Source organism: Azospirillum sp. TSH64, assembly GCF_003116035.1.
GTDB lineage: Bacteria > Pseudomonadota > Alphaproteobacteria > Azospirillales > Azospirillaceae > Azospirillum.
In genome coordinates, this window is the sequence record NZ_LGQW01000015.1 from 2,197,379 (window position 1) to 2,281,842 (window position 84,464).

89 protein-coding genes (1 of these 89 cut by a window edge) are annotated in these 84,464 nt (G+C 67.2%); 47 read left to right on the forward strand and 42 right to left on the reverse strand.

Features of this window, described 5'->3' with window-relative positions:
- On the reverse strand, positions 1–957 hold the 5' portion of the coding sequence (gene betB / locus TSH64_RS11505; RefSeq protein ID WP_109096846.1) for a betaine-aldehyde dehydrogenase. It extends 513 nt beyond the left edge of the window; only the first 957 of its 1,470 coding nucleotides appear in the window; it begins with the start codon at positions 955–957; the stop codon falls past the left edge of the window.
- 280 nt (positions 958–1,237) lie between these two features.
- On the opposite strand from betB, the gene abc-f reads away from it, so the two are divergent.
- From abc-f to TSH64_RS11565, 12 genes are all read left to right on the forward strand, one after another.
- The gene (gene abc-f, locus TSH64_RS11510; RefSeq protein WP_109096847.1) at positions 1,238–3,133 is read left to right on the forward strand and encodes a ribosomal protection-like ABC-F family protein; all 1,896 of its coding nucleotides are present in this window, start codon (positions 1,238–1,240) and stop codon (positions 3,131–3,133) included.
- Positions 3,130–3,849, forward strand: coding sequence for an exopolysaccharide biosynthesis protein (locus TSH64_RS11515; RefSeq protein WP_247872889.1), 720 nt, complete (start codon positions 3,130–3,132; stop codon positions 3,847–3,849). Before abc-f ends, TSH64_RS11515 begins: the two co-directional genes overlap by 4 nt.
- A gap of 54 nt (positions 3,850–3,903) precedes the next feature.
- Positions 3,904–4,491 (forward strand): phospholipid methyltransferase, encoded by a 588-nt coding sequence (locus TSH64_RS11520; protein WP_109096848.1) that lies wholly within the window; start codon positions 3,904–3,906, stop codon positions 4,489–4,491.
- Between the two features lie 42 nt (positions 4,492–4,533).
- Entirely contained in the window at positions 4,534–4,926 is a 393-nt protein-coding gene (locus TSH64_RS11525) for a VOC family protein (RefSeq protein ID WP_109096849.1), read from the forward strand.
- A gap of 85 nt (positions 4,927–5,011) precedes the next feature.
- The gene (locus tag TSH64_RS11530) at positions 5,012–5,803 is read left to right on the forward strand and encodes a YdcF family protein (RefSeq protein ID WP_109096850.1); all 792 of its coding nucleotides are present in this window, start codon (positions 5,012–5,014) and stop codon (positions 5,801–5,803) included.
- Between the two features lie 154 nt (positions 5,804–5,957).
- A complete protein-coding gene (locus tag TSH64_RS11535) occupies positions 5,958–6,932 on the forward strand; it encodes a septal ring lytic transglycosylase RlpA family protein (RefSeq protein WP_109096851.1) in 975 nt (324 codons plus the stop codon).
- A gap of 86 nt (positions 6,933–7,018) precedes the next feature.
- Positions 7,019–8,221: a D-alanyl-D-alanine carboxypeptidase family protein gene (locus TSH64_RS11540; RefSeq protein ID WP_109096852.1), complete on the forward strand. Its 1,203-nt coding sequence runs from the start codon at positions 7,019–7,021 to the stop codon at positions 8,219–8,221.
- An 11-nt stretch (positions 8,222–8,232) separates the two neighbouring features.
- Positions 8,233–8,916 carry a dTMP kinase gene (gene tmk / locus TSH64_RS11545; RefSeq protein ID WP_109452556.1) on the forward strand — a complete coding sequence of 228 codons (684 nt, stop codon included), beginning with the start codon at positions 8,233–8,235 and terminating at the stop codon, positions 8,914–8,916.
- Positions 8,913–10,031, forward strand: coding sequence for a DNA polymerase III subunit delta' (locus TSH64_RS11550; protein WP_109096853.1), 1,119 nt, complete (start codon positions 8,913–8,915; stop codon positions 10,029–10,031). Before tmk ends, TSH64_RS11550 begins: the two co-directional genes overlap by 4 nt.
- Before the next feature lie 51 nt (positions 10,032–10,082).
- Positions 10,083–11,633, forward strand: coding sequence for a methionine--tRNA ligase (gene metG, locus TSH64_RS11555; protein ID WP_109096854.1), 1,551 nt, complete (start codon positions 10,083–10,085; stop codon positions 11,631–11,633).
- Positions 11,634–11,642: 9 nt separating this feature from the next.
- A complete protein-coding gene (locus tag TSH64_RS11560; protein WP_109096855.1) occupies positions 11,643–12,437 on the forward strand; it encodes a TatD family hydrolase in 795 nt (264 codons plus the stop codon).
- Complete coding sequence (locus TSH64_RS11565; protein WP_109096856.1) at positions 12,434–13,243, forward strand: MBL fold metallo-hydrolase; 810 nt, start codon at positions 12,434–12,436, stop codon at positions 13,241–13,243. Before TSH64_RS11560 ends, TSH64_RS11565 begins: the two co-directional genes overlap by 4 nt.
- Before the next feature lie 45 nt (positions 13,244–13,288).
- Here the strand turns inward: TSH64_RS11565 and TSH64_RS11570 are convergent, their stop codons facing one another.
- Positions 13,289–14,386 (reverse strand): TRAP transporter substrate-binding protein, encoded by a 1,098-nt coding sequence (locus TSH64_RS11570; protein ID WP_109047810.1) that lies wholly within the window; start codon positions 14,384–14,386, stop codon positions 13,289–13,291.
- A gap of 610 nt (positions 14,387–14,996) precedes the next feature.
- Here TSH64_RS11570 and TSH64_RS11575 point away from each other — a divergent pair.
- From TSH64_RS11575 to TSH64_RS11585, 3 genes are read left to right on the forward strand one after another with little or no spacing between them, the layout of a single operon-like run.
- On the forward strand, positions 14,997–16,169 hold the full coding sequence (locus TSH64_RS11575; protein WP_109096857.1) for an OpgC domain-containing protein: 1,173 nt from the start codon (positions 14,997–14,999) through the stop codon (positions 16,167–16,169).
- Positions 16,170–16,212: 43 nt separating this feature from the next.
- On the forward strand, positions 16,213–16,995 hold the full coding sequence (locus TSH64_RS11580) for a hypothetical protein (RefSeq protein ID WP_109096858.1): 783 nt from the start codon (positions 16,213–16,215) through the stop codon (positions 16,993–16,995).
- Entirely contained in the window at positions 16,992–17,804 is an 813-nt protein-coding gene (locus TSH64_RS11585; protein WP_247872891.1) for an SGNH/GDSL hydrolase family protein, read from the forward strand. Before TSH64_RS11580 ends, TSH64_RS11585 begins: the two co-directional genes overlap by 4 nt.
- 39 nt (positions 17,805–17,843) lie before the next feature.
- Here TSH64_RS11585 and TSH64_RS11590 read toward each other — a convergent pair whose 3' ends face one another.
- Both TSH64_RS11590 and TSH64_RS11595 read right to left on the reverse strand, forming a co-directional pair.
- On the reverse strand, positions 17,844–18,227 hold the full coding sequence (locus TSH64_RS11590) for a hypothetical protein (protein WP_109096859.1): 384 nt from the start codon (positions 18,225–18,227) through the stop codon (positions 17,844–17,846).
- A 36-nt stretch (positions 18,228–18,263) separates the two neighbouring features.
- Positions 18,264–20,804, reverse strand: coding sequence for a GGDEF and EAL domain-containing protein (locus tag TSH64_RS11595; protein WP_109096860.1), 2,541 nt, complete (start codon positions 20,802–20,804; stop codon positions 18,264–18,266).
- Positions 20,805–20,997: 193 nt separating this feature from the next.
- Here TSH64_RS11595 and recO point away from each other — a divergent pair, with 193 nt between their 5' ends.
- Positions 20,998–21,720, forward strand: a complete 723-nt coding sequence (recO, locus tag TSH64_RS11600) for a DNA repair protein RecO (protein ID WP_109096861.1) — start codon at positions 20,998–21,000, stop codon at positions 21,718–21,720.
- Between the two features lie 20 nt (positions 21,721–21,740).
- Positions 21,741–23,966: a DNA topoisomerase IV subunit A gene (gene parC / locus TSH64_RS11605; protein WP_109096862.1), complete on the forward strand. Its 2,226-nt coding sequence runs from the start codon at positions 21,741–21,743 to the stop codon at positions 23,964–23,966.
- Between the two features lie 56 nt (positions 23,967–24,022).
- Here the strand turns inward: parC and TSH64_RS11610 are convergent, their stop codons facing one another.
- Genes TSH64_RS11610 through TSH64_RS11625 form a run of 4 tightly spaced genes read right to left on the reverse strand, consistent with a single transcriptional unit; the run spans position 24,023 to position 27,339 of the window.
- Positions 24,023–25,021, reverse strand: coding sequence for a hypothetical protein (locus TSH64_RS11610; protein ID WP_109096863.1), 999 nt, complete (start codon positions 25,019–25,021; stop codon positions 24,023–24,025).
- Positions 25,018–25,686 (reverse strand): DUF6468 domain-containing protein, encoded by a 669-nt coding sequence (locus TSH64_RS11615; protein ID WP_109096864.1) that lies wholly within the window; start codon positions 25,684–25,686, stop codon positions 25,018–25,020. Before TSH64_RS11615 ends, TSH64_RS11610 begins: the two co-directional genes overlap by 4 nt.
- Entirely contained in the window at positions 25,683–26,756 is a 1,074-nt protein-coding gene (fliM, locus tag TSH64_RS11620; RefSeq protein WP_085089732.1) for a flagellar motor switch protein FliM, read from the reverse strand. Before fliM ends, TSH64_RS11615 begins: the two co-directional genes overlap by 4 nt.
- A 28-nt stretch (positions 26,757–26,784) precedes the next feature.
- Positions 26,785–27,339 (reverse strand): flagellar basal body-associated FliL family protein, encoded by a 555-nt coding sequence (locus tag TSH64_RS11625; protein ID WP_098739579.1) that lies wholly within the window; start codon positions 27,337–27,339, stop codon positions 26,785–26,787.
- 527 nt (positions 27,340–27,866) lie between these two features.
- Between TSH64_RS11625 and flgF the strand changes: the two genes are divergently transcribed.
- From flgF to flgH, 4 genes are read left to right on the forward strand one after another with little or no spacing between them, the layout of a single operon-like run.
- Complete coding sequence (gene flgF / locus TSH64_RS11630) at positions 27,867–28,589, forward strand: flagellar basal-body rod protein FlgF (protein WP_098739578.1); 723 nt, start codon at positions 27,867–27,869, stop codon at positions 28,587–28,589.
- A gap of 31 nt (positions 28,590–28,620) precedes the next feature.
- Positions 28,621–29,406: a flagellar basal-body rod protein FlgG gene (gene flgG / locus TSH64_RS11635; RefSeq protein WP_042700394.1), complete on the forward strand. Its 786-nt coding sequence runs from the start codon at positions 28,621–28,623 to the stop codon at positions 29,404–29,406.
- A gap of 54 nt (positions 29,407–29,460) precedes the next feature.
- Positions 29,461–30,252 (forward strand): flagellar basal body P-ring formation chaperone FlgA, encoded by a 792-nt coding sequence (gene flgA, locus TSH64_RS11640; protein WP_109096865.1) that lies wholly within the window; start codon positions 29,461–29,463, stop codon positions 30,250–30,252.
- 13 nt (positions 30,253–30,265) lie between these two features.
- Positions 30,266–31,030 carry a flagellar basal body L-ring protein FlgH gene (gene flgH / locus TSH64_RS11645; protein WP_109096866.1) on the forward strand — a complete coding sequence of 255 codons (765 nt, stop codon included), beginning with the start codon at positions 30,266–30,268 and terminating at the stop codon, positions 31,028–31,030.
- Between the two features lie 196 nt (positions 31,031–31,226).
- On the opposite strand, the gene TSH64_RS11650 is transcribed toward flgH, so the two are convergent.
- The 3 genes from TSH64_RS11650 to TSH64_RS11655 form a co-directional block, all read right to left on the reverse strand.
- On the reverse strand, positions 31,227–31,418 hold the full coding sequence (locus TSH64_RS11650; protein WP_109096867.1) for a hypothetical protein: 192 nt from the start codon (positions 31,416–31,418) through the stop codon (positions 31,227–31,229).
- A gap of 165 nt (positions 31,419–31,583) precedes the next feature.
- Positions 31,584–31,748, reverse strand: a complete 165-nt coding sequence (locus TSH64_RS35625) for a hypothetical protein (protein WP_158285367.1) — start codon at positions 31,746–31,748, stop codon at positions 31,584–31,586.
- Between the two features lie 84 nt (positions 31,749–31,832).
- Positions 31,833–31,973, reverse strand: a complete 141-nt coding sequence (locus TSH64_RS11655; protein WP_109096868.1) for a DUF1289 domain-containing protein — start codon at positions 31,971–31,973, stop codon at positions 31,833–31,835.
- A 276-nt stretch (positions 31,974–32,249) separates the two neighbouring features.
- Here TSH64_RS11655 and TSH64_RS11660 point away from each other — a divergent pair, with 276 nt between their 5' ends.
- Complete coding sequence (locus TSH64_RS11660) at positions 32,250–33,359, forward strand: ATP-grasp domain-containing protein (protein ID WP_158285368.1); 1,110 nt, start codon at positions 32,250–32,252, stop codon at positions 33,357–33,359.
- Here TSH64_RS11660 and TSH64_RS11665 read toward each other — a convergent pair.
- The 3 genes from TSH64_RS11665 to TSH64_RS11675 all read right to left on the reverse strand — a co-directional run bounded on the left by TSH64_RS11665 (position 33,322) and on the right by TSH64_RS11675 (position 34,919).
- Positions 33,322–33,540, reverse strand: coding sequence for a DUF6494 family protein (locus TSH64_RS11665; RefSeq protein WP_109096870.1), 219 nt, complete (start codon positions 33,538–33,540; stop codon positions 33,322–33,324). The genes TSH64_RS11660 and TSH64_RS11665 overlap by 38 nt on opposite strands.
- Before the next feature lie 260 nt (positions 33,541–33,800).
- Positions 33,801–34,220 carry an RNA polymerase-binding protein DksA gene (dksA, locus tag TSH64_RS11670; protein WP_012974451.1) on the reverse strand — a complete coding sequence of 140 codons (420 nt, stop codon included), beginning with the start codon at positions 34,218–34,220 and terminating at the stop codon, positions 33,801–33,803.
- A 273-nt stretch (positions 34,221–34,493) separates the two neighbouring features.
- Complete coding sequence (locus TSH64_RS11675) at positions 34,494–34,919, reverse strand: flagellar assembly protein FliX (RefSeq protein WP_109096871.1); 426 nt, start codon at positions 34,917–34,919, stop codon at positions 34,494–34,496.
- A gap of 230 nt (positions 34,920–35,149) precedes the next feature.
- On the opposite strand from TSH64_RS11675, the gene TSH64_RS11680 reads away from it, so the two are divergent.
- The 6 genes from TSH64_RS11680 to TSH64_RS11705 all read left to right on the forward strand — a co-directional run bounded on the left by TSH64_RS11680 (position 35,150) and on the right by TSH64_RS11705 (position 40,675).
- The gene (locus TSH64_RS11680; RefSeq protein WP_109096872.1) at positions 35,150–36,292 is read left to right on the forward strand and encodes a flagellar basal body P-ring protein FlgI; all 1,143 of its coding nucleotides are present in this window, start codon (positions 35,150–35,152) and stop codon (positions 36,290–36,292) included.
- Positions 36,293–36,297: 5 nt separating this feature from the next.
- Positions 36,298–36,681 carry a rod-binding protein gene (locus tag TSH64_RS11685; protein WP_247872892.1) on the forward strand — a complete coding sequence of 128 codons (384 nt, stop codon included), beginning with the start codon at positions 36,298–36,300 and terminating at the stop codon, positions 36,679–36,681.
- Positions 36,674–37,183, forward strand: coding sequence for a flagellar basal-body protein (locus TSH64_RS11690; RefSeq protein ID WP_109096873.1), 510 nt, complete (start codon positions 36,674–36,676; stop codon positions 37,181–37,183). The genes TSH64_RS11685 and TSH64_RS11690 overlap by 8 nt, the downstream gene beginning before the upstream one ends.
- Before the next feature lie 271 nt (positions 37,184–37,454).
- Entirely contained in the window at positions 37,455–39,329 is a 1,875-nt protein-coding gene (locus TSH64_RS11695) for a flagellar hook-length control protein FliK (protein ID WP_109096874.1), read from the forward strand.
- Positions 39,330–39,406: 77 nt separating this feature from the next.
- Complete coding sequence (locus TSH64_RS11700; RefSeq protein ID WP_109096875.1) at positions 39,407–40,159, forward strand: flagellar hook capping FlgD N-terminal domain-containing protein; 753 nt, start codon at positions 39,407–39,409, stop codon at positions 40,157–40,159.
- Between the two features lie 189 nt (positions 40,160–40,348).
- Positions 40,349–40,675, forward strand: a complete 327-nt coding sequence (locus TSH64_RS11705) for a DUF1153 domain-containing protein (RefSeq protein ID WP_109096876.1) — start codon at positions 40,349–40,351, stop codon at positions 40,673–40,675.
- A 56-nt stretch (positions 40,676–40,731) separates the two neighbouring features.
- On the opposite strand, the gene TSH64_RS11710 is transcribed toward TSH64_RS11705, so the two are convergent.
- The gene (locus TSH64_RS11710) at positions 40,732–41,346 is read right to left on the reverse strand and encodes a TetR/AcrR family transcriptional regulator (protein WP_109096877.1); all 615 of its coding nucleotides are present in this window, start codon (positions 41,344–41,346) and stop codon (positions 40,732–40,734) included.
- 122 nt (positions 41,347–41,468) lie between these two features.
- Here TSH64_RS11710 and TSH64_RS11715 point away from each other — a divergent pair, with 122 nt between their 5' ends.
- On the forward strand, positions 41,469–41,912 hold the full coding sequence (locus TSH64_RS11715; RefSeq protein WP_109452562.1) for a MaoC family dehydratase: 444 nt from the start codon (positions 41,469–41,471) through the stop codon (positions 41,910–41,912).
- Positions 41,913–41,997: 85 nt separating this feature from the next.
- Here TSH64_RS11715 and TSH64_RS11720 read toward each other — a convergent pair whose 3' ends face one another.
- Complete coding sequence (locus TSH64_RS11720) at positions 41,998–43,086, reverse strand: TRAP transporter substrate-binding protein (protein ID WP_109096878.1); 1,089 nt, start codon at positions 43,084–43,086, stop codon at positions 41,998–42,000.
- 506 nt (positions 43,087–43,592) lie between these two features.
- Between TSH64_RS11720 and TSH64_RS35630 the strand changes: the two genes are divergently transcribed.
- On the forward strand, positions 43,593–43,739 hold the full coding sequence (locus TSH64_RS35630) for a hypothetical protein (protein ID WP_158285369.1): 147 nt from the start codon (positions 43,593–43,595) through the stop codon (positions 43,737–43,739).
- Positions 43,740–43,821: 82 nt separating this feature from the next.
- On the opposite strand, the gene TSH64_RS11725 is transcribed toward TSH64_RS35630, so the two are convergent.
- The gene (locus tag TSH64_RS11725) at positions 43,822–44,709 is read right to left on the reverse strand and encodes an S-methyl-5'-thioadenosine phosphorylase (protein ID WP_109096879.1); all 888 of its coding nucleotides are present in this window, start codon (positions 44,707–44,709) and stop codon (positions 43,822–43,824) included.
- Between the two features lie 75 nt (positions 44,710–44,784).
- Complete coding sequence (locus TSH64_RS11730) at positions 44,785–45,411, reverse strand: rhomboid family intramembrane serine protease (protein WP_247872893.1); 627 nt, start codon at positions 45,409–45,411, stop codon at positions 44,785–44,787.
- A gap of 294 nt (positions 45,412–45,705) precedes the next feature.
- Here TSH64_RS11730 and TSH64_RS11735 point away from each other — a divergent pair, with 294 nt between their 5' ends.
- Complete coding sequence (locus TSH64_RS11735) at positions 45,706–46,503, forward strand: enoyl-CoA hydratase family protein (protein WP_109096881.1); 798 nt, start codon at positions 45,706–45,708, stop codon at positions 46,501–46,503.
- Positions 46,504–46,585: 82 nt separating this feature from the next.
- On the opposite strand, the gene TSH64_RS11740 is transcribed toward TSH64_RS11735, so the two are convergent.
- From TSH64_RS11740 to TSH64_RS11755, 4 genes are all read right to left on the reverse strand, one after another.
- Positions 46,586–48,064 (reverse strand): PAS domain-containing methyl-accepting chemotaxis protein, encoded by a 1,479-nt coding sequence (locus tag TSH64_RS11740; protein ID WP_109096882.1) that lies wholly within the window; start codon positions 48,062–48,064, stop codon positions 46,586–46,588.
- Positions 48,065–48,361: 297 nt separating this feature from the next.
- Entirely contained in the window at positions 48,362–49,129 is a 768-nt protein-coding gene (locus TSH64_RS11745; protein WP_109096883.1) for an IS5 family transposase, read from the reverse strand.
- 242 nt (positions 49,130–49,371) lie between these two features.
- Entirely contained in the window at positions 49,372–49,617 is a 246-nt protein-coding gene (locus TSH64_RS11750) for a hypothetical protein (protein WP_109096884.1), read from the reverse strand.
- Between the two features lie 772 nt (positions 49,618–50,389).
- A complete protein-coding gene (locus tag TSH64_RS11755; RefSeq protein ID WP_109096885.1) occupies positions 50,390–50,623 on the reverse strand; it encodes a hypothetical protein in 234 nt (77 codons plus the stop codon).
- A 467-nt stretch (positions 50,624–51,090) separates the two neighbouring features.
- On the opposite strand from TSH64_RS11755, the gene TSH64_RS11760 reads away from it, so the two are divergent.
- The 6 genes from TSH64_RS11760 (at position 51,091) to TSH64_RS11785 (ending at position 55,887) form a co-directional block, all read left to right on the forward strand.
- Entirely contained in the window at positions 51,091–51,789 is a 699-nt protein-coding gene (locus tag TSH64_RS11760) for a hypothetical protein (protein ID WP_109096886.1), read from the forward strand.
- Positions 51,790–51,960: 171 nt separating this feature from the next.
- A complete protein-coding gene (locus TSH64_RS11765; protein ID WP_109096887.1) occupies positions 51,961–52,878 on the forward strand; it encodes a sulfite exporter TauE/SafE family protein in 918 nt (305 codons plus the stop codon).
- On the forward strand, positions 52,878–53,669 hold the full coding sequence (locus TSH64_RS11770) for a TIGR02186 family protein (protein WP_109096888.1): 792 nt from the start codon (positions 52,878–52,880) through the stop codon (positions 53,667–53,669). Before TSH64_RS11765 ends, TSH64_RS11770 begins: the two co-directional genes overlap by 1 nt.
- Before the next feature lie 18 nt (positions 53,670–53,687).
- On the forward strand, positions 53,688–54,197 hold the full coding sequence (locus tag TSH64_RS11775) for a universal stress protein (RefSeq protein ID WP_109096889.1): 510 nt from the start codon (positions 53,688–53,690) through the stop codon (positions 54,195–54,197).
- A 203-nt stretch (positions 54,198–54,400) separates the two neighbouring features.
- Positions 54,401–54,958: a NifU family protein gene (locus TSH64_RS11780; protein ID WP_098740951.1), complete on the forward strand. Its 558-nt coding sequence runs from the start codon at positions 54,401–54,403 to the stop codon at positions 54,956–54,958.
- Positions 54,959–55,017: 59 nt separating this feature from the next.
- The gene (locus TSH64_RS11785; protein ID WP_109096890.1) at positions 55,018–55,887 is read left to right on the forward strand and encodes a DUF1848 domain-containing protein; all 870 of its coding nucleotides are present in this window, start codon (positions 55,018–55,020) and stop codon (positions 55,885–55,887) included.
- A gap of 16 nt (positions 55,888–55,903) precedes the next feature.
- Here TSH64_RS11785 and TSH64_RS11790 read toward each other — a convergent pair whose 3' ends face one another.
- From TSH64_RS11790 to TSH64_RS11805, 4 genes are all read right to left on the reverse strand, one after another.
- Positions 55,904–56,269 carry a response regulator gene (locus TSH64_RS11790; RefSeq protein WP_109096891.1) on the reverse strand — a complete coding sequence of 122 codons (366 nt, stop codon included), beginning with the start codon at positions 56,267–56,269 and terminating at the stop codon, positions 55,904–55,906.
- A 158-nt stretch (positions 56,270–56,427) separates the two neighbouring features.
- Positions 56,428–57,027 carry a nucleotide exchange factor GrpE gene (grpE, locus tag TSH64_RS11795; protein ID WP_109096892.1) on the reverse strand — a complete coding sequence of 200 codons (600 nt, stop codon included), beginning with the start codon at positions 57,025–57,027 and terminating at the stop codon, positions 56,428–56,430.
- A gap of 51 nt (positions 57,028–57,078) precedes the next feature.
- A complete protein-coding gene (gene hrcA, locus TSH64_RS11800; RefSeq protein WP_085090505.1) occupies positions 57,079–58,119 on the reverse strand; it encodes a heat-inducible transcriptional repressor HrcA in 1,041 nt (346 codons plus the stop codon).
- Between the two features lie 168 nt (positions 58,120–58,287).
- Complete coding sequence (locus TSH64_RS11805; RefSeq protein WP_109096893.1) at positions 58,288–59,034, reverse strand: creatininase family protein; 747 nt, start codon at positions 59,032–59,034, stop codon at positions 58,288–58,290.
- Positions 59,035–59,255: 221 nt separating this feature from the next.
- On the opposite strand from TSH64_RS11805, the gene TSH64_RS11810 reads away from it, so the two are divergent.
- On the forward strand, positions 59,256–60,788 hold the full coding sequence (locus TSH64_RS11810; RefSeq protein ID WP_109452564.1) for a YifB family Mg chelatase-like AAA ATPase: 1,533 nt from the start codon (positions 59,256–59,258) through the stop codon (positions 60,786–60,788).
- A 39-nt stretch (positions 60,789–60,827) separates the two neighbouring features.
- On the opposite strand, the gene TSH64_RS11815 is transcribed toward TSH64_RS11810, so the two are convergent.
- Both TSH64_RS11815 and TSH64_RS11820 read right to left on the reverse strand, forming a co-directional pair.
- A complete protein-coding gene (locus TSH64_RS11815) occupies positions 60,828–61,082 on the reverse strand; it encodes a Pathogenicity locus (protein ID WP_109096894.1) in 255 nt (84 codons plus the stop codon).
- Between the two features lie 22 nt (positions 61,083–61,104).
- Positions 61,105–62,598 (reverse strand): alpha/beta fold hydrolase, encoded by a 1,494-nt coding sequence (locus TSH64_RS11820; protein WP_109096895.1) that lies wholly within the window; start codon positions 62,596–62,598, stop codon positions 61,105–61,107.
- Positions 62,599–63,584: 986 nt separating this feature from the next.
- On the opposite strand from TSH64_RS11820, the gene TSH64_RS11825 reads away from it, so the two are divergent.
- Positions 63,585–63,959, forward strand: a complete 375-nt coding sequence (locus TSH64_RS11825) for a MarR family transcriptional regulator (RefSeq protein ID WP_085090502.1) — start codon at positions 63,585–63,587, stop codon at positions 63,957–63,959.
- Positions 63,960–63,966: 7 nt separating this feature from the next.
- On the opposite strand, the gene TSH64_RS11830 is transcribed toward TSH64_RS11825, so the two are convergent.
- The 3 genes from TSH64_RS11830 to TSH64_RS11840 form a co-directional block, all read right to left on the reverse strand.
- Positions 63,967–64,641 carry a pyrrolidone-carboxylate peptidase gene (locus TSH64_RS11830; RefSeq protein ID WP_109096896.1) on the reverse strand — a complete coding sequence of 225 codons (675 nt, stop codon included), beginning with the start codon at positions 64,639–64,641 and terminating at the stop codon, positions 63,967–63,969.
- Positions 64,642–64,654: 13 nt separating this feature from the next.
- Positions 64,655–65,653, reverse strand: coding sequence for a tryptophan--tRNA ligase (trpS, locus tag TSH64_RS11835; protein ID WP_109096897.1), 999 nt, complete (start codon positions 65,651–65,653; stop codon positions 64,655–64,657).
- Positions 65,654–65,757: 104 nt separating this feature from the next.
- Positions 65,758–66,126 (reverse strand): cupin domain-containing protein, encoded by a 369-nt coding sequence (locus TSH64_RS11840; protein ID WP_109096898.1) that lies wholly within the window; start codon positions 66,124–66,126, stop codon positions 65,758–65,760.
- Positions 66,127–66,233: 107 nt separating this feature from the next.
- On the opposite strand from TSH64_RS11840, the gene TSH64_RS11845 reads away from it, so the two are divergent.
- The gene (locus TSH64_RS11845) at positions 66,234–67,103 is read left to right on the forward strand and encodes a LysR family transcriptional regulator (RefSeq protein WP_109096899.1); all 870 of its coding nucleotides are present in this window, start codon (positions 66,234–66,236) and stop codon (positions 67,101–67,103) included.
- A 72-nt stretch (positions 67,104–67,175) separates the two neighbouring features.
- Here the strand turns inward: TSH64_RS11845 and gshB are convergent, their stop codons facing one another.
- From gshB to rsmI, 4 genes are read right to left on the reverse strand one after another with little or no spacing between them, the layout of a single operon-like run.
- Positions 67,176–68,123: a glutathione synthase gene (gshB, locus tag TSH64_RS11850; RefSeq protein ID WP_109096900.1), complete on the reverse strand. Its 948-nt coding sequence runs from the start codon at positions 68,121–68,123 to the stop codon at positions 67,176–67,178.
- A 22-nt stretch (positions 68,124–68,145) separates the two neighbouring features.
- The gene (locus TSH64_RS11855; RefSeq protein WP_109096901.1) at positions 68,146–68,991 is read right to left on the reverse strand and encodes a transglutaminase-like domain-containing protein; all 846 of its coding nucleotides are present in this window, start codon (positions 68,989–68,991) and stop codon (positions 68,146–68,148) included.
- 27 nt (positions 68,992–69,018) lie between these two features.
- Entirely contained in the window at positions 69,019–69,387 is a 369-nt protein-coding gene (locus tag TSH64_RS11860; protein ID WP_109096902.1) for a YraN family protein, read from the reverse strand.
- Positions 69,384–70,289 carry a 16S rRNA (cytidine(1402)-2'-O)-methyltransferase gene (gene rsmI / locus TSH64_RS11865; protein ID WP_247872894.1) on the reverse strand — a complete coding sequence of 302 codons (906 nt, stop codon included), beginning with the start codon at positions 70,287–70,289 and terminating at the stop codon, positions 69,384–69,386. Before rsmI ends, TSH64_RS11860 begins: the two co-directional genes overlap by 4 nt.
- A gap of 104 nt (positions 70,290–70,393) precedes the next feature.
- Here rsmI and TSH64_RS11870 point away from each other — a divergent pair, with 104 nt between their 5' ends.
- Positions 70,394–71,551, forward strand: a complete 1,158-nt coding sequence (locus TSH64_RS11870) for a penicillin-binding protein activator (RefSeq protein WP_247872895.1) — start codon at positions 70,394–70,396, stop codon at positions 71,549–71,551.
- Positions 71,552–71,763: 212 nt separating this feature from the next.
- On the opposite strand, the gene TSH64_RS11875 is transcribed toward TSH64_RS11870, so the two are convergent.
- The 5 genes from TSH64_RS11875 to TSH64_RS11895 all read right to left on the reverse strand — a co-directional run bounded on the left by TSH64_RS11875 (position 71,764) and on the right by TSH64_RS11895 (position 76,888).
- On the reverse strand, positions 71,764–72,453 hold the full coding sequence (locus tag TSH64_RS11875) for an ABC transporter permease (protein WP_109096905.1): 690 nt from the start codon (positions 72,451–72,453) through the stop codon (positions 71,764–71,766).
- Positions 72,454–72,457: 4 nt separating this feature from the next.
- Positions 72,458–73,162, reverse strand: coding sequence for an ABC transporter permease (locus tag TSH64_RS11880; RefSeq protein ID WP_109096906.1), 705 nt, complete (start codon positions 73,160–73,162; stop codon positions 72,458–72,460).
- Between the two features lie 161 nt (positions 73,163–73,323).
- Positions 73,324–74,178: a lysine/arginine/ornithine ABC transporter substrate-binding protein gene (locus TSH64_RS11885; RefSeq protein ID WP_247872896.1), complete on the reverse strand. Its 855-nt coding sequence runs from the start codon at positions 74,176–74,178 to the stop codon at positions 73,324–73,326.
- Between the two features lie 86 nt (positions 74,179–74,264).
- Entirely contained in the window at positions 74,265–75,071 is an 807-nt protein-coding gene (locus TSH64_RS11890) for an ABC transporter ATP-binding protein (RefSeq protein ID WP_109096908.1), read from the reverse strand.
- Positions 75,072–75,208: 137 nt separating this feature from the next.
- On the reverse strand, positions 75,209–76,888 hold the full coding sequence (locus tag TSH64_RS11895; RefSeq protein WP_247872897.1) for a putative transporter: 1,680 nt from the start codon (positions 76,886–76,888) through the stop codon (positions 75,209–75,211).
- A 589-nt stretch (positions 76,889–77,477) separates the two neighbouring features.
- On the opposite strand from TSH64_RS11895, the gene ccmA reads away from it, so the two are divergent.
- Positions 77,478–78,170, forward strand: a complete 693-nt coding sequence (ccmA, locus tag TSH64_RS11900) for a heme ABC exporter ATP-binding protein CcmA (RefSeq protein ID WP_109096909.1) — start codon at positions 77,478–77,480, stop codon at positions 78,168–78,170.
- The gene (gene ccmB / locus TSH64_RS11905; protein WP_098740972.1) at positions 78,167–78,832 is read left to right on the forward strand and encodes a heme exporter protein CcmB; all 666 of its coding nucleotides are present in this window, start codon (positions 78,167–78,169) and stop codon (positions 78,830–78,832) included. The genes ccmA and ccmB overlap by 4 nt, the downstream gene beginning before the upstream one ends.
- A gap of 21 nt (positions 78,833–78,853) precedes the next feature.
- On the opposite strand, the gene TSH64_RS11910 is transcribed toward ccmB, so the two are convergent.
- A complete protein-coding gene (locus TSH64_RS11910; protein WP_109096910.1) occupies positions 78,854–79,429 on the reverse strand; it encodes a glutathione peroxidase in 576 nt (191 codons plus the stop codon).
- A gap of 371 nt (positions 79,430–79,800) precedes the next feature.
- Between TSH64_RS11910 and TSH64_RS11915 the strand changes: the two genes are divergently transcribed.
- The 4 genes from TSH64_RS11915 (at position 79,801) to TSH64_RS35635 (ending at position 82,664) form a co-directional block, all read left to right on the forward strand.
- Entirely contained in the window at positions 79,801–80,172 is a 372-nt protein-coding gene (locus TSH64_RS11915; RefSeq protein ID WP_247872898.1) for a hypothetical protein, read from the forward strand.
- Positions 80,173–80,536: 364 nt separating this feature from the next.
- Positions 80,537–81,397, forward strand: a complete 861-nt coding sequence (gene motA / locus TSH64_RS11920; protein ID WP_098740974.1) for a flagellar motor stator protein MotA — start codon at positions 80,537–80,539, stop codon at positions 81,395–81,397.
- A gap of 30 nt (positions 81,398–81,427) precedes the next feature.
- Positions 81,428–82,387, forward strand: coding sequence for a GNAT family N-acetyltransferase (locus TSH64_RS11925; protein ID WP_109096911.1), 960 nt, complete (start codon positions 81,428–81,430; stop codon positions 82,385–82,387).
- A gap of 103 nt (positions 82,388–82,490) precedes the next feature.
- Entirely contained in the window at positions 82,491–82,664 is a 174-nt protein-coding gene (locus tag TSH64_RS35635) for a hypothetical protein (protein ID WP_158285370.1), read from the forward strand.
- Positions 82,665–82,708: 44 nt separating this feature from the next.
- On the opposite strand, the gene TSH64_RS11930 is transcribed toward TSH64_RS35635, so the two are convergent.
- The gene (locus TSH64_RS11930) at positions 82,709–84,091 is read right to left on the reverse strand and encodes a peptidoglycan DD-metalloendopeptidase family protein (RefSeq protein ID WP_109096912.1); all 1,383 of its coding nucleotides are present in this window, start codon (positions 84,089–84,091) and stop codon (positions 82,709–82,711) included.
- Positions 84,092–84,464 lie beyond the last annotated feature (373 nt).

Genomic DNA, 84,464 nt, shown 5'->3' on the forward strand with positions numbered 1-84,464 from the left:
TTCCAGCGGATCGCCCATGCGGATGCGGCGCACGCGGGCCAGCAGCCGCTCCTCGAACGCCGCCGCGATGCTGCGGTGGACGAAGACGCGGGTGCCGTTGGTGCAGACCTGGCCGGAGCTGTAGAAGTTGGCCATCATGGCGATGTCGGCGGCGCGGTCGAGGTCGGCATCGGCGAACACGATCAGCGGCGATTTGCCGCCAAGCTCCATCGTCACCTCCTTCAGGGTCGAGCCGCCGGCCGCCGCCATCACCCGCTTGCCGGTCTCCACCCCGCCGGTGAAGGACAGCTTCTCGATGCCGGGATGGGCGGCCAGCAGGGCGCCGACCCGGCCGTCGCCCTGGACGACGTTGAACACGCCGTCGGGCAGCCCGGCCTCGCTGTAGATCGCCGCCAGATGCAGGGCGGTCAGCGGCGTGACCTCGCTCGGCTTGAAGATCATGGCGTTGCCGGCGGCCAGCGCCGGTGCCGATTTCCACAGCGCGATCTGGATCGGGTAGTTCCAGGCACCGATCCCGGCCACCACCCCCAGCGGCTCGCGCCGGGTGTAGACGAAGGAACTGGGACGCAGCGGGATCTGCCGCCCCTCCAGCGCCGGGGCGAGGCCGGCGTAATATTCCAGCACGTCGGCCCCGGTGACGATGTCGACCGCGCGGGTCTCGCTCAGAGGCTTGCCGGTGTCGAGCGTCTCGATCTCGGCCAGCGCGTCGTTGCGCTCGCGCAGCAGGGATACCGCCCGGCGCAGCACCCGCGCCCGCTCCATCGCCGTCATCGCCGCCCACACCGACTGCCCGGCGCGGGCGCTGTCGACAGCGCGGTCCACGTCCGCGGAAGTCGCCTGCGCGACCTCGGCCAGCACCTCCCCGGTCGCCGGGTTGACGGTGGCGAAGCGTTCAGCCGCCCCGTCCTCGACGGGACGACCATGGATGTGATGGGCCAGACGTCCGAACCGCGTCATGTCGCGTCTCCCTGATCCGAGATCCCGAAGGTGCAGTGGATCGCAGCAATTCGATTGCCCGATGCAGCGTGATTTTTATTGATTGAACGTTCAATTAAAAAAGAGCCGGTGGCGATTCCGTTCCTTGAATTGGTCGTGTTCAAACAAACCGGATGGCCGGCACCAGGCCGGAGCAGGTCGGAACGCGCCGCCCTGCGCGGGACAAAGCCGTGCCATTCGCGCGCCATTCGCCCTGCCCCGCTTCAAATCGGCGGCCCCTCGTGCTACATCCTCGCGCGCTATGCTGCACATCAATGACCTGACCTTCCGCTTCGGCGGCCGAGTGTTGTTCGACCATGCGACGGCGGTGGTGTCCAAGGGACACCGCGTGGCGCTGGTGGGACGCAACGGCACCGGGAAATCGACCCTGCTGAAGCTGATCTCGGGACAGCTGCAAACGGATGCCGGCGCCATCACCCTGCCGGCCGGCATGCGGATGGGCATGGTGGCGCAGGAGGCCCCCAGCGGGCCGACCACCCTGATCGACGCCGTGCTGGCGGCCGACACCGAACGCACCGCCCTGCTGGCGGAAGCCGAGACGGCGACCGACCCGATGCGCATCGGCGAAATCCACGCCCGGCTCGCCGACATCGAGGCGCATTCCGCCCCGTCGCGCGCCGCGCAGGTGCTGTCCGGCCTGGGTTTCGACGCCGAGGCGCAGCAACGGCCCTGCTCCGACTTCTCCGGCGGCTGGCGCATGCGCGTGGCGCTGGCCGGCGTGCTGTTCTCCCGCCCCGACCTGCTGCTGCTGGACGAGCCGACCAACCACCTCGACCTCGAAGCGACCATCTGGCTCGAGGGCTATCTGAAGAACTACCCGCACACCATCCTGCTGGTCAGCCACGACCGCGAGTTGCTGAACGCGGTGCCGAACACGACGATCCACATCGACCAAGGCAAACTCGTCACCTACAGCGGCAATTACGACCAGTTCCTGGCGCAGCGCCGCGCCAACCAGGAACGGCTGGCCTCGATGGCGGCCAAGCAGGATGCGCGGCGCAAGCACATGATGGCCTATGTCGACCGCTTCCGCTTCAAGGCCAGCAAGGCCCGTCAGGCGCAAAGCCGCCTGAAGCTGCTGGAGAAGATGCAGTCGATCACGCTGATGGAGGACGATCCCGAGGTCGTCTTCAACTTCCCCGCCCCGGACGAGCTGGCGCCGCCGCTGATCGCGCTGGAAGGGGTCAGCATCGGCTATGGCGAGAAGGTGATCCTGCGGCGGGTCAACCTGCGCATCGACATGGAGGATCGCATCGGCCTGCTGGGTGCCAACGGCAACGGCAAGTCGACGCTGGTCAAGCTGCTGGCCAACCGGCTCCAGCCGATGGCCGGCGAGATGCGGCGGCCGTCCAAGCTGCGCATCGGCTATTTCGCCCAGCATCAGGCCGAGGAGCTGGACCTGTCGCTGACGCCGATCCAGCAGACCCAGCGCATCATGCCGCTGGCGCTGGAGGAAAAGGTGCGTGCCCATCTCGGCCGCTTCGGCTTCCCCCAGGTGAAGGCGGAGACCAAGATCGCCAGCCTGTCCGGCGGCGAGAAGGCGCGGCTTCTGCTGGCGCTGATGAGCCGGGAAGTCCCGCACATCCTGATGCTGGACGAACCGACCAACCATCTGGACATCGACAGCCGCGAAGCCCTGATCGAGGCGATCAACGATTTCCCCGGTGCCGTCATCGTCATCAGCCACGATCCCCATCTGATCGAGATGACGGTGGACCGGCTGCTGCTGGTCGCCGACGGCACCGTGCAGGCCTATGACGGCGATCTGGACGACTACCGCCGCTATCTGCTCGACCGTGCCAAGGCGGAGCGGGCTGTTGCCAAGGCGGGCACGGATCGCGACACCGGGCCGAACAAGAAGGACCAGCGCCGCGCCGCCGCCGAGGCGCGGACTGCTCTCGCCCCGCTGAAGCGCAAGGCGACCGACGCCGAGGCGCTGGTGACCAAGCTTGCCGAGGAGAAGCGCAAGATCGAGGCGAAGATGTCCGACCCGGCGCTCTACACCGGCCCGTCCGACAAGCTGACCAAGCTGCAGATCGAGCTTGGCACGGTGGAGAAGAAGCTGGCGACCGCCGAGGAGACCTGGCTGGAGGCGCTCGAACTCTACGAGAGCGCCGCGGCGGAGGCCGGCGTTTGAACGCCCACAGGCACATCGACAACTCCGACGGCAACGCCCAGGCGGAAATGGAGCGGTCCGGGATGGAGCGTGACGGCACGATTGCCCTGCCCACCGTCTGCGATGGGGAGGAGGAGGAGCGCACGTCGGACGTGCTGGCCCGCTTCCGTGCCAATCTGCCGGCGGGACGGGTCACGCTGGGCGACCTGATCCGGGCGCTGGGCGACCGCTCGCTCGGCACCATCCTGCTGGCGCTGTCGCTGCCCACCATCGCCCCGGTGCCGCTCGGCGTCTCCTGCCTGTTCGACCTGCCCATCGTGCTCTACACCGCGCAGATGGCCTTCGGCCGGCGCGGGGCCGGGCTGCCGGACTGGCTGCTGCGCCGCTCCATCGGCACCAGGCTGGCGGCGCGGACGCTGGACGCCGCCATGCCGCGGCTGGTGTGGATCGAGCGGATGCTGAAACCGCGGCTGCACCGCCTCGCCCGCATCGACCAGGAGCGCTGGTTCGGGCTTCTGCTGTTCATCCTGACGCTGACCTGCATCGTGCCGCTGCCGCTGACCGGCTGGCTGCCGGGCTTCGCGCTGGTGCTGATCTCGCTGGGGCTGATCGAGCGCGACGGCGGCGCCATCGGCATCGGGCTGGGGCTGACCGCCGCGGCGCTGGTGTTTTTGACCCTGGTGGCGAGCAGCCTGTCATACGCAGGTCACCAACTTCTGGCAGCAACTCTGCATTAGGACGGCTGCATCGGAACCATGGGTGCAGGCCGTCCCGATCCAGGGAGGCCTTGCATGACCGAAACGGCACCCGCCACGCTTTCCGAATCCTGGCTGTTCTTCCGCCGCTGGCTGGCCGATCCCTGGGCAATGGGGTCGGTCGCCCCCTCCTCCCAGGCCCTGCGCCGCCGAATCACCCGCGAGATCCGGCGCGAGCCGGACGAAGCGGTGGTTGAGTTCGGCGGCGGTACCGGCCCGATCACCGCAGCGATGCTGGAGGCCGGCATCCCGGCCGACAGGCTCTACAGCTTCGAGATCGACCCCGACCTCGCCCGCCATCTGCGCGTCCGCTGCCCCGCCGTCACCGTCATCGCCGACGATTGCCGCAAGGCGCCGGAACTGCTGGGCGAGGCGCTGTGCGGCAAGATCGGCACGGTGGTGATCGGCATTCCGATGATCACCTTCCCGCTGGAGTTCCAGCGCGAGGTACTCGACGCCACCTTCCGCATCCTGCGGCCGGGCGGGCGCTTCCTGCTCTACAGCTTCATGCCGCACTCGCCGCTGAACCGCGAGGCGCTGGGGCTGACCGGGGAGCGGCTGGGCTTCACTTTGCAAAATCTGCCGCCGGCATCGGTATGGGGATACCGCCGCGCCGGAGAGTGATAGGGTCCTCCACCCGGCAACCCACAACCAGCGAGAGCCTCCATGAAGTTCGGCTACACGATCCTCTATGTTCCCGACGTCGCGGCGTCGCTGGCCTTCTTCGAGAAGGCCTTCGGCCTGAGCCGGCGCTTCCTTGCCGAGACGGGGGATTACGGCGAGCTGGACACCGGCTCCACCACCCTGTCCTTCGCCAGCCAGGAACTGGCGCTGTCGCACCACCCCGCCGGCTATGTGTTCGCCAGCGCCAGCGAGAAGCCTCTGGGCGTCGAGATCGCGCTGGTCACCGGCGACGTGGAGGCGGCGCACGCCACGGCGCTGGCCGCCGGCGCCACCGAACTGGCGCCGCCGAAAGCCATGCCGTGGGGCCAGACGGTGTCCTTCCTCCGCTGCCCCGACGGCACGTTGGTGGAGCTGTGCACGCCGGTCGGCGGCTGACGGCAGCGGGGCCGGCGCGGTTGCCCCGCCCCGGCCGCCGCGCTTATGGTCCGCCCTCCCGTCCACCATCGTGAGCCTGCCGGCGATGTCCTTCATCCTGTCGAAGCTGCTGTGGGGCGTCTTCGCGCCCGGCAATGCCCTGGTACTGGCGGTGGCGCTGGGCGCGCTGATGCTGCGGACGCGGCGCTGGCAGCGCGCCGGACGACGGCTGGTCACGCTGGCGGCGGTGCTGCTTCTGCTGGTGATGTACACCGGTCTCGGTGCGCTGGTCGCCCTGCCGCTGGAGAACCGCTTCCCGCGGGCGGAGCCGGAGGGGCGGGTCGACGGCATCGTCATGCTGGGCGGCGCCCTCAATCCGCCGATCACCGCCGACCGCGGCGACCCGTCGCTGAACGATGCGGCCGAGCGGATCCTGGGCTTCGCCGACCTCGTTCGCCGCCATCCGGAGGCCAAGGCAGTCTTCACCGGCGGATCGGGCCGGCTGCTGGCGCCGGACCTGAAGGAGGACGTCACCGCCCGCGCCGCCCTGCTCCAGGCCGGCATCCCCGCCGACCGCGTGCTCTACGAGGATCAGTCCCGCAATACCTGGGAGAATGCGGTCTTCAGCAAGGAGATGGTCAAGCCGGCGCCGGGCGAACGCTGGATCCTCGTCACGTCGGCCATGCACATGCCGCGGTCGGTCGGCATCTTCCGCGCCGTCGGGTGGGAGGTGATCCCCTACCCCGTCGATTACCGCACCAAGCATGACGCCACACCCTGGCTGCGCTTCGAGTTCGGACAGAATCTGGTGATCCTCGACGACGCGGTGCGGGAATGGATCGGGCTGACCGCCTATTGGCTGATGGGCCGCACCGACAGCCTGTTCCCCGGCCCCTGACGGTTCGGCACCCGCCCGGCGCAAGTCGGGCCGGAGTCCGGGCTGTGTCATCGTACCGCCGCCGCGTTCGAGCCATTGGCGCGGCGGTGCCACTCCGCTAGAGTGCCGCCGCCCTGGCGGTCGGGCCGGGTTGGGGAAAGAAGGAAATTGGCGGATGCGTCGCTGGCGCGGGGTGAGCAGGGTCGTCGTGCTGGTCGGCGTGACAGCGCTCGCCGCCTGCGCGCAGAAGCCCGCCGGCACCGGCCCGGGCCTTCCGACCAGCGGCATCTACAAGGTGGGAAAGCCTTATCAGATCAACGGCGTCTGGTATTATCCCAAGGAAGATTTCAGCTACGACGAGACCGGCATCGCCTCGTGGTACGGCCCCGGCTTCCATGAGAAGAACACCGCCAACGGCGAGATCTACGACCAGAACGAATTGACCGCCGCTCACAAGACGCTGCCGATGCCGAGCCTGGTGCGCGTCACCAACCTCGACAACGGCCGGTCCATCGTGGTGCGGGTCAACGACCGCGGCCCTTACGCCAACGGCCGCATCATCGACATGTCGCGGCGCGGCGCCCAGTTGCTGGGCTTCGACGGTCCCGGCACCGCCAAGGTGCGCGTGCAGATCCTGGCGGAGGAAAGCCGGGCAATCGCCGCCGCCGCGCGCCAGGGCACGCCCGCCCCGCTGCTGGCCGAGGTCGACGGCCCGCCGCCGAAGGCCGCTCCGCGCGGCCGGATCGAGGTGAGCGGACAGTCCACGGCGCTGGCCGCCTCCCTCTCCCCCTCCGCCGGCACTCCCCGTGCGCCGGTGGTCGGCGCTCCCGTTCCGCCGCCGGCCACCGTCGCCGGCAGCATGGCCGAGGGCCGCTTCGTGCCGGCCCCGGTGGTGGCTCAATTGCCGGTGAAGGCGCATGAGGCGATCTATGTGCAGGTCGGCGCCTTCGGCAGCGAGGAGAATGTGGCGAAGGCCCGCGCCCGCCTGTCCTCCATCGGCCAGCGCGCCAGCGTCAGCCAGACGCGGACAGCCGGCCTGACCCTGCACCGTGTCCGCGTCGGACCGCTGGACAGCGTCGACAGGGCGGATACCCTGTTGAACCAGATCATCCAGGCCGGCCTTACGGAGGCCAAAATCGTGGTGGATTGATCCGGCCACCCGACTTCACCCCCGGCGTTCCCTATGAGCGCCAGCGACCCTATGCCTGTACCGAGTGCCCTTGGAGGATTGTTGCCATGAACGCTGTTGTCGTCCGCCTGTGTGCCGTTTTCGGCCGTTCCGTTGCTGCCTCGATCGGAATGGCGGCCGGAATAGCGATGGCCGGGGCCACGATTGGCGCCGGCTTCACCGCGGTCCCGGTCCAGGCCGCGACCCTCGACACCATCGCCAAGCAGGCGATCCTGGTCGATCTGACCTCTGATACCGTGCTGTTCGAGAAGAACGCCGACGAACGCATGGCGCCCTCGTCGATGAGCAAGATCATGACCGCCTACATGGTGTTCGAGGCGATCAAGGGCGGCCGCCTGACACTGGAGAGCACCCTGCCGGTCAGCGAGCGGGCCTGGCGGATGCAGGGCTCCAAGATGTTCGTGGAGCTTCACAACAACATCAAGGTCGACGACCTTCTGAAGGGCATGATCGTCCAGTCCGGCAACGACGCCTGCATCGTGCTGGCCGAGGGGCTGGCCGGATCGGAGCAGTCCTTCGCCGAACAGGCGACCAAGCGCGCGAAGGAGCTGGGGCTGAAGAGCAGCAACTTCGCCAATGCCACCGGCTGGCCCGACCCCAACCACTACATGACCGCCCGCGATCTTGCGATCCTGGCCGAACGGCTGATCAAGGACTTCCCCGAATTCTACAAGTACGATTCGATCCGGGAGTTCAGGTATCACGGCATCACCCAGGGCAACCGCAACCCGCTGCTCTACCGCAACATGAACGTCGACGGGCTGAAGACCGGCCACACCGATGCAGGCGGCTACGGCCTGACGGCGTCGGGCGAACGCGAGGGGCGCCGGCTGCTGCTGGTGGTCAACGGCCTGCCCAGCATGCAGGCGCGCGCCGACGAATCGGCCCGGCTGATCGAGTGGGGCTTCCGCGAATTCGCCTCCTACACCCTCTACAAGGGCGGCGAGACCATCGAGCAGGTGCCGGTCTGGCTGGGCGAGCAGGACATGGTGCCGGTCGCCGTGCCGCAGAACCTGAGCGTCACCATGGCCCGCGCCGACCGCCCCGGCATGAAGGTGTCGCTGGTCAGCAACGCCCCGGTCGCCGCGCCGATCAAGAAGGGCGACACGGTGGGCAAGCTGGTGATCTCCGCCCCCGGCTTCCCGGGCAAGGAGGTGCCGGTGGTGGCCGCCCAGGATGTGCCGAAGGCCGGCATCTTCGGCCGCGCCTTCGCCGCCGCCAAGTATCTCGTGTTCGGCAACAGCCTGTGACCGTGACGACGATGCCGACCGCTCCGGCCCCCTCCGCCAAGCGCGGCCGCTTCATCACGCTGGAAGGCGGCGAAGGGGCCGGCAAGTCGACGCAGCTACGCCGGCTGGCCGAGACCTTGCGGGACTCCCTCCGCGTCCGCGGCGTCGAGCTGGTGCCGACGCGCGAGCCGGGCGGATCGCCGGGTGCGGAGGAGATCCGCGGGCTGCTGGTGACCGGCGAGACCGGCCGCTGGAGTGCCACCACCGAGGCGCTGTTGCACACCGCCGCCCGCCGCGACCATCTGGAGCGCACGGTGTGGCCGGCGCTGGAGGCCGGGCATTGGGTGCTGTGCGACCGCTTCTTCGACAGCACCATGGCCTATCAGGGCTATGGGCTGGGGCTGGGGCGCGATCTGATCGAGACCTTGCAGACGGCGGCGCTCGGCGGCTTCCGTCCCGACCTGACGCTGATCCTCGACATCAAGGTGGAGACCGGCCTCCGCCGTGCCGTGGCGCGCCATGGCGGCGAGGACCGCTATGAGCGGATGGACGTCGGCTTCCACCAGCGGCTGCGTGACGGCTTCCTCGACATCGCGCGGCGGGAACCGGAGCGCTGTGCGGTGATCGATGCCGATGCCGACCTCGATACCGTGCAGGCACGCATCCGGGACACCGTCGCCACCCGCCTGGGACTGGCCCAAGGGCTGGCGTCGTGAGCAAGGCGCGCACCCCGGCTCCGGCAGGCCCTGCCGCGGAAGAGGCGCTCGCCCCGCGGCGCAACCCGGATCTCGTTGGGCATGAGGAGGCGGAGCGGCTGCTGCTTGAGGCGTGGAACTCCGGCCGGCTGCCGCACGCCTGGCTTATCGGCGGCACGCCGGGCATCGGCAAGGCGACGCTGGCCTTCCGCTTCGCCCGCTTCGTCCTGGCCCAGGATCCGCCCGGCGACAGCCTCTTCGGCGGAAGCGCCCCGGTCACCTCGCTGCACATCGGTCCCGACCATCCGGTGTTCCGCCGGGTGGCGTCGGGCGGCCATGCCGACATGCTGACCATCGAACGCCAGCGCGACGAGAAAAAGGGCCGGCTGAAGCGTGACATCGCCGTCGACGACGTGCGCAAGATCGGCCCCTTCCTGCGCCGCACCTCGGCGGAAGGCGGCTGGCGCGTCGCGGTGATCGACGGCGCCGACCGCATGAATCTCAGCGGCCTGAACGCGATCCTGAAGATCCTGGAGGAGCCGCCGCCCGGCGCCCTGCTGCTGCTGGTCAGCGACAATCCCGGCGGCATGCTGCCGACCATCCGCTCGCGCTGCCGCAAGCTGACGCTGAAGCCGCTGGCCGAAGACACGGTGATCGACCTGCTGGGCCAGCACCGGCCCGACATCGCCGCCGACGACCGCCCGGCGTTGGCCCGCCTGTCGGAGGGCAGCGTCGGCCGCGCCATCGACCTTGCCGATGCCGGTGGCCTTGCGCTCTACCGCGAGATGATCGGGCTGCTGTCCGACCTGCCGCGCATCGACATCGTCGCGGCGCACGCCTTCGGCGACAAGCTGACCCGCAAACAGGATGACGGGATGTTCGAGACGGCGACCGAGCTGCTGGTCTGGTGGCTGGCCCGCTTCGCCCGCTCGCTCGCCCGCGGCTCCTGGCCGGCGGAAGTGGTGCCGGGCGAAGCCGCCCTGATGACCCGATTGGCGAACGCCCGCGGTCTTGAACGTTGGGTGGAGGTGTGGGAAAAGGTTCAGCGTCTTTTCGCGCGCGCGGAATCCGCAAACCTGGACCGCAAGCAGGTGGTCCTGAACGCCCTGTCGGCGCTGGAAACGGCAGCCGCCTAGCGTTATTTCAGAACCTGCCGGTTGACCCTGACTTGAAAGAAAGTGCCGCAAATGGCCGGGCCGAAGACCTTCTACCTGACGACGCCGATCTATTACGTGAACGACGTGCCGCACATCGGCCACGCCTACACGACGCTTGCCTGCGACGTCCTTGCCCGGTTCATGCGCCTCGACGGCTATGACGTGAAGTTTCTGACCGGCACCGACGAGCACGGCCAGAAGGTGGAGAAGTCGGCGGAGAAGGCCGGCATAGCGCCGCAGGAGTTCACCGACCGGGTGTCGCAGAACTTCCGCGATCTCGTCTCGCTGATGAACTATTCCAACGACGACTTCATCCGCACCACCGAGCCGCGCCACGTCAAGTCGGTGCAGGCGCTGTGGACGGTTCTGAAGGATCGCGGCGAGATCTATCTCGGCTCCTACGCCGGCTGGTATTCGGTCCGCGACGAGGCCTTCTACGGCGAAGACGAGCTGACCACCAATGCCGAGGGCAAGAAGATCGCCCCCACCGGCGCCGAGTGCGAATGGGTCGAGGAGCCGTCCTACTTCTTCAAGCTCTCGGCCTGGCAGGACCGGCTGATCGAGTTCTACGAGCAGAACCCGGATTTCATCGCGCCGGCCGGCAAGCGCAACGAGGTGATGTCCTTTGTCAAGTCCGGCCTGAAGGACCTGTCGGTCAGCCGCACCACCTTCAAGTGGGGCATCCCGGTGCCGGGCGACGACGCCCACATCATGTATGTCTGGCTCGACGCGCTGGCGAACTACATCACCGCCGTCGGCTATCCCGACACCACCGGCGACTATGCCAAATACTGGCCGGCCGACCTGCACATGGTCGGCAAGGACATCCTGCGCTTCCACGCCGTCTACTGGCCGGCCTTCCTGATGGCCGCCGGCCTGCAGCCGCCCCGCCGCGTGTTCGCCCATGGCTGGTGGACCATCGAAGGCCAGAAGATGTCGAAGTCCTTGGGCAACGTCATCGCCCCGGACTCGCTGGTCAACACCTATGGCCTCGACCAGACCCGCTATTTCCTGCTGCGCGAAGTGCCGTTCGGCAATGACGGCGACTTCTCGCACAAGCAGATGGTCAACCGGATCAACGGCAACCTCGCCAACGATTACGGCAATCTGGTGCAGCGCGTCCTGTCGATGATCGGCAAGAACTGCGCCGCCGCCGTGCCGACGCCGGGTGCGTTCACCGAGGCCGACAACGTCCTGCTCGGTGCCGCTTATGGCATGCTCGACATCGTCCGGGCGGAAATCAGGGCGCAGGCCTTCCACAAGGCGCTCGACGCCATCTGGGCCGTGGTCGGCGACGCCAACCGCTATGTCGACGAACAGGCCCCGTGGGCGTTGAAGAAGACCGACCCGGCGCGCATGGCGACCGTGCTCTATGTGCTGGCCGAGACGATCCGCCATCTGGCGATCCTGACCCAGCCGGTGATGCCCGACGCCTCCGCCAAGATCCTCGACCTGCTGGCGCTGGGTCCGGATGCGCGCGGCTTCGGCACGCTGGGTCCGTCGGGGGCGCTGGCAGCCGGCACGCCGTTGCCGACGCCGCAGGGCGTCTTCCCGCGTTACGTCGAAGAACCGAAGGCCTGAGTTCCCCTGATGCTTGTCGACAGCCATTGCCATCTCGACTTTCCCGATTTCGCCGAAGAGCTGGACGCGGTCGTCGACCGCGCCCGGCAGGCCGGCATCGGGCGGATGGTCACCATCTGCACCTACATCAGCCGCTTCGACCGCATCCTGGCGGTGGCGGAACGCTATGACGACATCCTCTGCACGGTGGGGGTCCATCCCCACCAGGCGGCGGAAGAGTTCGCCATCACCACCGTCGACAAGTTGGTCGAGCTGTCGCGCCATCCCAAGGTGATCGGGCTGGGCGAAACCGGGCTCGACTATTTCTACGACAAGAGCCCGCGCGACCAGCAGCAGGAGTGTTTCCGCCGGCACATCCGCGCCAGCCTGGAGACCGGCCTGCCGCTGATCATCCACACCCGCGACGCCGACGACGACACCATGCGCATCGTCAAGGAGGAAGCGGCCGGCCAGCCGGTGAAGGGGCTGCTGCACTGCTTCAGCTCCGGCCGGGCGCTGGCGGAGGAGGCGGTGGAGTACGGCTTCACCCTGTCGCTGTCGGGGATCGTCACCTTCAAGAAGTCGGAAGAACTGCGCGCCATCGTGAAGGACGTGCCGCTCGACCGCATCCTGGTGGAGACGGACGCGCCCTATCTGGCGCCGATCCCCTTCCGCGGCAAGCGCAACGAGCCGGCTTATGTCGCCCACACCGCGGCCTGCGTGGCGGAGGTGAAGGGCGTGTCGGCGGAGGAACTGGCCCGCGTCACCACCGACAACTTCTTCCGCCTGTTCGCCAAGGCCACCCAGCACACGGCCGCTGCATGAGCGAAGCCGGCGCATCACCCGGTGCTGCGCGCGTAACCGTCCTTGGCTGCGGCGGATCGCGCGGCGTGCCGGTGATCGCCGGTGTGCCCGGCGGCCAGTGGGGCCGTTGCGACCCCGCCAATCCGAAGAACCGGCGCATGCGCCCGTCGGTTCTGGTCGAGCGGGACGGCGTTTCGGTGTTGGTCGATACCTCCCCCGACCTGCGGCAGCAGTTGCTCGACAGCGGCTGTGCGCGGCTGGACGCCGTGCTGTGGACGCACCAGCATGCCGACCATTGCCACGGCATCGACGAGTTGCGCGAGATCTGCCGCAACATGCATGCGCCGATCGACGCCTATGGCTGGGACGAGCATCTGCGCGACATCGAGATCCGCTTCCCCTACTGCTTCGATCCGCTGCCGGAGGGCTATCCCTTCTACCGGCCGGTGTTGAACAGCCACCGGATCGACGGGCCGTTCAGCGTCAGGGGGATGGAGATCACGCCGTTCGAGCAGGACCACGGCTATATGCGTACGGTCGGCTACCGGTTCGGCAGCTTCGCCTATTCGACCGACGTGGTGCGGCTGGACGACCGGGCCTTTGACGCGCTGGCCGGCGTGGACACCTGGATGGTCGATTGCGGGCGGATCGAGCCGCCGCATCCGGTGCACGCGCATTTGGCGCTGACGCTGGAGTGGATCGAGCGGGTGCAGCCGCGGCGGGCCTATCTGACCCACATGGACAACACGATGGACTATGACAGCCTGCGGCGGATTCTGCCGGAGGGGGTCGAGCCGGCATATGATGGGCTGGTGATCGAGGTCTAGGTCTCGCACGGGAGGGGGCGGAAATTCACCCCCTCCCAGCGATGCTTACTTCTTCTTCTCAAGCGGCGGGGCCGCATAGACGAAGCGGTCGAAGCTGTATTCGGCGACGCGGAACCACAGATACTCTTCCTCGCGGAACTTCTTCCACGCGTCGTAGATCTTGCGGAACTTCTCGTTCTTCGCCGCTTCGTCCTCGTACACCTCGATGGCGGCCTGATAGCAGGCCTGCATCACCTCGTTCGGGAAGGGACGCAGCTGGGTGCCGCTGGCGACCAGGCGCTTCAGCGCGGTCATGTTCTGGACGTCGTACTTGCCCAGCATGTCCAGCGTCGCGTCGGCGCAGGCCGCTTGCAACGCCGCCTTGTAGGTGGGCGGCAGCGATTCGAACTTCTCCTTGCCGAACAGCATGGAGACCTGCGGGCCGCCTTCCCACCAGCCGGGATAGTAGTAGTATTTGGCGACCTTCTGGAAGCCGAGCTTCTCGTCGTCATAGGGGCCGACGAACTCGGCGCCGTCGATGGTGCCCTTTTCCAACGCCGGATAGATGTCGCCGCCGCCGATCTGCTGCGGCACGACGCCGAGCTTGGCCATGATGGTGCCGGCATAGCCGCCGATGCGGAACTTCAGGCCCTTCAGATCCTCGACCGTCTTGATTTCCTTGCGGAACCAGCCGCCCATCTGGGTTCCGGTGTTGCCGGCGCCGATGGAGACGAGATTGTGGCCGGCGAAGAACTCCGCCATCAGCTCCTTGCCGCCGCCATGGGTCATCCAGGCGTTCTGCTGGCGGGCGTTCAGGCCGAACGGCATCGCCGCATCAAAGGCGAAGGTCGGATCCTTGCCGACATAATAGTAGGAAACGGTGTGGCCGCACTCGATGGTGTTGTCCTTCACCGCGTCCAGAACCTGGAGCGCCGGAACGATTTCGCCAGCCGCGAAGACGCGGATCTGGAACTTGCCGTCCGTCAACTCGGCCACGCGCTTCGCCACGAACTCAGCACCGCCATAGATGGTGTCGAGGCTCTTGGGGAAGCTGGAGGCGCAGCGCCACTTGATCTCGGGCGCGGACTGGGCGATGGCGGGGGCGGCAAGCGTGCTGGCGGCGACGCCCACACCGGCGGAGGTCAGAAATGCACGACGTTTCATCCGGAAGCTCCCTTGTCCATTCTCGTTATGTGTTCTTGTCGCCGGACCGGCGGACACCCCGCGCTGGGGGCGGCCGGGCCGCACCCGTCAAGGTCCGGTCCCTCACAGGACAGGACGAAACCGGGTGAGCGGGGAAAGCGGGAATGAGTGGGATGCACGCTCGACCAGCCCGGACAGCGCACCGCGGTGAACCGCGGAACCGGCGGACCCCGGCGCAAAGCGCCCCCGTCCAGTCCCGCGGCTTCCCGTCGTTGGTGTGCGTTTCCTCCCGTCCATCCGGGTTTGCCGCCGGCCTTCCGGCCGATCCGCCCCAGCTTTCTTTTGCTGCCCGGATTATGCAGGAAGCAAACGGTCCGGATCAAGTGCGAACGGGAATTGAGGTCTGTATTTCAGAGGTTTAAGGCTGCGGCGCGAAGCCGCGGGTTCCATTCAACCATGGGGCCCGACAACGGCGCTATCCCATTCCCGACCCGCTCGGCACTTAATGTCTCGACTCCGGCGGCCGCACCCCCATCTTTTGCAAGGCGCGCCCCGGGAACCGGGCCCGGCTGAATTGTTGATGAGGGCGGAGCAGACACTTGCGGGTAGAACGGCCATGAAAGGCGCGGCCATGAGGGAAGGAACTGCGGCGCAGAGCGGGAACGAGACGGCGGCACGCGACCTCCGGCTGGACTTCTTCCGCGGTCTGGCCCTGTGGTTCATCTTCGTGAACCACATTCCGGCCAACCAGATCTCGTGGGCGACGCCGCGGAATTTCGGGCTGAGCGACGCCACGGAGATCTTCGTCTTCATCTCCGGCTACACCGCCGCCCTGGTCTATGGCCGCACGCTGGACCGGCAGGGAATGCCGATGGCGGCGGCACAGGTGCTGCACCGCTGCTGGACGCTGTACGCCACCTACATCATCCTGTTCTTCGCCTACACCGCGCAGATCGCCTACACCGCCCGCGCCTTCGACAGCCCGCTTTTCGCGGAGGAGATGGGCATCGCTGGCTATTTCCAGGACCCGGTCACCGCCCTGACCCAGGCCATCCTGCTGAAATTCCGGCCGGCGAACCTGGATGTGCTGCCGCTCTACATCGTGCTTCTGCTGGCGATGGCGCTTCTCCTGCCGGCGCTGCGCCGCCGGCCGCTGGGGGTGCTGGCGGGATCGGCGGCGCTCTATCTGGCAGCGCGGCAATGGGGATGGAACCTGCCGACCTACCCGGACGGCGGCGTCTGGTACTTCAACCCCTTCACCTGGCAGTTCCTGTTCGTGCTGGGCGCGTCGCTGCAGTTCCAGCCGGATCTTCGGACGGTGCTGACCCGCTTCCGCCGTCCGGTGGCGGTCGCCGCCGGTGCGGTCCTGCTGGCCAGCCTGTTCCTGACGCTGTCCTGGAAATTCGCCCCGCTGCATGCGCTGATCCCGGTGTGGCTGACCGAGATCCTCTATCCCATCAGCAAGACCGACCTCGACCCGTTGCGCCTGCTGCATTTCTTCGCGCTGGCCTATCTGGTGCTGTGGCTCGTGCCGGCTGGGGCGTCCTGGCTGCGGGGATCGCTGGCCGCCCCGGTGCTCGCCTGCGGGAAGCAGTCGCTGCATGTGTTCTGCCTGGGCGTGCTTTTGTCCTTCGCCGGCCAGACGGTTCTGGTCCATGTCAGCGGCTCGCTTTCCGCCCAGTTCCTTGTTACGGTGCTGGGCATCGCCATGATGGTGCTGATGGCGCGCTTCCTGAACTGGTACCAGTCGGCGGAGCGGGCGCGGCGCCACCGGGTTGCCGCCACGACGAAGATGGGCACATGAGGGGTGCATGGCGAGAAGGCAGGGGCAAGGGCGGGGACGGCGATTGCTGACCGTCACGGCGATCCTGCTGGCGGCAGCGCTGTTCGTTTCGCCCGATCGCACTCTGGCTGGCCAATCCGCCGCACCGTCCGTCGATCCCGCCTGTGCCGTGCCGGAGTCAATCCTCGCTCCCGGCGGCGTGCTGCCGCGGGTCTCGGCGCAGCTTGCCGCCGGCCGGCCTTTGTCGGTCCTGGTCGTCCATTCCGCGAAATCCCCGCCCAAGCCCGGCATCCCCGGCTATCCTGCCCGGCTTGAAGGCGAATTGAAGCGCCGCCTGCCCGGCCGCGAGGTCAGCACCGCCGTGCTGAGCCTGCCCGGCGAGGCGGCCCCGGCGATGGTCGCCCCACTGACCCAGGCGGTGGAGAACCAGAGGCCGGCGCTGGTCGTCTGGCAGACCGGCACGGTCGACGCCATGCGCAGCCTGGATCTGGAGAGTTTCGGCACTGCGCTCCAGTCAGGCATCGCCGAGGTCCAGCGCCGCGGTGCCGACATCGTCATCATGGACATGCAGTACAGCATGCACACCGCGCAGCTGATCGATTTCACACCCTACGTATCCTACATGTCCTGGCTGTCCCAGAGTTCCGACGTTTTCCACTTCCCCCGCTACGACATCATGCGGCATTGGGTGGAGGACGGCCGGGTCGATTTCGCCGACGAATCGGACGAGGCGAAACGGCGTTCTTATGAATTCGTTCACCAATGCATCGGACAATTGCTGGCACAAAGCGTCGCGACGATGATCGACCCTCTGTCGATCGGCCGGCGCACCGGAGCGAGCAATTGAGGTCTGTCCTGCCGTCCGCCGTCCGCATGCTGTCGCTGATCGCCACTCTGACCGCCACCAGCTTGGCCGCCGCCAACCTGGCCGTCCCCGGTCCGGCCCAGGCGGCAGAGTCCGCGGCCCCCGCCAACTGCCAGCTTCCGCGGAGCGAGTCCGCCCTGACGATCCCGCTGACGCAGCTGTCGCAGCGCATCGCGACGGGGGCGCCGATCCGCATCGTCGCCATCGGCTCCTCCTCCACCGCCGGGGCAGGGGCGAGTGCGCCGGACAAGGCCTATCCGGCCCGGCTCGACCATTACCTGAGCGAGCGGTTCCGCAACGCCGACATCGTGGTGCTGAACCGCGGCATCAACGGTGAGACCGACGACCAGACCGAAAAGCGGATCGAGGCCGACGCGCTGGGCGCCAAGCCCGATCTGGTGATCTGGCAGGTGGGGGCGAACACGGTGCTGCGCGACGGCGACCAGTCCTTGAGCGAGCAGTCGGTCCGCCAGGGGGTGGCGCAACTGCGCGCCGCCGGGGTCGAGGTGGTGCTGATGGACCTGCAATATTCCCCGAAGATGCTGGAAAAGACCGGCGTCGCCCCGATGCTGACCCGCATCGCCGGGATCGCCAGCGACAACCGCGTCGGGCTCTTCCACCGCTTCGATGTGATGAAGTCTCTGGTGGAGACTCGCGGGATGACCATGGCCGATCTGATCGGGCCGGACGGCGTCCATGGGAACGACGCCGGATACGACTGCGTCGCCCGCATGCTGGCGGTCGGGATCGAGGACGCGGTGAGCGTCCACAACAGCGGGCTTCAGCGGTAACCGAAGCGGGGCGGACCTCCGCCCTACAACGCCCCCCCTTCAGCGCTGCATCATCGCGCTTTCCTTGCCGCAGAGGAAAAACACCTTCGAGTAGACCTTCAGCAGCGCATCGGTCAGCGCCTGCACCTCGGGGCTGCCCATGGCGCGCGGCTTTGCAGGGTCGACATGCAGGACGCAGCTGTCCTTCACGTCGTTGAAGGCGGCCAGCGCATGGATGCGGTCGGGGCGGAACTCGTCGGGGAAATTCTCGTCCATCAGCCAGAAGCACTGGAAGTTCCGGCAGGATTGCGGCCGCTCCTCGTAGATCGAACAGCCCTTGCCCTGGTCGCAGGACGCGCACCACTTGGCGGAGGGCTTCTTCAGCTCGGGCACGCCCATCAGCTTGCAGCACAGGGTGCATTCACCGCAGGTGCGGTCGGACATCAGGCAAACTCCAAATAACGACGGCTCGCAGCGGCTCTACGCCGGTGCTGGCAGGGCGACGTGCTCATCCTCGGCGGCCAGAAGCCGCTCCACCGAGTCCGGCAGGGCGGGACGGGCGAAGTGGTAGCCTTGGGCGTATTGGCACAGACCGCGCAAATACACCGCTTCGTCCGCCGTTTCCACCCCTTCCGCCACGCAATCCAGCCGCAAAATGGTGGCAAGGCCGGCAATGACCTGGACGATGGCGGCGTTGCCCTCCCCAGTCGACACCGCGCGGACGAAGCTGCGGTCGATCTTCAGCACATCCACCGGCAGCTTGTGCAGATAGGCCAGCGACGAATAGCCGGTGCCGAAATCGTCAATCGACAGCCGAACGTCCATGTCGCGCAGGCTCTGCATCAGCATCCGGCATTCGTCCGGATCCTGGACCAGCAGGCTCTCGGTCAACTCCAGCTTCAGGCTGGAGGGCGGGATCGCCACCGCATCCAGCAGATCGCGAACGGCGCCGACGATGTCGTCGTCACGGAACTGGCGGGTTGAGACGTTGACGCTCATGAACAGCGGCACGGGCCTGGGAAAGCGCGCCTGCCACGCCGCCAGCTGCCGCACCGCCTCTCCCAGCGCCCAGCGGCCCATCGGCGCGATCAGCCCGGTCTCCTCGGCCAGCGGGATGAACTCCAGCGGAGACACCAGGCCGCGGTCTGGATGGTTCCAGCGCATCAGCGCCTCGAAACCGGCGATGGCACCGCTCTCCAGCAGGACGATGGGCTGGTAATGCAGGCAGAGCTGCCCCTGCTCCAGCGCGGCGCGCAGGTCGGCCTCCATGCGCATCGCCGCCATCGCCTGCCGGCGCAGGTTGGCGTCGAACACGTCGATGCGCGCCCGCCCGCCGCTCTTGGCGCGGTACATGGCGAGGCTGGCGTCGCGCAGCATGTCCTCCGCCCGCTCGTAGCCGGTCTGGCTCAAGGCCACGCCGATGGAGGCGGTCAGCACCACGTCATGCCCCTCGGCCAGCGTCACCGGGCGGGAGATGGCGCGGGCCATCCGCTCCGCCGCCTCCAGCGCGTCGCCGGCATCGTCCATCTCGTCCACCAGCACGGCGAACTCGTCGGCGGACAGGCGGGCCAGCGTGTCGCCGACGCGGCGGCTGACGTCCAGCCGCTCGGCGACGATGCGCAGCATGCGGTCGCCGGCGCTGGTGCCGAGCGCGTCGTTGATCGCCTTGAAACGGTCAAGGTCGATGATGATGGTGGCGAAGGGATGGGAGCCGGCACGGCGGTTGCGGTCGAGCGCCTGCCCGATGCGGTCCAGCAGAAGCGTGCGGTTCGGCAGGCCGGTCATGCTGTCGTGGACGGCGTTGAACAGGATTTGTTGTTCGGCCTTCTTGCGCGCCGTGATGTCGGTCATCGAGCCGGCCATGCGGACGGCAAAGCCTTTGTCATTGCGGACGGCCAGCCCGCGCACCAGCATCCACATCTCCTGGCCACCCTTGCCGCGGATGCGGAACTCCTGCTGCAGGTGCGGGCGCTCGCCGACCAGGTGCAGGCCGATCGCGGTGCGCAGCCCGTCGAGGTCGCCCGGCATGACCCGGCTGAACCATTCGTCGACGGAGCCGGCGATCTCCGCCTCCTCGAAGCCGAGCATCGCCTTCCAGCGCGGCGAGTAGTAGACCTCGCCGCTGTCGATGTGCCAGTCCCACAGCCCGTCGGCGGCCCCTGCCGCGGCGAGGGCGTAGCGCTCCTCGCTCTGGCGCAGGCGCTGCTCGGCGGTCTTGCGGTCGGTCACGTCGGCCTGGCTGCCGACGAGGCGGATCGGCTTGCCCGCGGCGTCCAGAACGGCGATGCCGCGGCAGGCCATCCAGCGGATCGCCCCGGCGGCGTTGCGCATGCGGTATTCGACTTGGAAGGCCGCTTCCGCCTCGCTTTCCGATTCTGGCCCTGCCCGGCCGAGGGAGGCCATCGCATCGGTCAGGATGGCGCGGTCGGCCGCCAGGATGCGGCCCAGCCACTCCTGCGGCTCGTCGGTCAGATCCGCCGGCGAGAGCCCGAGAAGCGAGGCCCATCGCGGCGAGTAATAGACGCGGTCGGTGACCAGATCCCAGTCATAGAGCCCGTCATTGCTGGCCGCGGCGGCGAGCGCGTAGCGTTCCTCGCTGCGGCGCAGCTCCTGTTCGGCATGCTTGCGGTCGGTGATGTCGGCGACCGACCCGACCAGCCGGATCGGCTCGCCCGAATCGTCCATCACCGCCATGCCGCGGCAGACCAGCCAGCGCCAATGCGGCTTTGCCGCAGCGGACGCATCGGCGCGGCGGACGCGGTGTTCGATCTGGAAGGGGACGGACAGCCCGACCATCTGCGCCTCGAACGAGGCATGCAGCCAGTCGACGTCCTCCGGATGGACCAGCGAAAGCCAGTCGTTCGGCCGGTTGGACTCGCGGCTGGGATCGCCCTGCGGCAGCCCGAGGAAATCCTTGAAGCGGGGGGAGAGGTACAGCGTGTCGCTGCGCAGGTCCCAATCCCAGACGCCTTCGGTTCCGGCCTTTTCCGCCAGCAGATATCGGTCGATGTTGGTGTTCAAGACCCCTCGTCGGACCCGTCGGCGGTCAGCGATTGGTGGGGCCTCCCACCGTTGAGGGTCCGATGGTATGGGCATTTTGGTGAAGAAACCATAAATGCTCCAAGCACGCCGTTATCGCGGTTGCCGAGGGTTCCTTCCGCGAAATTTTTTCCTATATTAGGATAGCTCGCCACCTCTTCCGAAACCGGCACCGATGGATTGGTCCGATCAGGGAATCGTTCTGTCATCCCGTCCCCAGGGGGAAGGGTCCGCCGTCGCGACTTTGCTGACGCGCGAACACGGTCGCCATGCCGGGATGATTATGGGCGGACGCTCGGTGCGCCAGCGCGGCACGCTGGAACCGGGAACGCTGGTCCATGCCCGCTGGCGCGGCCGGTTGCCCGAACATCTCGGCCATTTCACGCTGGAGTCGGTGAAGGGCTATGCCGCCAATTTCTTCGACGATGCCCAGGCGCTGGCCGCCCTGATCAGCGCCTGCGCGCTGGTGGAGGCGGCGCTGCCGGAGCGGGAGGCGCACCCTGCCCTGTTCGACGGGCTGCTCGCCCTGTTCGGCCTGCTGGACGGGCCGGCCTGGGCGGAGACCTATGTGCGGTGGGAGATCGGACTGCTGGCCGAGCTTGGATTCGGCCTCGACCTCGACCGCTGTGCGGTGTCGGGGGCCAACGACTATCTCGCCTATGTCAGTCCGCGCACCGGCCGCGCCGTGACCGCATCGGTGGGAGAGCCCTACCGCGACCGTCTGCTTCCCCTGCCCGATTTCCTGGCCGGACGCGGCGGCGGCGGGCCGGCGGCTGTGGCCGACGGGCTGCGGCTGACCGCTCATTTCCTGGAACGCCACGTGCTGAACGGGCCGCTGCCGCCCGCGCGTGAACGCTTGAGAGAACGTTACGCGAACGCGGTAGCGCGTTCGGCCTGAAACTGCTAGACCCCATCATCATGAAGCCGCAAAATCCCGCCTCCGAAATCCTGGAAAAGCCGCTGGCCGACGCGCTCGGCGAGCGGTATCTCAGCTACGCGCTGTCCACCATCGTGTCCCGCTCGCTGCCCGACGTGCGCGACGGGCTGAAGCCGGTGCACAGACGCCTGCTGTTCGCCATGAGCCAGCTCCGGCTGGAACCGACGACGCCGCCCAAGAAATCGGCCCGCGTCGTCGGCGACGTGATCGGCAAGTTCCATCCGCACGGCGACACCTCCGTCTACGACGCGCTGGTGCGGCTGGCGCAGGACTTCTCCGTCCGCTACCCGCTGGTCGACGGCCAGGGCAATTTCGGCAACATCGACGGCGATAACGCCGCGGCGATGCGATACACCGAAGCCCGCCTGACCGAGGTCGCCAAGGCGCTGCTGGAGGGCATCGACGAGGATGCCGTCGATTTCCGCCCGACCTATGACGGCGACGGCGACGAGCCGGCGGTGCTGCCCGCCAACTTCCCCAACCTTCTGGCCAACGGGTCGAGCGGCATCGCCGTCGGCATGGCCACCAACATCCCGCCGCACAATGTCGGCGAGATCTGCGACGCGCTGCGCCACCTGATCAAGCACCGCGACGCCAGCATCGAGACGCTGGTCGGCTTCATGCCCGGCCCGGATTTCCCCACCGGCGGCGTACTGGTCGAGTCGCCGCAGAATGTGATCGAGGCCTACCGCACCGGCCGCGGTGCCTTCCGCCTGCGCGCCCGCTGGGAGGTGGAGAAGCTGGGCCAGGGCACTTGGCAGATCGTCGTCACCGAAGTGCCCTATCAGGTGCAGAAGGCCCGGCTGGTCGAGAAGATCGCCGAGCTGCTGCTGGCCAAGAAACTGATCCTGCTGGACGACGTGCGCGACGAATCGGCGGAGGATGTGCGTCTCGTCCTGGTGCCGAAGAACCGCAATGTGGATCCCGAGGTTCTGATGGCCTCGCTGTTCCAGGCGACCGACCTGGAGATCCGCTTTTCTCTGAACATGAACGTGCTGGGTGCCGATCATGTGCCGCGGGTGATGAACCTGCGCGAGGTTCTGCAGGCCTTCCTCGACCACCGGCACGAGGTGCTGGTCCGCCGCTCCAACCACCGGCTGAAGCAGATCGACCATCGCCTCGAGGTTCTCGGCGGCTATCTCGCCGCGTACCTGAACCTCGACGAGGTCATCCGCATCATCCGCGAGGAGGACGAGCCGAAGCAGGAGCTGATCCGCGCCTTCACCCTGACCGACGTGCAGGCCGACGCCATCCTCAACATGCGCCTGCGCAACCTGCGCAAGCTGGAGGAGATGGAGATCCGGCGCGAGCACGAGGCGCTGACCACCGAGAAGAACGGCCTGCTGGAGCTGCTGGGCGACGAGACCCTGCGCTGGAAGCGGATCGCCGAGGGTGTGGTCGAGATCAAGAAGAAGTTCGGCGCCGGCGCGCTCGGCAAGCGGCGCACCGACGTGGCCGACGCGCCGACGGTGATCGAGGTGCCGCTGGACGCGCTGGTGGAACGCGAGCCGGTGACCGTGATTTGCTCGGCCAAGGGCTGGATCCGCACGGTGCGCGGCCACCTGACCGACGCCGAGGCGGAGGATGTGAAGTACAAGGACGGCGACGCGCGCGGCTTCATCGAGCGGTGCGAGACGACCGACAAGCTTCTGGTCTTCGCCAGCAACGGCAAGTTCTTCACCATCGGCGTCGACAAGCTGCCGCGCGGCCGCGGCTTCGGCGAGCCGGTCCGGCTGATGATCGACCTCGGCAACGACGTCGACATCGTCGACCTGTTCCGCCACCAGCCCGGCCGCACCCTGCTGGTGGTGTCGGAGGATGGCCGCGGCTTCCGCGTCGAGGAGGCTGAGGTGCTGGCCCAGACCCGCGCCGGCAAGCAGGTGCTGAACCTGGAGGACGGCAAGTCCGCCCGCATCTGCCAGCCGGTGAGCGGCGATACGCTCGCCATCATCGGCAACAACAGGAAGATGCTGGTCTTCCCGCTGGAGCAGGTGCCGGTGATGACCCGCGGCAAGGGCGTCCAGCTTCAGAAGTACAAGGACGCCAGCGTCGCCGACGTGAAGACCTTCACGCTGGCCGAGGGACTGAGCTGGAAGAACGGCGAGCGCAACTTCAACGTCAGCGACCTGACCGGCTGGATGGGCGACCGCGCCGGCCAGGGCAAGATGCCGCCGAACGGCTTCCCCAAGAACAACCGGTTCCTGTAAGAGCTGTAACTGGCAAAAAGCGCCCTCTCCCACCGCGGGAGAGGGCGTCTTTGTTTTTACTTCGGCGTCGTGACCGTCGCCGTCAGCGGCACGCGGCGTTCGACCAGGGCCGAGGTGACCTCCTTGGCCTTCACCGGATCCATGGCGGCCAGGATCGGCGCGGTCTTCTGTTCCTTCATCTTCTGGATGACGCCCAGCAGCACCGGCATGTCGAGTTCCTCGAAGATGCGGGCGGCTTCCTTCGGCTTCATCGTCTCGTAGATCTTCACCAGGCTTTCCAGCTGGGCCGACTGCTTCTCGTCGCCCTGGGCCATCAGCTTCTGGATGTCGGAACGGGTCTTCTCCATCTCCGCCACCTTCTGGTCGATCCGCTTCTCGGCAGCAGCCAGCAAGGCCTCACGCTGCTCCATCTCCTTGGTGCGGCGCTCGATCTCGGCGCGGCGTTCGGCGAAATGCTGGAGCAGTTCCTGATTGTCGATAGGACCGAGCGGTGCCAGCGGCGCATTGGCCGCCGGTGCGTTGGCCGGACCGCTGGAGCCGCCGGGAGCCGGGGGAGCGTCCTTGCCGGCCGGCTTGGTGGTCGCGGCGGGAGTCTGCCCGGCCGCCGTCTGCCCAGCCGCCATCTGGATGGGCGGCGTCGCCGGGGTGGAGCCCTGCGGCCCCTGGGCAAGGCTGACCGGGAAGTCGGGCAGGCGGGCGTCATGGGTGGCGAGGCGCCACAGATCGCCGACCCGCACGCCCAGCATCAGCACCGCGACGAAGATGGTCAGCGGCAGCAGACGGAAACGGGCGCCGCGCATCCGCGCCCTCAGCCGCTGGGTCAAGGGTACCCGCGGCGTCGCCGGCTTGCGCGCCTTGGCCTTCGCCTTGCCCTTCTTCGCCGGCACCTTTCCCGCCGCAGAGCGGACGGCCGGCAGTTGCGCCTGCTGGGCCTGTTGGGCGGCCAGCGTGGGAGAGGTGTGGACGCCGGTCGGGGCGGCGCCAGCCGGGCGGATCACGACCTTGGGTTCGCCGCCCGCCGCAGCGGGCCTGCCGTCACTGGTGCGCATGGTCATCCAAGCCCCTTGCCGGCGTTCTCGATAGCCTGAAGCAGTTCGCGTTCGGCCCGCGACAGGCTCTCCCCGTCACGAGTAATGGGGTCACGGGCGATGGGCTCGCGTGCCTCGGCCGGCGGTTCGGCGCGGGCGGCGGCCCGGCGCGGCGGCGCGTCCAGCCGAGGCGGCGGCGGGGCGTGGTCGTCATGGTCGTGGTCATCCTCGACCGGCAGGCTGCGCAGGGCAGGACGCGGCGCCACCAGCGGCGCCTTTGCCGGGCTGCGCGCGGCCAGAACCGGGGCAACCGCCACGGAACGGCCGCCATCACGCCCGCTGTCGCGGCGACCGCCATCACGGCCGCCGTCACGCTCGCCGACGCCGCCCAGCCGGTTGGCCAGCGTGTCGCCCGCCTCGATCATGAATTGCAGCTCATCACGCAGGGCCTGTGCCTTGATCACCGTGCGCTGGAGATCCTCGCCGGTGTCGCCCGCCGCCTTCTTCAGCGTGCGCACGCCGGTCTCTGCCCGCCCCATCGCGTCGTTCAGGCCCTGGATCAGTTCGGCCATCTCGCCGCGGCTCTCGCGCAGCGCGATGATCTGCCGGTTCAGGATGATCGCATAGGCGATGGTGGCGGCCAGCAGGCCGACCATCACGACGTCGATGATGATGGAGACCAGCGGACTCATAACCTCATGACCTCCTGCTTGGGCAGTTCCTTTTCCAGGCGGACGGCGATGTGCCCGCCCTTGCGCCCCATCCGCCCCTGGAACATCGACACGTCGCCGCAGCGCAGCTCGATGGCGCCGTCGGGGGTGGCGTTCAGCAGGATGCGGGTGCCGACGCGCCAGTTCAGCACGTCGTGCAGCGTCATCGTCACCTCGTCCAGCACGGCGGACAGATCGACGTCCGTCACCATCAGTTCCGAGGCCAAGTGGGTTTCCCAGATCGAGTCACGGCCGAACTTCTCGCCCATGAACATCTGAAGCAGCAGCTCACGCACCGGCTCCAGCGTCGCGTAGGGGATCATCAGCTCCAGCCGGCCGCCGCGATCCTCCATGTCGATGCGCAGCTTGACCAGCACGGCGGCGTTGGCGGGACGCGCGATGGTGGCGAAGCGCGGGTTGGTCTCCAGCCGGTCGAAGCGGAAGGTGACGGGCGACAGCGGATCGAAGGCGGCGGACAGGTCGGACAGCACCACATGGACCATGCGTTCCACGAGGTTGCGTTCGATGGTGGTGTAGGGACGGCCTTCGATGCGCATCGCCGCCGTGCCGCGCCGGCCGCCCAGCAGCACGTCGACGATGGAATAGATCAGCGCGGAGTCGACGACCATCAGGCCGTAATTGTCCCACTCCTCCGCCTTGAACACCGACAGCATCGCCGGCAGCGGGATGGAGTTCAGGTAATCGCCGAAACGCACCGAGGAAATCTGGTCGAGGCTGACCTCGACGTTGTCGGAGGTGAAGTTGCGGAGGCTGGTGGACATCATGCGGACGAGGCGGTCGAAGACCACCTCCAGCATGGGCAGGCGTTCGTAGTTGACCAGCGCCGAGTTGACCAGCGCCATGATGCCGGAGTTGTCGCCGTCGCCGGCGCCACCCTGGTCGAAGCCCAGCAGGCTGTCGATCTCGTCCTGGTTCAGGACGCGGGTCGACCCGCCGCCGCCCATGTCGCCGACATCGCCGCTGTCCTCGGCCAATGCGGCCCATTCGGCGGCAAGCCGTTCTTCTTCGCTCAGTTCACCGGTGTCGCTCATCGGCCCCTATCCCCACCTGACCGGGCCCTCACTGGACCAGCATTTCCTTGAACAGCACGTCCTTCACCTTCACCGGGAACGCGGCGGCGGTGATGCGCAGAAGCAGTTCCTGGCGCAGCCGGTACATGCCGGCCGACCCGCGCAGATCCTCCAGGCGCAGCTCGCGCAGGTAGACCTGGAAATTGTCGATGATGCGCGGCAGCACATGCTCCACCGCCCCGACATCCTCCGGCTTCGACAGCTGGATGGAGATCTTGATCTTCAGGAAGGCCGGACGCTTGTTGCCGGTGTTCAGGTTCACCAGCATGTCCGGCAGGTCGTAGAAGATCGGGGAGGCATGGGCGGCGTCGCCCTTGCCGGCCTCGGCCCCATGTTCGCCTTCCGCCGCCGCGGCATGCTCCCCCTCCTCCGCCGGCTTCTCCTTGCCCAGCAGCCCGTCGAGCAGACCGGAGAAGTAAACGCCGGCACCGGCACCGATCAGCAGGACCAGGGGCAGAACGACGAACAGCACCAGCTTCTTGCCGCTGAATTTCTTCCGGGGCAGGCCGTCGGTCAGTTCACCGGCATCGGTTTCGGCAGCCATGACATCCTGGGATCGTTCGAGGTACGCAACGGCTCAGGCATGCGCCGCCTGACAGGCTCAAAGCTACTTTTGGGATAGTTAATAACTCCTTTCGAGTGGGGAATGGACCGCCCCGGACGGGCAGGTTTCCCCCATCTGTCACCATTTCGGCACGGTTCTTGATTGGGACTGCCCGGCGATCCGCGCCTGCAGTGCATCCGCCTTCCGGTGGGAGCGCAGCCGCGCCCGGAGTCCGCCTCCAGCGGCCCGCCGTCCCCATTGGGATTGCAGGCCTGCCGGCCATCGCCCTGCCGCACCCCTCTTGTGGCGGGAACGGGAGAGTCTTGCCCGGTGATACCCGGCAAGGAACACCCTCCCCCCGGCAGATTCTGCCCGGCATCCCCTGCCTCACCCGGCGGGAACGCTTCCCCCTTGTCCGTATCCCGCGGCTTCCAAGGCTTCGGCGAAATTGGCACGGCGCCTGCAATATCCCTTTCGCCGGTCGGACGCTGTCGTTCGATCCGTTCGCAAGGTGAAGAGGCCGCAAGATGGAAAATTCGATCTACGTCGCCCTGTCGCGCCAGATGGCGCTGCAACGCCAGTTGGACGTGACGTCGAACAACATCGCGAACATGAACACGACCGGCTACAAGAACCAGCGGATGCTGTTCACCGAATATCTGGAAAAGCCCGGCCTGCACGAGAAGGTCAGCTTCGTCCAGGACCGCGCGGTGGTGCGCGACCTGTCCAACGGCCCGATGACGCAGACCGGCAACCCGTTGGATCTGGCGCTGACCGGCCAAGGCTACTTCACCGTCGATACCGCCAGCGGCCCGCGCTACACCCGCGCCGGCAATTTCCGCCTGAACGACCAGCGCCAGCTGGTGGATGCCGGCGGCTTGCCGGTGCTGTCCAACAACGGCCAGCCCATCACCATTCCGGCCGGCACCAGCGACGTGAAGGTCAGCGGCGACGGCACCGTCGCCACCGAGCTGGGCCCGGTCGCCAAGCTGAACATCGTCACCTTCAAGACCGAGCAGCTGATGACCGAGGTCGGCAACGGCCTGTACGTCACCGACGAGCAGCCGCAGCCGGCCCCGGTCGAGACGAAAGTGGCACAGGGCTTGCTAGAAGGTTCCAACGTGAAGCCCGTGGTCGAGATGACGCAGATGATCGACATCCAGCGTCAGTACATGTCCGCTCAGAAGATGATGGACAACGAACACGAGCGCATCCGCACGATGCTTCAGCGTCTGGGCCGCACCGCCTGATCCAGACCGACGACGAGAGGAGAAGACCAGAATGCGCAGCCTCGCCATCGGCGCCACCGGCATGATCGCCCAGCAGCTCAACGTCGAGACGATCTCCAACAACATCGCCAACTCGACCACCACCGGCTACAAGAAGCAGCGGGCCGAGTTCCAGGACCTGCTGTACCAGAACTTCCGCCGCATCGGCTCGACCTCGTCGGATGCCGGCACCGTGGTGCCGACCGGCGTGCAGGTTGGTGCCGGCGTGCGTGTCGCCGCGGTGGCCCGCGTGCTGGAACAGGGCAACCTGAACATCACCGACAACAAGCTGGACGTGGCGATCAACGGGTCCGGCTACTTCCAGGTGACGCTGCCCAGCGGCGACACCGCCTACACCCGCGCCGGCAACTTCAAGCTGTCGCCGGAAGGCATGATCGTCACCGCCGACGGCTATCCGATCCAGCCGAACATCACCGTCCCGACCAACGCGGTGGACATCTCCATCAACTCGTCAGGCGAGGTGCTGATCAAGCTGGACGGCCAGACCGCCACCCAGAATGTCGGCCAGATCCAGCTCGCCACCTTCGCCAACGCCGCCGGCCTGGAAGCCACCGGCGACAACCTGTTCATGGAGTCCGGCGCGTCCGGCCAGGCGGTGACCGGCAACCCCGGCGCTCCCGGCTTCGGCCGCGTCACCCAGGGTGCGCTGGAGACCTCCAACGTCAACGTCGTGCAGGAGATAACCACCCTGATCACGGCACAGCGCGCCTACGAGATGAACTCCAAGGTCATCAAGACCACCGACGAGATGATGCAGCAGGCCAGCCAGATGAAGTAACGCCGCCGCCATCGCCGGCGCCTCGCTTCAGCCTCCACATCGGGAACCACCGCCATGATCCGCCCCCTCGCCAACCGCCGCCTGCCCGCCCTGCTCCTCGGTGCCGCCCTGCTGACCGTTCCGGTCATGGGCCTCGGCATCGGGCCGGCCGACGCAGCCTCGGCGATGGCTCCGGCTTCGGCCGGCCAGGGACTGGCGCCCGACGTGGTGTACGGGATGCCGCATGTGGAAGCGGTCCTGTCGGATGCGCTGTCGCGGGTCATCACCGCCGGCCGGCTGCAGATGGAGCTGGACAGCCGCGCGGTGGAGCTGCGCGCCCCCCAGGGCGCCGGCGGGCTGGCGGTGGAGAACCTCTATTACAGTCCGGTCCAGGGCCGTTTCGCCGCCGAGATCGTGGTGACCGGCAGCCAGGTCCGCCTGCCGGTGTCGGGCCGCGCCTTCGGCGTGGTGCAGATCCCGGTGCTATCGCGCCGGATCATCCCCGGCGACGTCATCGGCCCGGGCGACATCGACTGGCAGGATGTGCGCGCCGACCAGACCACCAGCGACACCGCCGCCACCGATGCGCAGCTGATCGGCATGACGCCGAAGCGCGGCGTGTCGACGAACCAGCCCGTCCGCCTGCGCGACCTGCAATCGCCGCGCATGGTCGACAAGGGCTCGATGGTCACCATCACCCTGACCACCCAGTCGATGACGCTGACGACCCAAGGCAAGGCCCTGCAGGACGGCGGCAAGGGCGAGGTCATCCGCGTCGTGAACACCCAATCCAACCGCATCGTCGAAGCGACGGTCGCGGGCCCCAACGTCGTCGCCGTGGCAAAGCCCGGCATCATCGCGCAGTAAGGAGAAAGCTCCAATGTCCGCCACCCTGACCGCCCGCCTGATCCGCCTCGCGATGATCGCCACCGCTGCCACCTCGCTGACCGCCTGCGGCGCCGCGTCGCGCATCGCCGACATCGGCAAGGCTCCCGAGATGAGCGGCATCCAGGACCCGCAGGCCCGCACCGGCTACCAGCCGGTCAGCCTGCCGATGCCGACCCCGCTGCCGACGGAGCGCAACCCGAACTCGCTGTGGCGGACCGGTGCCAAGGCCTTCTTCAAGGACCAGCGTGCGGCCAAGGTCGGCGACATCCTGACCATCAACATTTCCATCGCCGATCAGGCCAAGCTGTCGAACGAGAGCAAGCGGTCGCGCGCCAACACCGAAAAGGCCGGCATGCCGAGCCTGTTCGGCCTGGAAGGCGCCACACTGAGCCGCGTCCTGCCGGCCGGCGCCTCGGCCGCCAGCCTGGTGGATCTGTCGAGCGACACCAACAACGATGGCAAGGGCTCGGTCGACCGCAACGAGAAGATCGAGCTGAAGGTGGCGGCGCTGGTGACCCAGACCCTGCCCAACGGCAATCTGGTCATCCAGGGCCACCAGGAGGTCCGCGTGAACTACGAGCTGCGCGACCTGCAGATCCATGGCGTGATCCGTCCCGAGGACATCACCGCGCAGAACACCATCAGCTACGAGAAGATCGCCGAAGCCCGCATTTCCTACGGCGGCCGCGGCCAGATCAGCGACGTCCAGCAGCCGCGCTACGGCCAGCAGCTGTACGACATCATCATGCCGTTCTGAGGATTGTCGGGGTTACGGCGACGCATCCGAGAGCCATGGCGGGAGGCACCCCTCCGTGGCCCTGGGGTGCGTCAGGAACCGCCGCGGTCCCTGCGATGCGCTGCTGCCGGATGGGAAATTGCTGCCGGCCGGCGGGTTGTGCCGGGCCGATGTTGCCGGGCCGCCATCCCCAGCAAAGCCGATGCGCTGCGCCGCTTCAGCCTTCCAGCGACCGCGGCGATCCCGCAGTGAACCCATCCATCGTGCCGATGGCCATGTTGCCGCCGATCCGCGCCAATGCCGGACCGATGAGTTCGGTGGCACGGCGGTAAGCCTCGCGCTGGGCGACACAGTCGATCAGGTCCGCCGCGTTGGTGACGCTCTGGGACAGGGTGAGGCCGCTCGTCATGGGTCGTCTCCCTCATCCCGGCCATGATCGGCCGGTCGAGCATGACCATAAGCTCCATTCACACCGCCCCGCTGTTGCGTGCATCACGTTTCCGGCGCGACGCCATCAAACGAAACGGCCCGGCCCCTCATCGGGAGCCGGGCCGTCTCATCGCCGGTCGTCCGCTTATTGGTAGCCGCCTTCGCGGGCACGGTCCTTGGCGGCTTCCTCCTGCGCCTTCACGGTCTCGCTGCTGATCGTGCCGCCCCCCTCCTTGTTGGCATCGGCGGGCTTCTGCGGTTGGTCGTCGCGTGCGGCGTCGGCGGGTCGCTGGTTCGGCTGGTCGACCATGATGCTGCTCCTCGATGAGTCTCGTCTGGCGATGACGAGGACAACAGCAAAGTCGGAAGATCGTCGCGGACTGGTCCGGCCGCCTCAGCCAGCGGGAGACTCGGGCTCGGCATCGGCATCGGCGCGCTCCAGGGCGGCGTTGATCTGATCCAGCGTGCGGCCGCAACCGATACAGACATCGCCGTCGATGGCGCACATGCCCAGGCAGTCGGGATCGTCGCTCATGGAACTGGCTTCCTTCGGGATTGGCGCTCGAGGGCCATCCCTAACCGAAAGGCCGCTCTGCCTCAAGCGGTCCGGTCTGAAGGCAGCGGCTGCCGAACCAGGGGGTTTACCCTCCCTCGCATGTCTGCCGAGACAATGTACGATGTCGGCAGCAGTGTCGATTGCCGATAAAACGATCAGGCTTTAAACCACCATCCTGTTTTCTCCCACGCGAAGGTGTGCATGCCCACGGCATTGCTGGTGTCCTGCGCGATGTATCGTTACGGTACCGCGAGAATGCCTGCCGCGTTGAAGGCGGCAGGGTTTCGTGTGTTCGTCATCTGCCCGAAGAACTCCCTGCTTGAGTTCTGCGACCAGATCGACGGCCGGCATTGCTTCTCTTCCGAATTGGCAGCCGACGACCTGACCGTGATCGCCGCGCGGGCGGCGGCACAGTTCCGGGCCGACATCGTCATCGGCTGCGAGGAATCCGCCGTCCGCGTGCTCGGCTTGGCGGGACGGTTGCAGGAAAGGGTAAAGGTGGACAGCGCCGACGCCCGCAATCTGCGGTTCGTCCAGGCTTGGTGCAGCGACGACTCCTGGGAAGAGAAGCGGTCTCGCTGTGTTGAAATGGCGGCGGCGGCGGGCATCCGGACACCGCGTCAGGTCGCCGTCGATCCGCAGCGTACCGCTGCGGCCGATCTGGCCGGGCTCGGCGAACCGCTTCTGCTGAAATACGACGGCAGTTCGGCCGGCCGCGGGGTGTTTTTCGCATCCTCCACCAAACAGGCGATGGCCCTGGCGGCAAGCCGGTCGGCGGAACACCCGGACCAGCAGGCGGTCGCACAGGAATTCTTGCGCGGACGCGCAGCGTCGGTATCATTCTGCGCACTGGGCGGGAAAATGCTGGAAGCCTTTGCCTACACGGTCCTGCGTCATGAGCCGGCCCCCTTCGGCCCGGCATCCGTGATCGAACTGACCCCCCATTCCGGGCTGATCGACATGGCCCGCCGGATGGTGGACGTGACGGGCTATTCCGGATTCGGCGGCATCGACGCCATTCTGCCTGACGATGGCGGCCCGCCGGTTTTCCTGGAGTTCAATGCCCGGCCGACCCAGACAACCCATCTCGGCAACCTGGCCGGCAGCGACCTGTGCCGGGCGATGGCCTGCGCCCTGGCCAGGGAACCCTATGACGCGGTCCTCGGCCGAACCTCAGGCCGGCAGGTTGCGCTGTTCCCGAGCGAATGGGTCCGCGATCCCAACAGTCCCTACCTGACCTCGGCCCACCACGATGTGCCATGGACCGAACGCCGGCTGACCGCCGCGATCCTGACCGTTACCCCGCATCTCCATGGCACCCGGGCCATCACTCCGGCGGCTGTTCAAGCGACAGCTCACCCGTAACTTCGTGCGTCAAGTCGATACCATCGACCGTCAGCACCATGCGGGCCGACAGGGACTTCACCCCATCCAGCCGGCCTTCGGCCAGCGCGCGGCCGACCGCAAGCTCGATCTCCCGCTGCGAGGTGACGCCGACCTGCTTCAGGAACTTACGCAGGTCGAGGTTTAGGGTCTCGTTGTCCATGGCTGCCCTCCCGGCTGGGAACCGTCGTTTCGAATGACGTTCCGAACCCCGTGAGGACGGCTTGGTTCCATCGCCGGCCCTGACGCCAACCGATGCAAGGCGGCGGCAACAGCCTAGAAACGACGAAAGCGCCGGTCGGGACCTGCGCTTTCCATCCGTTCGGTGCCATCCGTCCCATGCAGTGCCGACGCGGCGCACCGCCCTGCCCCCGGTGAGCGGCACTGTGCTGATCGTCTGCGGGACCGGAAAACGGCGCGGCGTCAGTCGTCGCGCTGGGTCCGTTCCATCCGCTCGTGACGCTCCTGGGCTTCAAGGCTCAGCGTCGCGATCGGTCGGGCATCGAGCCGGCGAACGGAGATGGGATCGCCCGTCTCCTCGCAATAGCCGTAGCTGCCGTCGACCAGACGCTCCAGCGCGGCGTCGATCTTGGAGATCAGTTTGCGTTCGCGATCACGCGTCCGCAGCTCCAGCGCACGGTCGGTCTCGGCCGAGGCGCGGTCGGCGATATCCGGTTCCTGGATACCGCCTTCCTGGAGGCTGTTCAACGTGCCGGTGGATTCCGCCAGCAGTTCCGCGCGCCAGCGCAGCAGCTTCTGGCGGAAATACTCCCGCATGATCGGGTTCATGAACTCCTCGTCTTCCGACGGGGAATAGTTCTGGGGCAGAAGCGGCGACGTCATCCGAAAGCATCCAGCGAAAAAGGGGTGATCCGGGCGGCGCGGAGTATAGGCACGCCACGGCACGACCGCAACCCATTGGTTCGCCCCCGCAACGACCAAACAAGCCCTTGGAATAAAAAAGATTTGTCAGCGTTGCAGATTCGCCGCCACCGGCTGGCGGCCATGCACGGGCGAATCCGGCCACCGCATGGCTCTCTCATCGGCGGCACCCCGCCCCACAGGCGCGGGCGCCCGCCTCAACGCTTGAAGCGGCCGTAAAAGCGACCGGTCGGTTCAGGAGGTCAGCTTCGCCAGTTCGACCTGGGCGCGCAGGTCGATCTCGTCGAGGATTTCGGCCAGCCCCGGATCGTCGACCTGGGCACGGCGCGTCTGCACCACCTTCGCCAGATCGGCCAGCTTCTGCACCGACAGCGTGCCGGACAGCAGCCCGTGCTGGATTTCCTCCAGACGGTCAAGCATCTCCTCCGCCCGCATCTTGCCGCGGGACGCGCGCGCGGTGGCGTCGTCGGTGACGTCAACCTCCTGCAAGGCCAGCACGCCCGAAACACCGGCGGAGGCGGCGGTGCCGCTGACGCCGTGGGCCGAGCCGGTCTCTCCCACCAATTGCTTGGAGAAGGCCGCGCCGGACGAGCCTTCGGCCTTGCCGGTGCGGCGGACAGACCCACCGCCGCGTATGTTTCCGGAGCCTTCGACTTTCATGATCCGTGCAACCGTTTGCAGTAAAGGATTCGTAAACGCGCACACAGTAGATGGATCAACCTTAACATCTGGTCAAGGCTTGCCGCAATCGGGCAAAAATTGCCGGCCGGCTGTGACCGAAAGGCGCCATAGTCCGGGCGTTTTTCAGGACAGGCACCGAAAGCCGCCGCTTACGGTCTCTGGCACGGCGTTTGTATAGGGACGGGCACGAGTTCAGGAGTGTCCGCGTCATGATCCCCACCGCCTTTCGCCTTCTGCGCCGCCGTGCTGTCCTGGCCGTGCTGACCGCCCTGCTGGCGTTCGGCATTCCGGCCGCACCGGCACTGGCCGCGTCCGCCCGTATCAAGGACATCGTCGATGTCGAAGGCGTGCGCGACAACATGCTGATCGGTTACGGACTGGTGGTGGGCCTGAACGGCACCGGCGACAGCCTGAACAACTCCCCCTTCACCGAGCAGAGCCTGACCGGCATGCTGGAACGGATGGGCGTCAACACCCGCGGCACCAACCTGCGCACCAAGAACGTGGCGGCGGTGATGGTGACGGCGACGCTGGGCGCCTACGCGGCGCAAGGCACGCGCATCGACGTCACCGTGTCGGCGATGGGCGACAGCAAGAGCCTGCTGGGCGGCACCTTGCTGGTCACCCCGATGATGGGCGCCGACGGCGAGGTCTATGCCGTGGCCCAGGGGCCAATCGCCGTGTCGGGCTTCACCGCCCAGGGCCAGGGTGCCAGCGTCACCCGCGGCGTGCCGACCTCCGGCCGCATCTCCTCCGGCGCCATCGTGGAGCGCGAGATCCAGTTCTCGCTGGCCGAGCTGCCGGTGCTGCGCCTCTCCCTGCGCAATCCCGACTTCACCACCGCCCAGCGGGTGGCGACCGCCATCAACATCCAGCTGCGCGGCAACCGCGCCCAGGCGACCGATCCGGCCTCCGTCCTCATCAACGTGCCGGACTCGCGCCGCGGCGACGTGGTGGGGCTGGTGACGGAGATCGAGCAGCTGCGCATCACCCCCGATCAGGTCGCCCGCGTGGTGGTGGACGAGAAGTCCGGGGTGATCGTGATGGGCGAGAATGTCCGCATCTCCACCGTCGCCATCGCCCAGGGCAACCTGACCATCCGCATCACCGAAACCCCGCAGGTCAGCCAGCCCGGCCCGTTCAGCCAGGGGCAGACCGCGGTGGTGCCGCGCACCGACATCCAGGTCGACGACCAGTCCAACAACCGCCTCGCCGTGATGAATTCCGGGGTGACCTTGCAGGAGTTGGTACAATCCTTGAATGCGCTTGGAGTGGGACCGCGGGACATGATCGCCATTCTCCAGTCGATCAAGGCCGCCGGAGCCCTGCAAGCCGAGATCGAGGTGATCTGATGTCCATGAGCCCCGCCCTTTCCACCGCTTCGGCCGCGCGCAGCGCACTGCCCGCCTCGTCGCTGGTGGAGCGCGCCCAGGCCGCCGGGTTCGGCGTGCGCACCCTGGCAAAGATTTCCGATCTCGAGGCCAAGATCGACCCGGCAAAGCTTGCCCAGATCCGCAAGTCCGCCAACGAGTTCGAGAGCCAGTTCGTCTCGCAGTTGCTGGGCCCGATGTTCGAGGGGATCGGCACCGACGAGACCTTCGGCGGCGGGCGCGGGGAAGAGATGTTCCGCCCGATGCTGATCGAGCAGTTCGGCAAGCAGATCACCCAGCGCGGCGGCTTCGGCATCGCCAATCAGGTTTACGGAGAGCTTCTTCGCGCCCAGGAGGCCAGCCATGGATAAGGTCGACGTTCGTTTCCCCCAGCAGCCCAAGCCGGCCGCCAACCTGCCGAAGAACGCCCAGGAACGCGCGGTCGCGCTGATCGAGCTGATGGGCCGCCTGACCGCCCTGCTGGAACGCGAGGCCGCCGCCGTCCGCGCCCGCCGCCCGGCCAAGGAACTGGCGCAGATCGTCAAGGACAAGCAGCCGATGACCCTGGTCTATGAGGAGATCAGCCGCATGCTGCGCGTCGACCGCGAGGGGTTGGTCGCCCTGCCGCAGGAGTTGAAGACGTCGCTGAAGGACGCCACCGGCAGGCTTTATGCGGCCACCGCCGACAATGCCGAGGCCCTGCGCATCGGTGGCGAGGCGCAGAAGGTGATGGTCGATACCGTGGTGACCGTCATCACCCGCCAGCAGAAGGCGCCGACCACCGCCTATGCCGCCCACATGGGTGGCGGCCGCGGTTACTCCGCGCCGCCCAGCGGGCCGCGCACCTCGGCGGCGCTGAATACCCGGCTCTGATCCGATCAGCCTCCATCCATGACTGCCGAGCTTTTCGGACGGCCGCCTCTCTCCACGGGGCGGCCTTTTTCTTTTTGTGCCCGCAGCCTGCGGCAAGAAAGGCCCCGCACCCGGCGGAATTTGCCGGTCTTGACCGTGCGATGCGGCGGGAACTGCCGTCCCAATCCCACGCCGGCAGGCCCGATGACGGGGAGCCGAGGTTGGCCCGTCCGTTGCATTGGTCCCAGCGCATCGCCGTCGGTGCGTTTCGCCGTCCCTGAGAGGCCCTTCCATGGAAGTCCAATCGAACAAAATCGCCGCGTCCTTGTTCGACGGTCTCAGCCAGTCCCAGCAGACGCAGGGGACTGGGACGAAGAACGACCTGTTCTCCAAGATGATGGACCGCATGCTGACCGATGCCGCGGCGCGCAAGCGCGAGCAGGCCGATGCGGCAGCCCGCGACTCCGCGAAGGACGCGGCGAAGGACGCCGCCAAGGAGGCGGCAAAGGATGCCCGGGACGCCCGCGCCGCAGAGGCCCAGCGCCGGCAGCCGGTGCACACGGAGCCGAAGCCCGACCTGACCCGCGACCGGACCGCTGAAGCCCGGCGCCGGCAGGATGCCGCCGACGCGACGCGCGCGGCCGAGCCGAAGGCTGGCAAGGACGACGACCCGAAGGTGCAGGCCCGCCAGGAGGACCACCGCCCGGCCAAGGCCGAGAGGCCGGCCAAAGACCTGTCCAGGACCGACAAGGCCTCCGGCAGCCCGGATAAGGTCAATGCAGATAAGGCGGGGGCGGACAAGGCCGATGCGGCGACGGCCACCAGTACCGCCGATGCCAAGGACGCCGCCGCGACCGATGAGTCAGCCTCGGCCGACGCCGCGGCACAGGGTGAAACCATGGCCGACGCCGGCGGTGAGGACATGTCGGATGATGCCGCCGAGGGACAGCCCACCGACCAGCCCGCCGACCAGCCGCTGCCGCCTGTCCAGCCCATGGCGCAGCAACCGATCCCGCAGGCGAGCGACCTGATCCTTGCCGGCCTGATGCCGGCCGGACAGACGAAGGCACCGGACAGCACCGACGACGCGGCCGGCGGTGCCGACACCCCTGCAACCGGATCGGCCGCGCCTGTCGATCCCACCGCCCAGCTCGCAGCCCAGCTTGCCCAGGCGCAGGCCGCTGCCACCGGTGCCTCGGCGGCCGGTCAGGCGGGTGCGGAAGCCGCGGCGAAAGCCGGCGGCAAGACCGCCGCAGTCGGCGGCGATGCCGCCCAAACCGCGGATGCAACCCAGGCCGAGCCCGGCGCACGGCCCGACGCCGAGGCCCTGCCGACCGACGACACCGCCCTGCCCGACCGCTTCGCCGATCTGCTGGCCGCCGCCAAGGCGAAGGTCGGCGATGCCAGGCAATCCGGCAAGCATACCGGAACCGAGGGCGGCAGCCGGAACGATGCCCAGCCCCAGGCGCCGACCGCGATGCAGCAGCCGACCCCACCCATAGCGCCGGCCATGCCGGTGGCGGAAACAGTCGCGGCAGCCGCGACCGGTACCGCCGCAAAAGCCCTGGAGGGTATCGGAGGCATTGACGGAACCGCCGCGACCGGCGCTTCCGCCACCAGCCCGCATACCCATCCGGCGCTCGCCGCGATGGAAGGGATCCATGCCGGCATTCCCGGCCTCGACCAGCCGCAGGCCGCCACCGCGACCCTGCGTCCGTCGCGCGGCGCCGGCATGCCGATGGGCGTGCATGACCAGATCGCCGTCCACATCAAGAAGAGCGTCGCCGACGAGGTCGACCAGTTCACCATCAACCTGCATCCGGCCGAACTGGGCCGGATCGACATCAAGCTGGACATCGGCGCCGATGGCCGGGTCAATGCGATGGTTGCGGTGGAAAAGGCACAGACGCTCGAACTTCTGCAACGCGACAGCCGCGGGTTGGAACGCGCTTTGCAAGACGCTGGATTGCAGACGGACGCCAACAGCCTGAACTTCAGCCTGCGCGGCGAAGGCAATCCCTTCGCAGGCGAGGGCCGGGGCGACGGCAAGGGGACCGGATCGGGCAAGCGCGGCCGCGGCTTCGGCGGTGGCGGCGACGATGACGGGTCCGATGGTGCCGTCTACACCGCGACGCTCGGTGACGGGCGCGTCGACATCCGCGCCTGAGCGGGGCCGGCCGACCCGGCCGCATCCCGCCGTCGCATCAGAGATTCCGGCCGACAGGGCCATAAAGGACGACCGCCATGACCACGACCACCAACACCACCAATACCCCGACCGTGAACCAGTACGGCACCTATTCGGGTGGTCTTTCCAAAGGGTCGAAGACGGCGACCGAAACCTCCAAGACGCCCCAGACCGATGCGGAAAAGACGGCATCCGCTACCAAGGGGCTGGGCGACAATTTCCAGACGTTCCTCACCATGCTGACCACGCAGATGAAGAACCAGGATCCGTTGAAGCCGCTCGACACCAACGACATGACCAAGCAGCTGGTCGATTTCGCCAACGTCGAGCAGAACATCGGCACCAACAGCCGCCTGGACAAGCTGGTGCAGTTGCAGTCGGCCGGCACCGCTTCGACCAACCTCGCCTATCTCGGCCGGACCGTCGCCTTCGAGGGCGACAATTTCCAGTACTCGCAGGGCATGACGCAGGCGCCGCTGGGCTATGAGCTGGCGACCTCGGCCAAGTCGGTGCGCGTCGACATCCTGGACTCCAACGGCAACATCATCCGCTCGATGCCCGGCGAAACCACCGCCGGCACCAAGCATGCCGTCAGTTGGGACTTCAAGGACAACAACGGCCGCGCGGTGCAGCCCGGCACCTATCGCATGAACGTGGCGCCGGTGTCCGAGAACAAGAACGACACTATCAAGACCACCACCTACACCTTCGGCACGGTCGCCGGTATCGGCAACAACAAGGACGGCGAGACGGTGCTGAACATCGGCGCCAGCGAAGTCCCGCTATCGAAGCTGACCACCGTCTACTGACCCGGATTCGTTGTACCGACCGATTGCCGCAAGCCTGGACGGATGGGCCGCCGCGACCGCCCTGTCCGTTCGGGTGAGCAACTACCACCCGATAAAAAGTTAACCCTTTCGTTTAGGCATTTGTTAAGTGCCGGCGCATACAGTACCCCGAAATCGTGGAATCCACAGTTTGGGTTGGAGCGTCCGCGCATGGCACTCATCGAATTCGACATCGGCGACGACTCAGCAGCCGGTGCATCGGTCATTGGTCCTGAGGGGCGTCCCATGACCGAAAACGACCTTCCCCCGCCCGACACCAAGCGTTGGGTGATGCGCCGCAAGGCGGAAGTGGTCGCTGGCGTCCGTTCGGGCCTGATAAGCCTGGAGGAAGCCTGCCGCCGCTACACGCTGTCGGTGGAGGAGTTCCTGTCCTGGCAGAGGCTGATCGACAGCCACGGGATGCGCGGCCTGCGCGCCACCCGATTGCAGGACTATCGTCCCGGCCAGGCGGTGCGCGACCGCATCGGCGCCGACTGACGCAACGTGCCGGCTTGAGGAAGCGCCGTGGGTCCGTCCTGCGGCGCTTTCTTGCGTTAGATGCGCCGCTTGGCCTCGGGTGACTGTTTTTCCGCGCAGGCCCCATCGATCAGGGCCGCAGCCGCACTCGCCACCGCCTCGTTGCCCGGCCCCAGATCCAGCGCGCGGCCGGCGGCATAGGCGCCTTCCATCAGAAGCTGCAACTGACCGCACAGCCGGTCCGGATCATCGGCGCCCGCCGCGACCGCCATCGCATGCAGGCGGTCGCGGACCATGCGCTTATGCGCCAGCGCCAGCGCCCGTGCGGGGTTGGCGGGATCACGAAGTTCGGCGGCAGCGGTCGTGAAGGGACAGCCCTGGAATTTCGGATGATCGATCCAATGGCCGAGCGCCATGAAGATCGCCTTCATCTGGGCGCGCGAATCGCCAGGGTGGCGCGCAGTCACCCGGTCCCACCAAGCGGCGTGCTGGACCATGCTGCGCTCCAGATAGGCGCAGACCAGATCGTCCTTCGATGCGAAATTCCGATAAAGGCTCATCTTCGCGACGCCGGACCGGGCGATGATCGTGTCGATGCCGACCGCGCGGATGCCCTCGCGATAGAACAGCTCTGCCGCGGTGTCGAGAATCCGTTCGCGCGCCGGCCTCCTCTCGCCTTCGACTCCACCCATCCGCCAACCCCCACCCGTTCACAACGGCCGGGTCCAAGCCCGGCATTGACAATGATACAGACCTGTCTCTACCATCGCAATGAAGAGACAGGTCTGTATCATCAAGAATGGAGTTCCGGGGGATGCGCTATTTCGAGGATGTCGCGGTGGGCGACCGCTTCACTGGCGGACCGGTCACGGTCGATGCGGCGGAAATCGTCGCCTATGCCGAAAAGTTCGATCCGCAGCCATTCCACCTGGACGCCGAGGCGGCGAAGGACACGCTGTTCCGCGGACTGGCTGCCAGCGGCTGGCACACCGCCGGGATGACGATGCGGATGATCGTGGGAAGCAACGCCGAGTTGGCCGGCGGCTATATCGGCATGGGGGTTGACCAGATCAGCTGGCCGCGCCCGACCCGTCCCGGCGACGTGCTGCGCATTGAGATGGAAGTTCTGGAGGCCCGGCGTTCCGCCAAGCGGCCCGACCAGGGCGTGCTGCGGGTGAAGACCACCACCCTCAACCAGAACGGCGAGGTGGTGCAGACCATGATCGCCAACCTGCTGGCCCCCGGCCGTCCGGCCTGACGGGAACAGGCGTAAAAGAAAGCCCCCGCATCCGGGACAGGATGCGGGGGCTGCAAACGTCAACCTATGCCGTCAACACTGACCGTCAGCGCTTCAGACCGGCGGTGAAGGCGAAGTTGTCGAAGGAGTTCTCGGCCACCCGGAACCACAGATATTCGTCGTCGCGGAACTTCTTCCACGGCTCGTAGATCTTGGCAAACTTCGGGTTGGTCTTGGCAGTCTCTTCATACAGTTCGGTCGCCGCCTTGTAGCAGGCTTCCATCACCTCGCGCGGGAAGGGCCGCAACTGAGCGCCGCCGGCGACCAGACGGCGCAGAGCCGCCGGGTTTTCCGCGTCGTACTTGGCGTTCATGGTCAGGTTGGCCTCGAAGCAGGCGGCTTCCAGAACGGCCTTGTACTGCTTGGGCAGCTGGTCCCACTGCTGCTTGTTGACCAGCAGCGAGACGTTCAGCCCGCCTTCCCACCAGCCCGGATAGTAGTAGTACTTGGCGACCTTGTTGAAGCCGAGCTTCTCGTCGTCGTAGGGTCCGATCCACTCGGCGGCATCGATGGTGCCCTTTTCCAGCGACGGGTAGATGTCGCCGCCGGCGATCTGCTGCGGCACCGTGCCCAGCTTGGCCAGCACCTGCCCGGCGAAGCCGCCGATGCGGAACTTCAGGCCCTTCAGATCCTCGACGGTCTTGATCTCCTTGCGGAACCAGCCGCCCATCTGCACGCCGGTGTTGCCGGCCGGGAAGTTCATGACACCATAGCCGTCGAAGAACTCGCGCAGCAGGGCCATGCCGCCGCCATTGTAGATCCAGGCATTCTGCTGGCGGGCGTTCAGGCCGAAGGGCACCGTCGCGTCGAAGGTGAAAGTCGGATCCTTGCCGACATAGTAATAGCTGGCGGTGTGGCCGCACTCGACCGTGCCGTTCTGCACCGCGTCCAGCACCTGCAGACCGGGAACGATCTCACCGGCGGCGAAGGGGCGGATGGTGAATTTCCCGTCGGTCGCGGCGGCAACGCGGGCGGCAATGGTGTCGGCGGCACCGTAGATGGTGTCCAGGCTTTTGGGGAAGCTGGACGCCAGACGCCAATGAATCTCCGGCTGGCTCTGCGCGATGGCCGGGGCCGCAAGCGTGCTGGCGGCGACGCCGACACCGGCGGAGGTCAGGAAGGAACGACGCTTCATGAACGTTTCCTCATCGTTATGGCCATGGCGCCGGTTGAGCGATGACGCCACTTGCCGAACAGAAGACACTATGGTGTCCGAACAATCCTAGAAATCGCAACGTCTACCCGACAATTCGTTAAATTGCATAGCTTCCATTCCGGTTTTATTTCGTCGCGTAAAAAATACAGTGCGCTCACGCGACTGGAGCGGCGCCAAGTGGTCATCGCTCTATCCGGGATTTTTCAAAGCAATGCATCGCGGGATGGCATGGCAATCCTGTATCCGCTCTGGCGAGCAGCCATCAGCCGTATCGATCAACCGCGGAACCGTCTTGTCGTTGCCTGAATGGTTACATGTACCGATGATATATTCGACAGGCGAAACGGCACCCACCCCTACTTTCGTTCATGGGCTTGGCCGTGACGACCTTGCGATGCCAACGGTTCCGCCGACGGCGTTCGCCCACCCATAAGGGCGAACAAATGCATTCACATGCAACTTCCGGATCCAGCCGATGGTAATGCTTGGCATGTTTGCGCGGCGGTCGGGGCGGCGGAACGGCCACCGCCCGCGCCGCACTGACGGAGGGCAAGAGGATGGACAAAATCCTCACTCTCCTGATCCTGCTGTTGCAGGTGGTCAAGCTGCTGCTTGAGCACCTGAACCGCTGATCGGGCGGCCGTGCCGGGGGTTACGGCCCCGGTACGCCCGTTCCAAAAAATAGTGCCTTTTCACCCCCCCCCCGGCAACCGCTCAGCCCAGCGTGCGCTTCACGATCAGCGACAGCTTTTCCAGCATCGCCGGATCGCGGTGGCCGGGAGCCGTCATGATGGCGTTATCGAGCGCCGTGTGGCAGCCCTGGACGCATGGCCCCTCGCGCCGCGCCACCTTCGGTGCCAGCGCCGCCACCAGGGAGCGGGCCTTGCCGGCATTGGCGACCACCACGCGGATCACCGCATCGACCGAGACATGGTCGTGCCCCTCGTGCCAGCAATCGTAATCGGTGACCATGGCGACGGTCGCGTAGCACATCTCCGCCTCGCGGGCGAGCTTGGCCTCCGGCATGTTGGTCATGCCGATGACGTCACAGCCCCAACTGCGGTAGAGGTTCGATTCGGCGACTGTGGAGAATTGCGGCCCCTCCATCACCATGTAGGTGCCGCGCCGCTGGTGCGGAATGTCCAGCTCGGCCAGCGCCTCCTCGATCAGGTCGCCGAGCCGCCCGCAGACCGGATGGCCCAGCGCCACATGGGCGACCAGCCCGCTGCCGAAGAAGGTCTTGTCGCGGGCGAAGGTGCGGTCGATGAACTGGTCGATCACCACGAAGGTGCCGGGTGGCAGATGCTCCTTCAGCGAGCCGACCGCCGACACCGACAGGATCTCGGTCACGCCCAGCTGTTTCAGCGCATGGATGTTGGCGCGGAAGTTCAGCTCCGACGGCGGAATGCGGTGGCCGCGGCCGTGGCGCGGCAGGAAGACCAGCTTCCGGCCCGCCAGTTCGCCGGTCAGCAGTTCGTCGGACGGCTCGCCGAAGGGGGTCGTCACCTTGACCCAGCGGGTGTTCTCCAGCCCGTCGATGTCGTACAGGCCGCTGCCGCCGATCACGCCCAGAACAGTCTCGCCACTCTTGCCGTCGCTCATGAACCGCCGTCTCCCGCTGAGGATCGCGCGAGTATTTCGGTGACCGGCGTCGAATGCAACCGCTCAAGGCACTTTCTAAAGTCCGCCGATCACCCGGCTTCGCCCGGGCAGGATCAGCACAGCGCCCAGAAGCAGCCCCGCAGCCAGTCCGCCGGCGTGAGCACCCCAGCCGACCTCGGCCAGCGGGGACTCGGCACTCAGCGGCACAAATGTCATCGCCGCGTTCAGCAGCGCGAAGACCAGGATCGCCCCCTGCACCAGCCGCCGTGGCAGGCGCCGCGACAGCAGGCCCGCGCGCGGACGCATCCACAGGAAGGCCCCCATCAACGCGCAGATCGCCCCGCTCGCGCCGATCAGCGGCGCCATCCGGTCGGCGGTCAACAGCCCCTCCGTCAGCGCAGCCGCCACCGTTCCAGCGAGGAACAGCAGAAGATAGCGGAGATGACCGACCTGCCGCTCCACCGCATCGCCCAGCAGCCACAGCACCGCCATGTTGGACAGCAGATGCGTCAGGTCGCCGTGAACCAGCACATGGCCGAACAGCCCGCGCCACAACGCTCCGGTGGGCAGCGGCCCGGCCAGTTCGACCGTTCCGAAGAAATAGGCGGGGACAAAGGCGAAGGATTCCGGCGGCAGCCGCAGGACGAAGGCCAGCACGCAGGCGAGGATCACGGTGCGGTTGGCATAAGGCGGAACGGCCATGGCGGCGCTCGGCCCCCCTTTCCCGCCCCGGCCATGCCGGTCCGCCGCCAGCGCCATGCCCTGCCCCCCGCAAGATCAGGTGCCGCATTCCGACGCCGTCATGGCTTTGCGCGGCGATAGGTCTCACCCCAATGTAGGAAGGGGTATTTCGGAAAAACAGCGGTTTCCCACGGCATCGGGAACGCTCCTATACCGGTCGGACGGATTGGAGCGCCGCCCGCGGGCTGGCACAGTCATTCCACCATCCGGCGAGGATCGGTCTGCCGGACAACGACAGCCGGGGAAGAAACGACCATGAACGAACGTCAGGATACCGGCAGCATGACTGTGGAACGCCAGGGCCGAGTCATGGTGCTGACCATGAGCGACGCCGGCACCCGCAACGCGCTTGGCTTGAAGATGATGTCCGCCGGCCGCGATGCGCTGGACGAGGCGACACACGACCCCGGCATCGGCGCCATCGTGCTGACCGGCGCCGGCGGCGCCTTCAGCTCGGGCGGGCATCTCAACAACCTTTATCACCATGGCAGCCGGTCACGGTCGGAGAACCGGGACGGCATCGAGCGCTTTCACGGCTGGGTCCGCGCCATGCGCGAATGCCCGAAGCCCATCGTCGCCGCAGTCGAGGGTCCGGCGGCCGGTGCCGGCTTCTCGCTGGCGCTGGCCTGCGACCTGATCGTCGCGGCGGAGGACGCGCAGTTCCTGACCGCCTATGTCAAGGTCGGGTTGACCGCCGACGGCGGCGCCTCCGCCTCCCTCGCCCGCGCGCTGCCGCCGCAGCTTTATGCGGAATTGATGCTGACCGGCGGCCCGGTCGACGCCGCGCGTCTGCATGCGGCCGGCGTGGTCAACCGCGTCACCGCCCCCGGACAGGCGCTGGCCGGGGCAATCGCCTGGGCCGGAACCATCGCCGAAGGGCCGAGCGGCGCGATGGGCCGGGCCAAGAAGCTGATGGAACTGGCCTATGGCAGCTTCGCCACCCAGCTTGCCCGCGAAAGCGACCTGTTCGTCGAAGCCCTGCACCATGGCGAGGCGAAGGAAGGCATCACCGCGTTCTTCGAGAAGCGGCCGCCGACATTCCACAGGCGCTGACGGATACGAACAGCCGGGCGCAAACAGCCGGGCGCCGTGGGATGCGGCGCCCGGTCTTCGTATCCATCGGCGCACCCGTGCATCACCGCACGAGAACGTGCGCCGCCTCCTTGGTCCGTTCGACCGCACCGGCCACCTGGCTGACCGCGCTGGAGATGGCGGCGACGTTGGAGGTCACTGTCCCGACGGCGGCCGACGCGCTCTGCATGTTGGACGACATGTTCTGCGTGACGGCGCTCTGCTCCTCGACCGCCGACGCCGTGCCGGTCACATGCTCCCGCACCACGGCGACAGCCTCGCGGATGGCGCTCAAGGCGGTGGCGACCTCGGTCGAGGTCGACTGGATGCCTTCGATCTCGGCGGAAATCTGCTCGGTCGCCTTGCCGGCCTGGTTGGCGAGGTTCTTCACCTCGGAGGCGACGACGGCGAAACCCTTCCCCGCCTCTCCGGCACGGGCCGCTTCGATGGTGGCGTTCAGCGCCAGCAGGTTGATCTGGCCGGCGATGCTGTTGATCATCCCGACGATGCCGTTCATCGCCTGGGCCGCCGCCGCCAGCCGGTCGGTGCTTTCCGCCACCGTCACCGTGCGGTCGAAGGCGCCGTCGGTCGCCGCGCGGGCGCGGGTCATGCTCTGGGAAATCTCGGCAATGGAGGCGACCAGTTCCTCAGCGCTCGCGGCCACCGCCTGGACACTGGCCGAGGTGGAGCCGGCGGCGTGGCTGGCGGAGTCCGCCTCCCCCATCGACAGGCGGAGCGCCTGATCGACCTCACCGAAATTCTTATCGATCATGATCTTTAGGTTGTTCAGCAACGAGACCTGCGCGGTCACGTCGACGGCGAACTTGACCACTTTGACCACCCGTCCCTTCTCGTCGAGAATCGGGTTGTAGGCGCCCTCGATCCACACCGGCTTGCCGGATTTGGCGATCCGCTTGTACTGCGCCGCCTGGAACTCGCCCCGCCGCAGCGTTTCCCAGAAGCGGGCATAGTCCGCGGTGTCGCGATGGGCGGACTCGACGAACATGCCGTGGTGTTTGCCGACGACCTCGTCCAGGCGATAGCCCATCACCGTCAGGAAATTATCGTTGGCCTTGGTGATGACGCCTTCGGTGGTGAACTCGATCACCGCCTGCGAGCGGCTGATCGCCGCCATCTGCGCGGCATAGTCGAGGTTCTCCAGCCGCTCCTTGGCGTCGGCCCATTCGACGACGAAACCGATGCGCTGGCCGTCCTCGGTCAGCGGCGTGACCAGCAGGTCGAACTGGTGCCCGCCGACCTTGATGGTGGCGCTGTGCGGCTTGGTCAGCGCCGCCAGCATGCCGCGTTGATGGCTGGGATTCTTGTGGAAGACGTCGATGTTGCTGCCGACCAGACGATTGACGTCCAGGCGCGGCAACTCCTTGCGCAGATCGCCCTCCGCCTGGCGCAGCAGCCCGACCACCGCGGGGTTGACATGGACGATGGTCAGATCGGCATCCGCCACCATCACCTTGGCGCGCAGCGCATCGAGCGCCGCCATCCTGCGCTTCAGCGCAAGAGTCTGCTTTCCCCGTCCGAACATCGGTTCCCCCACATGAATGCGCCGGTATGTTTCGGATCCTATTGAAAGCAAAAAAACTGTCTATCAGGGAGAGTCCGGAATTATGCAGAAAAGACAATTACGGGATTGAAACATGGATTCCCGATTTTAATCTTATCGCAGGCGGATTACCGGCTTGGATTTCATGTATTGTCCGATGGCGGATGCCGATTTTTTATTGATCGACTTGGGAAATAATCATAATGATGGGCATTTAAAAAATACCCGGACGAATTTGGTCGAAGCATGAAATACGGAATATAATTTTAGGGGCGGTTTTCAGAATGCACTGATGCGGTTAGCGATGATGAAGATAGCCGCCGCCGTGAGTAGCGCGAGGATGATGCGCCCCAACCGATCTTGTCGTCGATCCAGGCGTTTGTTGGCCAGCAGCCAAGCGCAGCCGTGCTCAACGATGCATCGGGCCTTGCCGAGCCCAGAGCCGTGGGGCTCGCCGATCTTGCGGATGGGCGGCTGAACTCCGTCACGCAGGCAGAGCCAGCGATTGTCGGCGCTGTCGTAGCCTGCATCGGCGTAGAGTCTGCCGATGGCGGTGCAGACGACCTGGGCCAAGCGCAGCAAGTCCGGGAAGAGCTTGGTGTCATGCACGTTGGCGGGCGAAGGGACGACCACCAGAGGTAGGCCGTCAGTGGAGACCACGACGTGGTACTTGGTTCCGGACTTGCCGCGGTCGGTCGGGCTCGGCCCGGTTAGGTCACCACCGTGCTTGGCCCGTACCGAGCAGCTGCCCACCACGACGTTCCAAGCGGCGACGTCGGGGCCGGAGCGCGCCATGCGGATAAGAACGGCATGGACACGACGGAGCAACGCCGTCGTGTGCCACTCGTCCAGGCGGCGGCGCAGGGTCGAGCCCGAGGCACGCCCGTCCGCCGCTCGAAGCTCACGCCACTGGACGCCCTCACGCAGGAAGAAGCGGAGCGTTTCGATGATCTCGACGGGGGGCATTGGCGGACGCCCGGCACCGATAGGCCGATCCTCGATCCGGTCGATGATCCTCGCCACCAAATCGGCAATTGTTGGCCCCATGTCTGCCTCTCTGTGCCAAAGGCACAGGAAACCGACAGCAGATCAGCGGGTTTCCAGAGGGTGATCATCGGATGGAGGTTCTGGAACCGGTCTCTTAGCACCACTTTGGCAGTTCTACTGGCGCCTGTGCGGGACGAGCCAGCACCGACAACAGGGGCATCGGATCGGCACGATCTGATGAATATGCGCGAGAATGGCTCGGCGTACAGCGGGCAGCGAGGCGCTTGGCCAGCACGCTGGGGTCAGGGCGCAGTTGGGGCCGCCAGCGCAGCGGCCTTCCGGCTGGCGCGCGGGGCGCGCTTGGGCGGGTTTGCCGCCAGTTTCGCCTGTCGCGCGGCGACCTCCGCCTGGATGGCGGGCATCGCCGCCTGGGCCGACTTCTGCTGCTTGGGTGTTCCCGCCCGCACCAGCCGCTCGGCATTGGTGACGAGGGTGGAGAGGTCGGCGTCGGCCATGCCGGGAAGCCGGTCGATCAGTTCGGTGGTCATGTAATCATCCTGTCGTGATGGCATTGGCATCGGCAGCGCTGCGGAAGGCAGCGTCGCGGAGCGGGGCGATGCCGGGAACCGGGAACCCCGAAGCGGGGAGCCCGGCTGCGGGTGTGGAAGCTGGACCAGGAGGGGAGCGGAGGCCGCGTCATGGTCATAGGCGCGCCAGCCGGCAAGCCAGCTCTGCGCGAGGGCGCTGTCCGTCGGGTGCGGGTTCGATGACCAGGCGGTGCCGGCTGTCGCCGCCAACTGTCCGGTCATATGAGCGACACGCATCCAGGGATCGACGAAATGCCCACGCGACGCCTGAGCTGCTTTCTTTAGGCGCATGCCCACTCCGGTCATTGTTCGGGAAAAATTGCAGCGTCGCGTATTATGGTCTTTTTCTGGAAAATACCAAGCGCACATTTCGGCTGTGCTCGGAAGCATCTGCATCGGCGGCGACGGTAATCCGGACATCGGCCGTCTGTTCTTGTGTCTTAGTGTATCGTCGACGGTCTTTTCTGAACCGTCCATATCGTGCACGGCCGTGGGCGGGGATCTTACGATCGCACGGTCGGCGGAAGGGCCATGGCCCGGAAAGAAACAGTGCGAGCGACTGGCAGAGGGCCTGTTCCCAAGCCGATCGACACCGATGGTTCACGACTTCCCATCATCGGCCAGTTCTGGCCCAACACCTACCGCGTCAAGGAGCGAAAAAGCGCCGTCGCGCCTCATTACCACAAGGCGCCTGTCAATCCGGCCACATCACGGTGGAACTGCCAAAGTAGTGTTAGGGCGCGTCCTCATTCGGCTCGGCGGCGGCTCGGCGCATTTCCGTGCCAGCGTGCACGCTATGGATCACGGTACGAGCTTGCCGGATGTTTTGAAGGTCAAGAGCATAGCCGATGCCCGCTTGCTTCAGATCGGCTTCGAACGTATGCACGGCTTTAATCAACTTCTCTCTTGCCTCCCCATGCTCGGGAGCTGACGACAAAGTGATATAGCAACTAAGTTCATAGTCCATGATTTCTTCCCTTCTGGAAGATCAACACTGCAAAATCATTTTCGTCACGTCGGAGAAAACCGTTTTCCAGACATGCAATTTATCGATAAATATTTTCTCATGACTTTCAGTTGTACTGTGCTGAACACCGCCTTCCCCCGAACTCGCTCACCTCGTCGCGGCGAAGACGGCCTTTGCCTTATCCGTGCCAAAGGCACAGGAAATCGACGGCAGATCAGCAGGTTTCTGGAACGGTGATCATCGAATGAGAGTTCTGGAAACCGCCTCTTAAGTTGCGGGATAGAGGAGCGCTGGCCTGGAGGCGCTTCGCCGATTTGCCGGTCGGCCGGCATTTCTTTCGGCGTCATCCCCGCGAAGGGCGGAGCCGGCTTCCCTGCCGTGCTCCCGGTTTTGCACAAAATCCACCATAAAGGATCAAAATCCTATAACCTCTCCGCAAACCGTCCACCAGCCTGCGGAGCGACGCCATGGCCCTCGACAGCCGTACCTTCCAGAACGACAATTTCCCCCGCTGGGCCGAAGAGCCGCCGGTGCCCTCGGATGGCTCGCTGGTCCCCGGTTCGCAGTTCCATGAGGAGCAATGGATCATGGCCGCCGGCATGCTGGCGCGCGGCAGCAGCTTCCTTTATGTCGCCCGCGCCATGGGATGCAGCCGGACGACCCTCTGGCGGGCCTATTACGGTTCCAAGGATTTCCGTCACAGGGTGTGGTGGGAGCGTCAGGCGCTGAGACGCGAGGCCGACCTGCGGCTGTCGTCGCTGCGCAGTCTGGTCGTCGAGCAGATCGAACGGCTGGTCTCCTCCGGCGATCCGTCCACGGTGCGCTGGCTGGCCGACCGGCTCGGCATCCTCGACGGGCTGGCCGACCAGCCGGCGCAACGGCCGGCGCATCAGCCGCAAACATCTCAGCCGTCGGAAGACCCGTCGGCCATGCCTGCTGCCGACCTTGCCGCCGACCTGATTGCCGACCTCGACGACGACAGCATTCCCGGCGCCTTCCGCGAACGCACCCCGCCCGATCCGCGCGCCGTCGCCGCCATCCTCGCCCGCCCGGAAGCGCCGGGGCCGAAGGGCGTCTATCCCTACACCCTCAACCCCGACGATCCCTATCCCACCCTCGGCTCGGCGCTGGAACGCCGTGGCAAGGCCGCCTTTGACCGTCTGTGAGGCGGACAGGATGGAACATCGGCCGGAAACCGTTCCACGCCGTTCCACCCCTCCCGCCGGCCCCGTCACCGGAAGCGATCCCCCCGAAAGGGCGGCGCTGCGGTCTTCCGCCACGGCACCGGCTCGGGTAAGCTGCCGATCCCGCCGCCCATCCTGACAGATTGCCCCTCCATGCAAGTCTACCTGCCGATTGCCGAGATGTCGGTCAACGCGCTGCTGGTGCTCGGCATGGGCTGGCTGGTCGGCTTCCTGTCGGGAATGTTCGGCGTCGGCGGCGGCTTCCTGATGACGCCGCTGCTGATCTTCATCGGCGTTCCCCCGGCAATCGCCGTCGGCACCCAGGCCAACCAGCTGGTCGCCGCCAGCGTGTCGGGCGTGCTCGCCCACTGGCGGCGCGGCAATGTCGACGTGAAGCTGGGCGTGGTGATGCTGGGCGGCGGCGTGGTCGGCACCGCGGTGGGGGTGTGGATCTTCGGCATCCTCCAGCGGCTGGGCCAGATCGACATCGCCATCACCCTGTCCTACGTCTTCTTCCTCGGCACCATCGGCGGCATGATGCTGGTGGAAAGCAGCCGCGCCATCCTGCGCCGCCGGGCACCGACGGCCAAGCGCGGCAAGCTGCACCGCCACATCTGGCTGCACGGCCTGCCCTTCAAGATGCGCTTCCAGCGCTCCAAGCTCTACATCTCCGCCCTGCTGCCGGCGGGGATCGGGGCGGTCGGCGGCATGCTGGTGGCGATCATGGGCATCGGCGGCGGCTTCCTGCTGGTGCCGGCGATGATCTATCTGCTGAACATGCCGGCCGGCCTGGTCGCCGGCACCTCGCTGTTCCAGATCATCTTCACCACCGCGGCGGCCACCCTGCTCCAGGCCGCCACCAACCAGACGGTGGACGCCATGTTGGCGCTCCTGCTGCTGATCGGCGGCGTGATCGGCGCGCAGTTCGGCACCCGGGCCGGCACCCGGCTGCGCGGCGAGACCGCCCGGATGGCGCTGTCGATGATCGTGGTGGCGGTGGCGCTGAAGCTGGCCTGGGACCTGTTCTCCCGTCCCGACGACCTCTACACCCTGACCATGGGGCTGCGCTGATGGCGGGGCTGCGTATCCTTACCAAGCGCCGCCCGATGAAGCGCAGGCTGGTCCAGGCCGCCGCGGCGCTGGCCGGGCTGCTGCTGGGCGGCACGGTGGCGGCGACGGTGTGGGCGCAGCAGCTGGTCGCCGACCTGTCGAGCCATCTGATCGCCATCACCACCGGCTTCACCGGCACCGAGGTCGTGCTGTTCGGCACCACCGACGGGGCGGGCGACGTCGCCATCGTCGTCACCGGCCCGCGCTCCCCCGCCACCGTCCGCCGCAAGCAGCGGGTGGCCGGCATGTGGATGAACACCGACAGCCTGCGCTTCGACCAGGTGCCCAGCTTCTACACGGTGGCGGTCAGCCGGCCGCTCGACCAGCTGGTCGGCCGCCCGGCGCTGGAGCGCCACCAGCTTGGCCTGCCGCAGCTGCAACTGCCGGCGGAATCCACCCTGCCGCCGGAGGAGCTTGCCGCCTACCGCAGCGCGCTGATCCGCAACAAGCAGCGCCAGGGGCTCTACGCCATCTCCATGGGGCAGGTTGCCTTCCTGGGCGAGCGGCTGTTCCGCACCAACATCTATTTCCCGGCCAATGTCCCGACCGGGCTGTACAATGTCGAAGCCCTGCTGATACGCGACGGCGAGGTGGTCAGCGCCCAGACCACGCCGCTGGTGGTGTCCAAGATCGGGTTCAGCGCCGAAGTGTCGGACTTCGCGCGCAACCGCCCGGTCGTCTACGGGGTGGCCGCCGTCCTCGGCGCCATCGCGGCCGGCTGGGCGGCCGGCGCCGCATTCCGCCGGGTCTAAGCCGAGAGGGTGACAGAGATGACCGACACGACGCAGTCCGCCACGCCGGAACAGCAGCCCCCCAAGCCGGTGCGCATCTTCCTGGTGGTGGTCGACGACAGCCCGGAGCTGAAGGTGGCGCTCCGCTATGCCTGCCTGCGCGCCCGCAAGTCGGGCGGCAAGGTGGCGCTGCTGACCGTGCTGGAAAAGGGCGAGATGCAGCACTGGCTGGCGGTGGAGAACCTGATCCGCGAGGAACAGCGCGCCGAGGCCGAGCAGATGCTCCAGAAGCTGGCGCGCGAGGTCAACCAGCTGACCGGCACTCTTCCGGCGCTCTATGTCCGCGAAGGCAACCGCACCGAGGAGGTGCTGGCCCTGATCGGCGAGGAGCCGAGCATCTCCATCCTGGTGCTGGCCGCCGGCACCGATCCGGAGGGTCCCGGCCCGCTGATCTCCTACTACACCGGCCGCGGGCTGGGGCGGCTGCACATCCCGCTGACCATCGTCCCCGGCGGTCTCAGCAACGAGGAGCTGGACGCGATCACGTAAAGCGGGGGCAAGGCAGGTAAGGATGGCGACGCAGGTAAGGATAGGTGCGGCGGGAACGGTCCGCGCATGCCGGATGCCTAATACCCACACAACCGGGGTCCTTGATCCGCCCGGCGTTTCGGCCCAGATTTCCCCCAATCGTACCGCGTCCCGATCCCGGGCGCGCCGGCGGTTCCATTCCGCCGCCGATGGAGGACCAGACCATGTTCATTCAGACCGAGCAGACGCCCAACCCGGCGACTCTCAAGTTCCTGCCGGGGCGTGACGTGCTCGGACGCGGCACCGCCGACTTCACCGGCCGCGAGGATGCCGCCCGGTCGCCGCTCGCCCAGCGCCTGTTCGAGATCGAGGGCGTCGTCGGCGTCTTCCTGGGTGCCGACTTCATCACCATCACCAAGACCGACGCCCGCGACTGGTTCCTGCTGAAGCCGTCGATCCTCGGCGTGATCATGGAGCATTTCACCGCCGACCGCCCGGTCCTGCTGGAGGATGGCGGCGACGGCCATGCCGCGGCGGCGAATGCCGACGACGAGGAGATCGTCGAGCAGATCAAGGAGCTGCTGGACACCCGCGTCCGCCCGTCGGTCGCCCAGGACGGCGGCGACATCACCTTCCAGGGTTTCGAGCGCGGCGTCGTCTATCTGGCGATGAAGGGGGCCTGTTCCGGCTGCCCCAGCTCCACCGCCACGCTGAAGCACGGCATCGAGAACATGCTGCGCCACTACATCCCCGAAGTGGTCGAAGTCCGCGCGGTCCAGTAAGGATTTGGTCATGCCGGTCCGCCCTTGAAGCGGCGGGCCGGCATTCCCATGCTGGCTGCATGATCATCTCCGCCAGCTACAAGACCGACATTCCCGCCTTCTACGGGCGTTGGTTCCTGAACCGCCTCGACGCCGGTTACTGCCGGATGGTCAACCCCTATGGCGGCCAGACCTACCGCATCGACCTCACCCGTCCGGCGGTCGACGGCTTCATCTTCTGGACCAAGAATCTGGGACCGTTCCTGCCGGCACTCGACAGCGTGGCGGAGCGGGGCTTTCCCTTCGTCGTGCAGTACAGCGTCACCGGCCTGCCGACCGTGCTGGAGCGCTCGGTCCCCGCCTGGGAAACCGCGGTCGGCCATATGGCGCGGGTGCGCGAGCGTTGGGGCCCGCGCGCCGCGGTCTGGCGCTACGACCCCATCGCCCTGACCGAGGCCACGCCGCCCGCTTGGCACCGCGAGACCTTCGCCGCCATCGCCCGCTCGCTGCGCGGGGTGACCGACGAGGTGGTGGCCTCCTTTCTCCAGCCCTACCGCAAGACCGCCCGCAACCTCGCCGCCGCCGGCATCGGCTGGCGCGATCCGGAGGCGGAGGAGAAGCGCGCGCTGCTGGCGGACCTGGCCGGGATCGCGGCGGGGGAAGGGATGGCGCTGACGCTCTGCACCCAGCCGGACCTGGACGGTACGCCCGGCACGGCGCCGGCCCGCTGCGTCGATGGGCTGCGGCTGTCCGATGTCGCGGGCCATGCGATCGCCGCGCGGGAGAAGGGCAACCGGCCCGGCTGCCTGTGCGCCGAAAGCCGCGACATCGGCGACTATGACAGCTGCCCGCACGGCTGCGTCTACTGCTATGCCGTCGCCGACCGCGGCAAGGCCCAACAGCGCTTCGCCGCGCATGATCCTGACGGGGAGTTCCTGATTGCCCGTTGACGGGGAAGACCGGTCCTTACGGACAGACCTTCCGCACTGTCTCCACCAGCTTTTCCGGGTTGAAGGGCTTCACCAGCCAGCCGGTGGCGCCGGCTTCGCGGCCGGCGGACTTCTTGGCCGGATCGGCCTCGGTGGTCAGCAGCAGGACCGGGGTGGCGCGGTTGAGTGCCGAGCCGCGGATGGCGCGGGTCAGCGCCAGCCCGTCCAGGCCCGGCATGTTCAAATCGGTGATGATGCAGTCGAACTTGCGCTGGTTGACCAGGGCAAGGCCGGCAGTGCCGTCCGACGCCTCCGCCACCTCATAGCCGGCGCCTTTCAGCGTGAACCCGACCATGTCGCGGATGGTCTTGGAATCGTCGACGGTCAGGACGCTCTTGGGCATGGAACGCGGCTCCGGTTGCTCGGCCGAAAGGAATAAGGGAAAGGCCTAGGCAATTTCCCGCCGACCGTCAACCGCTGGCGTACCCTATTCCGCACGGCACGAAGCCCCCGGCCCGTCGGCGGAGCCGCTGAACCGGGGGCTTTGCAGAGGTTGTACGGTTACGCCTTCGTATCGACGTGCTGGCCGCCGGCGTCACCGCCCTTGGCGACACCGACCATCGCCTCGCGCAGCAGGCGGCCGTGGATGGTGTAGCCGGGCTGCAGGACCTGCACGACGGTGCCGGCCGCCTTGCCGGTGTTCTCGATCTCGAACATCACCTGATGGAAGTTCGGGTCGAACGGCTCGCCGGCCGGGTCCAGCTTCTTGATGCCGGCGCGGTCGAAGGCGGCGAACAGCTGGCGCTCGGTCGCCTCGACGCCGACGGCGAGGCCCTTCAGCACATCGTCCTGCTCGCGGCCCTCGGCCGGCACGGCGTCGAGCGCGCGGCGCAAATTGTCGGCGACCGACACCAGCTCTTTGGCGAAACTCGACACGGCGAACTTGCTGGCGTCCTCACGGTCGCGCTGGGCACGGCGGCGGGTGTTCTCCGTCTCCGCCATGGCGCGCAGAAGCTGGTCCTTCAGGCTGGCGACCTCGGCCTCCAGCTTGGCGACGCGGTCCTCAGGCGAACCGGTGTCCGTCTGGTTGGCGGCGGTGTCGGCGGTGGCCTCGGTCGGCTCCACCGTGGCGTCGGCGGGCTTGTTCTGCTCTTCGCTCATGGTCTTCTCAATTCTTGCTTCGTCAAAAGGCGGAGTTGGTGAGGGCGGTGCTCAGCCGATCAGCCGGCTGACCACCTTGGCGGTGTAATCGACCAGCGGAATGATGCGGGCGTAATTGATGCGGGTCGGGCCGATGACGCCGATGGCGCCGATCACCTGTTCCCGGCTGTTCTGGAAGGGGGAGATGATCATCGAACAGCCGGAATGGCTGAACAGCACATTCTCCGCGCCGATGAAGATCTGCACGCCGTCGCCCCGTCCGGTGGCGTCCAGCATGCGCAGCATCGTCTCCTTGGTCTCCAGTGCCTCAAACAGGCCGCGCACACGCTCCAGGTCGGACAGCGCGGTGACGTCCTCCAGCAGGCGGGACTGGCCGCGGACGATCAGCTGGCCGGCGTTCGACCCGCCGCTGCCGGCCCAGGTGGCCAGACCGGCGGCGACCACCTTGCGCGACAGCTCGTCCAACTGCGTCTTCTGCTGCTCGATCTCCTGCAGGACCTCCTGCCGGGCCTCGTCCAGCGTGCGGCCGGCAAGCTTGGCGCTGAGGAAGTTCGACACCGTCTGCAGGGTGGAGGTCGGCACCCCCATCGGAACCTCGATCACCCGGTTCTCGACCAGACCGTCCTCGTTGACCAGGACGACGAGGGCGCGGCCGGGACCGAGCGACACGAACTCGATGTGCTTGAGCGGCCGGTCGGTCTTGGGCGCCACAACCAGGCCTGCGCAGTGCGACAGGCCGGACAGCATGGTCGACGCCTCACCCAGCACGTCGGCGAAGGCGCGGCCGGAGGCGGAGCATTTCGCTTCGATCGAGGCGCGCTCGTCCTCGGTCAGCGATCCGATCTCCAGCAGGCCGTCGACGAACATGCGAAGGCCGGCATCGGTCGGGATGCGGCCGGCGGAGGTGTGCGGGGCGTAGAGCAGCCCCTGCTCCTCCAGGTCGGCCATCACGTTGCGGATGGTCGCGGGCGACAAGGCCATGCCAAGCCGCCTGGAGATCGTGCGCGAGCCGACCGGCTCGCCCGACGCCACATAGGCGTCGACGATCAGCCGGAAAATCTCGCGCGATCGCTGGTTCAGCTCGTTGATCATGGACTGGGGCGGTCGTGCTCTGTTCGGGCCGGTCGGTTGCGGAACGCGGGTTCCGTCAACCGGTCCGAATTTAGGCAGGTCCGACCGCCGAATCAACGTGCGGGGCGAAGATGCCCCACCGGCATCCCCCCACTGGGACCTGAGCGGCGTGCAGGAGAGTGACCGCCCTTACTGCTCCGCCAGGAAGGCGCGGTACTGGGTGGCGATGGCGCCGACCGCCGCCTCGTACAGGCGCTGGCCATGTTCGGGACGGGCGAGGCCGGGGGCGGAGCCGATGCGGCCGTCGGGATAGCGGCGGCGGAAGTCGCGGGCATCGTGGAAGCCGCCGGCCGGCGCCTGTTCCGGCTCCATCGCCGCGGTCTTGATCGAGTCGGGATAGGCGTACTGGGTCAGCGACACCTCGCTGGGGGTGGCGTGCGAGCCCTCCTTGCCCTGGTACAGCTCGCGCGACAGGCGGCCGACCTCGCCATTCTCCCACCAGTTCACCAGGGTGCAGCGCAGGTCCGGCGCGTCGCGGCCGCGCAGCGCCCGGTTCTCCGCATAGATCTCGTAGAAGGCGGCGCGCAGCGTGGCGATGTTGCCGCCATGGCCGTTGACGAAGAAGAAGCGCTCGAACCCGTGTTCGGCCAGCGAGCCGACATAGTCGCGCAGCAGCGCGATCAGGGTGGACGGCTTCAGCGTCATCGAGCCGGGGAATTCCATGTGGTGGACGGCCATGCCGACCGGGATGGTCGGGCCGACCAGCGCGCCGGTGGCGTCGCCGACGCCCTTCGCGACGACCTCGGCACAGATGGCGTCGGTGCCGACCAGCCCGTTCGGCCCATGCTGCTCGGTCGAGCCGATCGGCATGATGATGCCCTTGGAGGTCTTCAGATAGGTCTCGACCTCGGCCCAGGTGCTCAGGTGAAGCTGCACGGTGGCTGATCCTTTTCGACGATGCGTGCCGGCAATGCAGCCGGACAGGTGTTTGCCCTCATGTTAGGCGGCCGGAGGGCCGGGACAACCGCTCCCTGCGCCGGGCGGATATGATGGGGCCGGTGGCGAGGTGATTTTCATCCCGCGCTGGCGCATAGCTGATGGGAAGACTACAATCGCGTGCAACATGCCCTGATGGGCGTCTGTTTCGGGGTGCGGTGGTGGTTGCGCGCGTCAACACGGTGGCGTTCCAGGGCATCGAGGTTCTGGGGATCGACGTCCAGGTCCAGATGTCCGGCGGAATCGTCGCCTTCACCGTCGTCGGACTTCCCGACAAGGCGGTGGGCGAAAGCCGGGAGCGGGTGCGCGCCGCGCTGCACGCTCTGGGACTGGCGCTGCCGGCCAAGCGCATCACCGTCAACCTCGCCCCCGCCGACGTGCTGAAAGAAGGAAGCCATTTCGACCTCCCCATCGCGCTCGGCCTGCTGACGGTGATGGGGGTGCTGCCGGATGCGGAGATCGCCCGTTATGTGGCGCTGGGCGAACTGGCGCTGGACGGCGCCTTGACCCCGGTGGCGGGTGTGCTGCCGGCCGCCATCGACGCGCTGGCCAACGAGCGCGGCCTGATCTGCCCGGCGGCTTGCGGCGGCGAGGCGGCCTGGGCCGGTCCCGACCTCGACGTGCTGGCGCCGGCCAACCTGCTGGCGCTGATCAACCATTTCAAGGGCACCCAAGTGCTGACCCCGCCCAAGCCGCGGATGCAGGAGCAGGACGCGCCGCCGCCCGACCTGCGCGACGTGAAGGGCAACGAAACGGCCAAGCGTGCGCTGGAGGTCGCCGCCGCCGGCTCGCACAACCTGCTGATGATCGGCCCGCCCGGTTCCGGCAAATCGATGCTGGCCGCCCGGCTGCCCGGCCTGCTGCCGCCGCTCGACCCGGCGGAGGCGCTGGAGGTGTCGATGATCCACAGCGTCGGCGGTCTGCTGGAGGACGGTCGTCTGCTGCGCCAGCGCCCCTATCGCGCGCCGCACCAGTCGGCCAGCCTGCCGGCGCTGGTCGGTGGCGGCACGCGGGCGAAGCCGGGCGAGATCTCCCTGGCGCACCAGGGCGTTCTGTTCCTCGACGAATTGCCCGAGTTCCCCCGCGCGCTGCTGGAGGCGTTGCGTCAACCGCTGGAGACCGGCAAGGCGGTGGTCAGCCGCGCCAACCACCATGTGACCTACCCGGCGCGCGTCCAACTGGTGGCGGCGATGAACCCCTGCCGCTGCGGCCATCTCGACGACGCCTCGCTCGCCTGCGCCCGCGCGCCGAAATGTGCCGCCGACTATCAGTCGAAGATCAGCGGCCCGCTGTTCGACCGCATAGACCTTCACATCGACGTGCCGGCGGTCAGCCCCGCCGACCTCAGCCTGCCGCCCCCGGCGGAGGGCAGCGCCGCCATCGCCGCCCGTGTCGCCGTCGCCCGCGCCATCCAGGCGGAGCGCTACAGCGGTTTCGGTCCTTACCCGGCCGGCCGGGCGGTGCGGACCAACGCCGAGGCCGACGGCGAACTGCTGGAAAAGGTGGCCTCCCCCGACGCCCCCGGCCGCGCCCTGCTGACCGAGGCGGCGGAGGGGCTGAAGCTGTCAGCCCGCGGCTATCATCGGGTGATGCGGGTCGGGCGGACGCTGGCCGATCTGGACGGGGCCGAGGGGGTCAGGCGCCGCCACATCGCGGAGGCGCTGAGCTACCGGCGGATCGCGCCGGGGCGGTGAACGAGACGGTGAACAGGGCGCGCAGGACGACCACCGGCATCAGTCTGCGGCGGTCGCCGCCCCATGCTGTTGCGCGGCACGGATCGCTGCCGCGATGGCGCCGCGTGCCTGCGGGCTGTTCTTCCAGCAGCTCGCGCCCAGTTCTCCGGCGATTGCCGTGCACAGGGCCGCGGCGTCCGCACCGGCCAGCACCGCCAGATCATGGATGCCGACCTGTTCGAGCCTGCCGATCACAGTTGGGCCGACGCCTTTGACCGCCAGCAGCACGGCGCGTTCATGGGATGGAAAGGGCATCGGGGACCTCTTCTCCTGCGGCTCATGGTCCTTCGAACACCGGCGGCTTGGCGGCGCCCGGACAGGCGGTCGCCGGAACCGACTCCTGCTCGACGAAGGTCACGGCGGCGGCCATGGCGCAGTCCTCGCCGGAGGTGACGATGTGGCTGGCGGCGCGGAAGACCAGATGGCGGCTCTTCGGCAAGGTGGCGGCGGCGCGGTCGCCCCAGTCCGGCGGGGTGACGGGATCGTAGGCCCCCGACAGCAGCAGCACCGGCACCGGGCTGGCGACCGGCAGGCGCTCGGTCAACTCCTGATGGCCGGCCGGCCACAGACGGCAAACGCGCTGGCCGGGGTCGTCGGCGGCGACCAGCCCATAAGGGGCATAGCGGCGGGCGTTGTCGGCGCGCTTCAACGGATCGGCGGTGGTCACCGACTCACGGCATTCGACCGAGAAGGCCAGCCCGTCGGCGACCTCCGGGTCGCCCAGCCAGTTGGTCGGCGCCCATTCGGCCAGCGTGGCGTATTGGCCGCGGATGGCGCGGTCGAGCATGATCGGCAGGGCCGGCACGGCCTCGCTGACCGCCATCGCCTCCAGCCCGGCGGCGATGGCCGCCCCGCCGGTCAGCCGCAGGATGCGGCGCGTCTCATGATCGCCGACGACGATCTCGACCGGGTTGCGGTCGAGCCGGTCGATCAGGCCGAGGAAGCGCTTTTCCAGATCGGGAAAGGCGGAGCGGCAGGCCCGGTTGGCGGCGCAGTCGTCGAACAGCCGGCGATAGGAGCGTTGCGCCAGCCAGGCCATCTCCTCCTGCGCGTTGACGTCGGGCGGATAAACGCTGTCGAAGACGGCGGTGCGGACACGGGTTCCCTGCCGCCGCAGGATCTCCAGCCCGACCCGCGTGCCGTAGGACACCGCGAACAGGTTGACGCGCTGAGCGCCCAGCGCGGTGACGATGTCCAGCGCATCCTCCGCCGCGACGGGGGTGGAGAATTGGGTAGCGTCCAGCCCGGCCGCCTGCAGCCGCGCCGAACAGGCGCTGACCGCCGAGCGTTCCGCCGCCGCCCGCTGCTCGCGCGTCAGTGGCCGGGTGCCGCGGGTGGTGCCGACGGCGTCCAGCTCCGGGCAATCGGTGTCGGGTTCCGCCCGGCCAACGCCGCGCGGATCGAACAGGATCAGGTTGCGGGTGCGGCGGAACGGGGCCGACAGTTCCCACCACACCTCCATCCGCTCCTCCGTCGCCTCGCCACTGCCGAAGGGGGAGGCGCCGGGGCCGCCCTCGAGGAACAGCACGGGATCGGGGGCCGGCTGGCGGGCGGTGCTGAGCAGGACGGCGACCGGCAGGCGCAGGCTGCGGCTGTTGGGACGGTCCCGCCGCTCCGGCACCGCGACCGTCCCGCACAGGGCCGCTTCGCCGTCCGGCACGGTGAACCAGCAGGGGCCGGGGGTGAAACGCGCCTCCGCCGCCGCGGGCAGGCTCCACAGCACGCCCGCCGCCACAGCTGCAACCGCCAGCAGCTTGCGGGCGGAACGCACCGCTGTCGGCCATGCGGAAGAGGGGAGGATGGACACGGACGGGCGACCCGGAACTGATGGATAGGAGACCGGTGAGAGGAGTACCGCAGACGGCTTTTGCCGCCGGCTTTGTGTTTGACCGACCGACCTCCGCTTGTCCAGAGATGCCCGGCCTCATCCTGGCGGATGGCGAAACGGCGGAAAAGCGGTGCCGATTTGCAACAGACGTGCGGTGAAGGTCACGCCATTTGCAAACGAATGGTCATCTCAAGAGGAACCGGTTGACGGAATACATCCGCTCACGGAATTATTTCGTCACAGAGTCCCGGCTGTCGGTGTCTCTCGATTACAGGAGCAGATCATGCCGACCTTGTGGACGGCGTTGCGGAGCCGTTGGCTCGATTCCGGGCTATCCTCGGGACCGGGCCGATTGTGCGACCATTTGCGGCGCGACATCGGATTGACGGACGGCGACGTTGGGGACGGCGAAGAGCCTCCACTCGCCTGCCGTCTTCCGCCTTTTCACATCCGCGATCGGAACCTATCGGACGCGCGGACATTTTTGACCTTGCAACCGTATCGCTGACCGGCGATACCGGATCCGCCGGTCTCTCACGCCGGCATCACTCAACCCCTGGAGAGTTTCGATGAAAGCCATCGTAGCCACTGCCTGGACTCGCCGATCGGGCGACCCGGCCATCATCGCCGCCAATTGGGCCGCCCATATGGCCGCCACTCAAGCCCAGCCGGCCCGCCTTCTTCCCGCAGCCTTCGAACGTGAATTCCGGATATCGAGAGGATCCCATGTGTGTCTTTCTGGGTTTTTGCGGTCACCGTCTCTTCGTTGAACACGCCCGCTGGGCATCGCCGGCCGGGTCCTTCGACCTGAGGCGTGAAAACGGGGAAGTCATCCTATGGCTTGGACGCCTGAACATCATCTACACACCGGCCCGTTGGGGACCACCCTCCCGCGCTGCATAGCGCGCGGCGTCGCGGAGACCTGCTGAATGCCGGCCCGCGTTCGTCATGACGAGGTCCTTACCGTCGTCCAGGTGCTTGAGGCGTTCCGCAAGCTCGACCCCGACCTGCCCATCCAGTATGCGCTGAGTTTCATGACCATCGCGCAGAGCGAAGGCATCTCAATCGGCGAACTGGCGGAACGCCTGGGCATCGCCCAATCCTCCGCGTCGCGCAACGTCGCGGCGCTCAGCCGCTGGCACAGCTTCGGCAAGGCCGGCCTCGATCTGGTGCAGGCGCAGGAAGATCCGCGCGAACGCCGCCGCAAGATCGTCACCCTGACCGACAAGGGCCGTGAGTTCCTGGACGCGCTGCGCGCCATCGTGAACCCGCCCGAGCAGCGCCGTCCCGCCAGGACGGCCTGATCCTTACCTACGCGATCCCGTCCAGCGCCCGGCGCAGCATGCCGACCAATGTGCGGGCCGCCAGTTCCTGCCGATCCAGGCTCAGACCGCCGAAACGGCGCAGCACCGCCGCGCGCTCCGGCAGCGGCGGCATGTGGAAGAAGCCGTAGGGCACGTCCAGGCCGGCGCTCTCGATGATATGGCGCGCCCGGTAGAACAGATGGTTGCCGAGGAAGCCGCCGGAGAAATCGCCGAAGGTCACCGGCAGGCCGGCCATCGACAATTCCCGCATCACCCGCGGCACCGGCAGGGTGCTGCCATAGGCGGTCGGCCCGTCGGGCACGATGTCGGCATGGTCCCGCACCGTGCCGGCTGCGTCCGGCATCGGGCTTTCGTCGCGGTTCCAGGCCAGCCGTTCCAGCCGGATGTAATCGCTGGAGTCCAGATAGGCGAAGCCGAGCGCAGCCAGCGGCCGGTGTTCCGCCAGCAGCGCGGCGAAGGCCTCGCCGCAGGTGTCATACAGGGGGGGCAGGGTGGCGGTGACGACCCCCGGTTCTCCCGCCAGCCGCTCCATCAGCAGGGCGGTCGGATCGGCCGTCCAGGGATGGTCGGTGGGGGGATGGTCGGCGGCTGAAGGATCCGCTTCGCCGTCCGGGATCGTCCCGAACGGTGCGAAGCCGGTGATCAGGATGGGGGCCGTCACGGGCAGGCTATCCTTACGGCCGCAGCAGGCCGATGATGTCCTTCACGTCGTTCAGGTTCTTTTCCGCAATCGCGGCGGCGCGCTCGCCGCCCTTCTTCAGCAGCCGGTCGATCTCAGCCTTGTCGGCCAGCAGCTCCTTCATGCGGGTGGTGATCGGCGCCAGCTTGTCCACCGACAGGTCGACCAGCGACTTCTTGAAGTCGGAGAATTGGGACCCGGCGAACTGGGCCAGAACCTGCTCGCGCGACTGGCCGGCCAGCGCACCATAGATGGTGACGAGGTTGTCGGCCTCCGGACGGGCCTCCAGCTCGGTCACGGTTTCCGGCAGCGGTTCCGGATCGGTCTTCGCCTTGCGGATCTTCTGCGCGATGGTGTCGGCATCGTCGGTCATGTTGATGCGCGAATATTCGGACTCGTCCGACTTCGACATCTTCTTCTTGCCGTCGCGCAGGCTCATCACCCGCGTCGCCTCGCCAAGGATCTGTGGCTCGGGCAGCGGGAAGTATTCGGTCTCATAGCGGCGGTTGAAGGCGCCGGCGATGTCGCGCGCCAGTTCCAGATGCTGCTTCTGGTCCTCGCCCACCGGCACATGGGTGGCCTTGTACAGCAGGATGTCGGCGGCCATCAGCGTCGGGTAGGCATAGAGGCCAAGGTTGGCCATGTCCTTCTGCTTGCCGGCCTTTTCCTTGAACTGCGTCATGCGGTTCAGCCAGCCCAGCGGCGTGTGGCAGGACAGGATCCAGCCCAGCTCGGCATGGCCGGACACCACCGACTGGTTGAACAGGATGTTCTTGTCCGGGTCGATGCCGGCGGCGATGTAGGCCGCGGCGACCTCGCGGATGTTGTTGCGCAGAACCTCCGGGTCCTGGTCGATGGTCAGCGCGTGCAGGTCGACGACGCAGAAGATGCACTCGTAGCTGTTCTGCAGATCCACCCAGTTGCGCAGCGCCCCCAGATAGTTGCCGAGGTGAAGCTGCCGGGTCGGCTGCATGCCGGAGAAAATGCGGTTCACGGGTGGTCTCGCTCGAAAACTCTGGGAGGCGGCAGTTATCGCCCCCCGAAGTCCGCCGGTCAAGGCACGGCGCGCCGCAGCCAGGCACGCCGTCGGGCCCGCTTTCAGGCCAGCTGTTGGGCGATGGAGCGGGTCATCGGCGTCTCGACATCGCCGGTGTGCTTCGTCGTCACCGTTTCGATCAGCAGAATACAGCATTCCTCGTCGGCGACCGGATTGTGCATCACTCCACGTGGGATCACGCACAGTTCGCCCGGTGACAGCAGCGTCTCGTTGCCATCCTCGAACTGGATGCGCAGCCGGCCGCGGATGACTTGGAAGAGTTCATCCTCATCATCGTGGCGGTGCCAGACGAACTCGCCCTTCAACTTGGCAACCTTCACATACTGGTCGTTCACCCGCGCGATCACTTTGGGCGACCAGTGATCGGTCAGGGCGTCGAGTGCGGCGTCGATGTTGAGGGCAGGGATCATCGGAACGTCATCTCCGGTCGTGGTGCGGATGAACCGGAATAGCGTTTAACCGATCTCTTTGGTAACTAATAGTGGAGATGGAGATCATTAGTGTTCATAATGCCGTCATGCCCAGGAATCTCGACACGACCCTGCTGCGCAGCTTTGCCGTGGTCGCAGACCACGCCAGCATGACGGCGGCGGCCCAGAACCTGAACCTGACGCAGGGGGCGGTCAGCCAGCAGATTGCCCGGCTTGAAGCGCTGGCCGGCGGCCCCCTGTTCATCCGTGACCGCGGCGGATTGCGCCCGACCGCATTGGGGGAGCGTTTGCTGGGGAAATCCCGGCGGTTGCTGGCGCTGAACGACGAGATTTGGGCAGACATCACCGGCGGCGCCATCGACGGGCCGGTGCGGATCGGTGTTCCCTACGACCTTGTCGCTCCCTGCATCGCCCCAATGCTGCGGAGTTTCACCGCTGCCTTTCCGAAGGTCGAGCTGACGCTGATCTGCGGATCGTCCCCCGAACTGGCGGGCCGCATCGGCGATGGTGATCTCGACCTTGCGCTGGTCGAGGAGCCGGTGGAGGCGGCGCAGGGCGAGCATCTGCTGATCGACCGTCTGGTCTGGGTTGGTGCGCGCGGCGGCAATGCTTATGCCGCGACCCCGCTGCCATTGTCGCTGGTGGTGGAAACCTGCGTCTTCCGGCCGGCGGTGATGGCGGCGCTGCGCCGACAGGGGCGGGATTGGCGCAGCATGTTCGAGAATGGCGGGCTGGACGCCACCTTCGCCACCGTGCGGATGGATCTCGCGGTCTCGGCCTGGCTGGCCTTCACCGTGCCGCCCGACTTGGAAATCCTGCCGGCGGACAGCGGTCTTCCCGACCTGCCGTCCTTCGCCGTCACGCTGCATCGGCCGGTCCGCACGCCCTCGCTGGCGGCGGCGGAACTGGCCCGGCAAATCCGCGACGCCTTCGCCCGGTTCAAGCGGACGGGCTGACCGGTCCCACGGCCTAGCCCGCCCGTTTGACCCGGTGGCGCCCTATCCTTACTTCCCCGCGCGCCGCAGTCCTTATTTTGCCGCGCGGCGGCGCTCGATGGCATCCCACAGCAGGGCTTCCAGCTGAACGCCGTTCAGACGGTTGATCTCCTGGATGCCGGTGGGGGAGGTGACGTTGATCTCGGTCATATAGTCGCCGATCACGTCGATGCCGACGAAGACCAGACCCTTCTCGCGCAGCACCGGGCCGATGGCGTCGCACATCTCGCGCTCGCGCGCGGTCAGCTCGGTCTTTTTGGCGCTGCCGCCGGCATGGAAATTGGCGCGGGCCTCGCCCTCCAGCGGCATGCGGCTGACAGCACCAGCCGGCTCGCCGTCGACCAGGATGATGCGCTTGTCGCCCTGGCGGATTTCCGGAAGGTAGCGCTGGACAATCACCGGCTCGCGGTAGAGCTGGGTGAACATCTCCAGCAGGGAGCCGAGATTCTCGTCGTCCGGCTTCAGGTGGAAGACGCCGGCGCCGCCGTTGCCGAACAGCGGCTTGACGATGATGTCCTTGTGCTCGGCCCGGAAGTCCAGGATGGCCTGCTTGTCGCTGGTGATCAGCGTCGGCGGCATCAGGTCGGGGAATTTGGTGATGAACAGCTTTTCCGGCGCGTTGCGGACCTCGGCCGGGTCGTTGACGACCAGAACCTTGGGTTGCACATGCTCCAGCAGGTGGGTGGAGGTGATGTAGGCCATGTCGAAGGGCGGGTCCTGCCGCAGCAGGATGACGTCCATCGTCGACAGGTCGGTCATAACCGGCTCGCCCAGCGTGTAGTGGGCGCCGCGCTGGCGCACCACCGTCATTTCGCGCACGCGGGCGGTCAGGCGGTTGCCGGTCAGGATCAGGTCGCGCGGGTGGTAGTGGTACAGGCGATGGCCGCGCTTCTGCGCCTCCAGCGCCATCATGAAGCTGGAGTCGGTGTCGATGTTGATCGACTCGATGGGGTCCATCTGGAAGGCGACGGCGAGGCTCATGACGGGTCCCTCTGGAACGGGGTCAGTTCAGGCGGTTCTTCAGTTGCTGGATCAGCGAGGCGGTCTGGTGCCGGTGATGGTCGTCACCGGTCAGGGCCATGAAGGTTTCCAACGCGGTGATGGCGTCCTTCAGATTGCCGGCATGGGCTTCCAGAAGGCCGGTCTCGCGCCACAGCGCCGGCTCGTGCGGGGCGAACAGGCGCATCGCCTCCAGCACCTCCAGCGCCTTCGGCACATCGTGCGCCGACAGGTGGCGCAGCTTGATGTTGTTTTGCAGGCGCAGCAGCACGTCGCGGTTCGACACCGGCTGGTAATGGCCGGGTTCCAGCTCGGCGGCGCTGCCGGCGGTGGCCTTCAGCAGGTCGCGCAGGTCGACGACGCTGCGGGTCTGCCCCTCGTTGAAGGGATCAAGGATGGCGCGGGCGCCGTCCTTCTCGATGCGGACCAGGAAATGGCCGGGGAAATTCAGCCCGACCATCGGCCAGCCCTGCGAGCGGGCGGCATGCATGTAGAGGATGCCGAGCGCCACCGGCAGGCCGCGCCGGCGGTCGACCACCCGCAGCAGGTTGGCGTTCTGCAGGTCGTCGTAGGTGTCGTGGTCGCCGGAATAGCCGTGGCGCTCGCCGATCACGGCGTGCAGATGGGCGATGCGCGCTTCCAGGCTATCGCCCGCGGCCTTGTCCTCTGCCGCGACGCGGGCGGCCAGATCCTCGACGATGGCGCGGATATGGGCGCGGTAGGGGGCGAGGTCGGCGCTCGGCAACTCCAGCGCGCCCAGAGCCAGGGCGGCTTCGGCCAGATCGATCTCGTCGTCCGGCTGGTCGCCGATGCGGCGCAGGATTTCGCGGGCTTCCGCGCTGTTGCTCAAGACTGTCGCCCCTTCAAATTTATCCCCTCACAGTCTCCAGGCATCGACCAGATGACGGGGCCAGGCCCAAGGGGTAACCAGCATCACGTCGAAGCGCAAGACATAGCCGGCATAGCGTGGGTTGGCGCCGAGGAAGGCATGGGCGGCGCGGGCGAGCCGGCCGCGCTGGCGGGCATTCAACGCTTCGTTGGCGGTGTCCCAGTCGCCGCGTGCCTTCACCTCGACGATGGCGATGGTGCGGCCGCGTCTGGCGACGATGTCGATTTCGCCCATCGGCGTGCGCAGGCGGCTTGCCAGGATGCGGTAGCCGCGCAGCCGCAGCGACAGGCGGCACAGCGCCTCCGCCCGGCGGCCCAGGCTTTCGGCCCGCAGGCGCCGCGCATCCAGGTCGGTCATTTCGTCCTTTCCTCCCGCTGCAGTTCCAGCGCGCGGGCATAGACGGTGCGCTTGTGCTGGCCGGTGCGGGCGGCGACATCGGCGGCGGCATCGCGCACCGACAGGCGGGTCAGCGCCTCGCGCAGCAGGGCGTCGACATCGGCTTCGCCCGGCGTCGCCTCCTCTCCCGGCGGGCCGATCACCAGCACGACCTCGCCACGCGGCGGGCCGGCCTCGGCATAATGGGCGGCCAGCTCGGGCAGGGTGCCGCGCCGCACCTCCTCGTACAGCTTGGTCAGTTCGCGGGCGACGGCGGCCTCGCGCGGGCCCAGGATGTCGGCGAGGTCGGCCAGCGACTCCGGCAGGCGCTGCGGCGATTCGAAGAAGACCAGCGTGGCGGGCACGCCTTTCAGCTCACCGGCGGTGGCGCGCCGCGCACTGCTCTTGTTGGGCAGGAAGCCGGCGAACAGGAAGCGGTCGGTCGGCAGGCCGGACAGCACCAGGGCCACCAGCGGGGCCGATGCGCCGGGCAGGGTGGTCACCGCCACCCCCTCCGCCACGCACTCCCGCACCAGCTTGTAGCCGGGGTCGGAGACCAGCGGGGTGCCGGCGTCGGTGACCAGCGCGATGGCCTCGCCCTTTTTCATGCGGCCGATCAGGATCGGACGCATCTTTGCAGCGTTGTGCTCGTGGTAGGAGACGAAGGGGGTGTGGATGCCGTGGATGCCCATCAGCTTGGCGGTAACGCGCGTGTCCTCGCAGGCGATGGCGTCGGCCCGCTTCAGCGTGTCGAGCGCGCGCAGCGTGATGTCCGCGGCGTTTCCGATGGGGGTAGCGACGACATACAGCCCGCCCGCGAGTTTACTTGGCGCGGCGAGGGGGCTACCTTGAGCGCCACTTTCGGCCGGCTCGGTGGGGACCATGCCTTGGGTCTCGCCTTCGGTATCGGCGGCCGTTTCAGCAGATGTGGAGACGATTGGTGGCACGCTTGGCAACAGCTTTCTCACAGGGTCTGAAACGTCACGGCGTGGCAGCCTTGCTGGTCGCCGGCCTGTTGTCGGCCTGTTCGACTGTAAGCGCGCCGCCGCGGGTGGCACAAGCGCCGCAACCGGTCCCGGCTCCGGTGGCTCCCCTGCCGGAAGCGCAGGGCCCGATCAAGGTGGCCGTCCTGGTGCCGCTCAGCGGGCAGAGCGCCGCCATCGGGCAGGCCATGCTGGACTCCGCCCAGATGGCGCTGTTCGACATGGCCGGCGACCAGCTGCAGCTTCTGCCGCGCGACACCAAGGGCACGCCGGGCGGTGCGGCCGACGCTGCGCGCCAAGCGCTGGCCGAAGGCGCCCGCCTGATCATCGGCCCGCTGTTCGCCGCCGACGTTGCCGCGGTGCGGCCGATTGCCCAGAACGCCGGCGTCGACGTGCTGGCCTTCACCAACGATGCCACCCAGGCCGGCAACGGCACCTATGTGCTGGGCTTCGTTCCGGCCGATCAGGTCAACCGCGTCGCCGGCTATGCCCGCTCGCGCGGGGCGACGCGCTTCACCGTACTGGCGCCGCGCTCGCCCTATGGCGATGCGGTGGTGAATGCCATGCAGCAGATCGCACCGAAGCTGGGCACTATGACCACGCAGGTCGAACGCTACGATCCGGCGGTCACCGACCTGTCGGTTCCGGCCAAGCAGGTGGCGCAGGTGACGCCGCAGCCGCAGGCGGTGATGCTGGCCGAAGGCGGGCAGCGCGCCCAGGGCATCGCCCAGGCGCTGGCCGCCAACGGCGTGCAGCCGCAGCAGGTCAAGCTGCTGGGCACCGGCCTGTGGGACGACAGCTCGCAAGGGGCGCTGGGGCAGGAGCCGGCGCTGGTCGGCGCGCTCTATGCCGCCCCGGCCCCGCAGACCCGCGCCCGCTTCGAGTCGCAGTTCGAGCAGGTCTATGGCCGCAAGCCACCGCGCATCGCCACGCTGGCCTATGATGCCACCTCCATCGCCGCGGTGCTGACCCGCACCGGCGGTCCGGTGCCCTTCGACCGCATGGCGATGACAAACCCGAACGGCTTTGAGGGGCTGGACGGTCTGTTCCGCCTGCGCACCGACGGCTTGGTCGAACGCGGGCTGGCGGTGATGGAAATCACCCCGACCGGATCGCGCGTGGTCGATCCGGCTCCGCCGTCCTTCGAGATGCTGGGGCAGTAAGGAAACACACTCTCTCCTTCGGGACGAGAGGGGGAAATTGAAAACGTTGCGGCCGTCATCGGGACGGACCGCGGCGTTTTCGTTTCCCAGGTAAGGATACTCGGGGATCGTCGCCGTGCGTCTCCCTCACCCTGACCTTGCTCTCCAGGGGAGAGAGGGGAAAATCTCCAGGTGGGAGAGGGCCTGTTCGACGCTATCCTTACTTACGCCGCTTACGCCCGCGCCCGCAGGTAGGGGGTCAGGCGCCATTCGGCGAACTTGATCAGGCGGGTGGCGATGAAGTTCAGCACCAGATAGATCGCGCCGGCGACGATGAACAGCTCGAAGACCGCGAAGGTCTGGGCGATCATCCGGCGGGCGATGCCGGTGACCTCCATCAGCGTGATGGTGCTGGCGAGCGAGGTCGCCTTCACCATCAGGATCACCTCGTTGCCGTAGGCCGGCAGCATCTGGCGGATCGCCACCGGCAGCACGATGCGGCGGAAGGCCAGCGCCCGCGACATGCCGCAGGCCCGCGCCGCTTCCACCTGCCCCTGCGGCACTGACAGGATGGCGCCGCGCAGCACCTCGCTGGTGTAGGCGCCGGTGTTCAGCGTCAGCGCCAGGATGGCGCACCAGTAGGGCTCGCGCAGGAAGGGCCAGAGGATGCTGTCGCGGATGAACTCGAACTGGCCGAGCCCGTAATAGACCAGGAAGATCTGCACCAGCAGCGGCGTGCCGCGGAAGACGAAGACATAGGCCGCCGCCAGCGTCTCCACCACGCGGTTGCCCGACAGACGCAGCAACGCCACGCCGAAGGCGACCAGCGCCCCCAGAGCCAGCGATCCGACGATCAGCTGCAGCGTCAGCGACAACCCGCCGAGCATGCGGGGCAGGCTGTCCCACATCAGTTGCCAGTTCATGGCCTCAGGCCCTCCGGACGCCGCGATTGGCGGAGATTTCAGCGCGGTTGAAGAACGCCGTCGAAATGGTGGTCAGCATCAGGTACAGCACGGCGGCGGTGCTGTAGAACAGGAAGGGCTGGCGCGTGGCGCCCGCCGCCAGATGGGTGATGCGCATCAGCTCGGCCAGTGCCGTCACCGACACCAGCGCCGTGTCCTTCAGCGTCAGCTGCCAGACATTGCCGAGGCCGGGCAGGGCGAAGCGCAGCGTCTGCGGCACCAGAACCCGGCGCAGGATCAGCCAGCGGCTCATGCCGCAGGCGCGCGCCGCCTCGATCTGGCCGAAGGGGACCGACTGCACCGCACCGCGGATCACCTCAGTCGAGTAGGCGCCGGAGATCAGCCCGACCGCCAGCACGCCGATGGTGAAGGCATTCAGGTCGACCCGCCCGTCATAGCCGAAGGCGGCGGCGATGGAGGTGGCGACGCCGCTGCCGCCGAAGAACAGCAGATAGATGACCAGCAGTTCGGGGATGCCGCGCACTATGGTGGTGTAGACATCGGCCACGACGTTCAGCGCCAGGGAGTGGCTGAGCTTGGCCGAGGCGCCGAGCGACCCGACGAGGATGCCGAAGGCGAAGGCCGACACGGCGACCGCGACCGTCATCGCGGTGCCCATCAGCAGCTGTCCGCCCCAGCCGTTGGGACCGAAGGAAAGGAGTTCCAGCATTGGCACGCCCGGTAAGGCCCGCCGGGCGCGGCGCGGAGCGCCGGCCGGACGGGGGTCAGCGAACGGAGGTTACTGAACGACTGGCGCCCGGTCGCCATAAAGGCCGCCGGGCGCCGTACCGGTCAGACAGGCGGACCTGGGGTCCGCCTTGCTTCGCCCCCTTACTTGGTGGGCGAGATGTCGTAGCCGAAATGCTGGGTGCTCAGCTTCTTGACGGTGCCGTCCTTCAGCGCCTCGCCGATGGCCTTGTCGAACATCGCCTTCAGGTCGGCGGTGTCCTTGCGCAGGCCCACGCCCATGCCTTCGCCGATCACGCCGCCGATGAAGTTCGGGCCGACGATGACCATCTTGTCCGGCGTGGCCTTCACCACCGCCTCGACGACCGAGCGGTCGCCCAGCATGGCGTCGACGCGGCCGGAGCCCAGGTCGATGCCGGCATTGTCGATCTTGTCGTAGGTGCGCATGGTCACCTTCGGCAGATGCTTGTCCATGAAGTCGGCCTGGATGGTCGACACCTGGACACCGACCGACTTGCCCTTCAGCGCTTCGGCCAGCTTGTCCAGGACCGGCTTCGCCTTGCCCTGGTCGTTCAGGTCGACGCGGTCGGCGCCGAGGTTCAGCGCCTTGGCCAGCGGCGAGCCGGTCACCACGGCGAAGACCGACGGCTCGGTGCCATAGGGGACCGAGAAGTCGATGACCTTCTTCCGCTCGTCGGTGATGGTCATCGCCGACATGATGGCATCGTACTTGCCCTGCTGCAGGGCCGGAATGATGCCGTCCCAATCCTGGGCGACGAACTCGCAGGTGACCTTCATGCGCTTGCACAGGTCGTTGCCGAGGTCGACCTCGAAGCCGGTCAGCTTGCCCGAGGTGTCGGTGGCGTTCCACGGAGGATAGGCGCCCTCGCTGGCGATGCGGACCGTCTTCCATTCCTTCGCACCGGCGGCGCCGGCAGCGGCGACGGCCATAATGGCGCCGAGCGCCAGGGCCGAAACGATCTTCTTCAAGGAACACACTCCTCTGTTCGGTTCGCCCGTTCTTTGGCTCCTGTTGGGAGCCGGGCTGTTTCTGACGGTCCGGTCCTGCCCTCTGCCTCGTCCCCTCACGCCGCGCCGGACAGATGGCGCGAGAGGAACTGCCGCACCCGGTCCGAGTCGGGGTTGGTCAGCACCTTGTCGGGTGACCCCTCCTCCTCGATCCGCCCCTGGTGCAGGAAAACCACCTTGGACGCCACTTCGCGGGCGAAGCCCATCTCATGCGTCACCAGGATCATCGTGTTGCCTTCGTCCGCCAGCTGGCGGATGACGCGCAGAACCTCGCCGACCAGTTCGGGGTCGAGCGCCGAAGTCGGCTCGTCGAACAGCATCACCTTCGGCTGCATGGCGAGTGCGCGCGCGATGGCCGCGCGCTGCTGCTGCCCGCCGGAGAGCTGGACCGGATAGCTGTCGGCCTTCGCCAGGATGCCGACCTTGTCCAGCAGCATGCGGGCGCGGTCGATGGCCTCGGCCTTCGGCACGCCCAGCACATGGACCGGCGCCTCGATCACGTTCTGCAGGATGGTCATATGGGTCCAGAGATTGAAACTCTGGAACACCATGCCGAGCCGGGTGCGGATGCGTTCCACCTGCCGCGAGTCGGCGGGGATGCTGGCGCCGCCGCGCGTCTTCTTCAGCGCGATGGCCTCGCCGCCGATCACCACGCGGCCGTCGTCCGGGATCTCCAGCATGTTGATGCAGCGCAGCAGCGTGCTCTTGCCCGAGCCGGACGAGCCGATCAACGTGATCACGTCGCCCTCGCGGGCGGTCAGCGACACGCCCTTCAGCACCTCCAGCTCGCCGAACCGCTTGTGCAAATCCTCCACGGCGACGGCGGCGGGTGCGGAATCGCTGACGGGCGGATGGCGATGCATGCGGGAGAACCGGCTGGGTTGTGGAGGCTGGCTATGGTCTGACCATTACGGCACAGGCTAGACCGGGGCACAGGGGTTCCGCAACGCGGATTTCACACGCCGCGCGCGTTGTGCCGCTTGTGTCGGAAAATGGTGCGTCACCACAACAATAGTACCAGAATTTGCGGTCCCAGGATACGCAGACACATCGCCAGCGGGTAGACGGTGGCGTAGGCCAGCGCCGGAGCCTCCGACGCGACCAGCGCGTTGGCATAGGCCAGCCCCGGCGGGTTGGTCTGGGCGCCGGCCAGGACGCCGCAGATGGTCAGGAAGTTCAGCTTCATGACACCGCGCGCGACCAGCCCGGTCAGCAGCAGCGGCACCAGCGTTACCAGCACGCCCCACATCATCCAGGGCCAGCCGGCGCCGCTGGCCAGCGTGGCGACGAAGCGGTCGCCGGACGCGATGCCCAGCACGGCCAGGAACAGGATGATGCCGATCTCGCGCAGCGCCAGGTTGGCGGCAGGCGGCATGAACCAGACCAGCGGCCCGACATGGCCGATGCGGCCCAGGATCAGGGCGACGATCAGCGGGCCGCCGGCAAGGCCGAGGCGCAGCGGCGCCGGCATCCCCGGCAGGAAGATCGGGATGGCGCCCAGAGCCGCACCCAGCGCGATGCCCAGGAACATCGGGATCATCTCCACCTGCTGCAGCTTGCGGGTGGAGTTGCCGAAGATCTGCCCGACGGCGGCGAGGCTGTCCGGTCGGCCGATCACCGTCAGGATGTCGCCGAACTGAAGCTTCAGCGCCGGGGTCGGCACGAGCTCCACGCCCGACCGGTTGACCCGGCTGACAACCACGTCATGGGCGTCCTGGAGGTTCAGCGTGGCGATCGACTTGCCCAGAACCGCGTTGTTGGTGACGACGATGCGCTCCCACTTCAGGTCGGTGCCCTTGGTGGTCAGCGGCCGGTCGAACTCCTGTCCCAGCAGGGCGCGCACCTGCTCCAGTTTCGGCCGTGGCCCGACCACATGCAGCACGTCGCCCAGCTTCAGGCAGGTCCCGTCATGCGGGACGCAGAGCTTGCCGTCGCACAGCAGGCGCGACGCGACCACCCCCTGGCCGCACAGCAGGTCGATGGAGCCCAGCGGCCGGCCGGCAAGCTCCGGATTGCGGACGGCCAGATCCATGGTCTCCAGCGTCGACACCTCGGCCCGGCGGCAGTCCTCGAAGCGGGTGGCCTCCGCCTCCGGGTCGATGCGGAACAGGATGCGGACGGCGGCCATCGACAGCAGGTTGCCGGCGATGCCGAACGGGTAGGTGACGGCGAAGGCGAGGCCGGGCAGGGCCATCACCCCGGCCCCGGCCCCGACTTCAGTCAGCACCTGCTGGGTGGCGGCGAGCGCCGGGGCGTTGGTCACGGCACCGGCGAACACGCCCAGCGAGGAGCCCAGCGATAGCGCGCCCGACGACACCAGCACCGCGGTCAGCAGGATGCTCGATCCCACCATCAGCAGGGCCAGCCCGTTCAGCGCCAGCCCGGTCCGCCGGAGTGCGGCGAAGAAGCCGGGGCCGACCTGGATGCCGATGGTGTAGACGAACAGGATCAGCCCGAAGTCGCGGATGAAGTCCATCATCTCCGGATTGAAGGCGATGCCCGCCTGCTTGGCGATGTGGCCGCCGGCGATGCCGGAGAACAGCACGCCGCCGATGCCGAGCCCGACCCCGCGGATTTTGATATGGCCGAGCGCCACGCCCGCCGCCGACACGAGACCGAGCATGAACACCACCCGCGCGATCGGCGGCATGGCCTGGAGGATGTCTGCGAAGGCCGACATGGGACAACTCGCTTCCTGAACATATTTGGGCAGACGCCGCCGCAATTACGAGGAAATCCGGAGGGGTGCGGCGGTCCCCGTTCCAGCGGGGGAATGACGGCGCCACGATGCGGCAGGACAGCGACCAAGGCGTTGATTCAGAACAAGCGTCCGGCCTTTAGCCGTGACAATCCCGGCACCCGGCGCTGCGGTGCACGCATGGGAGCGCAGCGCTGCGGAGGCCGCGTCGCGTCATCGGGTAGCATCCGTTTCCTCGAACTCCATCCAAATTTTGCCACTTTCTTCCCTTACACGATAACTCAAGCAACCGGCCCCAGAGGTCGCGCGCATCGGCGTTCCCCCTAGCGCCATCGCTGCGACGAACGAAGCCGTTCCACAAGGTATCGACCGGCCGGACCCGGCCGGACGCAAGGCCATCGCGAGAACCCCCTCGCGGTGGCCTTTTCTTTTGTCCCGCCTCCATTGACCCGCTGTGCCCATTGAACCGATGCGTCGGTTGACCGCTGGGGCGACCGCATTCTCGCTCCGGCTTTCCCGCTGCCCTGTGCTATAGCAGCGCCTCCCTCAACCGGAAGCGCGACCCGTCCCCATGCCCGTCTTTGCCGGATCAGAGCTGACCTGTCTGCGTGGCGACCGGCTGGTCTTCACCGGGCTGGAGTTCCGCATCGCTCCCGGCGGCGCGTTGGTTCTGCTCGGTCCCAACGGCAGCGGCAAGTCCAGCCTGCTGCGGGTGATGGCCGGGCTGCTGAAGCCGCTGCGCGGCACGCTGGGCTGGGACGGGGTGTCGGTTGCCGACGACCCGGATGCCCACCGGGCGAAGGTGCAGTATGTCGGCCATCTCGACGCGGTGAAGCCGGTGCTGACTGCGGCGGAGAACCTTGCCTTCTGGGCGGCGCTGGCCGGGGCCGCCGATCCCGCCGCCAACGCGCGCGCCGCACTCGACCGGCTTGGGGTGCCGCACATCGCCGGGGTGCCGGGCCGCTACCTGTCGGCCGGTCAGAAGCGCCGGCTGAACTTGGCGCGGCTTCTGGCCGCACCGGCGACCCTGTGGCTGCTGGATGAACCGACCGTGGCGCTCGACCGCGCCGCCATCGCTCTGTTCGAGGGGTTGATCGCCGAACATCGGGCGCAGGGCGGCATGGTGGTGCTGTCCACTCACACCGACATCGCCACCCCTGGCGGCGAGGAACTGCATCTGGACGAGTTCACCCCCTACGCCGACGAAGAGGCCGGCGATGAGGATGTGGGCGACGAGTATGAGGAAGAAGGGGCCGGGCCATGAGCCGTTTCCTGCGCCTTGTCGCGCGTGACCTGCGGCTGGCGTTGCGCCAGGGATCGGACGCCACCATCGCCGTCATGTTCTTCGTGCTGTGCGTGGTGCTGTTCCCCTTCGGCGTCGGTCCGGAGCCGAACATCCTGGCCCGCATCGCCGCCGGCGTGATCTGGGTGGCGGCGCTGCTCGCCTCGCTGCTGTCGCTGGAGCGTCTGTTCCAGACCGATTACGAGGACGGCTCGCTGGAGCTTCTGTCGCTGTCCCCCCTGCCGCTGGAGGCCGCGGTGCTGGCGAAGACGCTGGCCCATTGGCTGGTCACCGGTGTGCCGCTGATCGTCGCCGCCCCGCTGTTGGCCGTCCTGCTGAACATGGATGCGCAGGGATTTGGCGTGCTGGTGCTGACCCTGACGCTGGGCACGCCGATCCTCAGCCTGATCGGCGCCATAGGGGCGGCCCTGACCCTGGGAGCGCGGCGGGGCGGCGTTCTGCTGTCGCTGCTGATCCTGCCGCTCTACATCCCCGTGCTGATCTTCGGCGCGGGCGCCATCGACGCGGCGATCAACGGGCTGACCCCGCGCCCGCACCTGCTGCTGCTTGCCGGCATCCTCGCCGCCGCCCTGCCGCTCGCTCCCTGGGCGGGGGCCGCGGCGCTGCGGCAGGCGGTGGAGTAGGGCAGGAGCAAACGGCGCCGCTTAAGACTTCGGAGCCTTCTCCGGCAGCAGCGTCTCGATTGCCTCGCGCACCTTGTCCGACTCGGGGTCAGTCATGGTGGAGAACCAGGACACCAGCTTGCCGTCCGGTCCCACCAGATATTTGTGGAAGTTCCAGCGCGGCTTGGCGAGGAAGCCCAACTCGTCCGCTGCCCAGCGGTAGAAGGGATGGGCGCTGTCCCCAGACACCACCGTCTTGTCCGCCATCGGGAAGTCGATGCTGTAATTGACCTCGCAGAAATCCTTGATCTGGTTGGCGCTCCCCGGCTCCTGGCCGCCGAAGTCATCGGAGGGCACGCCGACCACCACCAGACCGCGGTCGCGGTAGCGCTGCCACAGCGCCTCCAGCCCTTTGTATTGCGGGGTGAAGCCGCATTGCGAAGCGGTGTTGACCACCAGGATCGCTTTGCCCTTGAACTGCGACAGCGGCAGCGGCTTGCCGTCGATGCTCTGGAAGGTGAAATCGTAAGCGTTGCTTGCGGCCATGGCGCCGGCGCCTCCCATCATGGAAAGGACTGCCGCCATGGCGACGGTGCGAAGTCTGGCTCGGACGGTCATCGGCGCGGCTCGGTGGGTGGGGTGGCGATTGGGATGAGGTCATCCTTGCCCATACGATGCCTGATACGCGGCCAAGTGCCCATCGGATCATGACGGCACCACCCGACTGCGCGCTTCATCCGGTCTAGCCCCTTCGGACGGGTAGCGGTGGCCGCCGTCGATCAACAGCTTCATGAGTAAGGACGCACGGCACCCTCCCGCCGCCGTCCGTTCAGCCAACCCCCTCCACCGCACAGCGCCCAAAAATGTCCCACCCGGTCGAACCTCAGCCTGAGCATAAGCGTTTATCCCATCGAATTGGGTATGTGGCCGTCCGCCCGGCGTCTGCGCTTCCCGTTGCCGATGCAAACCCATTCCAGGAGAACAGGTCGATGAACGCCGGAGCCGCCATGCAGGATCTCCAGATGCCGCGGACGGCGATACGCCGGGCTGTCCGTGCCGCCGCAAAGGCCGCCGGTGTTGCCGGAACGATGTTGATGCTCGGCGCCGCGCTGTCTGCGCCGTCGCTTGCCGACCCCGGCGAGCATGGCCGTGGCCATGGCTGGGGCCATCACAAGAAGCATCACCATGATGATCGTCCGGTCGTCATCTATGGCGCGCCGCCGCCGGTGGTCGTCGTGCCGGCCCCGCCGCCTCCGCCGCGCGTCATTTATGCGCCGTCCTATGCACCGCCCCCGGTCATCTATGCCCCGCCGCCGCCGCAGCCGGGCGTCAGCGTCCAGATGAACATTCCGCTTCGATAACATTCTTTGCTTTTCGAGCACCCCGGCTGGCCGGTCTACCCGGTCGCTGGGGCGTTGCGCTGTCGGACCGCCCCGCTTGGGCTGTGACCATCCTGTGCTTTTCCGTCGCGCTCGGGCTGTGCATTTGTCCTCCTGTGCACGGAGCCCAGCGACACCTTCACCGCCCCTCCTCCCTGCACCCGTTGAAAACCCTTACTCCTCAGTCCTTTCGTGACAGGGCACTCCTGCATCGGTAGGATCGCGCGGCCTGTCGCGAAGGCGGTAGGCCGTTCGGGTGATTCACGGAAACTCAACCGATGTCCGGCCATCTGTCAGCCGGCAGCATCTTGCGGCCCGTGGTCGGTATGGGGAGGGGAGAGACCGAATGTTCGTGATGATCGGCTTCGGCATCGTGATCTTCAGTGTGTTCGGTGGCTACATCCTCGGCGGTGGCCACATGGGCGTGCTGTGGATGCCGTTCGAGTTCATGATCATCCTGGGTTCCGGTGCCGGCGCCTTCTTCATCGCCAATCCGAAATCGGTGGTCACCCACACCGGCAAGGAGCTGGGCCACCTGTTCAAAGGCCCGAAATACAAGAAAGAGGACTTCCTGGAGGTCCTCACCATGATGTACCAGGTCTTCAAGATCGCGAAGACCAAGGGCCTGCTGGCGCTTGAACAGCACATCGAAAAGCCGGAAGACTCGCCGCTTTTCCAGCAGTTTCCGAAATTCTACGGCGACCATCACGCCATCGCCTTCCTCTGTACCTATCTCCGTCTGATGTCGCTGGGTGCGGACAACCCGCATGAGCTGGTCGACCTGATGGACGAGGACATCGAGACGATGCACCACGAACACCAGCGCATCGCCGATGCCATCCAGGCGGTGGCCGACGCCGTGCCGGCGCTTGGCATCGTGGCGGCGGTGCTGGGCGTGATCCACACCATGGGCTCGATCACCGAGCCGCCGGAAGTTCTGGGCAAGCTGATCGGCGGCGCGCTGGTCGGCACCTTCACCGGCATTCTGGTCGCCTACGGCTTCCTCGCGCCCATCGCCAGCGGCCTCAAGAACGTCTATCACGCCGAGGGCAAGTATTATCAGGCGATGAAGACCGGCCTGATCGCCCATTTGTCCGGCTACGCGCCCGCCATTTCGGTTGAATACGCCCGCAACGTGCTGGAACCGGAATACCGTCCGACCTTCGCCCAGGTGGAAGAGGCGACCTCCGCCCTGCCGCCCGCCTGATCCGGCCACCTGAACTTTCGGAAGACGCCGATGCCGGACATCGACATCGCCTGGAACGAGGGCACCGTCGGCGATTGGGATGCGCTGTTCGCCCGCGTTCCCCGCTCCACCCTGCTGCAGAGCTTCGCCTATGGCCGTGCCATGGGCCGCACCTATGGCCATGTCCCTCGCCTGGGCGTGATCAACCGTGATGGCGAGCCGATCGGCCTCGTCCAGACACTCGACCGCCGCATGCTGAAGCTGTTCCACGACCGGCAATGCTACCGCGGACCGCTGTGGCTGGACGGTACAATCCCCGATGCCAATACGCTGGAGGCGGTGTTCCGCCTGTTGCGCCGCGCCTGTCCAGGCAATCCGCTCAGCCGCGCCAACCTGCTGCCTGAACTCCCGGCCGGACTGGAGAACGAGGCGCTGCTCGCCCGCTGCGGCTTTCGCAAAGTCGGCCCCGGCTATCGGACCGTCTGGCTGGATCTGACGCGGAGCGAGGAGGCGATGCATGCCGGCCTTGCCCGCGATTGGCGCAAGCGTCTGCGCGGGGCCGAAAAGGCCGGCCTCGTCCTCGACGTCGACTGGAAGGCCGACAACCTGCCTTGGCTGATGAAGCGGGAGCATGACCAGGCGCGCGAGAAGGGGTTCCGCGCCATGACCGGGCCGCTGGCGGTCCGTCTGCGCAACGCCATGGTCAAAGGCGGCGGCCGCAACAACGGGGCGTTGATGATCACGGCGCTGGACGGCAGCGCGCCGGCCGCCTGCTGGCTGTTCTTCCGTCATGGCGTCTGTGCCACCAGTCAGATCAGCTGGGCCAGCGAGGCGGGGCGCAAGAACGGCGCCACACGGCTGGTGCTGTGGAAGGCGATGCAGGAATTGAAGCAGCGCGGCGTCCGAGCCCTCGACCTCGGCGGCATCAACCCTGATACGGCTCCCGGCGTCACCGAGTTCAAGCTCGGCACCGGCGGCGAGGCGGTGGAGACCGTCGGCCAGTATCGTTGATAGCCGGTGTCACTGATGTGCTTTGCCTGATGATGGCCGCAGCGGTTCCGGCTATCCTTACCTGCGCGCCGACACGTCAACGCTTTCGCACGGGATATCCGCCATGTCAGACCTTGAACCCCTGAAGCCCGGCGAAGCCGACGTCGCCATCGAACGCGCCATGCAGCAGCGGCCGAAGGCGATGATCATCCGCGACAGGTTGCAGAAGATGGTGGAGAACGAGGACACCGCCCGCCAGTTCGTCGGCGCCATTCGCAACATGATGAACAAGGAATAGGCGCACCGGCGGTCCTCTCCACCGGTGCGCGGTTCATCGGCAGGTCAGCAACTGCTGGCCTTGTTGCAGCCCTTCTCCTCGGTCGACGCCGGAGCCGGGGTCCGGGCAAGCTGCATGCCGCTGCGGCTGTCCTCGAACATTTTCTCGATCGACCGCCGGGCCTGCTGGAAGGCCTGAAGTTCCCGCCCGTCCAACTTCTCGCCGGTCGGCAGATCGACGGAGCGCGGGTTCACCTGATGCCCGGCCTTCAGCACCTCGTAATGCAGGTGCGGCCCGGTGGAGCGGCCGGTGGTTCCGACATAACCGATGATGTCGCCCTGATCGACCCGCGCGCCGCGGCTGATCGATTTGGCGAAGCGGCTCATATGGGCGTAAGCAGTTGAGATATCTGTGTTGTGGCGGATACGGACATAGTTGCCGTAGGAGCTGCTACGTTCCGCGATCTCGATGGTGCCGCGGCCGGCGGCATAGATCGGCGTTCCGCTCGGTGCTCCGAAATCCACTCCCTTGTGCATCTTGCTGAAGCCAAGGATCGGGTGATGCCGCATGCCGAAGCCCGACGTGATGCGGGCGCCGTCGATGGGTGTGCGCAGCAGGGCGCGGCGGATGCTCTCACCATCGCCATTGTAATAGTCGACACGCCCGTCGCGGGCCTTGAAGCGGTAGATCGGCATGTCGTCGCCGCTCAGCGTCAGCGAAGCGTACAGCAGTTCGCCCTCGCCGGCCTGAGTGCCCTCGGCGGTGACCAGCTTCTCATACAGGATCTCGAAACGGTCGCCCGGCTGCAGGTCGCGCTGGAAATCGACGTCGTAGGAAAAATTCTGGATGAAGGCCATCATGACCGAGATCGGAACCCCGGCCTGCGCACCCGCCTCGAACAGGCTGGAGCGGATGACACCTTGCGCCGCCACCGGTTTCCGGGTCACCGGCTTCTCGGTCTGGTTGGAGGTGAAGCCGGCACCGCCCTTGCGTGCAATCGATACTGACCGCAGCGGATCGGGAGCGAACTCGAACCCGACGAATTTGCGGGTACCGCCGCGGCGTGGCTCGAACAGGACGGTCACATGCTGGCCAACTTGCAGACGGCGCGGGTTATAGACCTCTCGCAGGGCGGCAACGGCGTCGTGCGCATCGTTGGTCGGGACGTTGGCAGTTGCCAGCAGATCCATCAGCGTGTCGCCGCGGCCGATGGACAGGGTGCGCCGGTCGACCGGTCCGGTGGCCGGACCGTCATCCCCTGCATCGTCCTTGGCCTCCGCGGCGCTCTCCGCACCGGTGTTCGGCTTCACCGCCGGCTTATAGGCATGGGGGGCTCGGCCATTCGGCGCATCGGCGTTGCGCGCGACGACAGTCGCAGGCGTCAGCGCACCGGCCGTGATGACGGCAAGCAAGGCGAGCGTGGGAAGGCGGGAGAGCCTCGAACGCACCGTCGTCCTCCTCCTGTAACCCCTGGGGCCGCCCAGCAGGCTGTCGGCGATGGCCGTCACACGAAGGTGTTAAGCCTATAGATCGGACGATGCTGGACCGATCCGACCCTGTCAACCGACACAAGACCGCAGGGGGTGAGCCCGACGGGAACACCATGGTTCCCATGGGTTATACTATCGATTGGCGTGCACGGACGGTGCCGGCCACGCCGCGGTTGGTGGGTGGTTCCCTTACACTGAATCCAGTGCAGGCTCCGGTGAAAAACGAACCGTCAGGAAATTTTCATCGAAAAGCAAAAAAGCGCTTGCGCGGTTTGTGGGAGGGCGCCTATAAACCGCTCCACCGACGGCGGGGCGCTGAACGAGGCGCGGC

What these genes read in the sequence shown, in the direction of transcription:
- abc-f (WP_109096847.1), top strand. Translation starts at nt 1,238, where the DNA reads ATGCTGCACATCAATGACCTGACCTTCCGCTTCGGCGGCCGAGTGTTG.
- TSH64_RS11520 (WP_109096848.1), top strand. Translation starts at nt 3,904, where the DNA reads ATGACCGAAACGGCACCCGCCACGCTTTCCGAATCCTGGCTGTTCTTC.
- TSH64_RS11525 (WP_109096849.1), top strand. Translation starts at nt 4,534, where the DNA reads ATGAAGTTCGGCTACACGATCCTCTATGTTCCCGACGTCGCGGCGTCG.
- TSH64_RS11530 (WP_109096850.1), top strand. Translation starts at nt 5,012, where the DNA reads ATGTCCTTCATCCTGTCGAAGCTGCTGTGGGGCGTCTTCGCGCCCGGC.
- TSH64_RS11535 (WP_109096851.1), top strand. Translation starts at nt 5,958, where the DNA reads ATGCGTCGCTGGCGCGGGGTGAGCAGGGTCGTCGTGCTGGTCGGCGTG.
- TSH64_RS11540 (WP_109096852.1), top strand. Translation starts at nt 7,019, where the DNA reads ATGAACGCTGTTGTCGTCCGCCTGTGTGCCGTTTTCGGCCGTTCCGTT.
- tmk (WP_109452556.1), top strand. Translation starts at nt 8,233, where the DNA reads ATGCCGACCGCTCCGGCCCCCTCCGCCAAGCGCGGCCGCTTCATCACG.
- metG (WP_109096854.1), top strand. Translation starts at nt 10,083, where the DNA reads ATGGCCGGGCCGAAGACCTTCTACCTGACGACGCCGATCTATTACGTG.
- TSH64_RS11560 (WP_109096855.1), top strand. Translation starts at nt 11,643, where the DNA reads ATGCTTGTCGACAGCCATTGCCATCTCGACTTTCCCGATTTCGCCGAA.
- TSH64_RS11565 (WP_109096856.1), top strand. Translation starts at nt 12,434, where the DNA reads ATGAGCGAAGCCGGCGCATCACCCGGTGCTGCGCGCGTAACCGTCCTT.
- TSH64_RS11570 (WP_109047810.1), bottom strand. Translation starts at nt 14,386, where the DNA reads ATGAAACGTCGTGCATTTCTGACCTCCGCCGGTGTGGGCGTCGCCGCC.
- TSH64_RS11575 (WP_109096857.1), top strand. Translation starts at nt 14,997, where the DNA reads ATGAGGGAAGGAACTGCGGCGCAGAGCGGGAACGAGACGGCGGCACGC.
- TSH64_RS11590 (WP_109096859.1), bottom strand. Translation starts at nt 18,227, where the DNA reads ATGTCCGACCGCACCTGCGGTGAATGCACCCTGTGCTGCAAGCTGATG.
- recO (WP_109096861.1), top strand. Translation starts at nt 20,998, where the DNA reads ATGGATTGGTCCGATCAGGGAATCGTTCTGTCATCCCGTCCCCAGGGG.
- parC (WP_109096862.1), top strand. Translation starts at nt 21,741, where the DNA reads ATGAAGCCGCAAAATCCCGCCTCCGAAATCCTGGAAAAGCCGCTGGCC.
- TSH64_RS11610 (WP_109096863.1), bottom strand. Translation starts at nt 25,021, where the DNA reads ATGACCATGCGCACCAGTGACGGCAGGCCCGCTGCGGCGGGCGGCGAA.
- TSH64_RS11615 (WP_109096864.1), bottom strand. Translation starts at nt 25,686, where the DNA reads ATGAGTCCGCTGGTCTCCATCATCATCGACGTCGTGATGGTCGGCCTG.
- fliM (WP_085089732.1), bottom strand. Translation starts at nt 26,756, where the DNA reads ATGAGCGACACCGGTGAACTGAGCGAAGAAGAACGGCTTGCCGCCGAA.
- TSH64_RS11625 (WP_098739579.1), bottom strand. Translation starts at nt 27,339, where the DNA reads ATGGCTGCCGAAACCGATGCCGGTGAACTGACCGACGGCCTGCCCCGG.
- flgF (WP_098739578.1), top strand. Translation starts at nt 27,867, where the DNA reads ATGGAAAATTCGATCTACGTCGCCCTGTCGCGCCAGATGGCGCTGCAA.
- flgG (WP_042700394.1), top strand. Translation starts at nt 28,621, where the DNA reads ATGCGCAGCCTCGCCATCGGCGCCACCGGCATGATCGCCCAGCAGCTC.
- flgA (WP_109096865.1), top strand. Translation starts at nt 29,461, where the DNA reads ATGATCCGCCCCCTCGCCAACCGCCGCCTGCCCGCCCTGCTCCTCGGT.
- flgH (WP_109096866.1), top strand. Translation starts at nt 30,266, where the DNA reads ATGTCCGCCACCCTGACCGCCCGCCTGATCCGCCTCGCGATGATCGCC.
- TSH64_RS11650 (WP_109096867.1), bottom strand. Translation starts at nt 31,418, where the DNA reads ATGACGAGCGGCCTCACCCTGTCCCAGAGCGTCACCAACGCGGCGGAC.
- TSH64_RS35625 (WP_158285367.1), bottom strand. Translation starts at nt 31,748, where the DNA reads ATGGTCGACCAGCCGAACCAGCGACCCGCCGACGCCGCACGCGACGAC.
- TSH64_RS11655 (WP_109096868.1), bottom strand. Translation starts at nt 31,973, where the DNA reads ATGAGCGACGATCCCGACTGCCTGGGCATGTGCGCCATCGACGGCGAT.
- TSH64_RS11660 (WP_158285368.1), top strand. Translation starts at nt 32,250, where the DNA reads ATGCCTGCCGCGTTGAAGGCGGCAGGGTTTCGTGTGTTCGTCATCTGC.
- TSH64_RS11665 (WP_109096870.1), bottom strand. Translation starts at nt 33,540, where the DNA reads ATGGACAACGAGACCCTAAACCTCGACCTGCGTAAGTTCCTGAAGCAG.
- dksA (WP_012974451.1), bottom strand. Translation starts at nt 34,220, where the DNA reads ATGACGTCGCCGCTTCTGCCCCAGAACTATTCCCCGTCGGAAGACGAG.
- TSH64_RS11675 (WP_109096871.1), bottom strand. Translation starts at nt 34,919, where the DNA reads ATGAAAGTCGAAGGCTCCGGAAACATACGCGGCGGTGGGTCTGTCCGC.
- TSH64_RS11680 (WP_109096872.1), top strand. Translation starts at nt 35,150, where the DNA reads ATGATCCCCACCGCCTTTCGCCTTCTGCGCCGCCGTGCTGTCCTGGCC.
- TSH64_RS11685 (WP_247872892.1), top strand. Translation starts at nt 36,298, where the DNA reads ATGAGCCCCGCCCTTTCCACCGCTTCGGCCGCGCGCAGCGCACTGCCC.
- TSH64_RS11690 (WP_109096873.1), top strand. Translation starts at nt 36,674, where the DNA reads ATGGATAAGGTCGACGTTCGTTTCCCCCAGCAGCCCAAGCCGGCCGCC.
- TSH64_RS11695 (WP_109096874.1), top strand. Translation starts at nt 37,455, where the DNA reads ATGGAAGTCCAATCGAACAAAATCGCCGCGTCCTTGTTCGACGGTCTC.
- TSH64_RS11700 (WP_109096875.1), top strand. Translation starts at nt 39,407, where the DNA reads ATGACCACGACCACCAACACCACCAATACCCCGACCGTGAACCAGTAC.
- TSH64_RS11705 (WP_109096876.1), top strand. Translation starts at nt 40,349, where the DNA reads ATGGCACTCATCGAATTCGACATCGGCGACGACTCAGCAGCCGGTGCA.
- TSH64_RS11710 (WP_109096877.1), bottom strand. Translation starts at nt 41,346, where the DNA reads ATGGGTGGAGTCGAAGGCGAGAGGAGGCCGGCGCGCGAACGGATTCTC.
- TSH64_RS11715 (WP_109452562.1), top strand. Translation starts at nt 41,469, where the DNA reads ATGCGCTATTTCGAGGATGTCGCGGTGGGCGACCGCTTCACTGGCGGA.
- TSH64_RS11720 (WP_109096878.1), bottom strand. Translation starts at nt 43,086, where the DNA reads ATGAAGCGTCGTTCCTTCCTGACCTCCGCCGGTGTCGGCGTCGCCGCC.
- TSH64_RS11725 (WP_109096879.1), bottom strand. Translation starts at nt 44,709, where the DNA reads ATGAGCGACGGCAAGAGTGGCGAGACTGTTCTGGGCGTGATCGGCGGC.
- TSH64_RS11730 (WP_247872893.1), bottom strand. Translation starts at nt 45,411, where the DNA reads ATGGCCGTTCCGCCTTATGCCAACCGCACCGTGATCCTCGCCTGCGTG.
- TSH64_RS11735 (WP_109096881.1), top strand. Translation starts at nt 45,706, where the DNA reads ATGAACGAACGTCAGGATACCGGCAGCATGACTGTGGAACGCCAGGGC.
- TSH64_RS11740 (WP_109096882.1), bottom strand. Translation starts at nt 48,064, where the DNA reads ATGTTCGGACGGGGAAAGCAGACTCTTGCGCTGAAGCGCAGGATGGCG.
- TSH64_RS11745 (WP_109096883.1), bottom strand. Translation starts at nt 49,129, where the DNA reads ATGGGGCCAACAATTGCCGATTTGGTGGCGAGGATCATCGACCGGATC.
- TSH64_RS11750 (WP_109096884.1), bottom strand. Translation starts at nt 49,617, where the DNA reads ATGACCACCGAACTGATCGACCGGCTTCCCGGCATGGCCGACGCCGAC.
- TSH64_RS11755 (WP_109096885.1), bottom strand. Translation starts at nt 50,623, where the DNA reads ATGGACTATGAACTTAGTTGCTATATCACTTTGTCGTCAGCTCCCGAG.
- TSH64_RS11760 (WP_109096886.1), top strand. Translation starts at nt 51,091, where the DNA reads ATGGCCCTCGACAGCCGTACCTTCCAGAACGACAATTTCCCCCGCTGG.
- TSH64_RS11765 (WP_109096887.1), top strand. Translation starts at nt 51,961, where the DNA reads ATGCAAGTCTACCTGCCGATTGCCGAGATGTCGGTCAACGCGCTGCTG.
- TSH64_RS11770 (WP_109096888.1), top strand. Translation starts at nt 52,878, where the DNA reads ATGGCGGGGCTGCGTATCCTTACCAAGCGCCGCCCGATGAAGCGCAGG.
- TSH64_RS11775 (WP_109096889.1), top strand. Translation starts at nt 53,688, where the DNA reads ATGACCGACACGACGCAGTCCGCCACGCCGGAACAGCAGCCCCCCAAG.
- TSH64_RS11780 (WP_098740951.1), top strand. Translation starts at nt 54,401, where the DNA reads ATGTTCATTCAGACCGAGCAGACGCCCAACCCGGCGACTCTCAAGTTC.
- TSH64_RS11785 (WP_109096890.1), top strand. Translation starts at nt 55,018, where the DNA reads ATGATCATCTCCGCCAGCTACAAGACCGACATTCCCGCCTTCTACGGG.
- TSH64_RS11790 (WP_109096891.1), bottom strand. Translation starts at nt 56,269, where the DNA reads ATGCCCAAGAGCGTCCTGACCGTCGACGATTCCAAGACCATCCGCGAC.
- grpE (WP_109096892.1), bottom strand. Translation starts at nt 57,027, where the DNA reads ATGAGCGAAGAGCAGAACAAGCCCGCCGACGCCACGGTGGAGCCGACC.
- hrcA (WP_085090505.1), bottom strand. Translation starts at nt 58,119, where the DNA reads ATGATCAACGAGCTGAACCAGCGATCGCGCGAGATTTTCCGGCTGATC.
- TSH64_RS11815 (WP_109096894.1), bottom strand. Translation starts at nt 61,082, where the DNA reads ATGCCCTTTCCATCCCATGAACGCGCCGTGCTGCTGGCGGTCAAAGGC.
- TSH64_RS11825 (WP_085090502.1), top strand. Translation starts at nt 63,585, where the DNA reads ATGCCGGCCCGCGTTCGTCATGACGAGGTCCTTACCGTCGTCCAGGTG.
- TSH64_RS11840 (WP_109096898.1), bottom strand. Translation starts at nt 66,126, where the DNA reads ATGATCCCTGCCCTCAACATCGACGCCGCACTCGACGCCCTGACCGAT.
- TSH64_RS11845 (WP_109096899.1), top strand. Translation starts at nt 66,234, where the DNA reads ATGCCCAGGAATCTCGACACGACCCTGCTGCGCAGCTTTGCCGTGGTC.
- gshB (WP_109096900.1), bottom strand. Translation starts at nt 68,123, where the DNA reads ATGAGCCTCGCCGTCGCCTTCCAGATGGACCCCATCGAGTCGATCAAC.
- TSH64_RS11860 (WP_109096902.1), bottom strand. Translation starts at nt 69,387, where the DNA reads ATGACCGACCTGGATGCGCGGCGCCTGCGGGCCGAAAGCCTGGGCCGC.
- rsmI (WP_247872894.1), bottom strand. Translation starts at nt 70,289, where the DNA reads ATGGTCCCCACCGAGCCGGCCGAAAGTGGCGCTCAAGGTAGCCCCCTC.
- TSH64_RS11875 (WP_109096905.1), bottom strand. Translation starts at nt 72,453, where the DNA reads ATGAACTGGCAACTGATGTGGGACAGCCTGCCCCGCATGCTCGGCGGG.
- TSH64_RS11880 (WP_109096906.1), bottom strand. Translation starts at nt 73,162, where the DNA reads ATGCTGGAACTCCTTTCCTTCGGTCCCAACGGCTGGGGCGGACAGCTG.
- TSH64_RS11890 (WP_109096908.1), bottom strand. Translation starts at nt 75,071, where the DNA reads ATGCATCGCCATCCGCCCGTCAGCGATTCCGCACCCGCCGCCGTCGCC.
- TSH64_RS11895 (WP_247872897.1), bottom strand. Translation starts at nt 76,888, where the DNA reads ATGTCGGCCTTCGCAGACATCCTCCAGGCCATGCCGCCGATCGCGCGG.
- ccmA (WP_109096909.1), top strand. Translation starts at nt 77,478, where the DNA reads ATGCCCGTCTTTGCCGGATCAGAGCTGACCTGTCTGCGTGGCGACCGG.
- ccmB (WP_098740972.1), top strand. Translation starts at nt 78,167, where the DNA reads ATGAGCCGTTTCCTGCGCCTTGTCGCGCGTGACCTGCGGCTGGCGTTG.
- TSH64_RS11910 (WP_109096910.1), bottom strand. Translation starts at nt 79,429, where the DNA reads ATGACCGTCCGAGCCAGACTTCGCACCGTCGCCATGGCGGCAGTCCTT.
- TSH64_RS11915 (WP_247872898.1), top strand. Translation starts at nt 79,801, where the DNA reads ATGAACGCCGGAGCCGCCATGCAGGATCTCCAGATGCCGCGGACGGCG.
- motA (WP_098740974.1), top strand. Translation starts at nt 80,537, where the DNA reads ATGTTCGTGATGATCGGCTTCGGCATCGTGATCTTCAGTGTGTTCGGT.
- TSH64_RS11925 (WP_109096911.1), top strand. Translation starts at nt 81,428, where the DNA reads ATGCCGGACATCGACATCGCCTGGAACGAGGGCACCGTCGGCGATTGG.
- TSH64_RS35635 (WP_158285370.1), top strand. Translation starts at nt 82,491, where the DNA reads ATGTCAGACCTTGAACCCCTGAAGCCCGGCGAAGCCGACGTCGCCATC.